The organism is Streptomyces sp. CA189, assembly GCF_056428985.1.
On record NZ_JBWJVM010000016.1, the window covers coordinates 1 to 115,343 of the forward strand.

The 115,343-nt window shown below is 70.8% G+C and carries 95 protein-coding genes and 12 pseudogenes (1 of these 107 running past the window's edge); 45 read left to right on the top strand and 62 right to left on the bottom strand.

Translation table 11 applies throughout. The features are described from left to right. Positions 1–452 precede the first annotated feature (452 nt). Positions 453–860 carry a transposase gene (locus tag AC061S_RS15490; protein WP_478686523.1) on the bottom strand — a complete coding sequence of 136 codons (408 nt, stop codon included), beginning with the start codon at positions 858–860 and terminating at the stop codon, positions 453–455. Between the two features lie 312 nt (positions 861–1,172). Between AC061S_RS15490 and AC061S_RS15495 the strand changes: the two genes are divergently transcribed. From AC061S_RS15495 to AC061S_RS15540, 10 genes are all read left to right on the top strand, one after another. Then, positions 1,173–2,567, top strand: a complete 1,395-nt coding sequence (locus AC061S_RS15495; protein ID WP_478686524.1) for an alanine racemase — start codon at positions 1,173–1,175, stop codon at positions 2,565–2,567. A 50-nt stretch (positions 2,568–2,617) separates the two neighbouring features. Continuing rightward, on the top strand, positions 2,618–3,598 hold the full coding sequence (locus AC061S_RS15500) for an ornithine cyclodeaminase (protein WP_478686525.1): 981 nt from the start codon (positions 2,618–2,620) through the stop codon (positions 3,596–3,598). Further along, on the top strand, positions 3,595–5,028 hold the full coding sequence (locus AC061S_RS15505; protein WP_478686526.1) for an MATE family efflux transporter: 1,434 nt from the start codon (positions 3,595–3,597) through the stop codon (positions 5,026–5,028). Before AC061S_RS15500 ends, AC061S_RS15505 begins: the two co-directional genes overlap by 4 nt. Beyond that, entirely contained in the window at positions 5,025–6,167 is a 1,143-nt protein-coding gene (gene hisC, locus AC061S_RS15510) for a histidinol-phosphate transaminase (protein ID WP_478686527.1), read from the top strand. The genes AC061S_RS15505 and hisC overlap by 4 nt, the downstream gene beginning before the upstream one ends. An 11-nt stretch (positions 6,168–6,178) precedes the next feature. After that, on the top strand, positions 6,179–7,147 hold the full coding sequence (locus tag AC061S_RS15515) for a PLP-dependent cysteine synthase family protein (protein WP_478686528.1): 969 nt from the start codon (positions 6,179–6,181) through the stop codon (positions 7,145–7,147). A 224-nt stretch (positions 7,148–7,371) separates the two neighbouring features. After that, positions 7,372–8,379 (top strand): ABC transporter substrate-binding protein, encoded by a 1,008-nt coding sequence (locus tag AC061S_RS15520; RefSeq protein WP_478686529.1) that lies wholly within the window; start codon positions 7,372–7,374, stop codon positions 8,377–8,379. A gap of 82 nt (positions 8,380–8,461) precedes the next feature. Further along, positions 8,462–9,490: a FecCD family ABC transporter permease gene (locus AC061S_RS15525; RefSeq protein WP_478686638.1), complete on the top strand. Its 1,029-nt coding sequence runs from the start codon at positions 8,462–8,464 to the stop codon at positions 9,488–9,490. Beyond that, positions 9,490–10,305: an ABC transporter ATP-binding protein gene (locus AC061S_RS15530; RefSeq protein ID WP_478686530.1), complete on the top strand. Its 816-nt coding sequence runs from the start codon at positions 9,490–9,492 to the stop codon at positions 10,303–10,305. The genes AC061S_RS15525 and AC061S_RS15530 overlap by 1 nt, the downstream gene beginning before the upstream one ends. Before the next feature lie 705 nt (positions 10,306–11,010). Further along, positions 11,011–11,658 carry an L-threonylcarbamoyladenylate synthase gene (locus AC061S_RS15535; protein WP_478686531.1) on the top strand — a complete coding sequence of 216 codons (648 nt, stop codon included), beginning with the start codon at positions 11,011–11,013 and terminating at the stop codon, positions 11,656–11,658. Positions 11,659–12,000: 342 nt separating this feature from the next. Next, on the top strand, positions 12,001–12,645 hold the full coding sequence (locus tag AC061S_RS15540; protein ID WP_478686532.1) for a carbonic anhydrase: 645 nt from the start codon (positions 12,001–12,003) through the stop codon (positions 12,643–12,645). A gap of 122 nt (positions 12,646–12,767) precedes the next feature. Here AC061S_RS15540 and AC061S_RS15545 read toward each other — a convergent pair whose 3' ends face one another. The 5 genes from AC061S_RS15545 to AC061S_RS15565 all read right to left on the bottom strand — a co-directional run bounded on the left by AC061S_RS15545 (position 12,768) and on the right by AC061S_RS15565 (position 15,553). Then, the gene (locus AC061S_RS15545) at positions 12,768–13,127 is read right to left on the bottom strand and encodes a DUF6256 family protein (RefSeq protein WP_478686533.1); all 360 of its coding nucleotides are present in this window, start codon (positions 13,125–13,127) and stop codon (positions 12,768–12,770) included. Between the two features lie 18 nt (positions 13,128–13,145). Then, positions 13,146–13,382, bottom strand: a complete 237-nt coding sequence (locus AC061S_RS15550) for a DUF6186 family protein (protein ID WP_478686534.1) — start codon at positions 13,380–13,382, stop codon at positions 13,146–13,148. A 423-nt stretch (positions 13,383–13,805) separates the two neighbouring features. After that, positions 13,806–14,066 carry a Sec-independent protein translocase subunit TatA gene (gene tatA / locus AC061S_RS15555; protein WP_478686535.1) on the bottom strand — a complete coding sequence of 87 codons (261 nt, stop codon included), beginning with the start codon at positions 14,064–14,066 and terminating at the stop codon, positions 13,806–13,808. Positions 14,067–14,161: 95 nt separating this feature from the next. Continuing rightward, positions 14,162–14,743, bottom strand: coding sequence for a TerD family protein (locus tag AC061S_RS15560; RefSeq protein WP_478686536.1), 582 nt, complete (start codon positions 14,741–14,743; stop codon positions 14,162–14,164). Between the two features lie 234 nt (positions 14,744–14,977). Further along, positions 14,978–15,553: a TerD family protein gene (locus tag AC061S_RS15565; RefSeq protein WP_478686537.1), complete on the bottom strand. Its 576-nt coding sequence runs from the start codon at positions 15,551–15,553 to the stop codon at positions 14,978–14,980. 223 nt (positions 15,554–15,776) lie between these two features. Between AC061S_RS15565 and AC061S_RS15570 the strand changes: the two genes are divergently transcribed. From AC061S_RS15570 to AC061S_RS15585, 4 genes are all read left to right on the top strand, one after another. Then, complete coding sequence (locus tag AC061S_RS15570; RefSeq protein WP_478686538.1) at positions 15,777–16,178, top strand: BlaI/MecI/CopY family transcriptional regulator; 402 nt, start codon at positions 15,777–15,779, stop codon at positions 16,176–16,178. Between the two features lie 5 nt (positions 16,179–16,183). Next, a complete protein-coding gene (locus AC061S_RS15575) occupies positions 16,184–17,116 on the top strand; it encodes a M56 family metallopeptidase (protein WP_478686539.1) in 933 nt (310 codons plus the stop codon). A 125-nt stretch (positions 17,117–17,241) separates the two neighbouring features. Further along, positions 17,242–18,129, top strand: coding sequence for a universal stress protein (locus AC061S_RS15580; RefSeq protein ID WP_478686540.1), 888 nt, complete (start codon positions 17,242–17,244; stop codon positions 18,127–18,129). Positions 18,130–18,282: 153 nt separating this feature from the next. Beyond that, entirely contained in the window at positions 18,283–18,447 is a 165-nt protein-coding gene (locus AC061S_RS15585; protein WP_478686541.1) for a hypothetical protein, read from the top strand. A gap of 1,205 nt (positions 18,448–19,652) precedes the next feature. On the opposite strand, the pseudogene AC061S_RS15590 reads toward AC061S_RS15585, so the two are convergent. The 6 genes and pseudogenes from AC061S_RS15590 to AC061S_RS15615 form a co-directional block, all read right to left on the bottom strand. Continuing rightward, positions 19,653–19,799, bottom strand: a pseudogene (locus AC061S_RS15590) (thioredoxin domain-containing protein); the annotation flags it as partial. After that, positions 19,793–20,284 carry a restriction endonuclease gene (locus AC061S_RS15595; protein WP_478686542.1) on the bottom strand — a complete coding sequence of 164 codons (492 nt, stop codon included), beginning with the start codon at positions 20,282–20,284 and terminating at the stop codon, positions 19,793–19,795. The pseudogene AC061S_RS15590 and the gene AC061S_RS15595, both read right to left, overlap by 7 nt. After that, on the bottom strand, positions 20,173–20,565 hold the full coding sequence (locus AC061S_RS15600; protein ID WP_478686543.1) for a hypothetical protein: 393 nt from the start codon (positions 20,563–20,565) through the stop codon (positions 20,173–20,175). The genes AC061S_RS15595 and AC061S_RS15600 overlap by 112 nt, the downstream gene beginning before the upstream one ends. A 113-nt stretch (positions 20,566–20,678) precedes the next feature. Next, positions 20,679–21,359: a restriction endonuclease gene (locus tag AC061S_RS15605; protein ID WP_478686544.1), complete on the bottom strand. Its 681-nt coding sequence runs from the start codon at positions 21,357–21,359 to the stop codon at positions 20,679–20,681. Further along, a complete protein-coding gene (locus AC061S_RS15610) occupies positions 21,359–21,571 on the bottom strand; it encodes a hypothetical protein (RefSeq protein ID WP_478686545.1) in 213 nt (70 codons plus the stop codon). Before AC061S_RS15610 ends, AC061S_RS15605 begins: the two co-directional genes overlap by 1 nt. A 506-nt stretch (positions 21,572–22,077) precedes the next feature. Beyond that, a complete protein-coding gene (locus AC061S_RS15615) occupies positions 22,078–23,115 on the bottom strand; it encodes a hypothetical protein (RefSeq protein ID WP_478686546.1) in 1,038 nt (345 codons plus the stop codon). Between the two features lie 451 nt (positions 23,116–23,566). On the opposite strand from AC061S_RS15615, the gene AC061S_RS15620 reads away from it, so the two are divergent. Next, complete coding sequence (locus AC061S_RS15620; protein WP_478686547.1) at positions 23,567–25,336, top strand: AMP-binding protein; 1,770 nt, start codon at positions 23,567–23,569, stop codon at positions 25,334–25,336. Positions 25,337–25,472: 136 nt separating this feature from the next. Beyond that, positions 25,473–25,718 (top strand): annotated as a pseudogene (locus AC061S_RS15625) (FKBP-type peptidyl-prolyl cis-trans isomerase); the annotation flags it as partial. A 219-nt stretch (positions 25,719–25,937) separates the two neighbouring features. Here AC061S_RS15625 and AC061S_RS15630 read toward each other — a convergent pair. The 4 genes from AC061S_RS15630 to AC061S_RS15645 form a co-directional block, all read right to left on the bottom strand. Then, on the bottom strand, positions 25,938–27,362 hold the full coding sequence (locus tag AC061S_RS15630) for a beta-propeller fold lactonase family protein (RefSeq protein ID WP_478686548.1): 1,425 nt from the start codon (positions 27,360–27,362) through the stop codon (positions 25,938–25,940). 1,008 nt (positions 27,363–28,370) lie between these two features. After that, positions 28,371–29,381: an endonuclease/exonuclease/phosphatase family protein gene (locus AC061S_RS15635; protein ID WP_478686549.1), complete on the bottom strand. Its 1,011-nt coding sequence runs from the start codon at positions 29,379–29,381 to the stop codon at positions 28,371–28,373. Positions 29,382–29,614: 233 nt separating this feature from the next. Beyond that, positions 29,615–30,361: an IclR family transcriptional regulator gene (locus AC061S_RS15640; RefSeq protein WP_478686550.1), complete on the bottom strand. Its 747-nt coding sequence runs from the start codon at positions 30,359–30,361 to the stop codon at positions 29,615–29,617. A 207-nt stretch (positions 30,362–30,568) separates the two neighbouring features. Continuing rightward, a complete protein-coding gene (locus AC061S_RS15645) occupies positions 30,569–31,717 on the bottom strand; it encodes an Lrp/AsnC family transcriptional regulator (RefSeq protein WP_478686551.1) in 1,149 nt (382 codons plus the stop codon). A gap of 255 nt (positions 31,718–31,972) precedes the next feature. Between AC061S_RS15645 and AC061S_RS15650 the strand changes: the two genes are divergently transcribed. Together AC061S_RS15650 and AC061S_RS15655 are read left to right on the top strand one after the other, a co-directional pair. Next, positions 31,973–33,490 (top strand): MFS transporter, encoded by a 1,518-nt coding sequence (locus tag AC061S_RS15650; RefSeq protein ID WP_478686552.1) that lies wholly within the window; start codon positions 31,973–31,975, stop codon positions 33,488–33,490. A 75-nt stretch (positions 33,491–33,565) separates the two neighbouring features. Continuing rightward, entirely contained in the window at positions 33,566–34,786 is a 1,221-nt protein-coding gene (locus AC061S_RS15655; protein ID WP_478686553.1) for an amidohydrolase, read from the top strand. A 147-nt stretch (positions 34,787–34,933) separates the two neighbouring features. Here the strand turns inward: AC061S_RS15655 and AC061S_RS15660 are convergent. The 15 genes and pseudogenes from AC061S_RS15660 to AC061S_RS15730 form a co-directional block, all read right to left on the bottom strand. Further along, positions 34,934–35,260: pseudogene (locus AC061S_RS15660) on the bottom strand (class I mannose-6-phosphate isomerase); the annotation flags it as partial. Between the two features lie 40 nt (positions 35,261–35,300). Continuing rightward, positions 35,301–37,100, bottom strand: a complete 1,800-nt coding sequence (locus AC061S_RS15665; RefSeq protein ID WP_478686554.1) for an acyltransferase family protein — start codon at positions 37,098–37,100, stop codon at positions 35,301–35,303. After that, positions 37,097–38,161 carry an LCP family protein gene (locus AC061S_RS15670; RefSeq protein WP_478686555.1) on the bottom strand — a complete coding sequence of 355 codons (1,065 nt, stop codon included), beginning with the start codon at positions 38,159–38,161 and terminating at the stop codon, positions 37,097–37,099. Before AC061S_RS15670 ends, AC061S_RS15665 begins: the two co-directional genes overlap by 4 nt. Positions 38,162–38,366: 205 nt before the next feature. Next, positions 38,367–39,554 carry a sensor histidine kinase gene (locus tag AC061S_RS15675; protein ID WP_478686556.1) on the bottom strand — a complete coding sequence of 396 codons (1,188 nt, stop codon included), beginning with the start codon at positions 39,552–39,554 and terminating at the stop codon, positions 38,367–38,369. Positions 39,555–39,615: 61 nt separating this feature from the next. Next, positions 39,616–40,353 (bottom strand): two-component system response regulator CseB, encoded by a 738-nt coding sequence (gene cseB / locus AC061S_RS15680; RefSeq protein WP_478686557.1) that lies wholly within the window; start codon positions 40,351–40,353, stop codon positions 39,616–39,618. Next, positions 40,350–40,772 (bottom strand): hypothetical protein, encoded by a 423-nt coding sequence (locus AC061S_RS15685; protein ID WP_478686558.1) that lies wholly within the window; start codon positions 40,770–40,772, stop codon positions 40,350–40,352. Before AC061S_RS15685 ends, cseB begins: the two co-directional genes overlap by 4 nt. A gap of 776 nt (positions 40,773–41,548) precedes the next feature. Further along, positions 41,549–46,360 carry an amino acid adenylation domain-containing protein gene (locus AC061S_RS15690; protein ID WP_478686559.1) on the bottom strand — a complete coding sequence of 1,604 codons (4,812 nt, stop codon included), beginning with the start codon at positions 46,358–46,360 and terminating at the stop codon, positions 41,549–41,551. A 229-nt stretch (positions 46,361–46,589) separates the two neighbouring features. Then, positions 46,590–46,873 (bottom strand): annotated as a pseudogene (locus AC061S_RS15695) (hypothetical protein). 722 nt (positions 46,874–47,595) lie between these two features. Beyond that, the gene (locus AC061S_RS15700; RefSeq protein ID WP_478686560.1) at positions 47,596–48,216 is read right to left on the bottom strand and encodes an FMN reductase; all 621 of its coding nucleotides are present in this window, start codon (positions 48,214–48,216) and stop codon (positions 47,596–47,598) included. 35 nt (positions 48,217–48,251) lie between these two features. Then, positions 48,252–49,346: an LLM class flavin-dependent oxidoreductase gene (locus AC061S_RS15705; RefSeq protein WP_478686639.1), complete on the bottom strand. Its 1,095-nt coding sequence runs from the start codon at positions 49,344–49,346 to the stop codon at positions 48,252–48,254. Positions 49,347–49,429: 83 nt separating this feature from the next. Further along, positions 49,430–50,578, bottom strand: a complete 1,149-nt coding sequence (locus AC061S_RS15710; RefSeq protein WP_478686561.1) for an NAD(P)-binding domain-containing protein — start codon at positions 50,576–50,578, stop codon at positions 49,430–49,432. A gap of 15 nt (positions 50,579–50,593) precedes the next feature. Then, a complete protein-coding gene (locus tag AC061S_RS15715; protein ID WP_478686562.1) occupies positions 50,594–51,178 on the bottom strand; it encodes an antibiotic biosynthesis monooxygenase in 585 nt (194 codons plus the stop codon). Between the two features lie 13 nt (positions 51,179–51,191). After that, the gene (locus AC061S_RS15720; RefSeq protein WP_478686640.1) at positions 51,192–52,613 is read right to left on the bottom strand and encodes an aldehyde dehydrogenase family protein; all 1,422 of its coding nucleotides are present in this window, start codon (positions 52,611–52,613) and stop codon (positions 51,192–51,194) included. Between the two features lie 50 nt (positions 52,614–52,663). Next, positions 52,664–54,187: a GMC family oxidoreductase gene (locus tag AC061S_RS15725; RefSeq protein WP_478686563.1), complete on the bottom strand. Its 1,524-nt coding sequence runs from the start codon at positions 54,185–54,187 to the stop codon at positions 52,664–52,666. An 89-nt stretch (positions 54,188–54,276) separates the two neighbouring features. Beyond that, positions 54,277–57,033: a helix-turn-helix transcriptional regulator gene (locus AC061S_RS15730; protein ID WP_478686564.1), complete on the bottom strand. Its 2,757-nt coding sequence runs from the start codon at positions 57,031–57,033 to the stop codon at positions 54,277–54,279. A gap of 84 nt (positions 57,034–57,117) precedes the next feature. On the opposite strand from AC061S_RS15730, the gene AC061S_RS15735 reads away from it, so the two are divergent. Further along, the gene (locus AC061S_RS15735) at positions 57,118–57,990 is read left to right on the top strand and encodes a catalase (protein ID WP_478686565.1); all 873 of its coding nucleotides are present in this window, start codon (positions 57,118–57,120) and stop codon (positions 57,988–57,990) included. A 92-nt stretch (positions 57,991–58,082) separates the two neighbouring features. On the opposite strand, the gene AC061S_RS15740 is transcribed toward AC061S_RS15735, so the two are convergent. From AC061S_RS15740 to wrbA, 8 genes and pseudogenes are all read right to left on the bottom strand, one after another. After that, on the bottom strand, positions 58,083–58,757 hold the full coding sequence (locus tag AC061S_RS15740) for a hypothetical protein (RefSeq protein ID WP_478686566.1): 675 nt from the start codon (positions 58,755–58,757) through the stop codon (positions 58,083–58,085). A 217-nt stretch (positions 58,758–58,974) separates the two neighbouring features. Then, a complete protein-coding gene (gene def / locus AC061S_RS15745; protein WP_478686567.1) occupies positions 58,975–59,580 on the bottom strand; it encodes a peptide deformylase in 606 nt (201 codons plus the stop codon). 166 nt (positions 59,581–59,746) lie between these two features. Continuing rightward, on the bottom strand, positions 59,747–60,589 hold the full coding sequence (locus AC061S_RS15750; RefSeq protein ID WP_478686568.1) for an alpha/beta fold hydrolase: 843 nt from the start codon (positions 60,587–60,589) through the stop codon (positions 59,747–59,749). A gap of 128 nt (positions 60,590–60,717) precedes the next feature. Beyond that, a complete protein-coding gene (locus tag AC061S_RS15755; protein ID WP_478686569.1) occupies positions 60,718–61,188 on the bottom strand; it encodes an alpha/beta hydrolase fold domain-containing protein in 471 nt (156 codons plus the stop codon). A 53-nt stretch (positions 61,189–61,241) separates the two neighbouring features. Next, positions 61,242–61,712, bottom strand: a pseudogene (locus AC061S_RS15760) (alpha/beta hydrolase fold domain-containing protein); the annotation flags it as partial. Further along, a complete protein-coding gene (locus AC061S_RS15765; RefSeq protein WP_478686570.1) occupies positions 61,709–62,821 on the bottom strand; it encodes an NAD(P)-dependent alcohol dehydrogenase in 1,113 nt (370 codons plus the stop codon). The pseudogene AC061S_RS15760 and the gene AC061S_RS15765, both read right to left, overlap by 4 nt. Before the next feature lie 130 nt (positions 62,822–62,951). Further along, positions 62,952–64,466 (bottom strand): GMC family oxidoreductase, encoded by a 1,515-nt coding sequence (locus AC061S_RS15770; RefSeq protein WP_478686571.1) that lies wholly within the window; start codon positions 64,464–64,466, stop codon positions 62,952–62,954. A gap of 33 nt (positions 64,467–64,499) precedes the next feature. Beyond that, a complete protein-coding gene (wrbA, locus tag AC061S_RS15775) occupies positions 64,500–65,120 on the bottom strand; it encodes an NAD(P)H:quinone oxidoreductase (RefSeq protein ID WP_478686572.1) in 621 nt (206 codons plus the stop codon). 651 nt (positions 65,121–65,771) lie between these two features. On the opposite strand from wrbA, the gene AC061S_RS15780 reads away from it, so the two are divergent. The 4 genes from AC061S_RS15780 (at position 65,772) to AC061S_RS15795 (ending at position 74,596) form a co-directional block, all read left to right on the top strand. Continuing rightward, positions 65,772–69,134, top strand: coding sequence for a BTAD domain-containing putative transcriptional regulator (locus AC061S_RS15780; protein ID WP_478686573.1), 3,363 nt, complete (start codon positions 65,772–65,774; stop codon positions 69,132–69,134). 667 nt (positions 69,135–69,801) lie between these two features. Further along, positions 69,802–70,974, top strand: a complete 1,173-nt coding sequence (locus AC061S_RS15785) for an exonuclease SbcCD subunit D (protein ID WP_478686574.1) — start codon at positions 69,802–69,804, stop codon at positions 70,972–70,974. After that, complete coding sequence (locus tag AC061S_RS15790) at positions 70,971–73,982, top strand: AAA family ATPase (RefSeq protein WP_478686575.1); 3,012 nt, start codon at positions 70,971–70,973, stop codon at positions 73,980–73,982. The genes AC061S_RS15785 and AC061S_RS15790 overlap by 4 nt, the downstream gene beginning before the upstream one ends. Positions 73,983–74,092: 110 nt before the next feature. Further along, positions 74,093–74,596 (top strand): rhodanese-like domain-containing protein, encoded by a 504-nt coding sequence (locus tag AC061S_RS15795; protein ID WP_478686576.1) that lies wholly within the window; start codon positions 74,093–74,095, stop codon positions 74,594–74,596. A gap of 102 nt (positions 74,597–74,698) precedes the next feature. Here AC061S_RS15795 and AC061S_RS15800 read toward each other — a convergent pair whose 3' ends face one another. Further along, positions 74,699–76,417 carry a DUF885 domain-containing protein gene (locus AC061S_RS15800; protein ID WP_478686577.1) on the bottom strand — a complete coding sequence of 573 codons (1,719 nt, stop codon included), beginning with the start codon at positions 76,415–76,417 and terminating at the stop codon, positions 74,699–74,701. A gap of 48 nt (positions 76,418–76,465) precedes the next feature. Then, positions 76,466–76,805 (bottom strand): annotated as a pseudogene (locus AC061S_RS15805) (Lrp/AsnC family transcriptional regulator); the annotation flags it as partial. Here AC061S_RS15805 and AC061S_RS15810 point away from each other — a divergent pair. Next, positions 76,716–77,052, top strand: a pseudogene (locus AC061S_RS15810) (hypothetical protein); the annotation flags it as partial. The pseudogenes AC061S_RS15805 and AC061S_RS15810 overlap by 90 nt on opposite strands. A 121-nt stretch (positions 77,053–77,173) precedes the next feature. On the opposite strand, the gene AC061S_RS15815 reads toward AC061S_RS15810, so the two are convergent. The 3 genes from AC061S_RS15815 to AC061S_RS15825 all read right to left on the bottom strand — a co-directional run bounded on the left by AC061S_RS15815 (position 77,174) and on the right by AC061S_RS15825 (position 81,452). Beyond that, complete coding sequence (locus AC061S_RS15815) at positions 77,174–78,628, bottom strand: GNAT family N-acetyltransferase (protein WP_478686578.1); 1,455 nt, start codon at positions 78,626–78,628, stop codon at positions 77,174–77,176. Positions 78,629–78,876: 248 nt separating this feature from the next. Beyond that, positions 78,877–80,475 carry an alkaline phosphatase D family protein gene (locus tag AC061S_RS15820; RefSeq protein WP_478686579.1) on the bottom strand — a complete coding sequence of 533 codons (1,599 nt, stop codon included), beginning with the start codon at positions 80,473–80,475 and terminating at the stop codon, positions 78,877–78,879. Between the two features lie 137 nt (positions 80,476–80,612). Next, complete coding sequence (locus AC061S_RS15825) at positions 80,613–81,452, bottom strand: alpha/beta fold hydrolase (RefSeq protein WP_478686580.1); 840 nt, start codon at positions 81,450–81,452, stop codon at positions 80,613–80,615. A 366-nt stretch (positions 81,453–81,818) separates the two neighbouring features. Here AC061S_RS15825 and AC061S_RS15830 point away from each other — a divergent pair, with 366 nt between their 5' ends. After that, positions 81,819–82,577 carry a GntR family transcriptional regulator gene (locus tag AC061S_RS15830; protein WP_478686581.1) on the top strand — a complete coding sequence of 253 codons (759 nt, stop codon included), beginning with the start codon at positions 81,819–81,821 and terminating at the stop codon, positions 82,575–82,577. Between the two features lie 466 nt (positions 82,578–83,043). Here AC061S_RS15830 and AC061S_RS15835 read toward each other — a convergent pair whose 3' ends face one another. The 3 genes from AC061S_RS15835 to AC061S_RS15845 all read right to left on the bottom strand — a co-directional run bounded on the left by AC061S_RS15835 (position 83,044) and on the right by AC061S_RS15845 (position 86,179). After that, positions 83,044–84,201 carry an ROK family transcriptional regulator gene (locus AC061S_RS15835; protein WP_478686582.1) on the bottom strand — a complete coding sequence of 386 codons (1,158 nt, stop codon included), beginning with the start codon at positions 84,199–84,201 and terminating at the stop codon, positions 83,044–83,046. Between the two features lie 129 nt (positions 84,202–84,330). After that, the gene (locus AC061S_RS15840) at positions 84,331–84,981 is read right to left on the bottom strand and encodes a response regulator transcription factor (protein WP_327307902.1); all 651 of its coding nucleotides are present in this window, start codon (positions 84,979–84,981) and stop codon (positions 84,331–84,333) included. 4 nt (positions 84,982–84,985) lie between these two features. Continuing rightward, the gene (locus AC061S_RS15845) at positions 84,986–86,179 is read right to left on the bottom strand and encodes a sensor histidine kinase (RefSeq protein WP_478686583.1); all 1,194 of its coding nucleotides are present in this window, start codon (positions 86,177–86,179) and stop codon (positions 84,986–84,988) included. Between the two features lie 108 nt (positions 86,180–86,287). Between AC061S_RS15845 and AC061S_RS15850 the strand changes: the two genes are divergently transcribed. Further along, a complete protein-coding gene (locus tag AC061S_RS15850) occupies positions 86,288–87,199 on the top strand; it encodes an ABC transporter ATP-binding protein (RefSeq protein ID WP_478686584.1) in 912 nt (303 codons plus the stop codon). A 26-nt stretch (positions 87,200–87,225) separates the two neighbouring features. Further along, positions 87,226–87,975 carry an ABC transporter permease gene (locus AC061S_RS15855; RefSeq protein WP_478686585.1) on the top strand — a complete coding sequence of 250 codons (750 nt, stop codon included), beginning with the start codon at positions 87,226–87,228 and terminating at the stop codon, positions 87,973–87,975. Between the two features lie 142 nt (positions 87,976–88,117). Here the strand turns inward: AC061S_RS15855 and AC061S_RS15860 are convergent, their stop codons facing one another. Then, positions 88,118–88,768, bottom strand: a complete 651-nt coding sequence (locus tag AC061S_RS15860) for an HAD family hydrolase (protein WP_478686641.1) — start codon at positions 88,766–88,768, stop codon at positions 88,118–88,120. A gap of 68 nt (positions 88,769–88,836) precedes the next feature. Continuing rightward, positions 88,837–89,016: pseudogene (locus AC061S_RS15865) on the bottom strand (mismatch-specific DNA-glycosylase); the annotation flags it as partial. Between the two features lie 1,092 nt (positions 89,017–90,108). Between AC061S_RS15865 and AC061S_RS15870 the strand changes: the two are divergent. From AC061S_RS15870 to AC061S_RS15890, 5 genes and pseudogenes are all read left to right on the top strand, one after another. After that, the gene (locus AC061S_RS15870) at positions 90,109–90,336 is read left to right on the top strand and encodes a hypothetical protein (RefSeq protein WP_478686586.1); all 228 of its coding nucleotides are present in this window, start codon (positions 90,109–90,111) and stop codon (positions 90,334–90,336) included. A 250-nt stretch (positions 90,337–90,586) separates the two neighbouring features. Next, a pseudogene (locus AC061S_RS15875) lies at positions 90,587–91,462 on the top strand (IS3 family transposase); the annotation flags it as partial. 121 nt (positions 91,463–91,583) lie between these two features. Continuing rightward, positions 91,584–92,944, top strand: a pseudogene (locus AC061S_RS15880) (IS30 family transposase). A gap of 4 nt (positions 92,945–92,948) precedes the next feature. After that, positions 92,949–93,223, top strand: a pseudogene (locus AC061S_RS15885) (IS3 family transposase); the annotation flags it as partial. A 305-nt stretch (positions 93,224–93,528) separates the two neighbouring features. Continuing rightward, entirely contained in the window at positions 93,529–94,335 is an 807-nt protein-coding gene (locus tag AC061S_RS15890) for an IS5 family transposase (RefSeq protein WP_478686587.1), read from the top strand. A 27-nt stretch (positions 94,336–94,362) separates the two neighbouring features. On the opposite strand, the gene AC061S_RS15895 is transcribed toward AC061S_RS15890, so the two are convergent. Next, on the bottom strand, positions 94,363–94,809 hold the full coding sequence (locus AC061S_RS15895; protein WP_478686588.1) for a hypothetical protein: 447 nt from the start codon (positions 94,807–94,809) through the stop codon (positions 94,363–94,365). A gap of 273 nt (positions 94,810–95,082) precedes the next feature. On the opposite strand from AC061S_RS15895, the gene AC061S_RS15900 reads away from it, so the two are divergent. Together AC061S_RS15900 and AC061S_RS15905 are read left to right on the top strand one after the other, a co-directional pair. Further along, the gene (locus AC061S_RS15900) at positions 95,083–95,451 is read left to right on the top strand and encodes a hypothetical protein (protein WP_478686589.1); all 369 of its coding nucleotides are present in this window, start codon (positions 95,083–95,085) and stop codon (positions 95,449–95,451) included. Positions 95,452–95,493: 42 nt separating this feature from the next. Further along, entirely contained in the window at positions 95,494–96,336 is an 843-nt protein-coding gene (locus tag AC061S_RS15905) for a DUF4253 domain-containing protein (protein WP_478686590.1), read from the top strand. A 119-nt stretch (positions 96,337–96,455) separates the two neighbouring features. On the opposite strand, the pseudogene AC061S_RS15910 reads toward AC061S_RS15905, so the two are convergent. From AC061S_RS15910 to AC061S_RS15930, 5 genes and pseudogenes are all read right to left on the bottom strand, one after another. Continuing rightward, positions 96,456–96,848: pseudogene (locus AC061S_RS15910) on the bottom strand (mismatch-specific DNA-glycosylase); the annotation flags it as partial. After that, the gene (gene purB, locus AC061S_RS15915; protein WP_478686591.1) at positions 96,845–98,278 is read right to left on the bottom strand and encodes an adenylosuccinate lyase; all 1,434 of its coding nucleotides are present in this window, start codon (positions 98,276–98,278) and stop codon (positions 96,845–96,847) included. The gene purB and the pseudogene AC061S_RS15910, both read right to left, overlap by 4 nt. Before the next feature lie 163 nt (positions 98,279–98,441). After that, entirely contained in the window at positions 98,442–99,233 is a 792-nt protein-coding gene (locus tag AC061S_RS15920) for an SGNH/GDSL hydrolase family protein (RefSeq protein WP_478686592.1), read from the bottom strand. Between the two features lie 80 nt (positions 99,234–99,313). Beyond that, positions 99,314–100,333, bottom strand: coding sequence for a hemolysin family protein (locus AC061S_RS15925; RefSeq protein ID WP_478686593.1), 1,020 nt, complete (start codon positions 100,331–100,333; stop codon positions 99,314–99,316). Further along, complete coding sequence (locus AC061S_RS15930; RefSeq protein ID WP_478686594.1) at positions 100,330–101,670, bottom strand: hemolysin family protein; 1,341 nt, start codon at positions 101,668–101,670, stop codon at positions 100,330–100,332. The genes AC061S_RS15925 and AC061S_RS15930 overlap by 4 nt, the downstream gene beginning before the upstream one ends. 349 nt (positions 101,671–102,019) lie before the next feature. Here AC061S_RS15930 and AC061S_RS15935 point away from each other — a divergent pair, with 349 nt between their 5' ends. From AC061S_RS15935 to AC061S_RS15945, 3 genes are read left to right on the top strand one after another with little or no spacing between them, the layout of a single operon-like run. Further along, positions 102,020–102,451 carry a GNAT family N-acetyltransferase gene (locus AC061S_RS15935; protein ID WP_478686595.1) on the top strand — a complete coding sequence of 144 codons (432 nt, stop codon included), beginning with the start codon at positions 102,020–102,022 and terminating at the stop codon, positions 102,449–102,451. After that, entirely contained in the window at positions 102,448–102,675 is a 228-nt protein-coding gene (locus AC061S_RS15940) for a hypothetical protein (RefSeq protein ID WP_478686596.1), read from the top strand. Before AC061S_RS15935 ends, AC061S_RS15940 begins: the two co-directional genes overlap by 4 nt. Next, positions 102,668–103,081, top strand: coding sequence for a hypothetical protein (locus AC061S_RS15945; RefSeq protein ID WP_478686597.1), 414 nt, complete (start codon positions 102,668–102,670; stop codon positions 103,079–103,081). The genes AC061S_RS15940 and AC061S_RS15945 overlap by 8 nt, the downstream gene beginning before the upstream one ends. Before the next feature lie 57 nt (positions 103,082–103,138). Here AC061S_RS15945 and AC061S_RS15950 read toward each other — a convergent pair whose 3' ends face one another. From AC061S_RS15950 to bioB, 4 genes are all read right to left on the bottom strand, one after another. Continuing rightward, a complete protein-coding gene (locus AC061S_RS15950; RefSeq protein ID WP_478686598.1) occupies positions 103,139–104,005 on the bottom strand; it encodes a DMT family transporter in 867 nt (288 codons plus the stop codon). A gap of 97 nt (positions 104,006–104,102) precedes the next feature. Further along, entirely contained in the window at positions 104,103–104,804 is a 702-nt protein-coding gene (gene bioD, locus AC061S_RS15955; protein WP_478686599.1) for a dethiobiotin synthase, read from the bottom strand. Between the two features lies 1 nt (position 104,805). After that, positions 104,806–106,146 (bottom strand): adenosylmethionine--8-amino-7-oxononanoate transaminase, encoded by a 1,341-nt coding sequence (locus AC061S_RS15960; protein WP_478686600.1) that lies wholly within the window; start codon positions 106,144–106,146, stop codon positions 104,806–104,808. Continuing rightward, the gene (bioB, locus tag AC061S_RS15965) at positions 106,139–107,458 is read right to left on the bottom strand and encodes a biotin synthase BioB (protein ID WP_478686601.1); all 1,320 of its coding nucleotides are present in this window, start codon (positions 107,456–107,458) and stop codon (positions 106,139–106,141) included. Before bioB ends, AC061S_RS15960 begins: the two co-directional genes overlap by 8 nt. A 157-nt stretch (positions 107,459–107,615) precedes the next feature. On the opposite strand from bioB, the gene AC061S_RS15970 reads away from it, so the two are divergent. Further along, positions 107,616–108,791 carry an 8-amino-7-oxononanoate synthase gene (locus AC061S_RS15970; protein WP_478686602.1) on the top strand — a complete coding sequence of 392 codons (1,176 nt, stop codon included), beginning with the start codon at positions 107,616–107,618 and terminating at the stop codon, positions 108,789–108,791. Positions 108,792–108,875: 84 nt separating this feature from the next. On the opposite strand, the gene AC061S_RS15975 is transcribed toward AC061S_RS15970, so the two are convergent. Both AC061S_RS15975 and AC061S_RS15980 read right to left on the bottom strand, forming a co-directional pair. Further along, complete coding sequence (locus tag AC061S_RS15975) at positions 108,876–109,097, bottom strand: DUF397 domain-containing protein (RefSeq protein WP_478686603.1); 222 nt, start codon at positions 109,095–109,097, stop codon at positions 108,876–108,878. A 12-nt stretch (positions 109,098–109,109) separates the two neighbouring features. Further along, positions 109,110–109,997, bottom strand: a complete 888-nt coding sequence (locus tag AC061S_RS15980; RefSeq protein ID WP_478686604.1) for a helix-turn-helix domain-containing protein — start codon at positions 109,995–109,997, stop codon at positions 109,110–109,112. Positions 109,998–110,194: 197 nt separating this feature from the next. On the opposite strand from AC061S_RS15980, the gene AC061S_RS15985 reads away from it, so the two are divergent. Then, positions 110,195–110,647, top strand: a complete 453-nt coding sequence (locus AC061S_RS15985; protein WP_478686605.1) for an ATP-binding protein — start codon at positions 110,195–110,197, stop codon at positions 110,645–110,647. Positions 110,648–110,653: 6 nt separating this feature from the next. Here AC061S_RS15985 and AC061S_RS15990 read toward each other — a convergent pair whose 3' ends face one another. Then, a complete protein-coding gene (locus AC061S_RS15990) occupies positions 110,654–111,043 on the bottom strand; it encodes a VOC family protein (protein WP_478686606.1) in 390 nt (129 codons plus the stop codon). Between the two features lie 305 nt (positions 111,044–111,348). Between AC061S_RS15990 and AC061S_RS15995 the strand changes: the two genes are divergently transcribed. The 6 genes from AC061S_RS15995 to AC061S_RS16020 form a co-directional block, all read left to right on the top strand. Next, the gene (locus AC061S_RS15995; protein ID WP_266876111.1) at positions 111,349–111,651 is read left to right on the top strand and encodes an urease subunit gamma; all 303 of its coding nucleotides are present in this window, start codon (positions 111,349–111,351) and stop codon (positions 111,649–111,651) included. A 14-nt stretch (positions 111,652–111,665) separates the two neighbouring features. Beyond that, positions 111,666–111,977, top strand: a complete 312-nt coding sequence (locus AC061S_RS16000) for an urease subunit beta (RefSeq protein WP_478686607.1) — start codon at positions 111,666–111,668, stop codon at positions 111,975–111,977. Continuing rightward, positions 111,970–113,691: an urease subunit alpha gene (locus AC061S_RS16005; protein WP_478686608.1), complete on the top strand. Its 1,722-nt coding sequence runs from the start codon at positions 111,970–111,972 to the stop codon at positions 113,689–113,691. The genes AC061S_RS16000 and AC061S_RS16005 overlap by 8 nt, the downstream gene beginning before the upstream one ends. A gap of 49 nt (positions 113,692–113,740) precedes the next feature. Further along, positions 113,741–114,415 carry an urease accessory protein UreF gene (locus tag AC061S_RS16010; protein WP_478686609.1) on the top strand — a complete coding sequence of 225 codons (675 nt, stop codon included), beginning with the start codon at positions 113,741–113,743 and terminating at the stop codon, positions 114,413–114,415. Positions 114,416–114,456: 41 nt separating this feature from the next. Continuing rightward, positions 114,457–115,161, top strand: coding sequence for an urease accessory protein UreG (gene ureG, locus AC061S_RS16015; RefSeq protein WP_478686610.1), 705 nt, complete (start codon positions 114,457–114,459; stop codon positions 115,159–115,161). 68 nt (positions 115,162–115,229) lie between these two features. Beyond that, positions 115,230–115,343: the beginning of an urease accessory protein UreD gene (locus tag AC061S_RS16020; protein ID WP_478686611.1), read on the top strand. 681 nt of this gene lie beyond the right edge of the window; the window shows 114 of its 795 coding nt (coding positions 1–114); it begins with the start codon at positions 115,230–115,232; the stop codon falls past the right edge of the window.

Below are 115,343 nucleotides of genomic sequence, written 5' to 3' on the forward strand. Positions count from 1 at the left end.
AGAATGCATGATGGGACGGCAGGCACGGATCCCCCGGTGATCATGAAGCGTAGAGAACTCCATGATCGGGCGAACCGTGCCTGCCCTACTACTGCCGCCCAGTCGGGCACCTACTGGCGGACGTTCTTAGACGTACCCCGCCGCGGCGGCGGCCCGGGCACACAGGAAAGACCGCCAAGAACGCCTGCTCAACGCGTCGACTCAAGGGCTCGTATCGGCGGTATGGGCCAGATCTTCAGTCTGACCGTTTGCGCCCTGGCGCCGCCCCCAAGCTCCGTGGAGTGGACAGGACACCTGGTGATCTGGTTTTGAGATCCTGGCGCAGTAGCGGCAGATGGGGTCGAGGATCTGGTCGGTGATCTTGGTTACCTGAAGGGGCAGGCGTGGTCGTTCGCGTCCTTGATCCAGCTCTCAAGTGCGGTCCTGAGGCCATCGAGGAAACAGAACGCGCCTCATTCGAGGCGGCGTCGTTCCAGCTTGGCGAACCACCGCTCGACCCGGTTGATCCACGACGAGTACGCCGGGGTGAAGTGCAGCTGGAAGCGAGGATCCGCGAGCAGCCACTTGTGCACCACGGGTGCCTTGTGGGCGGCGAGGATATCGAAGATCACGTGAACCGCCAGGCCGGGATGAGCCTGGCGGTCGATCTCGTCGAGGAAGTCCCTGAGGTCCACGGCCCGGTGTGGCGCGGAAAGTTTCGTGATCACCTTGCCCGTCACGGTGTTCAACTCCGCGAATGGATCAACCGTGCCGTGCCAGACGTAGTCGGAACTCCGCCGCTCGGGCACCCCGGGCAGCATCGGTAGCACCGGGGAGGCGGCGGTCCGTTCCAGGGCCTGGATCTGCGGTTTCTCATCCACCGCGAACACCGCCGTTGGCCGGCGGGGCGAGGTGGAGGCCGACGATGTCACAGGCGACCCAAGATCTGGAACAGAACACGACTCACGAGGCGAGCCCAGACCTTAAGACCGGATGGCTGGACCGGGCGGAACCGTGACGAGCTTCTCGCCCTCGGAGGCGCCCTACGTTGACCTGCTCGCGTCGCAGCTCGTTGGATTTGGTGGACCAGATGTGTGATATGTAGCAATTTCTCACTGTTTGCACCCCTCTTGCGTGACGCTCTCCATGAGTAGCTATTGAAAATGAGTGTCATAGTCGTATAGAAGTACGGGGTGCTCATCTCACGACAGGTGCTGGAGCGCCCGATGGCCGGAGTCCGGCCCTTCGCGCTCACCGCACTCCGACATCCCACGGTCTCCACACTGCTGGCGGATCACCGAGCCCTGCTGGCTGACCTTCTCGACGGCCTGGGGTCACCGCTGCATGTCGTGCTGCCCGAGATCTTCGAGGAGAACGTCGTCAGACTCCGCCGGGCGTTCGCCGAGGCGGGCGCAACCGCCGACATCCTGTTCGCCAAGAAGGCGAACAAGGCTGACTGTTATGTCACTTCGGCCGCTGCCCTCGGTGTCGGGATGGACGTGGCCAGCACCCCCGAGCTGGTCAAGGCCCTGGCCGGCGGAGTGCCTGGACACCGGATCGGAATATCCGGCCCGGAGAAGGACGACACGCTGCACGCTCTCGCCGTTCAGCACGGCTGCCTGGTCGCCGTCGACTCGATCAGCGAACTCCGTCGGCTCGCGGCCACCGCGGGCCTCGCGCAGCGGCAGGCCGCTGTGCTGCTGCGGTCCCGGACGGTCGGCCAACCGGGAAGCCGCTTCGGGCTGTCCGACGCTGAGCGGGAGGCCGCTGTCGGTCTGTGCGCGGAACTCGCCGCCCACATCAGCCTCCGGGGATTCTCCTTCCACCTGAACGGCTATTCCACGGCGGAACGTGCGACGGCGGCGAACGAGATGATCGAGCACTGCCTTGACGCCAGGCGGCGCGGCTCGCTTTCCGCGGAACTGGTGGACATCGGCGGCGGGTTGCCGGTTCGCTATGTCGAGCCGCGGCTCTGGGACGAGTTCCTTGAGCAGAACGAACCGGCCCACTACCACGCGGCCAAGGACTTCAAGGACTTCTATCCGTACGGCGGGCAGCCCGCGACCCAGGCAGTGCGCGCGCTCATGGCGCACCCGGTCGATGGTGGCGAGAGCCTGTCGGCGAAGGCGGCACGCAACGGCATCCGGTTCGTAGTCGAGCCCGGTCGGGCCCTGTTGGACCAGGCCGGATTCACCATGTACCGCGTACAGCAGGTCGACGACCGACGGGACACCGACGGGTACGCGATCGTCACCGTCGCGGGCAGCAGTTTCAGTCTCTCCGAACAGTGGTTCAACAGTGACTATCTCCCCGACCCGCTGCTGATGTCCGCCCAGCCCGCCGCCGACGAGATGTTCCCGGCCTGCGTCGCAGGCTCGACCTGCCTGGAAAGCGACCTGGTGACCTGGCGGAAGATCGGCTTCCCGCGACCCGTACGGCGCGGTGACCACCTGGTCTACCTCAACACCGCTGGCTACCAGATGGACTCCAACGAGTCACCGTTCCATGACGCCGCACTGCCGTTGAAGGCCGTTCTCAGGCTCGGTGACGAAGGGGCGCCGCCGCGCTGGCGACTGGACGGAATCTGATGCGACCTCGAACGAATCCGATGCGACCGCCAATGAAGGAGAAGCTTCGCATGTCACAGAGCTACGCCCCGCCCGGGCAGTTGTGGTTGTTGCCGCAGTCCCAGCAGGAAGGACTGGACCTCGACCACCGACAGGTGATCGAGGTCGTCGAGCAGGCCTACCGCGCGTTGGCCGAAGGCGGCTCGAACAACCCGGTCAAGACGATCATCGACGATGCCGACCACCACTCCCTGAGCTATTCGATGGTGGCCAGGGACGCCGGTAGCGGCACTGTCTGCTTCAAGGCCGTCTACGAGTTCGACCCCCGCCGCAACCGGGACAGCTACCAGTTCCACTCGTTCGTCTTCCTCGTCGACGACACCACAGGGGCACCCATCGCGCTGATGGACGTGGTGAAGCTCGGACCGCTGCGGTCCTCCGCCACCACCGCGCTCTTCGCCCGCGCGGCCTGCCCCGACGCACGAAGCGCCCTGGTCGTCGGCACCGGTGTGCAGGGGCAGGCGGCACTGCCGATGCTGCTCGCGGCCTTGCCGAATTTGGAGCGGTTGCAGGTGTTCGGCAGCTACCCCGATGGTCTGCGCGCCGTCCAGGACAGCGTCGACGGCCGCGAGGTCGAGATCGTCAAGGACCTCCGGGAGGCCGCCGGCGAGGCGGACATCGTGATCGGCGCCGCCGGCCTGTCCGCCACCGAGGAGGTCCGGCGTGACTGGATGAAGCCGGGCTCGGTCGCGGTACTCCTCGGGTACGGAGTGCACGCCGACGTGTGCCACGGCGCGGACTACCGGATCGCCACCGATACCGCCCAGATGCATGCCACCTGCGACGACCTGCGGGGCGCGGACGGCAGCCTGCCGTCGGTGGACGCCCAACTGCCGGACATCCTGCTCGGCCGTGCACCCGCCCGCCGCCATCCGGACGACGTGGTCTTCGCCTACAACAGCGGTATGGCGGTCACCGACGCCGCGCTGGGCCGGTACATAGCCGATCTCGCGCTGGCGGGCGGGCGCGGGGAAAAGGTCAGATTCTGGTGAGTACCGAAACGACCGGCACAACCGGCACGACAGAGACCGGCGTCGGCTGGTGGGTCAAGAACTCGCGGACGCTGCTCAAGCTCGCGTTCCCGTTGATCCTGACCAACTTCGCCTATGTCGCCCTGACCACGGTGGACATCGTCATGCTGGGCAGGCTCGGCGCGGTCGAGATCGCCGCCGCCGGTCTGGCCATCGCGCTGTTCAACCAGCTGCGTACCACTGGAACAGGACTGGTCACCGGAGTCAGCAACCTGGTGGCCGAGGCGCGGGTGCAGGGCGACCGGGAACGTGTCGGCGCGCTGCTGTTCGCGGGGTTCTTCTGGGCGACCGTGTGCGGTGTGGCGTTCTGCGCGGTACTCCTGCTGATCGGCCCGCTGCTCGTCCTGCTGGGTCAGGACCCGGCGGTGGTCGACAAGGCAGGCGAGTTCCTGATGGTCCTGGCACCGGGCATGCTGCCCTGCCTGTGGTTCCAGAACCTGCGGCACTTCACCACCGGGCTCAAGCGGCCCGGCCCGCTCCTGGCCATCACGCTGGCCTCGATCGGTGCGACCATCGGCCTGAACTACGTCTTGATCTACGGCAAGTTCGGCCTGCCCGCCTTCGGATTCGTCGGCGTCGCGATCGCCACCGTCACGGTGTTCCTGCTGTCCTTCCTGGCGTTCGTCGCGGTGATCCTGCGTGACAGCGTCCTGCGCCCGTACCTCACCTCGCCCGACGCGCGGCGCTGGAACGGGGACGCGGTCCGGTCCGTCTGGCGCCTCGGCCTGCCGATCTCGGGTACCTACGCCTCGGAGGCCGGATTCTTCAGTGTGCTCACGCTGGTCATCGGCTCCCTCGGCGTCGGCGCCCTGGCCGCCCAGACCGTGCTGAACCAGATCGTCTACATCGTCTTCATGATCTCCGCCGGCCTGTCGCACGCGGCGTCCATCCACATCAGCGAGGCCGACGGCGCCAACGACTACGTGGCAGCACGCAGAATGGGGCTCCTCGGCACGGCCTGGGGCATGATCGCGACGCTGGTGGTCGCCGTCGTGTACCTGGCCATCCCGAACACGATCGTGTCCCTGTTCATCTCGGCCGAGCACGCCGGCAACTCGGACATCATCGCCCTGGCCGTGACCGGACTGCTGATCGCCGCCCTCATGCAGGTCTTCGACGCCATGCAGAACATCGGCAACGGCATCCTGCGCGGCATCGGCGACACCGCAGGTCCGTTCCGGATCTCCCTCGTCGGGTACTGGCTGATCGGGCTGCCCGCGGGCTACCTGCTCGGGGTGAGCGCCGACTGGGGCGTCGAGGGCGTCTGGATCGGCCAGACCATCGGCCTCGCGGCCACCGCCGCCATCCTGCTGGTCGCCTTCCTGCGCCGCGTCGACCGGCTCCACCGAGCGACGTCCAGCGCACCCGCCCCGGAACCGGAGTCGTCATGAACCATGCCCTCGCACCGGCCGCTTCGGCCTCCCTGATACGCAGGGAAGTGGCGGGCCTGCCCCTCTACGATCCCGGCGCCGACCCGGCCGAGGTGGCCGCCCTCAGCGGCTCCTCCCGCGTGATCAAACTCTCCAACAACGAGAGCCCGTTCGGTATCTCGCCGGCGGTCGCCGAAGCCGTGCGCCTGGGCCTGGCCGACGGCGTCTCCCGCTACCCCGACCCCACCGGAAAACGTCTGGCCGAGGCCATCGGGAAGAGCCTGGACGTGCCCGCCGAGCGTGTCGTGCTCGGCAACGGCTCGGAGAACATCCTGGAGCTGCTGTGCCAGGCCGTACTCGATCCCGGTGACCTGGTGGTCACCCAGGCGCCCGGGTTCAGCCTGCACGAGACCTTCCCCCGCGTCATGGGTGCCCGAGTCGAAAAGGTGCCGGTCACCGCCGAGTTCGGGTTCGACGCGGACGCCTGGCGTGCCGCGCTGGCCGCAGGCCCGAAACTCGTCTTCCTCGCCAACCCGTGCAACCCCACCGGCGCGATGCTCAGCGCCGGCCAACTGGAGCAAGTCGTGGCCGCCACCCCGGAATCGGCCCTGCTGGTGCTCGACGAGGCGTACGGCGAGTTCGCCCGCCCCAACCCGGAGTACCCCGACGCGCTGGAGTCCCTGCGCGGACTGGATAGGCCGTGGATCGTGCTGCGCACCTTCTCCAAGGCCTACGGCCTGGCGGGGGTCCGGGTGGGGTACGGCATCGCCTCCGACTCCGCCCTGATCCAGGCACTGGACCGGGTTCGTACTCCGTACAACGTCAACCAGCCGGCCCAGGAAGCCGCCGTCGCCGCGCTGGGCGACCACGCCCACCTGGCGAACACGGTCCGCCGGACCGCTCTGGAGATCGCCAGGGTCACCGACCGGCTGCGCGGCGCGGGACTGGGCGTGGTCCCGTCCTCGACCAACTTCCTCTTCATCGACACCGGCCGCCGCTCCGACCGGGTCGCCCAGGAGCTGCACCGCGCCGGAGTCATCGTCAAGGCGTGGCGCGAGCCGGGATACGAGAACTACATCCGAGCCTCCATGTCGACCCCCGGAGACAACGACGTCTTCGTGCGGTGTCTGACGGAGATCTGCGCGAAGGACAAGCCGTGATCGAAAGCAAGATGTCTGACCTGATTGGGCGAACGCCCCTGCTGAAACTGCAAGTTGGGGAAGGCGGGGCAACCGTCCTGCTGAAGATGGAGCAGTACAACCCAACCGGCACCGCCAAGATCCGGATGGCCAGGAACATGGTGGACGAGGCGGAGGCTGCGGGGCTGCTGACCCCTGGCGGGTGGCTGGTCGAGTCCACCTCCGGGAACACCGGGCTCGGCCTGGCCCTCATCGCCGCCGAACGCGGATACAAGTTCACCGCCGTGGTGGACAACCACTCCAGTACGGACAAGCTGCGCGGCATGCTCGCCTACGGTGCCGACATACTCAACGTCGCCGGGGACGAGGAAGGGCTCGCCACCGCCGAACGCGACACCGTGGCCGAACGACTCGCGGCCGATCACGGCGCGTACTGGACTGCGCAACACCGCAATCAGGGGAACCCCAACGGCTACCGGCCGCTCGCCCGCGAACTGCACGACGACCTGGGCGACGACATCCACTACCTGTACGGGGCCGTCGGCACCGGTGGTTCGCTGTGCGGAACCGGCCGCGTCCTGCGCGAACGCATCCCGGACCTGAAGATCATCGGCGTCGAGCCGGTGGGGTCCGTCGTCTTCGGCGGCAAGGGCGCGCCCTACCACCAGTCCGGCACCGGTACGCCCGAAGGCTCGGAGATCGGCGGCGTCGTCGACTACGAACTGATCGACAAGGGGGTCAAGGCCAGTGACTCGGAAGCCTTCGAGACCTGCCGCTACCTGGCCAGGAACTTCGGCGTCCTGATCGGCGGTTCGGCGGGCGGCGTTGTCTACAAGGCCTTGGAGCAGGCGCAGAGCGCGGGCCCCGGGACCACCATCGTCGTGCTGGTCTGTGACGGCGGCGACAAGTACCTGGACACCGTGTTCAACGACGACTGGATGGCGGCCAACGACTTGTTCGACGCTCATGTCGTCCACCGGCTCGCCGCGATGCTGCGGTAGCGCCCGACCCGACCGAACGGCCAGCATGCCTGGCGCATCCGGTCGGTCCCACCGATGTGCGGTCCGCGGCGCTTCGCGGCCGCAGCCGCGAAGCGCCGTCCCTCCTGTGACGTGCCCTTCGACCGGCTCCGCCAGGCGGTCCGCCTGAGCTGCCAGGACCCTTCTGCCCTCTCACACGAACTGGTACCTTCCTGCTAATGAAAACGAAAACGATAACCATATGTGTGGCAGCCTTGGCGGTGCTCGCAGTTGCGGGGTGCACGGCCGGCACCGCTACCGATGCCGGCGAGCGGGCAACGACGACGGGGGCGGGGGCGGGCGCGACCACGACCTACCCGTTCACCCTCAAGAACTGCGGCACCGATGTGACCTACAAGGCCGCACCGAAGAAGGTCGTCACCCTGAACCAGACCGCCGCCGAGATCCTCATCCACCTGGGCTTGGGTGACCGGATCGTCGGGTCGGGCTACGAGATCGAGAAGACGCCGGACGCGATCGCCGAGCAGTACAAGAAGATTCCGCTCCTGTCCGCGCACGGGCAGGAGATCAAACACGAGAAGCTGCTGGAAGCGCAGCCGGACTTCGTCTACGGCTCCTTCGCGAGCATGTTCACCGCCGAGCAGTCCGGCGACCGGAAGCAGCTGCACGACCTGGGCGTGCCGACTTACCTGACCGAGTTCGACTGCTCGTCCCACGAGAGCGTGGCGGGCGCGAACTTCGAGATGATGCACGAGGAGTACCGTCGGCTGGGCAAGATCATGGGCGTGCCCGCCGCCGGGGAAAAGCTGGCGACCGAACAGCAGGCCGTGGTGGACAAGGCGCTGGGCGCCGTCAAGAAGCGGGACACCCCGCTGAAGGTGATGTGGTTCTACTCCACCTACGAGGGGACTCCGTGGGCAGCGGGCCCCGGTGGTCTGCCGCAGCACATCTCGGACCTCGTTGGTGTCCAGAACATCTTCGCCGACGCGAAGACCAAGTGGGCCGAGGTGAGCTGGGACGAGGTCGCCGCCCGGAATCCCGACGTCATCATCCTGGCCGACCTGACCCGAGGCGAACCCAACGACACCGCCAAGGAGAAGATCGACCTGCTCAAGAAGGACCCTCTCACCAGCAAGCTCGGCGCGGTGGCGGGCGACCGGTTCATCTCCATCCCCGGCTCCCACATGGATCCCAGCTACGGCAGCGCGTCCGTGATTCCCGCGCTGGTCGACGGCCTGAACAGGCTCGGCTGACCCGCCAACCATCATGACGACTAATTCACACAAGACCGCCGCGCCCACCGGAAACACGATCACCAGGCGTGAAACCGTTCCGGTGCGCCGGCGGCGCACCCCGACGGTGGCGCTCTTCTTCCTGGCCGTGGCCGGACTGCTGGTGTCGGTCGTCGCCGCGTCGCTGTTCGGGAGCGCGGACATCCGGCCCCTGGATGTCGTCTCCACGATCCTCCGTCACGTCGGACTGGGGAGTATCGCCCCCACCCCGCCCCTGCCGGGGCTACTCGACGCCCTGATCTGGGAGTCGCGCTTCCCACGGGTGCTGCTGGCCGCCGCCGTCGGCATGGCCCTGGCGGTCTCGGGCACGGTCCTGCAAGCGGTCACCAGGAATCCCCTTGCCGACCCCTACCTGCTGGGAGTCTCCTCCGGCGCCTCCACCGGCGCGGTCGCCGTGCTCCTGCTGGGCATCGGAGGAAGCATCTCCCTGTCCACCGGAGCCTTCGTCGGCGGCCTGGTCTCCTTCGGCCTGCTGCTGCTCCTGCTCGGCGGAGGCCGCGTCGCCAGCCCTTCCCGCGTGGTGCTCACCGGCGTACTCGTGTCCCAGTTCTTCGCCGCGGTCACCTCGGTCATCCTCATGGTCAGCGGGGACGCGAACTCCACCCGGGGCTTCACCTACTGGCTGCTCGGCACCCTCGGCGGCGCCCGGTGGGAAGGGGTGACCGTCACCGTCGTGATCATCCTGATCGGGGTGGTCGCCGTCCAGTTCTTCGCGCCCGCCCTCGACGCCTTCACGTTCGGGTGGGACTCCGCCGCCGCCCTGGGGATCAACGTCACCGCGGCCCGCATCTGGCTGATGGTGCTGACCTCGGTCATCACGGCCGCTGCCGTGGCCGCCTCCGGCGCGATCGGCTTCATCGGGCTTCTCATCCCGCACGCTGTCCGCATCCTGACAACTCCGACGCACCGCACCCTGCTTCCCCTGTCCGCGATCGTCGGCGCCATCTTCCTCATCTGGGTGGACGCGTTCGCGCGGACAGCGTTCTCGCCCCACGAACTGCCCGCCGGGGTCATCACCGCACTTCTCGGCGCGCCCGCCTTCGCGCTGATCCTGAAGCGTCTGGAGTCCTGATGGGCCGCATCACCACCTCCCAGCTCTCCTGGTCGGTCAAAGGCCACCGGCTACTGGACAACATCGAGATGGCGGCCAACAACGGAAAGACCGTCGGCCTCCTCGGCCCCAACGGCTCGGGCAAGTCGACACTGCTGCGCCTGCTCGCCGGACTGCGGCGCCCCGACACCGGAACCATCCGCTACGACGACACCGGTCTGCATGACCTCGGCCGCAGGGTGCTGGCCCGACGGCTCGCCGTCGTCGAACAGGACGTATCCGCCCACAACCACGTCAATGTCCGCCAGGTCGTGGAACTCGGCCGCACGCCCTTCCGCGGCCGCTTCGACGCCCTGACCGAGCGCGATCGGCGGATCGTCGACGCGGCGCTGGAACGCACCGACATCACCGACAAGCAACACCAGAGCTGGCACACCCTCTCCGGAGGGGAGAAACAGCGCGCCCAACTCGCCCGCGCCCTCGCGCAAGAACCTCAGGAGATCCTGCTCGACGAACCCACCAACCACCTCGACATCCGCCACCAGCTCGAACTCCTGGACCTGCTGACATCACTGGACGTCACCTGCGTCGTCGCCCTGCACGACCTCAACCTCGCCGCCCGGTACTGCGACCACATCGTCGTCCTCGACCACGGACAGGTCGCCGCAGCGGGCCCTCCGGAGGCCGTGCTGACCCCGGACCTGATCCGGTCGGTCTACGGCGTCAACGTGCTCGTCGACCGCGAACACACCACCGGCGCCCTCCGCATCACCTACCTGGCCGCCACAGCCACGCGAACGACTGCCGCACAGGCGGTGCGACTCGATGCTCCGTAGAAGCCGGTTCCCTCAACCCCGGCCAGCCGTACCACTTGCAACGAACATGGGGCACCGGCAACGTTCACGATCGGTTCGCGGGCGGGATGGCCGTCACCGGACCGGTCGGGCGCTCGCCGGGTCTGCGGCAGGGAGCCCCTCGAGGCCAGCGAGAGGATGGTTTCCTCCAGGTCGCCAGTGCGGCGCGCGTACTTCGGCAGCAGACCGTCGGCGAAGGTGCCCAGCCGGTCCGGGGACCTGCACCGTTTCGGCACTCCGGACTCAGCTCGAAGACGCGGACCGAAATCCACGACCTCGCGGCCGCCCGGCCCGTCAGCTGATCGAGCTGCCGCAGCAGACGATCACCAAGGCTGTCCGCCGCGCTGACGGCGCTGCCAGGCAACGCGCCGGAGTGCTGAGGGCGCGGTGCCTGGTCGGTAAGTAGAGGGCTGGGCCGAACGGGAGTGGGAAGAGTTCGCGTACAAGGTGGCCGGCACCGCCCCGAACCTCGTGGCGGCCCAGGAGTGGGTGAACGAACTCCAGATCGGCGACACCCGACCGCGTGATGGCCTTGGTGAAGGCGGCGCCCGCAGAGACAGGCGGAGGGGCGGGTGAGAGCCGTCTGCGAGCCGGTCGTAGGTGTCCTGGCCCCCATGGTCGGGCCGGTAGCCTGCGGGAGTGAGCGAGCAGGTGCGGGTTGAACACCCGGTAGAACGGAGGACGGCAATGGCCCGGCGTTATGACTGCTCCACCGTGTCCGGCCGTGCCGATGGGCTGCGCGAGGCCGCCGTGGCGGTGCGCCGGGGTGCGCTGGTGGTGCTGCCCACGGACACCGTGTATGGCATCGGTGCCGACGCCTTCAACCGTGAAGCGGTGGAGGGTCTGCTGCGGGCCAAGGGTCGTGGACGGGCCATGCCCTCGCCGGTGCTGGTCGCCTCCCCTCACGCTCTCAACGATCTGGTCACCGACTTCCCCGAGCAAGGCTGGGCCCTGGTGGAAGCGTTCTGGCCGGGCGGGTTGACCCTGGTCGCCCGCCACCAGCCGTCGCTGGCCTGGGACCTGGGGGAGACCCACGGCACGGTCGCGGTCCGGATGCCGTCCCACCCTGTGGCTCTCGACCTGCTTACCGAGACCGGGCCGATGGCGGTCTCCAGCGCCAACCTGACCGGACTTCCGTCCCCGCAGGACTGCGATGCCGCTCAGGGCATGCTTGGCGACTCGGTCGCCGTCTACCTCGACGGCGGGCCCACCGAGGCCGCCGTCGCCTCCTCGATCGTGGACCTCACCGGCCCGGTCCCCATCCTCAAGCGCGCCGGTGCGATCAGCGCCGAGCGTCTGCGGAAGGTGGCACCCGGCCTCCAGGACGCCGGGTAACCCGTCCCGTCGGCGACGGTGCTGGGCAGCACCGTCGATCCATTGGAGCCACCCGTTCGGCGGGCGTCGTGATCGCGGCGCGTCGTTGTGGACGATGTGGCGGTCCGCGGTGAACAGGGCGTCGGCGACCTGGCGCCGGACGCTGCGCAGGTGCCCGGCGGCGACTTGCCCTACCCGGGGGAGGGCACTCGCCGCGCGCTGAGGCTCCAGCTGGAAGCGGCCCTCGCCCGGCGTCTGGGGATAGCCGGTGACATGAGGGCACCCAGCCCCGGTCTGTCACACCCCCGCCGCCTTTACGGACCCCGCGAAGCGATCAGGTGCGCCTGGCCGTAGCCTGCGGTCATGAGTGACGCACCGCCGCTGACCCCGTCCGAAGCTTCCGAGCTGCTGCTGGCCGGCAACCAGCGCTTCGTCGCGGGCACACCGCAGCACCCCAACCAGGACGCCGCGCGCCGTGCCGAGACCGCACCTGTCCAGCGCCCGTTCGCCGTGCTCTTCGGCTGCTCCGACTCACGGCTGGCCGCCGAGATCATCTTCGACCGGGGCCTGGGGGATCTGTTCGTGGTCCGCACCGCGGGCCACGTGGCCGGGTCGGAGGTGCTGGGCAGCATCGAGTACGGCGTGAACGTGCTGGACTGCCCGCTCGTCGTGGTGTTGGGCCACGACTCGTGCGGCGCGGTCGCCGCCGCGCGTGCCGCCGTGGCCGACGGCGTCGGCACCACCGGGTACGTACGCGACGTCATCGAGCGGGTCACCCCCAGCATCCTGGCCGCCCGCGCCGCCGGGCTCACCGCGGACGACGACATCATCGCCGAGCACATCCGGCACACCGTGGACCTCCTCCTGGACCGCTCCCGGGTGCTCGCCGATCAGGTCACCGCCGGTCGGACGGCCGTGGTGGGCCTGTCCTACCGGCTGTCCGACGGCAGCGCCCGAGTTGTCACCGCCCGCGGTCTGCCGGTGGAGGCGCCTGTCCCAGGCGCCTGAAAGATTTCAGGCGAACGGCAACCGGGGCGCTGCCGGCGCGGGCTTCGTGACACGGCACCAACTCCACAGCGTGAAGCACGTTCCTTAGGACGTGACGCGGGAGTGCGCACGCGGCCTCTGCCTTAACCGCGTCGGCGTGTGGCGAACCATGAGGCGAGGAAGAAGACGGGCAGGGCGACCCCTGTCAGCAGCACGGTGCCGGTGGCCGCGCTCCACAGGAAGCGGCCCCCAAGGTGGGCGACGCCCTGGTAGTAGCCGAGTGCCACGGTCATCAGCAGCGCGTATCCGCCGACCGCGGTGCCTACCACTTGGCGGACCAGCGACAGCCAGCCGTGCCCGGCCCCCACAGGAGCGAGCCGTCGCGCCGGCACCCAGGATCGGTCGGGGCGGCGGCGGAGCATGAGCAGACCCAGGCCGAGGTAGGTCATGACCATGGCATAGCCGGTGATCATGAGGGTGATGTTGAGGGAGACCGGCAGCATGGTTTTCCCTGGCCGGTCTCAGGAGGGCTCTTGGAGCAGGAAGTGCCAGCCGCGTACGAAGGTGTGCCAGCCGAACCACAGCCACAGGGCGAACAGGGCCCAGCGGCCGATTGGGTAGCCCATGACGGCCCTGGTCGCGTCGCTGAGGGTGGGGAAGCCGTCGTCCGGCCGGAGCAGGCCGATGCCTTCCCACGCGAAGATCGCGCCGAACAGCACGGCCCAGACCAGGTAGCCGATCACCGGATGCTCTGCCACTGTGCTGGCCGTCCTCTCGCGCCGTAAGCCGGAGTGGTCGGGTCGATCATCGGTCATGGCGGACCGCCTGCCCGGGACGCGCACCGCGCGTCGGTCAGGCCGAGGCTCTGGGCTGCCCTCGATACCCGCGGCAGGGCCTACGGGTAGTGGTGGCGCGGGGTGTGCGCCGGGTATTCCGCGTATTCGGTGCAGTCCGGATTGCGGCACGGACCCGGCTCCCACACGCTCCGATATCCAGCCGCCCGCGAAAGCGCCGACGACGCTGATGACGGTGCGGCTGGTCACGTCGTCGGCGTCCGTTGCGGGCAGGAGGAGCTGGGCTATGGCCCCGGCCAGCAGGCCGAGGGTCAGCCAGGTGATCCGACTCATGACAATCCCCGAGGCCTGGTTGCTGCGGAGCGCCCCCTATGCGGGGGGTGAGGGTCAGCGTCGCGGGGTGTCGGTAGGGGATTCCGGGGCGGGGTGCGGGCTGATCACGGCGTCGGGTTCGATGACCCGCTTCGTGCCGTCGTCGGCGCGCTGGCCTGCGGCCTGGGGCGCCGGGTCGTTCTTCATCGCCCGTGCCTCGCTCTTGAGGATTCTGGCCGACTTCCCCATCGAGCGGGCGAGTTCGGGCAGCTTCTTGGCCCCAAAGACCAGGACGACGATGATCAGGATGATCGCTATCTCGCTGATACCGAACATGGCGCGCTGCCCTCCTGGGCTGATACGGCCTGCTGTCTGTGCCCCGGTCCGGGTGGTTCCCGGGCGGGGCAGTCGCACCCTGAAGCCGCGGGTGGTTACAGGTGGGAGGCGATGGCGGGCAGGAGGTCCTGGAAGGTGCGGCCGTTGGCCGGCTCCCCGATCGCGGACATGCTCCACGCCTGCCCGGAGCGGTGGACCTTGGCCATGACCTGCGCCGTGTAGTTGCCGCCGCCGGAGAGCGTGTAGCGGGCCAGCTCCTGCCCGCTGGTGTCGTCGATAAGGCGACAGAACGCGTTCTGCACGTCCGTGAAGGTCTGCCCGGTGAAGGAGTTGACGGTGAAGACGATCTGGTCGACGTGCACCGGCAGCCGCTGGAGGTCCACCAGGATCGACTCGTCGTCCCCGCCCTGCCCCGCACCGCCGACCCGGTTGTCACCGGTGTGGCGTACCGAACCGTCCTTGCTGACCAGCTGCTGGAAAAACACCACGTCCACCGGCTCCTTGCCCGCGAACAAGACGGCCGAGGCGTCCAGGTCGATCTCCCGCGCGGTCATCCGGGCGAGGAACCCCTTGCGCGGGGCGGACTGCCAGCCCAGCCCCATGCGCACCACGGTCAGGTCGCCCCCGCCGGGCTTCTCCAGGCTGATCCGCTGGCCCTTGTCCAGGTTGATCCCCACCGGTGTCCTCCAGATGCTGGCTCGTTGATGTACGCCGTCATGTAGCCGCGTTAGCGGTCACCGCCATGAATCTACAGCACTGTAGAAGCCTGGGGAGATGCTTCTCATGGGCGAGCGACGACCGCCCGGGCCAAGGGTGCGTCAGTCCGTGGTCCGGATCGGTGGGCTGGTGGCCCGGGTGGCCCGGGGCGGGCCGGGTCGGGGACCGGCCCGCCCCGGCGGCGTCTTGGTGTGTCAGACGCCGACGCCGAAGTCTGCGGCGATTCCCGACAGGCCGGAGGCGTAGCCCTGGCCGACGGCGCGGAACTTCCATTCCGCGCCGCTGCGGTAGAGCTCACCGAAGACCATCGCGGTCTCGGTCGAGGCGTCCTCGGAAAGGTCGTAGCGGGCGATCTCCGCCCCGCCGGCCTGGTTGACAACGCGGATGAACGCGCCCCTTACCTGGCCGAAGCTCTGACTGCGGGCTTCGGCGTCATGGATGGAGACCGGGAAAACGATCTTGTCGACGTCGGCGGGCACGGTGGCGAGGTTGACCTTGACGACCTCGTCGTCCCCCTCGCCCTCGCCGGTGAGGTTGTCGCCGGTGTGCTCGACGGATCCGTCGGGGCTCTTGAGGTTGTTGTAGAAGACGAAGTGCTGGTCGGAGGGGACCTTCCCGGACGCGTTCACCAGCAGGGCGCTGGCGTCGAGGTCGAAGTCGACCCCGGTGGTCGTCCGGATATCCCAGCCCAGGCCCACCAGTACGGCCGTCAGGCCCGGGGCCTCCTTGCTCAGCGAGACGTTGCCGCCCTTGGACAGGCTTACACCCATGTCGTGGCTCCCATTCGGTATCTCCGCGGCCCCGGCTGGCGCGCCCGTACCGTCGGATCAAGGCGAATCTACAACACTGTAGAAGTGTATTGGTGGGGTTCGGTCGGTGTGGCGGCTTCACGGAGTGGGGCTGCCCGCGGGCCGCCGAACAGCAGGCCGGTGGATCAGTACGATGAACCGCCACGCCGCGTCGGGTGAGGCAATAGGGCGGGAGGTTGACGGCATGACGGTGAAAGACACGAGCGGCGGCGACCCGTCCCGCCGCCGGGGGCAGGGTGAACTGGAGAGCCAGGTGCTCACCGCGCTGTGCCAGGCGCCGGGGCCGGTCACGGCGGGCTGGGTCCAGGACCGGCTCGGCGGCGGCCTGGCCTACACGACGGTGATGACGATCCTGACCCGGCTGCAGGCCAAGGGTGCTGTGGCCAGGGAGCGGGTGGGTCGGTCGTTCGAGTGGATGGCCGTTGCCGACGAGGCCGGGCTGGCAGCTTTGCGGATGCGGAAGGTCCTGGACGCCGAGAGTGACCGGCAAGCCGTCCTGGCCAGCTTCGTGACCGCTCTCCCGCCCGGGGACGAGCAGCTGCTGCGCGAACTTCTGGGCAAGGCATCCGAGGCTGGGGAAGGCTGAGGGACATGGGGATCTTCGTGTTCCTGCCGCTGGTGCTCCCGTTGACAGCGTGGCCGATCGCGCGGCTGGCCGGGCACCATCTGCACCCGCGTACCGCGACCTGGCTGCTGACCGGCGTCGCGGCAGTGCTGGCGGTGTGCAGCACACTGTGCCTGGCGCTGCTGATGGTGGTGGGGACCGCGCAGCTGCCCGGCAACCCGCTGCCGGACGGCTGGTCCGACCCGGAGGTGCGCGAAGCGGTCCCGTACGACGAGGTCGCCGGCAAGGCCGCCATCCCCGCCCTCCTCGCGGTGATCGCCTCGTGCGCCGCCTCGGCGTGGCGCCACCGGCGGGTGCGCCGGCGCAGCTGGCGTGCTCTGGCCGGGCTGCCCGCCAGGCCGGTGGCCGTGCTGCCCGATGAGGTCCCGTACGCCTATGCGCTGCCCGGCTCGCGCCGTGACCGGATCGTGGTGAGCACGGGAATGCTGGCCGCGCTGACCTCCCGCGAGCGCCGGGCCCTGTTCGCGCACGAGCGCGCCCACCTCACGGGAGGCCATCACCGGTTCCTGCTGGCCGTGCAGCTCGCCGCCCGCGCCAACCCGTTTCTGCGGCCCCTGAGGTCGGTGGTGGCCTACACCGCCGAGCGGTGGGCTGACGAGGAGGCGGCGTCCAGGGTCGGCAGCCGCCGTACGGTGGCGGTGGCGATCGGCAAGGCGGCGCTGATCAGCCGCGGCGCCCCGCTGGCCACGCTGGCCTCGTTCGCGGCGGCGGGCCCGGTGCCGAGCCGGGTGGCCGCGCTGCTGGAGCCCGCCCCGCAGTCCAGCCGCTGGCCGTCGGTGTTCACCGCGGTGGGCATGGCCACGTGGGGTGCAGCGGCCGGCACGACGGTTTCCGCGCTGTCCTCGGCGAATTCCGCCGTCACCCTGTTCTTCATCCTCCACGCCGCCACACCCCTGTGACCTGGACCAGGGGTGCCTGACGCGGCTGCTGCTTGTGGCGCGGGGGTGGCGTGCGGGAGAAGCTGGGAAGACGCAAAGCGTGCCCAGCCCCGGCACAGGGGCTGTGGGTGAGGAGAGGCGGGGCGATGTCCGGTCCGGTCGTGGTCGGGGTGGACGGCTCGCCCTCCGCCATGGCCGCGGTGGACGCCGCCGCGCGGGAGGCGCTGCTCAGAGGCGCCGAGCTGCATGTGGTCCACGCCTTCATCTGGCCCGCCATGCACGTACCGCCCGGCGCCTCGCCTCTCGGACCGCCCGCCGGGGGCGTCCGGGAGTCGGTCGAGCACCTGCTCCACGGGGCCGTCGACCTGGCCCGGTCCGCGGCCCCGGGAGTGCGGGCCACCAGTGCGGTGATGCCCGGTGAGGCGGTGGCGGCCCTGGAAGCGGAGTCACGGACGGCGCAGCTCATCGTGGTGGGCCAGCGCGGCTCGGGGGGCATCAGAGAGCTTCTGCTGGGATCTACGGCCGTCCACCTCGCCGCGCACGGCCACTGCCCGGTGATGGTCGTACGCGGCCGCACCGACCCCGAAGGCCCTGTGCTGGTAGCGGTGGACGGCTCCCCCCAGGGCCGGAGCGCGATCGCGTTCGCGTACGCCGAGGCACAGCTGCGGGGCACCGAACTGGTGGCCCTGCATGCCTGGAGCACGTGGAGCGATCACGGCGAGATCGGCCCGGGCCATCCCGTGGAACTGGTCGACATGATCGGTGACGTGGACCAGCTACGGGCGACAGAAGAGCGGCTCCTGGCCGAGGCACTGTCAGGCCACCGCGCGCAGTACCCCGGGGTGACCGTACGCCCGCGGACCGTCCGGGGCCGCACCCGGCCGACGCTGATCGAGGCCAGTGAGAGCGCCCAGCTGATCGTGGTGGGCGCGCGCGGACGCGGCGGATTCGCCGGACTGCTGCTGGGCTCGGTCAGCCAGGCCGTCCTGCACCACGCCCACTGCCCCGTCACCGTGCTCCGCTCGGGCCTCTGATGCCCATCCGCACCCGCGCGCCGGCGGGAACGCAGCCGTGGAGCGGAATACGGCAGGAGCCGAGGACGGGCCCCGACCAGTTCTTCGGCGGCCGTCCCGGCCGGAGCTCACGGAGGCAGGGAGGGTGGCGAGTTGGCCATCAGGTACTGGCGGATGACGCTGGAGACGTTCCTCGGCGAGCTCCTCGATGCCGGGTTTGTGCTCGAGAGACTCATGGAACCGCGGGCCACAGAGGAAGCCCGGCTGATTGATCCACGCCGGCACGAAAAGACCCACAGCCAGCCGCTCTTCCTTGCCGTCAGGCTCCACCGTCCCTGACGAGCGGCCCAAGGCCGATGCTGCGGTTACGCCCTTCGAGGCACGTTGACGCGGGAGCAGTTCGCCGCGCGTGGCTGCGGCATCGACTGGGGGAGCGGCCCCTGTGGTGGCTGTTGCTGGATAGTCACCTACGGAGCGAAGATCACAGCGACCTTGTGAAGTGATCACCGGTAGTGAGCACCGTCCTCTACTTCGAGCCGATGTGGGTCGAGGGGCGCGCGCCGGGTCGCAGAGGCCACCAAGCGTGGTGCGCACCCTGACGCCGTTCCACTGCGCAGGACTGCGGAAGCGTGTACGACGCGGGCGTGCTGCTGCGGCTGGCCTCTTTTCGGAAGCAGCAAGGATCGACGGCTCGAAGAATTGTCCTTCAATTTTTCGGGGTGATCTGAGGTGAGTGGCGGATCAGGGGGCGCCATGCGTTAGCGTGGCAAGCGTTGATGGCGAGCCCCCGTGCTGGTTCGTGCTGACTTTTGAGGCGCAGTAGGGGTAAACGTGCAGGTCAGAGCGATTTCATGAGGTTCCTGCACACCTTTTAGGCGCTTCTTTTAGCATGATGATCTTCCCAGCGCAAACATGCAGGTCAAGGGCTTAGGCCTCGCCTATTGGTGGGGCCCTCCTGCATCCCGTGCTGGTCTGGTGCTGAGCTCTCGTCACCCGTCATCACCCCTATCAACCCCAACCGTGCTGGGTCGGTGCTGACCCAGCACGAGCCCAGCCTGGACGCCTTCGGGGGCGTGTCGGCAAGCGGAGCGACCAAGATGGGACCGCTGATCGCTGCGGGAGCGGAATGCCGGGGTGGCACGATTCGGCCCGGCTTCCGGCCGCACATATTCCGAACTGGATTTGTGCAGTCGGTGCCCGGTCTCCCGGTTCTTCCCCCGCCAGCCTCGAAGCGAGTCACGGTCTGGCGCCGGACCCGCTCCTGCGCGGCTGTCTCGGCGTCGGTCAAGCCGCCGTCCTGCGGATATCTCACCGAACGAGGACTACCGAGGCCACCTTCACCCTGTCTGGCGAACAGCCGGCCGCTGGCGGGTGACTGCACCCCATTCCGGTGTCGCCTCGCGCAGGCCGAGCCGCAGACCATGTCTCTGCTTCCGGGCTGGCCGGTGGGCCGGCACGGATGACGTGGTTTCCCCGGCCGCGAACGCGCAAGCGGTGACCAGTACATGCTGGTCACCGCTTGCGATCAGGCCAATGGCCTCGGGTCAGGCTTTGAGTAGTTCGCGCTCGATGGCGGCCTTGGGCCTGGCGCCGACGATGGTTTTGGTGACCCTGTCGCCAACGAAGACGCTCATCGTCGAGATGGACATGATGCCGTACGCGGCGGCCGTCTCGGGGTCGATGTTCAGCTTGGTGGCCGGCGGGGTGCCGGTTCTTGGAGCGGGTGGGCGTCCGGGTCAGGGCCGAGTGGGTTTGGGCGCCCGGACATGGCTTGTCGTCCTCGTGCAACCGTCCTCACACCGACCCGCGTCCGACGCGGGTTCCGACACATCCGGCCCCATTTGCCCTGCCCGGTCCATCGGTCCACTTGTAGGTCACGCATGCGGGGCCGGAACGTGTGTTCAAGATCGAATTCGCCCGAGTCCTCTGCGGTCACTCCAAAGAGTGACCGCATGGTCAGATTTTGTACTGCGCCGACAACGACGAGGTGTGGGCGTGCCGTTCCGTTGAACTTCTGCACGTGCCCTGAACCGACCGGCTGCCGATACTCCTTGCATTGCAGGATCAGGAGTCGGTCTTCGTGGTCACGGGCGGTGACGTCCACACCAAGGTCGCCGGCTCCTCCCACCCGCTGTGTGCGGCTGAACCCGTCCCGGACCAGGAGATCAGAGCGCACGCCTGCTCGAAGCCCGTCGGGCTCATCGCGGCGAACTGCTTCATCTTGAAGGTCAGCACGTCCGGGCCGGTCGAATCGTCCGGCGAAGCAGCGAAGTCTTCGTCCGGACCGATGTAGGTGTCGGCGCCGAAAAGGAGAGCAAGGACCATGCCGAGCAGGAGAAGTACTGGTAGCGCGCTGGCGATGACGAGGCCGGTCCACCACGAGTGATCAGCAACCAAGTCCCACAGGTCCACGGTGATCCACTGGATGACGTCGTTCGTGAGCCATTCCCACACCATCTTGCCGATGGCCAGGGCAAGGACGGTGTACAGCAGGAACTTCAGCAGCGGGTCGAGTGACCCGTCTTCGTCGAAACCGCACCTCCGGGACGATGATGATGGGGAAGTGCCTGCTACGCGGCGCGCTTGAGCCGGGCGCGGCGGGAGCGTGCGGACAGTCCGAGGAGCTCGTGCAGTGGGGTGCCGTTCTCCGCCCAGCGCCGGATCCGGTCCCGGTCGACCCAGTGGACGTTGTGCCGGTCGCCCCAGGCCATGGCGTCCCGGGTGAATGTGCCGTTGGTGACGACGACGGCGTGGTCGGCCCGGTGGGCCGGGCCCGCCGTCCCCTTCACCGCGTACATGACGGAGGAGCCCACCTTGCCGCTGACCCGGGTGTGTTTGGCCTGGACGACGATCCGCCCGCGATGGGTGTGCTCGCCGATGACGTCGGCGGCCTGGTCGCCGCTGCCGCCCACACGGCGCGCCGACCAACCGTCACGGACGAGCAGGTCCCGCAGCGCATGCTCGAACTGCCGGTCGTCCATGGCGTCGAATTCGGCCCGGGTGATCCGCAGCATGGCCAGCCGCTCGGCGTCACGCCGCCGACCACGCGCGGCACGCGCCATCCGCCAAGTCCCGACGGCTCCCGCCAGCAGGACGAGGACCAAGAGGAACGGCCACCCGTCCCTGAGCGTTCCGACGGCCGCGATGGCCATCCGAACGGCCAGGACCAGGGCCGCCAGTGCCACGACCGCGGCCGAGAGGACTTCGGGCGCGCCGTGTGGGCGTCGAAGGCGTAACCGCTTGCGTCCCATCAGCGGGCGGCCGGAGCGGAGACAGCCGGCTGCGGTCGTTCCGGCGGCGTCGGGGTGGCCGCCTCACCGAACCCGAACACCTGCCCCCATAACCAGACGCCGGCCGCAACGCCGACGATCACCCAGCCGCTCATCCGCTTCGCGCTGCCCGGCTTCGGATTGCGGCGGATGTGCCGGCGTACGTAGTGGAACCCGTCCGGCGCCTTCGACATGACGTCCCCTCCCGTCGGCGAGCTGCGGTCGCTGCCCGTCCCTACTCATTGATGTAGCAGCGGCCACTGACAGAAACTGATGGATCATCACGAGAGCGATCTGGGAGAAGTCGTCATCACGCCAGCTCCATCGCACTGCCTGGCTGCCCATCCGACTCGAAGCCTGGGCTGCTGACCTCGAGATATGGACCTCGGACTCCTACGCGGCCACTGAGCCCGACCCGCCGGAGCCCTGGCGGATCAACCGAGCGGGTGTCTCTCACCTGCGGAGAGCGGGCTGAAGTCGCGTCCGGACGTACCGCGATGGTGAATGGCGAAAAGAAGCAGGCTCGCCGATGTTCTCCGCCGTACCCTCCGGGTCGAAGTGCATCAGCAGGGTCACCTCGGTGTGCGCGGGGTCGAGAGGCCGGAAGGTAACGACTCCGGACTACGGCTTCAGGACTTCCTCCGCGTCCGCGGCGCGAGAGCTTCAGCGCTGGACACCGCTGCGGAGGGCGGACCGGCCTTCAGCTGGCCGGTGTGAAGGGTGGTCCCAACGGAGAGCGGTCGCGGTTGCCGGAGCGCACCGGGCAGCCAGCGGCTTCGCGGAGACTGGCGGGGCCGCTGCCGTTGCGGGGGTCGGTGGGCCACGGCCACTCGTGGGAGTCGTAGGGGGCCACGGTCGGCAGGACGGGGGCGGTGCCGCGTCGCGCCGATTCCTCCTCGATCACCCGCCGGGCGGCGTCGCCGAGGATGTCGGCGCCCTTCATCGCATGGTGGTCGCCGAAGAAGGTGCGGCCGAGTTCGCGGTCCGAGTGCACTCGCGTCAGCAGGTCGAGCATCTCGGCGGGCGTGCTGGTGAAGCTGGAGGTCTCGAAGAGCAGGAGCCTGTCCCCGATGGCATCCCCGCCCATGTACTGCGCGAGGAGGGTGAACAGGATGTTCTTCTGGCGGGTGACATAGAGGGTGTTCACGACAGCGTGCACATGGGGCCAGGACCCCGCGAGGCTGGTGTGCCAGAGGTCGAGCCGTGCCATCCAGTGCGATACCTGAACCTCGGCTGCCCGGTCGATCAGCTCCAGGACATCGGGGGCGCACTCCCGCGCGTACGCGGCGATTGCCTGCCGGGTGACTGTCCCCAACTCGGAGGCGTGTTCGAGGAAACGGTGGTTGCGGTGCAGGACTGAGGTCAGGGTCTCTCGTTGCGACGCGCTCAGGCCGAGTTCGGAAACACGGCCCAGTGCGCGGCGGTTCGTCTCCGAAAAGCTCTTGAGCGCGGCGCCGAGGGAGCTCGGGTCGTCGCCATGGCGCTCGACGATCTCGTAGATGGCCAGAGTGCTGTGGGCTACGGACTTGAAGTACTGGTAGCGCACCGGAACGGCCGGGGCCTCCTCGACGGCATGCCCAGGGCGGTACAAGACCATCCGGCCGCCGGCTCCGTCGAAAAGGCCTAGGATGACCGGGGTGGTGTCGAGCATCCGCTTGCGGTGGCCGACGAGGGCCTCGTCGTAGACCGCCATCATGGCGGTGTTCAGGTCGAGGACCTCGCCATCGTCGGTGCCCACCTGGCCCCCGGTAGTGCCGTCCGCAGCGACCTCGTCCACATCCTGCGCCTGTGCCACAACCCTCACCCGCATCTTTCCCGTTCAGCTGGACCCGTAACTGGCCTTCCCCGGCGGGGCGACCGGAGCGGCGACCATACGCCTCGGTCCGGCCAACCACTGGTGAAACCAACAAGGTTGGCTCGCCAACCCACCAGTGCCGCCGGTGTTCCAGCCAAATCCGGTCCCATGAGCAGGTAGGCGGTCGGCGGCACGGCGGCACGGTCCTTCGGTGGGGGCAGAGCCATGACGCCCGGTCGGTGCGGCACCGGGCCCGGCACGCGATCAACGCGGAGGCCCAGGAGGTCACTGGCCGGGTCCGTGATGCTCTCCACCAGCCGGGTGACCGGTGTGTTCTCCGGCCCTGCGAAGGGCAGGGTTCGCACGTACGGTCGTCGGGAGTCGGGGAGTTGCGGTGCGTGAGCAGTTACGGAAGGTACGCCCATCCGAGGAAGCGGCCCGGCGGTACCGGGCGGCGGGATTCTGGCGGGACGTCACGGTCGCCGACGACCTGCGGTCCTGGGCGGAATGCACCCCGACCAGGCCCGCACTTGTCACCCGGCAGGACGGCTGTGCTCAGGTGACGACATCGTCCTACCGTGACCTGGATGTGTGGGTGGACCGGATTTGTCGCGGCCTGGGAAGCCTCCGCCCGCGGCCGCGCGTACTGGCCTGCCAGTTGCCCGACCGGTGGGAGACCGCGGCGCTCCTGCTGGCGTGCATGCGCCTGGGTATCGTGGCCGTCCCCCTCCTGCCGACCTTGGGGGAGCGCGAACTGCGGCACGCACTCGCGGTGACCTGCGCCGACACCTTCGTGGTCCAGCAGACTCGGGAAGGGCAACCCCACGCCAAGCCGCTGGCCGAAACCACCGCCGGGCTACCCGCCCTCATTCACTATGTGGTTGCTTCAGGGACACCGCCCGAGGTGGACGCAGAGTCGTCCACCGCCCCGGTCCTGGACTTCGGCCGGCTGTTCATCCGTCAGGACACTGATCCGGGTCCGGATACCGCCCTGGCGGCGCCTCCCGACCCCGACCAGGTTGCCCTGGTGGTGTTCACCTCCGGGACCACCGGCCGTGCCAAGGCCGTGCTCCACACCCACAACACCCTCTGCAATGGGGCGCTCAACAGCACCCTGGCCGCGCCGTCCGGCCCCGTCGTGGCAGCTACCACCTCCACCATCAGCCACCTCGCCGGACTCCTGGTCGGGCTGCTGGGTCCCCTCACACAGGGAGGGACAGGTGTCTTCCAGGACACCACGGACCCCGGCCTCTTCCTGGACCTTGCCGCCCACGCCGGAGCCGTCCGGATCTTCTCCGTGCCCAGCAGGCTGACTGCCCTCGTACGTGAACAGCGGTGCGGGCCGCGGCCGCTGGAGGCATTGCGCTCCATCGCCACAGGGGCCACACCTGTCTATCCGGCACTGGTTGCCAGCGCGGAGCAGACATTCGCGACGCAGATACAGGCCACCTGGGGGATGACGGAGGTCGGGTGGGCGACCCTGGTGCCTGCCGGCGCCCCTGCCGGGACCTCCTCGCGCAGCGACGGCTGCCCCCTGCCCGGTGTGCAATTCGACCTCGCCGCCACCGTGCAGACCGAGGGCACAGTGCGGACCCTGCGGGTGCGCGGCCCCTCACTGTGCCTGGCGCTAGCCGACACGGACGCCGCGATCACCATGACCGCCGACGCCCCAGGGGGCTGGTACGACACCGGAGACCTGGTTCGCGTCGACCGCCACGGCGGTATCCGCTGCGTCGCCCGCAGCGCCGACCGCGTCGGCGGCAACCTCCTCGTGCCCGTCCGCGATGTCGAGGAGGTGCTCCTCACACACCCCGACATCGCCGACGTCGTACTGATCGGGATCCCGGACGAGGAAAGCGGCGAACACGTCTGCGCCGTCGTGGTACCTAAAACCGAGCCCCCGGATCTCCAAGAGCTGCGGGACTTCCTGCGCGGGCGCGGCGTCACCGTGGTACCAACCCACCCGGATGACAACCGCCAGCTCGATCCCCCGCGATCACCTGGGCAAGCCCCAGCGAGCCACACTGCGTGCCCGCACGATCCGCTCCGGCTGCCACGAATCCTCGGCCCTGACCCGGGACGAGCCACACCCAATTCATTGAGGCCCGCCCTGCCCTCCGCGTTGCGGAGGGCTCTGGGTCGGCGTGGCCGGAGTGGTGCCTGATATCCGGGGCGAGGGGCAGGTGTGCGCAGCATCCGCATGACGGTCGCGGGCGAGGGGTGCCGACCCTTCTTCTTGACCGTCGCCGCGGCTGAGGCCACTGGCCTCAAAGGGCGAGACCAGTAGGGGTCCAGTATCGGTAGGAGTCACGTTCGCCGAAGGGGAGGAGTTCGACGCCTCCTGGAACCGAGGCCAGCCGTTCGGATTCTCCTTGGGGGCCGGCAAAGTCATTCCGGGCTGGGACCAGGGCGTCCGGGGGATGAAGGTCGGCGGACGGCGCGAGCTCACCATCCCCCCGCACCTCGCCTACGGGAACCAGTCACCCAGCCCGAAGATCCCGGCGGGCTCCACGCTCATCTTCGTCGTCGACCTGATCGACGCCTGAGCTGACCACCGGTGCCAGGCCTCCCACGTAGAGCGAAGCCTGGCACTGGTAAAGCCCCCGCCCGAAGCAGTCACAATTCGAAGCCGCTGTCGGACGCGTGATGGAGTCAGAACCCGCCTACGGCTGGAGTCGACGACCCTCACCTGCAAAGCCAGGGCGGCGATAGCCGGATGGCGCCCGGCACAGACCGGTGGTGCGGGTGTTACAGCCGGTGGTGCATCAGGTGCAGTTGATGAGCAGTGAGGTGAGCGCGGTGCAGGTGCGGGTGGCGGTGTCGTTGGCCGGGTTCGGGTCGGTGGGCGCCGAGGCGGTGCGGGTGGCGGTGACGGTGTAGGGGGTGCCCAGGCTCAGCAGTCCCACCGGGGCGGAGAAGTTCCGGGTGACGCTGGCGCCGGAGGCGATGGTGGCGTAGGAGCAGGTGACCTTGGCGGCGGCGACGGTGCAGTTGGGGCTGGTGGCGCCCATCGGGGCGGGCAGCGGTGCGGTGACGGTGGCCGAGGTCACCGCGGCGGGGCCGTGGTTGGTGACGGTCAGGGTGTAGTCGATGCGACCGTGCAGCAGGCCGGGCACCGGGGTGGCGGTCAGTGCGACGGCCAGGTCGGCGGCGGGCGGCGGGGCGGACACCGTGGTGATGGCCACGTCGGTGGCACCGTCTCCGGTGGGGTGGGTGGCGGTGACGGTGTTGGTGGCGGTGTCGATGACCGAGACGTTGCCGTCGTAGGAGGGGACGTACACCGCAGTGCCGTCGGGGGTCACCGCGGCGGCCCGGGCGGCGTCACCGACGGGCACGGTGGCGATGACGGTGTTGGTCGCGGTGTCGATGACCGTCACGTCGTCACTGCCGTGGTTGGAGACGTAGACGCGGGTGCCGGCCGGGTTGATGGCGGAACCGCGGGGGCGGGTGCCGACCGGGACGGTGGCGGTGACGGTGTTGGTCGTGGTGTCGATCACCGAGACGGTGCCGCCGTCCTCGTTGGCGGCGTAGACGCGGGTGCCGGCCGGGTTGACGGTGACGCTGTCGGGGAGGGAGCCGACGGGCACGGTGGTGAGGATGGTGTGGGTGGCGGTGTCGATGACCTGGACGGTGTCGTTCCCGGAGTTGGCGACGTACGCGCGGGTGCCGGCCGGGTTGAAGGCGACACTGTCGGGATAGCCCCCGGTGGTGACGCTGCCGGTGATGGTGTTGGTCGCCAGGTCCAGGATGTGGAGGGCGGAGTCGGGGCCGTTGACGTCGGCGATGTAGGCGAAGGTGCCGGCCGGGCTGACCTCGATGTCCCGCAGGAACGTGCCGACCGGGACGGTGGCGATGACGGTGTTGGTGTCGGTGTCCACCACGCTGACGTCGTCGGAGTGGTTGGCCGTGTAGAGGCGTTCGGCGTCCGGGGAGACGGCCACGGCCCAGGGGGTGAAGTCGACCGGGATGGTCGCGGTGACTGTTCCGGTGACGGTGTCGATGACCGACACCGAGTCGGCGAAGGCGTTGGCCACGTACGCGGTGGGATGGGCCGGCGCGGCGTGGGCGGCCGGTGCGGTGGCGGCGGCCAGCCCGGACGCGGCGAGCACCGTGGCGCCGGTCCATGCCGCGAGTCTGCGACCTGTCCTTGCCGCTGGCTGGGCCGGCCGGGTGTGTGTACGTGTGCGCATGTGTGTGTCCTTCCCCCTGGGCCCGCGCCGAGGCGGGCCGAACAACCTGCTGGAAGCTTCCCCACCAGCCGCCCGCGGACGGGCGGCGGCCGTACGCCCGCCTGTCCCGCTCTGGGGCGGACAGCGTGTAACGGCCTTGGACAGGATGGTTTTCCCAGGCAGGCGCGACAAGGAACAATCACGCCATCACCCGAGGTCGGGAACCGGAACGGTCCAGGTCAGAAGCGGTACGGCGGGTGCGGACGGTACGTGGGGAGGAGTTCGGCGCCAGGGCGGCAGCCACGCCGTCCGGAAAGCCACGGTCGCCGCCTGTCAAAACACGGTTCTGTCGGGGATCATGTTTGCGCCGTGAGGCGCTGTTGGTTCGAGTGGAGGTGGAAGAGCTGCACCAACACCCCTTCTCGGCAAGGCCGTTGAAGCTGAGGCAGCTTGATCCGGGCGGTGCTGGGGAGGGCGAAAGCGGCCCTGACGAAGCCGGGACCTGCCAGTACTGCCAGATGGTGCGGGCCCGGCGAGCACGGTGGAGAGGGGTACGCGAGGAACCGGCGTTTTACGTCTCTCAAAGCGACACCGGCTCGAATCTGGCGGATCTGGGCCGGGTGTGGCGCGTATCCGGGGCATTCTCTCGGGTGATCTGGAGAGCTCATGGAGCGGTATACGAGAGCCGCTCGGGAGGTCGTGGGGAAGGTCTGCGGCGTACACGCGGCGACCACGCCCGACACCCTCGGGAACAAACCGGGGTGAACCGAGCGCCTCACCAAACAGCGATCACCGCTGACGAATCGAGGCCAGCGCAGAGAACCGGCGCCAACCAATGCAACTCACACGTCGCCCATCACCTGGTCACCCCGTGACAGCCAAGATCACCAGCCCATAGGGGCACTGACACAACAAGCCCCGACCCATATGAGGCTCTCAACACGGTCGGACCGCAGGCCACCCGATGACGGCCAACCGCTGCCACCACCCCACCCATGCACACGGCGGCCTGGGGTGTCAGGCAACTCGTCACAAACGGACCGAGGTGGCCACCGGCAGATGGTCGCTGCCCGTTCTCGGTAGCGTCCAAGCGGCGGTCGGCGCCATGCCGGCGACGAAGACCTGGTCGATCCGTACGACCGGAGCCGAGGCCGGCCAGGTGAAACCGAAGCCGTCCCCGGCCCGCGCCTGCGAGGACCGCATGCGGCTGGTGATCGGTACGAGGCCCCGGTCATCGGCGCTCCCGTTGAAGTCACCCACCAAGATCTTGCGCCTGATCGGTTCGGCCGCCACAGCCACCCCCAGCCGGTCCAGAGCCTGATCTCGCCTACGCGTTGTGAACCCTGCCGTGAGTTCCACTCGCACCGACGGCAGATGCGTCACGAACACCGCCACGGGCCCCTGGGCCGTGTCCACCGTGGCCCTCATCGCCCGCGTCCAGTTAATGATCGGGACCGCCGTCACGTCCCGGAGCGGGAGCCGGCTCCACAGACCCACAGAACCCTCCATGCGGTGGTAAGGGTAGTCGGCGGCAAGCCCTCGCTCATAGACGGGGACCACCGACCTGGCCAACTCCTGCAGCGCGATGAGGTCAGCGCCGGAAGCGGCCAGTGCCCGCGCCGTACCCGCTGGATCACTGTTGTGCTCGTTCACGTTGTGGCTGACTACGGTGAGGTTGCCTCCGGCCCCGCGCTTGTCGAGCAGCACGTGGCCGAATTGAGATCCCCAAGCCCCGGCCAGCGCGAGGACGGAGGCCAGCGCCACCCTGGAGCGCCGCAGAAGGGCGAGAATCACCAGCGGAACTACACCGGCCCCGGTCCACGGCAGGAAGGTCTCGAACAGGCTCCCCAGATTGCCGGACCGGTTGGGCACGAGGCCGGGGAGCAGCATGAGTCCCGTGCCCAGCAGCGTGAACGCAGCGAGCGCTCTGCCTCGCCGCCACGACCAGCCCAGGCGCCTCCGGCGACGCCGGCGGCTCCGGCGCGGCCGGTCGGGCTGCGCGGGCGGCCCCTCCGGCACCGGCACAGTTGACAGCGACATGCCGGGCCTCCGGAAACCTTGCGTTACGGCTTACGCTCCTACTCTCCGGAGGCCACCTCTCGGCCTCGCGTGCGCTTGGTATCGGCCACCGCGAAGTTTCGTATAAGTCCGGTAACAGCGCGGCGCGGCCTACGCATATCCGCGGTGCGAGACCTGGCCGTGATCTTGCGATGGGAATCTGGAGGTGCTGTCGGGGTCGGTTTGAGGGGGTTGCTGGGTCGTGTGGTCGGTTCTTACGTTGTTACCCGGAAGGCCAAGGTAAGGAGAACCTTCTCCGCGCGCTGGCTCATCTCGGCGGCCAGATCGCGTAGTTCCGAGCCTTTGCCGGCGGGCACCGACAGGGCTAGCGCCGCTGCCGCGCCGCCCACCGAGATGCGCACGGCCGCGCAGGCGACGCCGAGTGCGTATTCCTGATGCTCCACGACGGGCCGCGCCGGGGGGCGTGCGGCGAGGCGGCGGAGGACCGTCGGGGCATCGTGAGCGGTATAGGGAGTGAGCATCGTCACGGGGTGGCGTGCGAGATGGTCCCTGCGGGCCCGCTCCTCCAGCTGGGCCAGCAGGCATTGGCCGATCGCATGGGCATGAGCGGCCCCGCGGAAGTCCGCCCGCCGCTCCGCCGGGGGCGCGTAGGGGTTGTCCGAGACGGCCATTACCTCGACCTCGCCGGTGCGGTAGACCGCGAAGTAGGTCGCGACGCCCAGGTCCAGACTCAGCCGGTCGATCCACGCGCGGATCGGCAGTCCTTGTGCGTTGTCCTGACTTCCCCCCACGAGGGAGTAGGTCCCGTGGTCGTTGAGCAACTCGCCTTCGTGGACGAGCGTGCGCAGCAGGTGATACGTCGTCCCGAGCGGCAACCCGACGTCGCGAGCCAACTGCTTCGCTCCGGCCTGGCCGCCGCGCCCCTGCAAGGCTCGGATCAGGCGCAGCGCCCGCTGAACCGACTGGATGAGGGTGGGGCTTCCTGGCTGGTGAGGTATCACGGTCGCCCATCCGGTCCGCTCCTGTCCGGCCGCCGTACCAGTAGCGCCTGCAGGAAGACGTGAAGGGCCCGCACCTCAGTGGGGCTGGGCAGTGCGGTGGTAGGCCGGGCTGACGGACGAGGGTGATCGGAAGTGGGATATCGCTCTCGCACGTCGATTCCTTTCGCGCGTGGAGGCATGGCGGCCGGTGCGGAGAGGCCTTCACGTTCACCGCTGCCTGGACGCTGCGGGATCAGGCTCGCCGTAGCAATGCTGCGATCGGGGATCCTGCTCGGGAGGCCGCGCGGGGCGCGGGGGCAGTCGAAGGTCGGGATCGACCCGGGACGAAGCCCGGTCGGAGGCGTCCAGCAGCCAGCCCATGCGCTTGTGGGAGCGGCTCACCATGCACCGGTCGGTGAAACGGACGAGCGGCATGCCCTGCTCCACCTGCTGCTGGAAACGGTACAGATGGGCGGTGTCCCGCACCCACACCGCCGTCAGCAGCGAGGCCGGGCCGATCAGCGAGACCACGGTACGGACCTCCGGACGCAGGGTGAGGCGCGCCGCGGCCTCCGCGATCCGTGTGGAAGGGGCGTCCGCGAACAGCCACGCCAGCAGAGGAGTGTTGCTGCGCAGCCGGGACACCTCCACCCGGAGCGTCAGCTGGCCACTCGCCAACAGTATCCGTAGGCGGCGCCGCACCGTCGTCTCCGGCAGCCCGGAGACCGCGGAGAGATCGGCGTACGAGGTACGGATGTCGCGCCCCAGGGCCAGTGCCAGCTCCCAGTCGGAGGGCAGGACCGCCACGCCCGCCGGAGGCGCGGCCCGTCGCGCGGCTGAGGTATCGGTCCGCGCGGGCCGGCCGGCCGAGCGGGCCCCGTCGGCCGGGGCGCGACGCATCCCGGACCTGGGGCGCCAGCGACTCGCCTCGCTGTGGAAGCTGGCCACCGGGTGCGAACGTACCCAGCGGATGCCGGCGATCGTGTCCAGCCCGTCGGTGACCAGCGCGGACAGCTCTGCGGCGGTCCGCGCCGTCACCGTGACCAGCAGGTCCCGGTCTCCGGAGGTACGGTCCACGGTCACGATGTGCGGGACCGCACACAGCGCCGCCACCACACGCCCCACCTGGCCGTGCCGGCAGCCGATCTCCAGGAAGGCCGCCTCGGTGCCCGGCTCCAGGAGCGGCGAACAGGTGCTCCACACCGCGCCCTCGTCGACCAGCCGTTGCCAGTGCCGGGCCGCGGTCACCGCGCTGAACCCCAGCTCCGGGCCCAGCGTGGTCCACGGCGCGCGAGGTGAACTCTGCACCGCCCGGACCAGTGCCAGATCAGTGGCCGGCAGGGCGTGTTCCGTGGTGGATCCCGACATCGTGCTCATCCGCATGACGGAAAGCCTCACGCAGAGCCGGTGGGCCCGGCCAGAGGCGGACGATCTTCACAGACAGGCGAAAGTCCGCACCGCCGACCGCTCACCGGCACAGATGGTCCACGCACGCTCCGGATCCCGGCTCCGAGGTCCGCGGTGCGGCGCCCCCGGCCCGTGGTCCCGTACGGCGTCCCGTACGGGTCCACGCGGACCGCCGCCCGTCCGGATCGGCAACGACGCCGTCCGCCCCGTAGAGGAGAGACCTCCATGAGCGCCCACGCTCCCGCCCCGCCCGGCCCCGACGCCCCCACGCCAGACCCGGCACCCTCGCCGGGTGTCGCCCCCGCCTCCGGCCCAGAACCGGCCCCGGCCGCCCGGGACAAGCGAAACAAAGGAGCGGCGGCGGGCGGACTGACCACGGCCGCCCTCGCCATCTGCCTGAGCCTCGAATTCCTCAGCGGAATCCTCCAGAGCTGGCTCACCCCGCTTCTGCCAGCCCTTGGGCAGGCGTTCGGCGTCAGCCACGGCAACCTGAACTGGATCAGCTCCGCCTACCTGCTCAGCGGAGCGGTCTGCGTTCCCCTCATGGCCAAGCTCGGCGACATGTTCGGCCACCTGGCCTGGCTGAAGATCGCCGCCGTCTCGGTACTCCTCGGCACCACCCTCGTCGCCTTCGCGCCCAGCTTCGAGCTGCTGCTCGCAGGACGCGTCCTGCAAGGCCCCCTCTCGGCCTTCCTGCCCCTGCTGTTCGCCCTCGCCCGTGACCGGGCACCCGAGCGGGCCGGAGCCATCATCGGCATGCTGGTCGGCGCCCTCACCGTCGGCGCCAGCGTCGGAACGCTCGTCAGCGGCGGCCTCTACCAGGGCACGAGCAGCCTGGCCCTCACCCTCGCCCTGCCCGTGCTTGCCGTCGCCGTCACCCTCGTCGGCCTGTGGACAGGCGTACCCGAGAGCCAGGCCAGGGCCCACGGCCGCATCGACTGGTGGGGCGCGAGCACCCTCAGCCTCGGTCTGGTCCTGCTCCTCCTCGCCCTGGGCAACGGCGGTTCGTGGGGCTGGGCCTCCCTCCTCACCCTCGGCTGCCTGACCCTCGCCGCCGTCTTCCTCGCCGCCTGGATCCGGGGCGCCCTGGTCGTCCCCGAGCCGCTCATCGACATACGCGCCGCAACCAATCCCCGGGTGCTGCCCCTCTACCTGATCGGCTTGCTCCTCGGCGCCCAGCTCTTCGGATCACAGACCGTGATCGCCCTCCTCGCCGGCTCAGACCCTGCCGCCCACGGGGTCGGCATGAACCTCAGCGCGCTGGCGATCGGCGGCGTGATGACCGTCTCCGGAGCGGGCGCCTTCCTCGCCTCCACCCTCGCCAACAAGGCCGGCAAGAAATTCGGCGAACGCCCCACCCTGCTCACGGGCGCGGCCTTCGCCGCCGTCGGATTCCTCGTCATGGCCCTCGACCTGGCCTCCCTGCCGTTCTTCCTGACCGGTGTCCTGCTCACCGGCATCGGCAACGGCTGCGCCATGGCCGCGATCCCCGCCATGATCGTGGCCCGGGTCGAACCGACCATGACCGGCATCTCCTCCGGCGTCTACAACACCCTGCGCACCGCCTCAGGCGCCGCCGCCGGCGCTGTCTTCGCCACCGTCTTCGCTGTCTTCGCCACCGCCGACGGCCGGCCCGGCGGCGCCGCGTACACCTGGATCCTCGGAATTTGCGTGGCCTGTTGTGCGGGTATGGCCCTGCTCGTCGCCACGATCCGCGCCAACCTGGCCACCCCGTCGTCCTGAACTCAACGCGCGCTCCCTTCTTCTCCCCCTTCTTTTCCGTCCTCATCCCGCCCGACCCCAGGAGTTGTGATGACCATGACCGAGACCACGACCACCGCGACGACCATCGACCCCACCCGGGCGGCACGGATCGCCGACATCCTTGAGGCGGCGCGCGCCGGGCTCGTCTCACTCAGCCACGCCCTGCACGCCGACCCCGAGACGGCCTTCGAGGAGCACCGCTCGGCCGCCCGGCTCACGGAGTTCCTCGCCTCCCGCGGCTTCGACGTGACCTGCGGTGTCGGCAACCTGCCCACCGCCTTCACCGCCACGTACGGGACCGGCGAGCTGACCGTCGGCATCTGCGTCGAGTACGACGCCCTGCCCGGCATCGGACATGCCTGTGGCCATAACGTCATCGCGGCCTCCTCCCTGGGCGCGGCCCTCGCACTCGCCGAACTCGCGGACACACTCGGCATCCGGGTCAAGGCGATCGGCACCCCCGCCGAGGAGCACGGCGGCGGCAAGGTACTCCTCCTCAACCGGGGCGTCTTCGACGACGTCACGATCGCGATGATGGCCCACCCCATCGCCGAGATCGACATGGCCCCGCACGATTTCCGCAGCCAGGCGGTCTCCCGCTTCCTGGTCCAGTACTCCGGCACCCCCGCGCACGCCGCGGCCGCTCCCCACCTCGGCGTCAACGCGGCCTCCGCAGCCGTCATCGCGCAGGTCGCCATCGGCCAGCTCCGCCAGCAGATCCCGGGCGACCACCGGATCGCCGCCTACGTCACCGAGGGCGGCAGCGCGATCAACATCATCCCCGAGACGGCCAGGGTCGAATGCGAGGTGCGCGCCTTCACGCTGGAGGAAATGGAGAGCCTCAAGACCAGGGTGCTTGCCTGCTTCACCGCCGGCGCCACCGCGAGCGGATGCGGCATGGAGGTCGAAGCCACCCAGCCCGACTACGCGGACCTGCGTCCGGACCGAGCGTTCAGCGAGCGGTACGCGGCCCACCTGGCGGCGCAGGGCCGCGAACTGACCGTCCCGGCCCCGAACTCCGGTGGCGGCTCGACCGATATGGGCAACGTCTCGCACGTCCTGCCCAGCATCCACCCCGCACTCGGCATCAAGGGGGCCGTCCACGCCCCGCACACCCACGGGTTCGCGGAGGAGACGAACACCCCGGCCGCCGACGAGGCCATCGTCGTCGGTGCCAGGGCACTGGCCGGAGCGGCGGCCGACCTCGCGGCCGACCCGGTCGAGCGGGCCCGGGTCCTGGCTCTCCACGCCGAGCGCCGGCAGCCCACCGCCTGAGAACGGGCGATGCTCCTCGCCCGTTCCGGCGTTCGGGCCGCCCCTGGGGTCACTGTGCCGCGGGCCGAGACAAGGGCCATGCCGCCGACGCGTCCGGGGCCGTGGGCTCGCTGGTCAGATCAGTACATTGCTGCGGCCCGGGAGGGCTCACTGCTCCGGAGCGCGGACCACCAGGGACTTCACCACCTTGACCTCGTGGGCACCGATGGTGCGCAGGCGGTACGCGCCGACGGACGCCGGGACCGTGAGGGTTTCAGCGAAGGCGAGGGGGTGGGTGCCCGCGACTGTCTCGATCAGGATTCCGTCCCCTTCGACGACGTTGAGGATGTGGAAGGTGTCCTCGGTGTCGTCCTCGGCCACCGCGCCGGGGGCCACCACCATGCGGCGGACCTCGTAGAACACCTCGTCCAGCGCGCCGATGACCTCTTCGTGCCAGCCCTCCCCACCCCGCAGGGTCCGCGGCTGCTGCACGAGCCACGGTCCGGGGCACTGCCCCCGGACCGGCGAGACCGGATCAGGGCAGGGTGGTCAGGGCCTGCGCGATGGTGTCTGCGTAGATTTTCGCGCCGCCGGGGCCGGGGTGGACGGCGTCCTTGGCGAGGAGGCGGGGTTGGTCCTTGATGGCGGCGTGCCAGTCGGCGACGGCGACGTTGGGATGCTGGGCCGCGGTTGCGTGGATCGCGGCGTTCATCTCGTCCTGGTGCGGTTTGGGCAGGTGGACGGTGACCAGGACGACGCGGCGGTCGGGGCCCGCCTCGGTGACGGCGGCGTTCAGCGCGGTGCGGCCCCCGACGCCGTTGGTGCCGAGGCCGATGACGACGGTGTCGCCGAGTGTGCCGCGGTCCTTGGCGGCCCTGACCTCTTTGGCGGCTGCGGTGAGCTGGCGGCTGACGGTGGCGTCGATGGTGACGCCGGGAAACTTCTCCTTCAGTTGAGGGGTGGCTGCGACCATGACGGAGTCGCCGATCGCTGTGACCGTTCCGGCTGTGGTTGCGGCGCCCTCCTGCACGGACGTTTCCATCGAGTTGCGGCCCGCCTCGATGCGGGCTGCGGCACTGTCCTGGTCCTCGGGAGCGGTGACCACTCCGCAGGCGGCCGTGAGGACGACGGCGAGCGTGCATCCGGTTGCTGTGAAGGCGGCGGGCCTGCGCGAGGCGAGGGAGCTGCAGAGGGCCTGCAGGGTGGGGCGCAGGCCGTTGCGGCGTATGGGGTCCTCCAGGAAGCGGTAGCTGAGCGCTGCCAGGGCGATGGCGACGCCTGCGGCGGCGAGGGCGCCCAGGGGGACGTCGGCTGGGGTCTTGCCGTCCGGTGTGGCGAGGGCGAGGACGGGCAGGTGCCAGAGGTAGATGCCGTAGCTGCGCTTCCCGGTCCAGCGCAGCACCGGGTGGGAGAGCAGCCGGACGATGTGCCCGGAGGGCTGCAGCGCTGCCCGGATGACGCCGATGGTGGCGAGGGCCGCGACGGTGAAGCCGGCCGGGTAGAGGAACGGCGCGCTCTCCGAAGCGGTCCAGGCCAGCCCCCCGAGCATGGCCAGGCCCGTGGCCCCGTACAGGTCGGCCCGCAGGGCCGATCCCGCGCGCAGGTGGGTTCCGGGCGGCCCGGCCAGGGGAGAGAGGATGGCCAGGGCGGCCCCGGCCAGAATCGGGAAGACGTGGGTGTCGGTGCCGTAGTAGACCCGGGAGGGGTCCACGTCGGGCACGTGCAGGAGGGCCATGGCCGTCATCGATGCCAGGGCCGCGCACATGACCACGCTTGCCCGCAGGATCCGGCCGGGCAGCAGGCGCAGGAGGGCGAGGAGCAGCAGCGGCCACAGCAGGTAGAACTGTTCCTCGACGCTGAGCGTCCACAGGTGCTGGAAGACCGGGGGCGGGCCGAAGGCGGCGAAGTAGGAGGCGTCGGTGGCTATCTGCCACCAGTTGTTGGTGAAGGTGGCCACCGACACGAGATCGGTGGTGGCGGACGCGAGCCGCTCGGGGTGCAGCACGGTGGCTGCCGAGGTCGCCGCGATCAGCACGGCGGCGAGGGCGGGTATCAGGCGGCGCGCCCGGGCCTGCCAGAAGCGGCGCAGGTTGATCCGGCCGGTGCGGCGCCGCTCGGCGCAGAGCAGGTCGGTGATCAGGTAGCCGCTCAGGACGAAGAAGACGTCGACGCCGAGGAATCCTCCGGGCAGCCATGCCGGGTTCAGATGGAAGACCAGGACGGCGGTGACGGCGAGGGCGCGCAGTCCGTCGAGGGCGGGCCGGTAGGCGCGGGGCGGGGACGGGGGCACGCGGGTGCCGAGCTGCATGGTGGTGGTCGTGCTGTGTACGGTCATTGGGTGTTCGCTGCTTCCTGGGCCGCCGGTGCGGGCACGTCGTCGCGGAGGGCTTTCCACAGGGCTTCGGCTCGTTGGGTGTCGGCTTGGAGCCGGTTGGGGTCTGCCGGGTAGGGGACGACGGGCAGGGTCCGGAAGTCGACCTCGGAGCTGGTGAGTTTGTCGAGACTTCGGGCGAGGGAGGCGAGTTCGCGGACCGATCCGAGCCGGCTATCGGTGGTGAGGGCGGCAGCGGCGGTGTCGGCGACCTTGTAGAGCTTGGTGGGGCTGGTGAGGAGTCCGGAGCCGCCGAGGTCGCTCATCAGCGCGGTCATGAACTTCTGCTGGAGCTTGATGCGGCCCAGGTCGCTGCCGTCACCCACCCCGTAGCGGGTGCGGACCAGGCCCAGGGCTTGTTCACCAACCAGACGGTGTGTTCCGGCGGGCAGATCGACGTGGCTCTTGGTGTCGCGGATCGCGGTGTCGAGGGTGATCTCCACCCCGCCGATCGCATCAACGAGCTTCTCGAACCCGGTGAAGTCCATGTCGATGACGTGATCGACACGTACATTGCTCATGCTCTCGACTGTTTTGACCGCGCAGACCGAACCTCCCACGGAGTAGGCCGTGTTGAACATGGCGTTGCGGGCTCCCGTGACGGTGCCGCCCGAGGTCGCCGGGCACTCGGGGCGGGCGACCATCGTGTCGCGCGGGATGCTGACGACGGTCGCCGTCTTCCGGCCGTTCGCCAGGTGGACCAGCATGGCGGTGTCCGAGCGAGCGCTGCCGCCGTCAGCACCGTACTTCCCGTTGTCTCCGGACCTGGCGTCCGAGCCGAGGACCAGCACGTTGAGTGCGCCGGTGGCGATCCTGTCGGGACGGTCGTCCCCGAGGAGTGCGTCCACATCTGTGCTCCTGAGACGGGAGTTGACCTGCTCGTAGAGAACCCAGCCGCCAAGGGCGACGATGCAGAGGCCGACACCGGCCGCCCAGACACCCGCTCCGCGTCGCCGCCCCGGGGAGTGGACGGGTGGACGCAGGCGTCGGCGTCGGCGTCTGGTCGGAACGGGGGCGTGGGCCATGGCGGAGCGCACCTCCTGGTCTTGGGCCCATGAGATCTTCACGGGCCTGGGACCAGCGTCAGCGGGGTGCATGTAGGCCTGGGCGAGACGCGGTATCCGATGCCCGCCAGCTCGGTATCTGTTGTGTATTGGTTGTGTATCGCCCACACTCACGCCCATGGCGACGCCCCGACAACGTTCCCTCCCAGGCTCTGAGACGGGACGGTTAGGGGCGGGATGACGCGGGACGGAGCTTGATCACGGCGACGGCGCCGCCGTCTTCGGCGTTGGTGAAGTCCACCGCGGCGCCGATGACCTGGGCCTGCCCGATGACGATGGTCAGACCGAGCCCGTGCCCGCCCCCCCGCTCGCGGGCGCCGGTGCGGAAGCGCTGCGGCCCTTCGGCCAGCAAGTGGTCCTGATAACCGGGTCCGTGGTCGCGCACGGTAACAACGGTCCCGTCGACGGTGACTTCCACGGGGCCGCTTCCGTGCCGGTGTGCGTTGCCGACCAGGTTGGCGAGGATGCGGTCGAGTCGCCGCGGGTCGGTTTCGACGGGCCCGTCCTTCTCCACCCGGATGTCCACCTCGAACCCGGTTCGCCGCACGCTGCTCTCCACCAGCGGTCCCAGCGGGTAAGCCGCCAGATCGGCCCGCTCGGCCCCGGCGTCGAGCCGGGAGATCTCCAGAAGGTCCTCCACCAGCCGACCCAACACCCGCACACGGTCGCGCACATAGTCCTCGGCCTGGCCCTCCGGCAGCAGGTCGGCTGAGGTCAGCAACCCCATCAAGGGAGTGCGCAGTTCGTGCGCCACATCAGCGGTGAAACGCTGTTCGCCGTTGAGGCGCTCCTGTAGAGCGGCTGCCATCGAGTCGACCGCGGCGGAGATCTCGGAGATCTCATCGTCGGGGCGCTCTCCCGCCTCGATCCGGGCGTCCAGATCACCCTCGGCGATCTGCCGGGCAGTGCGCGCGGCCCGGCGCAGGCGGCGGCTCAACTGCCCCGCGGCCAGGGCGCCCAGGGGGACGATCACGGCCACGGCGAGGATTCCGGCAACCGCCATGCGGGCGTCCAGCGCCTTAAGCCCGCGCAGATCGGCCCGCAGATCGACCTGCACCGCGAGGACGCGGTCTCCGACCGGCCGGGCGGCCCACATCACCGGCCCGTAGCTCCCCTGTCCCCGTTCGGTGCCCTGGTGACCGCGGCGCACGAGGCGGGTCAGCTCCTCCGGAAGGTCTGACGGGTCGAGAGTAGCGCCCGTGCCGGATGCGCTCGCGGTGCGCGCCAGTGCCTCCGCTGCAAAGTCGAGGCTGCGCTGCGCGCTGTCCCGGGCCTGGTCGTAAGCACGGTCCAGGGTCAGCTGGTGAACCAGCAAGCCGATGGCGGCGGCGACGGTACAGACGGCGCCCGCCACCAGGGTCGCGATGCGCCAGCGCAGCTCCTGCCAGCGGCGCCGTGAACGTGGCGGACGCACGTCAGCGCCGGAGCTTGTAGCCGAAGCCGCGGACCGTCTCGATCCGCTCGGCCCCGATCTTGCTCCGCAGTCGCTGGATGTGGAGGTCCACGACGCGGCTGTCCCCGTCCCAGGCGTGGTCCCACACGTTGCGCAGCAGGGTGGGGCGGTCCAGCACGATTCCCGGGCTGGAGGTGAATTCCAGAAGCAGGCGCAGTTCCGTAGGGGTCAGCCAAAGGAGTTCACCGGCCCGCCGCACTTCCAGCCCCTCGGGGTCGATGGTCAGGTCCCCGAATGTGGAGACAGCGGACGTGCGAGGTGTCGATGGTGCTGTTTGAGCGCGGTCCGCCGCGGGGTGAGATGCCGGGTTCTGGCCGTGCGGGTGGGGTTCAACGGGGAATCTCACACGGCGCAGAAGGGAGCGGATCCGGGCGACCAGGACCGCGATCTCGACCGGTTTGGTCACGTAGTCATCGGCTCCGGCGCCGAGTCCGCCGATCACGTCCAGAGAGTCGCCGCGGGCGGACATCATGAGGATCGGGACCGTGCTGCTCTCACGGATGTGGTGGCACAGGCCGATGCCGTCGAGTTCGGGCAGCATCACGTCGAGGATCAGGAGGTCGGGCTGGATCTCCCGGAAGAGTTCGAGACCCGCCAGGCCGTCGGCGGCAATCGACACTTCGTAGCCATAGCGGGCCAGGGCGATGGCCACAGTGTTGCGGATGACCTCGTCGTCCTCGACAAGCAACAGGTGGGTCACGGGGTGCTCCGGGGTACGGGTGCGTCGTTGAAGACGGGAACAAGGGTCTTGCCATTCCAACGGAACTGGCTGACGCTACGGCCACTGCCCACCCGTTCGTGGATGAGAAGGTCGCCCGCCATGACGTCGGCGGTCAAACCGAGTAGCCCCGCGTGATCAAGGACGAGCCGCACCCGGCCAGCCTCGGCCGTATAGACCCACAGGAGGGAACGCAGCCAAGGGTCGTCGAAAGCGAGGATCAGTTCAGGCCGGCCGTCCCCCGTGAGATCGGCGAAGGCTGGCTCGCGAAGGGTGCAGTCCGTGGTCGGACACTCGTCGATCAAAGACTTGACCGATTCGGCAACGTGAGGGTCGGCGCGCAGCAGTTCCCGCGGGGCGATCTTGGACAGGTCTTCGCCGGGTGCGGTGATGCCGGGCACAGGCTCGTATGACTTGTCCCCCGCCGGGTCCACCGTGCTGCGCGCGCTGGGTCGCGGGGCGTAGCCGGGCCACAGTGGCGAGGGGAGCGCCGGCAGGGAGAGGGACGGGGCGGGGCCTGCGTCCCGCGCCGTGCCGTCGGCCGCGCAGCCCGTGAGCAGCACGAGAGCGGCGGCGGCGGGTACGGCTGGGCCGTGCACCCGTACCCGGCGCGGACGTGCCGGACCACAGAGGGAAAAAGTCATGAGAGTCCGAATATAGGTCATTCATGCACTTGTGTACGCCGAGGCGGCAGGCCCTGGCGGCCAACCTCGACCGAGCCCCTGGAGACGGGACACAGGTCCCTTGCCACAGAGCATTCCGCACGCAAGCATGGGAACGATCGCTCACTGTCCACGCCCGGAGATCCCATGCAGGTCCCCGCCCTACCTCTGCCACGCGCCGGGAGCGGCGGACCCTTCCCTGGTCAGGCTGCCGGTTGTGCAGATGACTGTTCCAGTGGCGACGGTGCAGTCCGGGGTAGTGGCGCCCATCGAGGCGGTGACGGTGGCCGAGGTGGCGGCGGGGGCCATCATTGGTGAGGTGACGGTGTAGTCGATGCAGCTGGCCAGGCCGGGTACGGCGGTGGCGGTCAGGGCGCCTGCCTGCGGGAATGTGCCGACATCCTGTCAGGGGCGACAAGACGTAAGTCCGCCGGCACCCCACCGGGGTGGCCGGGAATGCCGGCGCTTTTGGCGCGGAGCACGTTGGCTACGCGTATGACGACCGGAAGTACCGTTCACGAGCCGGAGTTCGCGATGAAGCGTTCGATGTCGGTATGGGTGAAGCGCTGGTCGTCGCATTGGGGTGGGGCCGCGGCCAGCCCCATCGTCTGCAGGGCCCGGTAGTGGGCGAGGCCGTCTTCGGCGGTGACCGGGCCGACGGTGTCCGGCAGGTGCGGATCGATGGCGAGCATCAGTCCAGCGAGGATGCAGCCCGTGATCTCCCGGGGATCCCCAGACAGGAGCCAGGGCCGGCCCTGTCCACCGAGGGTTCCTTCGGCGGCTTGGGGCCAGTGGACGATGCGGGGCAGCGGGGCGGGAGCGGCGAGGAAGCCGCCCTCGGTACAGATGATGTCTCCGGAGCTCCGGAAGCGTTCGCCCGCCCGCGCGGGTGCGAAGCAGTGCGGGGCAGAGTCGTCCACGATCAGGGTGCCGGGCAGCAGGCGGTCGACGTCGACGACGTCGGGCGCGCTGGTGGCGCCGATGAGCAGGCCGGCTTCGTACACCTTGGGGGCCATGTGTCCGGCGGTCGCGCAGACGCGGACCGGGCCGCGGAACGCGTGCTCTCGCAGGATCCGGTCGCGCAGGGCGTCGAGTTCGGACCGTTTGCCGTAGACGTCGGCGAGGATCAGTTCTCGCGGGTGGGGCAGGACGCGGAGCATCAGGTCGAGGGTGGCCAGGCCGACGGAGCCGAGACCGACGAAGGCGGTCTTCTGGCCGTCGAGGTGGCGGCTGGTGAGGGCCAGGAGGCGTGCGGTGTTGAGGACGACGGCGGCGGCGGTCGCGCCGTGGCCGGTGGTGATGCGGGGTGCGTCGGTGTGGTCGGCGAGTTGGTCGGTCAGGTGGCGGCCGTAGCCGGTGGCGGAGGGGATCAGTCCGGTCAGGGACACGGCGCGGGCTCCGTGCCGCCGCGCCAGTTCGATGCCGTCCAGGCACAGGCGGATGGTGCGGGCGGGATCTTCGTGGAGGTCCTCGTTGAAGAGGGGGAGGCGGATGGTGCCGGTCCTGCCCCAGGGCGTGTCGATGATCGCGTCGAGGGTGCTGCGGCTGTTGTGGAAGTCCTCGACCCAGCGTTGGCGGCTGATCCCGCGCTCCTGCAGGGCGCGTGCCAGGTCGGGTGAGAGGCAGGTGAGGGCGGCGGCGTCGAGAGGGCGTGGGGTCCGGGCGGTCGTGAGGGGGTCCAGGCTGCCTTCCTCGATCACGCAGTCCCCGCCGCGGGTAGCCCGTCGCACCGGCGGCCGGCCGGCGTAGGACCCCTTTGGGGCTGCCGGATACGAGGTGCCCGAACCAGCCGCTGCGTCGCCTGAACGGAGCTGGCCGGCTTCCGCGATGAGGGAGGCGATCGTGGGATGGGTGAACAGGATACGCAGCGGGACGGGCAGGCCCAGTGCGGTGGCGGAGCGGGTCACGACCTGGATGGCCTGGAGGGAGTGGCCGCCGGCGTCGAAGAAGCTGTCGTGGACGCCGAGGTGCTCTACGCCCAGGATCTCGCTCCAGATCCGCACCAGTTCACGCGCCGGCCCGCTCGGCAGCGGTCCCCGAAGGCGACCGGCCTCGGGCCGGGGGGCGGGGAAGGTGCCGGGGGCGGGCAGGGCGTTTCGGTCGAGTTTCGCGTTGGGGGTCAGGGGGAGGGCATCGAGCGGGACGTACGCGCTCGGGATGAGGTGCTCGGGCAGGATCTGCCGCAGGTGCGCACGGAGTTCCGCTGCGGGAACGGGTTCGTTGCGGGGGACGTGGTAGGCGACCAGGCGGGGGTTGCCAGGGGTGTCTTCGCGGGCGACGACCACGGCCTGGCGGACGCCGGCGTGGGTGGTGAGGGCGGCCTCGATCTCGCCGGGTTCGATGCGGTGGCCGCGGATCTTGACTTGGTGGTCGGCGCGGCCGAGGTAGTCGATGTTCCCGTCGGGCCGCAGCCGCGCGAGGTCTCCCGTGCGGTACATGCGCTCGCCGCTCGGGCCGAAGGGATCGGGGAGGAAGCGCTGGGCGGTGAGGGCGGGCCGGTTGAGGTAGCCGCGGGCCAGCTGGGGGCCGGCCAGGTACAGCTCGCCGCTCTGTCCGGCCGGGACACGGACCAGGTTCTCGTCCAGGACGTACGCGCGCATCGTGCCCAACGGGGACCCGGCCGGAGTGGCGCCGCCACCACCGTGCGCGGACACCTCGTGGACGAGGGCACCGACCGTTGTCTCAGTGGGCCCGTAATGGTTGAAGACATCGCAGTGCCCGGCGCCTGCCAGCTCGGCCGCCCACCTCTGAACGGAGGGCTCGCCACCGAGGACGAGCGCACGCCTCGGCAGCAGTGCGGCTACAGGGGTGCCCGTACTGAGTGCTTGCAGATGGGAGGGGGTGAACTTGAGGTAGTCGACCGGCTCATGGGTCAGCTGCTCGGCGAGCTCCGGACCGGAGATGTGCGGTGGCAGGAAGCGGAGCGAGCCGCCGGTGGCGAGCGCGGTACAGAACATGGTCAGGGCGAAGTCGAACGACAAGGACTGCGAGAGCGCGTAGCGGGCACCGTCCGGAATCCGGAGGCGGACGGACAGGCCCGCCAGGTAGGCGGCCAGGGCGCCTTGGGTGACGGCGACGGCCTTGGGCCGGCCGGTGGAGCCGGACGTGTAGAGGGCGTACGCGAGCCGTGCGCCGGCCGTATCCGGCCGGCTGCCCCGAGCCGCTACAGCGCCTTCGGAATGCCTCGGGCTCCCCGCGCCTGCTTGACCAGGTTCGGCCAGGTGCCGGGTGTCGTCCAAGAGAAGGAGGCGCTGGGTGCTGTCCGGGAGCGCCTCGAGGCGGGTGAAGGTGACCGGGTCGGTGACGATGATGGTGGGCCGGGCGTCGGCGAGCATCAACTCCAGCCGCCGGTCCGGATGGTCCGGGTCCAGGGGAAGGTACGCTCCGCCTGCCTTCCACACGCCAAAGATGGCCACGGCCAGGCGCACCGACCGGCCGACGCACACCCCGACCACGTGCTCCGCCCCCACACCCCGCGCCTTCAGCCGCGCCGCGAGCTCCTCTGCCCGCGCGTCGAGTTCCCGGTAGGTCAGCTGCTCCTGCCCGTACGCCACGGCCACGGCCTGCGGCGTCCGCAGCGCCCATTCCTCGAAGCGGGCCAGGACCGTTGACGGGGTCGCGGACGTCAGGGGGGCGCGGGACGTCGGGGATGTGGAGGACGGTGCTGTGCGGAACGTACTGGATGCCGTCGCCCCCGCTTCCACGACGGCGCGCGCCCACGCGTAGTCCGGCTTCCCCTCGGGCGTGCGATGAAGTGCGCCTGTCCACCGTATCTCCAGGTCGGTCGACAGATGCGGGAGCGACTCGGCCAGTTGCCGGCGCAGGGAGGGGGCCGTCGGGGCGGCGTTGCCCGGCGCCGCTGCGATCAGCAGGACTGGCGGGCGCTCCTGGTCTTCAGCCGTGGAGGGGGGAAGGACGAGGGCGTCGGCCACCTCGCTGCGGGTCTTGACGATGCGCTCGATTTCCTCGGCGAACAGCGGCCGGGGTCCGTCCTGGATGAGATTGGCCTGGCGCCCCACGACGCTGATCGTGCCATCGGCCTCGGCGACGGCCCGGTCCCCAGTGACCGCCCAGCGCCGTCCGCCGCGTGTGAGGAACACCGTCTCGGACAGATCGGGCCGCCGGTAGAAGGAGAGCGGACTGCGTCCCGCCTTGGCGAGGTATCCCACCTCACCCGACCCCGGCTGACAGGGCCGGCCTGCCGCGTCCAGGACCGCCACGTCCGGCAAGGGAATGATCCGGACACCGACCGCCGACCCCCCGGCCCCGACGGGATGGGCGGTGGGCTGGTAGACCTCGCTGCCGGCCATGCCCATGTCCGTGGCACCGATCACGTCGACGATGGTGACGTGCCGCAGGGCCTGCGAAAGCCGCTCCTTGAGACCGGGCGAGAGCATCGCTCCCGTGGAGACCAAAACCAGCAGGCGGCTCAGGTCGTACTCGAACTCGGCGAGAGCGTCGAGAGTTGCGGCCGCCATGCCGTCGCCGCCGACGGTCAACACCTGAGCCCCCTCCGCCTGGGCCAGATGCAGCACCGCGGCCGCGTCCCCTCCATCGGTGGGCAGGACGAACCGCACACCCATCGCCATCTCGGTCAGCAGGTTCGGGCCTGCCGCGCCGTGGCACATGGGAATCGCCTGACATTGCGTCATGACGGGCCCCGACAGGCGCTCCAGCAGCCCTTCGGCCGAGTCCGCCATCCCGACAGCGGTCAGCGCGCTGGAACCCACGAGGTTGGCGATCCGGTCGTCCTGCCGCCAGATCGCCGCCTTCGGATCACCGGTGGTCCCTCCCGACAACACCACGCACCAGTCCCCGCCGCTTCGCACCGTCTCCACACGCGCGGACGCCCGCCGGGCGACCGCGTCCAGGTAGCTGACCGCACGTACTCCGGCTGCCGACAGCAGCGGCACGCCCTGACCGCCGCACCGCGGTGCGCCCAGGACGGTGAACCCTCCGATGGCCGCGAAGCGGGATGTTTCCGTGACGGCGGGAACGAGCCCGTCCTCCACGACCAGCCACGCGATGTCCATGAAGTCGAGCAGCCGCTCCAGCCGTTCACCGCGATAGTGCTGCTTCACCGCGATGGGCACCGCGCGGATCTTCAACGCAGCCAGGTACGCCTCAACCCACTCGACCGAGCCCGCCGCGAAGATCCCGATGTGGTCCCCCTCGCGCAGACCCACCGAGAGGAAATGACCGGCCAGCCGCTCGGCACGGTCATCGAGTTCGCAGAACGTCGCCCGGCGCTCCCCGCACACCAGGACCTCACGGTCCGGACAACGCTCCGCCGCGGCTTCGAACATCGCCACCAGATTCAGCGGCACCCCCACACCAACCCGCGCCCCGATACCACCGAATACGCCCCCCACGGCAGCCCCGCCCTTCTCACCCGCCCACCCGCGGCCGGGACCTGCCAACGGCTGGCCGGCGCGGCCCGGCGACAGTCTGCCCCACCTGCGAGCTGGCCTTCACCTCCCTGCCCTCCCCACCCAGCCAGTACAGGCCCGTGGGCGAGGTGACAGGCTCCGCAGGGTTCCAGGAGGAGCGCGCTGCTCACGCGGCCGCCCCGGCATCGGAGAAGGAGCCGTCGGTGAGCTTGTCCCGCTTGGCGGCGACGACTTCCGGGTCGGCGGGGCCGTGAGTCTTGTCGAAGTCGGCGATCAGCTCGTCCAGATTGCCCCGCTCGGTTTGCCGTTGCGCGGCCTTCTCCAGGTACGCGGAGACACCCAGCTTGCCGACCCGCTCACGGATCGCTTGCAGCGTGCCGGCCGTGAGCGAGACGGAGATGCGCTTGTGGGGCCGTCGCCGGGAGGGAAGCTGGTTTCGTCATCAGCCATGACACGGGTATGGCTTTTCGAATGCCATGCGGCGAGATTCTTGCCTGCGGTCTGCCTCGGAGTCCCTGCGGAGGCCTGCTGCGTGCGTCGAGATGTTGCACGTAGCGCCCATAGTGCCCGTAATGCACGTTGATTTTGAGTCCGATTCGTGTCGAACAAGCTGCTGGCCTGCGGTTTTCCTTAACATGTTTTCTGTTGACATGTTTGCGATGACCCACCACGTGGAGTGCGTGGCGATCCTGGAGCCGGTGGCGAAGGGCGCCTGACCTGCAGGTTTTTCGGTGCGCATTATGTGCGTTGTGAGCGTTACGGGCGATATCTTGACGCTGAAAGGACGCTCGTGACGCTCATTTGACGCTCGCCGGACGCATTTCCTGAGTGGGCGTCAGTAGCCTGAAGCCGCCTCCTGGACTGGGCCGTTTGCCCGGTCGGGGAGGCGGCTTCTGCATGCGGTGGATGGCTGGAGGCCAGCCTTGGCGGCGCGATAGCCGAGCTCTCCTGACAGTCACTTTGTGTAGCGACTCCGGGTTGTCGCTGAGTGTGTTGGCGGCATTGGCCGGACCCAGTGCGGGCGTGCCGGCCCATCACGGCTGGCTTCCTTGTTCGAGATCTGCGCGATCCCGTGCACCAGGTCTCATCCGGGCCGTCCGGCAGCTCGCACCGGTGGCGCGGGTTGCCGGGTGGGCAGTCCGTATTCGGCAGTGAGGGGCGGATTGGTGGCATTACCGCCTGTGCAGGCTTGCCAGCCTCTCTTTGAAGGGCGTGACGTCCTCGAACTCGTCGGCCGTTGCGCGTTTGTGCCCGTGGCCCCCGGAGAGCTGGTCGGCGAGCTCCCCTGCGGCGCGCTCGATCCGGGGCACGAGGCCGCCGGTGTTGCCCCAGTCCTCGGAAGCGGCGTAGACGGCGGTCGGGACGACGAACGCGCGCAGGTAGGCGAACAGGGGGCGCAGCGCGTGTTCCAGGGCGAGGGAGTGCCGGGCGGTGCCGCCGGTCGCGGCGATGACGACGGGCGTCCCGGTCAGGGCCTCCTTGTCGAGGATGTCGAAGAACGACTTGAACAGCCCGCTGTAGGACGCGGTGAAGACCGGCGTCACGGCTATCAGACCGTCGGCCCGGGCGACCGCGTCCAGGGCGTCCCGAAGTCGTCCGACGGGGAAGCCGGTGGTCATGGCCGTGGCGATGTCGACGGCGAGGTCCCGAAGTTCGACCGTCTCCACCTCCGCCGTCACACCGCGGTCTGCGAGGAGTCTTTTCGCCGAGTCGGCCAGGCGGTCGGTCAGCAGGCGGGTCGAGGAGGGCCGGCTCAAGCCGGCGGTGACCGCGACCAGTCGCAGCGTGCTCATGATGGGTCCGCTTTCCTGGGGCGAGGGGTGGGTGATCAGGGCGTGGCGGGTGTCTTGGCGTCGCGCGCCGCGACGAGGGCGGCGTGCGTGGGCGCGTCCGGGACGCCGGCGGGCCGGCCGATCGCGAACTCCTTGCGCAGGACCGGTACGACCTGCTCACCGAGGAGGTCGATCTGCTCCAGTACGGTCTTCAGCGGCAGACCGGCGTGGTCCACGAGGAAGAGCTGGCGCTGGTAGTCACCCGCGTACTCACGGAACGACAGCGTCCGCTCGATGACCTGCTGGGGCGAGCCGACCGTGAGCGGCGTTTCGCGCGAGAAGTCCTCGAGCGACGGGCCGTTTCCGTAGACCGGGGCCCGGTCGAAGTACGGGCGGAACTCGCGTACGGCGTCCTGGCTGTTGGCGCGCATGAACACGTGACCGCCCAGGCCGACGATCGCCTGCTCCTCGGTGCCGTGGCCGTAGTGGGCGTAGCGGCGGCGGTAGAGCCGGACCATCTTCTCGGTGTGCTCCTTGGGCCAGAAGATGTTGTTGTGGAAGAACCCGTCTCCGTAGAACGCGGCCTGTTCGGCGATCTGCGGGGAGCGGATCGAGCCGTGCCAGACGAAGGGAGCGACTCCGTCCAGCGGGCGCGGGGTCGAGGTGAACGACTGGAGCGGTGTACGGAACTTGCCTTCCCAGTCCACCGAGTCCCGGCGCCACAGCTGGTGCAGCAGCTCGTAGTTCTCCAGCGCCAGGTCGATGCCGTCGCGGATGTCCTTGCCGAACCAGGGGTAGACCGGTCCGGTGTTGCCGCGCCCCATCATGAGGTCAACGCGGCCGTCGGCCAGGTGCTGGAGCATCGCGTAGTCTTCGGCGATCTTCACCGGGTCGTTGGTGGTGATCAGGGTCGTGGACGTCGACAGCAGGAGCTTCTGGGTCCTGGCGGCGATCCACCCGAGCATCGTGGTCGGCGAGGAGGGGACGAACGGCGGGTTGTGGTGCTCGCCGGTGGCGAACACGTCGAGGCCGGCCTGCTCCGCGTGGAGGGCGATGGTGGTCATGGCCTTGATGCGGTCGTGCTCGGTGTCCGTATTGCGGGTCGTGGGGTCCTCGGTCAGGTCACCCACGGTGAAGATGCCGAACTGCATCCCGCTCATTCGTCCCACTCCTACATTCGTTGAATCTTGAATCATGCGTGTCAACCGAGGACCCCACGGCTAAATTCCCGGGGTCAGGAGGAGGCGAACAGCTCGTCCTGTCGGTCGACGTACGGCTGGAAAAGCGCCGCGGGCCAGTTGGGGTCGATGTCCGAGACCCGGTCGATCACCTTCCATACGCCCGCACGCCGCTCGAACCGGTCTTGGTAGGTGCCCGTGGACACCACTCCCTGGTTGCCTTCCTTCCAGTGGACGAGCCAGCGCCAGGACACGACGGCCGTGTCGCCGACGCCGTCGATCTCGAACCAGCCGACGTCGTGGAACCACTTGTCCAGCGGGAACACGCTGTGCGCGTAGTCGTAGAGGCTCTTGAGCCCCTCGGGTCCGGTGAAGGTCTGCGTTCGCAGGTCGTGGACGGTGAACGTGGCCTCCGGCCAGTAGAGGTCGACGTACTTGTCGGCGGATGCGCGGCTCGCGTCGTTGTCTATGTAGCGCTGGTGACGTACGAGCTGCTCGAAGATCTCGAACCGGTCCACAGTGGTGAGGGGCGAGAGGATGGCGAGCGCCTCGGTCCGGTTCACAGCCTTGCCCAGCGCGCCGAACTCATGGAGATCGCCGAAGACCTCGATGCGGATCGACTGGTCGAGGCCACCGATCCGGACGGGGTCGAAGCCAGCCGAGGCGATCAGCCGAGCGACCACGTCACCCGCGGCCGTGTCGTCTGCGGCGTAGAACCCGACCGCGGGCTCCGGGGTCCTGCGGGACGCGGCGGCCAGGGTGTCGGCGGAGAGCGTGCCGAACGCCTTGACGAGCGTGGCGCCCGCGGGGGCGAGGCCGGCCAGGAGCAGGCCGGAGGATTCCTCGGCGCCGATCGTCTTGACGAATCCGCCGTTGCCGTCCGGGGCGATCGGGTTGGAGGGATCCACCAGGATCTTGCCCGACAGCCTGTCGCCGTACTGGGCGAGGAGCTCCTTCGCCGCGTCGAGCCAGACGGCGAGGACGATCACGTCCGCCTTCTCGACGGCCTCGTCGACCGTCACCGCCGTCGCGTGGTCCCCCAGCGAGTCGGCGAGGAACGTCGCGCTCTCGAGATCGCGGCCGGCGAGCAGCACCCGCTCGCCGCCCGCGACCAGATCGGCCGCCAGGCGACCGCCGATGTTTCCGGTTCCGATGATGGCAGTGGTGGTTGCCGTGCTGGTTGACACGGTGGTTGCCGTGGTCATGGAAGTCTCCTTCTACTACTGGGTGATGGGGGCGCCGGGGCTGAGCCAACGGCGCAGGATCCGGGTGACGGCTGGCATCGCGACGTACGTCATCAGCACGCTGAACAGCGCGGCGAAGACGGCCGTCCGTGCCACCTGGGGCAACGCCGTCAGATGGGGTGTGAGGAGCGCGCTGCCGAGCAGGGAGACCGGGAAGATCCCGAGGGCGGAACTCACCGCCGTCTTCCAGCGCGGCGGGGTGGCGGCCACGCTGCCCGGATCGGTGAACCAGCCCTCCAGACCGGTCAGTTCACGTCGCGCGACCTCGGCGTGACGGTGCCCCTCGTGAGGCGCGAAGAACTCGGCGCGCTGTGGGGAGTCGATCCACCCCTGGAGCGCCCGGTGGTCGCGGAAGCGGTGTACGAAGATCCACGGAGCGCCGTCCTCGGCCGGGTGGAAGAGGCCGCCCCCCAGGTTGCCGGGGGCGGCGGCGGCCGCGGCCAGAATGCCCCGCGCCCACTGCTGGAACGTCTCCTCGTGGCCCGGCTCGACCACACGCGCCGCGATCAGTGCCACGTCAGCGCGCCCGGTGAGGACGGTACCGCGAGAGCTGCCGGACACGAGGTGCGCCTGGTCAGGCACGCGGCGCGGCGTGGACGTAGTGCTTGGTCTCCTGGAACTCCTCCAGACCGCGCATCCCGTTCAGCCGGCCCATGCCGGACTGCTTGAAGCCGCCCTCCTCGAACATGTCGTGGACGATGGCCCAGGTGTTGGTCCACACCGTCCCGGCCTGGATCTCGCGCCCGACGCGCAGCGGGCGGTCGACGTCACGGGTCCAGACCGACGCGGCCAGGCCGAACTCGGTGGCATTGGCGCGGGCGACCGCCTCGGCCTCGGTCTCGAAGACCTCGAAGGTGGCGACCGGGCCGAACACCTCCAGCTGCACGATCGGCGAGTCGACGTCCTCGACCTCGATCAGCGACGGGTGCAGGAACGCGCCGTCCCGCTTGCCCTGGACGAGCAGCTTCGCGTACGCGGCCGCGTCCGCGACGACGCCCTCGACGCGCCGGGCGTTGCGCTCGTCGATCAGCGGGCCCATCTCGCTGGCCGGATCGTCGCCGGGACCGACCTTCACGGCCTCCAGGGAGGCGGTCATCCGGCGGCGGAACTCGTCCGCGATGCCGCTCTGGACCAGGATGCGGCTGCCGGTCATGCAGAACTGGCCGGTGAAGGTGGTGATGGCCTTGGTGAGGACCGGTACGGCGAGGTCCAGGTCCGCGTCGTCGAAGACGATCATCGGGCTCTTGCCGCCGAGCTCCAGGGAGAGCGCCTTGAGCGTGGGCGCGGCGTTCGCCGCGATCGTGCGGCCGACCACGGTGGAGCCGGTGTAGCTGATGACGTCCACGTCCGGGGAGGTGATGAGCAGCGGGGCGCCGTCGTTGCCCGACTCGGTGAAGATGTTCATCACGCCGGCCGGGAGGCTCTTGGTCTGCGCGATCAGTTCGCTGAGCAGACCGTTGACCAGGCCGGTCTGGCCCGGGAGCTTCATGGCGACGGTGCAGCCGGCGGCCAGGGCCGGGGCGAAGGACCGGACGGCCAGGACGACCGGGGAGTTCCACGGTGCGATGACGGCGGCGACGCCCGCGCCCTCGCGGAGCGTCATGGAGTACAGACCGGGGCGGACCTCGCCCGAGCTGCCGTGGTCGCTGAGGGCCAGTGCGGCGTAGTAGCGCAGCTTGGGAACGGTGAGGTCGATCTCGAAGGCCGCCTCACCGAGGATCTTGCCGTTCTCGCGGGCGAGCAGGGTGACGAACTCGTCGCGCCGCGCCTCCAGGTGGTCGGCCATCTCGAGCAGTGCCCGGGCGCGCAGATTGCGGTCACGCGCCCAGTCGGTGGTGTCGAAGGCGCGGCGGGCGGCGGCGATCGCGGCCGTCGCCTCCACGGCTCCTGCGTCGGCGAAGGTGCCGAGGACCTTGCCGGTGGACGGGTTGAGCGACTCGGTCCTCTTGACGGAGTCGACCCACTGGCCGTCGATGAAGTTGCGGGCGTGCTGCATCACGGTAAGTCCTTAAGTGGTGGGAAGCGGGGCTGAGTTCGGGGAGGGGGTCAGATCTGGCGGGCGATGTGCTCGGCTGCCGCGATGACGGTGAGGTTGGTGGCGGCCGACGGGGCGTCCGGGAAGATCGAGGCGTCGACCACGCGCAGTCCGGGTACCCCGCGCACCGCGCCGAGCCGGTCGGTCACGGCCGTCGGGTCGTCGTCCGCGCCCATCGGGGCGGTGGAGGTGGGGTGGTGGTAGGTGTCCAGGGTGGCGAGCATCGAGGCCTCTATCTCGGCGTCGGTCCGTGCCTGAGGGCCCGGGTTGAGTTCACGCTCGATCAGTCCGGCCAGCGGCTGGGTGGCACCGAGCCGACGGGCGAGCTTGATGCCCTCGATCAGGCGGCGGCGGTCGCCCGGCTCGGCGAGGAAGTTGAGGTCGATGCGGGGCGCGTCCTGCGGGTCCCGGCTGACCAGAGTCAAGGTGCCCTGTGACTCGGGGTGCACCAGCGCGACCGCGAGGACGAAGCCGACACCGGTGGGGCTGGTGGCGTGGTCGAAGAGGTGGGTGGCGGTGATGTGCAGGTCCAGCTCGCCCTCGGCGGCCTCGGAGCTGGCGGTCCACACCTTCGCGCCGATCACCGGGGTCTGCTCGCCCACCCGGTCGGGGAGGGCGGCGTACGCGTTGTAGTAGAAGGGGTGGTCTTGGAGCCGCAGCCCGACGGGCAGGTCGGCGACGACCGGGATGTCCAGGGCTTCGAGGTCATCGGCCGGGCCGATGCCCGACCGCAGCAGGATCGCTGCACTGCCGTAGGCGCCCGCGCTGAGGATCACTTCACCGGCGGGGATCTCGGTGCCGTCCGCGAGGATCACACCCGCGGCCCGCCCGTTCCGGAAGGACACGCAGTCGACGAGGACTTCGGCGCGGATGGTCAGGTTGGGCCGGGTACGGACCGCCGCGGTCAGGTAGGCCATAGCGGTGTTGACGCGCAGGCCGCCCCGTACATTCATCGGGTACGGGCCGACGCCCTCCGGGTCGGCGCCGTTGAAGTCGTCCACCGGGCGGATGCCGTCCGCGAGGGCCGCGTCCACGAAGGCGCGCTCCATGGGGCTGATGTCGTCGCGGGTGAGCTGGACGATGGGGAGCGGGCCGGTGCGGCCGTGCAGGTCGTCGTCGCCGGCCCTGGTCGACTCCAGCGCCTTGAACGCGGGCAGGAGGTCCTCGTACGACCAGCCCCGCAGGCCGAGCTCTGACCAGCGGGCGAAGTCGGAGGGCAGGGCGCGGACGGCGACCGAGCCGTTGACGGCCGAGCTGCCGCCGAGGACCTTGCCCCGGTAGGCGGCGACGGGGTGGCCGATGTGACCGGGCTCCGAGAGGTAGCCCCAGTCGTGGCCGGTGTAGCGGCCCAGGACGCTGCTGCTCGAGACCTGATCGGGGTACGCGTCCGGCTCGTACGCCGGGCCCGCTTCCAGGAGCAGTACCTGGCGGTCGGGGTCCTCGCTGAGGCGGGCGGCGAGCACGGCCCCGGCCGAGCCGCCCCCTACGACGAGGGTGGGGAGGGACGAGGTTCCGTGCTGGGGGTCGTTGTTCATGGGGACCACGCTAGGAAGTTCCGGCCGGCTTGGAATCGGTCACCGTATGGGTCATTGCCCAGGTCACCGGCCTGCCGCTGTTCCAAAGGTCAGCCGACCAGCCGCAGTCCGTTGTCGAAGTCCACCCGGGCCAGCTCCGCGCGCGCCACGATTCCCAGCTTCGGGAAGACGTTGGACAGGTGGTGGCCCACCGTCCGGGGACTGATCAGGAGCTGGGCGGCCACCTCACGGTTGGTGAGGCCGTCGGCGGCGAGTTTGGCCACCCGCAGCTCCTGCGGGGTCAGGAGGGGTTCCGCACTGTTGCCGTATGACTCGGTGCGGCGCAGCCGTTGGCCCGTCAGCTCCTGTTCGTGCAGACTCCGTTCGAGCAACGGGGTTGCTCCGAGCCGCTGGAAGGCCTCCGCCGCCTCGGCCAGCTGGACCCTGGCGTCGGTACGCCGGCGGGCCCGCCGCAGCCACTCGCCGTAGAGGAGTCGCGTACGCGCGTGGGCGAAGGGATGATCCGCCGCGCCCGGAACCGACAGGGCCTCCAGGAACAGCTCCTCCGCGCCCTCGTCCGCCAGCAGCGCCTCGCTGCGCAGCGCCGCCGCCACGGCCCAGGGCGCCCCGGTGCCCTGAGCCCACTCCTTCAGGCACCTCAGCGCGCTCGCTCCCCCCTCGGGGCGGCCCGCGCTGCTCGCGGCCTCCACCGTGTCGGCCGCCGCGAGCAGCGCGAACGTCGAGTGCGCCGCCCGGTGCCCGGGCTCGGCCAGCCGTACGAGAACGTCCAGGGCCTCCTGCGCGCGCCCAGCGAACAGGGCCGCCATGCCTCGGTTCCAGTAGGCGGCGGCCGTCAGCGCGCGCACCCCGCGCGGTACCGACAACTCAAGTGTTCTGGCGGTGAGTTCGGTGACCGTGCTCTCGTCGCCCCGCAGGGCGGCGAGCCAGGCGAGGGTGTTGCGGCACTGCGAGGCCGCGTGGTCGGCGCCGATCTCCTCGGCCACCCGCAGCGTGTCCGCCGCGTTGGCCGTCGCCTCCGTCCACCGCCCGCGCACGATGTCGATCGTCGCCGTCTGCGGCACGGTCAGCATCAGGGGGCTGACCGCTCCCGTCCGGCGCAGCGCCTCCAGCTCGCGTTGGTATGCCCGGGCCAGCGGCTGCTCCACACCCCACGCCACGGCCAACGGCGCGGGCGGGATCAGGTGCCAGGACGCGCTGCCCAGCCGGGCGAAGGCTTCGTCCGCGGGGGGCAGCGTGCCCGTGCCGGGCCCCTTGCCCCACCACTGCTTGATCATGGGAAGTAGCGCGGCTCCGGCGAAGTCGGCGTCGGCTGCCAGCTCCTCCAGTCGGTGCAGCGCCTCGGCCTGCCGTTCGGCGGACCCGCCGGACCAGCCGGCCCGTACCGCCAGGCACGCCAGCTGCACGGCCTTCTCCGGCTCGGCCACCGACCGGGTGGCGTGCAGCAACAGCCGGTGCGCCCGCTCCTGGTCCCCGTGCGCGAACTCGATGATTCCCCGCAGCCCTTCGCTCTCGCGAGCCACCGTCTCCCCGTCCGACAGCCGGTCCGCCCGGTCGAGCAGCTCCCGTGCCGTACCCACCTGCCCGTCGCCCCACGCGGCCAGCGCCCCCAGCGCGAGCCGCCGTGCCGCGTCCGCCGGTACGGGCGACAGCTCGGCCGCCCGGCGCAGCGCCCGCGCCGCCGACGCGTACCCCCCTCGAGTCCAGCCGTTTCGCGCGCTGTGCTCGAGGAGTGCGGCCACCTCCTCGTCGGCCGTGTCGGCCGCAGCCGCCAGATGCCAGGCCCGCAGATCGCTGCCGTCCGCACCGTGCAGGGCCTGCGCCAGTGCGCGGTGCACCGACTGCCGCTGCGTGAACGACGCTTCCTCGTACACGACGGCAGCGATCAGCGCCGTGCGGAACCGTATCCGTCCGTCCGCGACCAAGATCAGCCCGGAACGCAAGGCCTCGTCCCAGGCCGCTGTGCCGGCCCCGAGCGCGGTCGCCGCCGCGCGCACCGTGTGGTGGTCCCCTCGGTCCTCGGCCGCAGTTACCAGGAGCACCGCCTGGGCGCGGGGAGAGAGCCGGGCGGTACGAGCGCCGAATGCGCGCCGCAGCCGGGGCCCGACGGGTATGCGCTCCACGCTCTCCCCCGGCCCCCCGCCCGCCTCGTCGACGGAGGGTAGCTCGCGAAGCGCCAGCGGATTTCCGGCGGCCAGCCGGCCCGCGCGGTGCACGCTCTCCGCATCCGCCCCAGGCCTGTCATGACGTACGAGATCACCCGCATCGGTGTCCGACAACGGGGCAACCTCCATGCCGGGCAGCAGCTCCCAGAGGCCGTCGGCCGCGGGGTCGCTGTGCCCGGTGAGCAGCAGCGCGACTGGCTCGGTGCGCAGTCTGCGGACGATGAAGGCCAGGCACTCGGCGGTCGGCTCGTCGAGCAGATCCGCGTTGTCCACGGTGATGAGCACCGGTTTTTCGCCTGCGAGTTCGGAGAGCAGCGTGAGGGTGGCCACCCCGATGAGGAAGCGGTCCGCCGCATCCCCGCTGTGCCCGAGCGCCCCGTGCAGCGCGGCCGCCTGAGGCGCGGGCAGCGCATCGATCCGGTCCGCGGCCGGCCAGAGCAACTCGTGCAGCGCTGCGAAGGCCAGCCCGGACTCCATCCGTGTGCCGCGGCAGCTCAGTACCGTGAAGTCGGCCGCGGCGGCGGTCGCGTACTCCAGCAACGCGGTCTTCCCGATGCCCGGGTCCCCCCAGAGCATCAACGCCGAACCCGTGCCCTTCCGCGCCCCGTGAAGGACACCGTCGAGCTCCGTCTGTTCCTTACCCCGACCAAAAAGAATCATTTCTCGCCATCCGTGCAACATCATCCATGCAACGTCATTCGTGTGCTTCTCAGCGACCGATACGGTGACCGATGCGCTGGGCGGGGCCCTGTCCCTACGGTCGTTGTCATGAACAGCGATACGCAGGCCGAAGGCACTCACCTCGTGGAACAACTGGCCGCGGCCACCGGTGAGGAGTCCGGGCAGCGGCTTCTGCACGCCCGTGGCACCTGGGTAGAAGGTGAGTTCACGCCGTCCCCCCATGCGGCAGGAATCAGCACGGCGGCGGTCTTCGCCGCACCCCGCACGCCGGTGACGGCCCGCTTCTCCACCACGCTGGGCGGCTCCGGTGGGCACGACGGCGACCCCGGTGACCAGGGCCTCGCGATCCGCGTCGGGGACCTGGACCTCGTCACCTTCACGCTGCCGGTCTTCTTCGTCCGGACCGGACCGGACCTGATCGATTTCTTCCGCGCCACCCGGTCCGACGACCCGGAGGCTTTCCCCGCGTTCCTGCGCAGCCACCCGGAGGCCGCCACCGCGCTGGGCTTCGCGGGGAAGGCCCGGCCCGCCACGAGCTTCACCGGAGTGACGTACCACGCGGTGCACGCCTTCGGGCTGGTGGACGCGGCGGGCACCACCCGCTGGGCACGGCTGAGCCTGCATCCGCTGCGCCCGCTGCCGTCCCTGGACCCGGCGCGGGCTCTGGCGATGCCGGGCGACTACCTCGCGCGGGACCTCACCGACCGTCTTCCGGCCGGTTTCGAGCTGACGGCCCACCTCCCGGGCCCGGCGGACGAGCTTCATGACCCGACCCGGCTGTGGACCGGCACGCAGACGATCCCGCTCGGCACCCTCACCCTCACCCGGCCTCAGACACCCTCCACGGAACCGGCGTTCGACCCGCTGCGACTGCCGCAGGGCATCACGGCCCCGCAAGACCAACTGTCGAAGGACCGCAGCACGGCCTACGAGGCGGCGCGCCGGCGTCGGGCCTCCTAGAGCCGCCCCGGCGGACCCGGACGTTCCCCCGTGGCCGGTGGAGATCTCATGGATCTCCACCGGCCTTCGCCGTGTCGGCGGCCAGGACGCGCTCACCGCCGCCTCGCGCGCGGCACGCGGGCCGTGGACGGGATGGCAAAGACGGCCGCCCAGATCAGGGCTGCGCAGGCGAAGGCTGCCGCGGCGAACACCAGCGGGCGTCCCAGGGCGTCGTCGCGGGAGCCGGCCAGCAGCGCACCGGCCGCGGCGACGGCCAGCGGGACCAGGGCGCGCGGCCGGGAGGCTTCCAGCCGAGCGGCGGGTTTCAGGAGACGGACGGCGATGCCGTAGCAGGCACAAGCCAGGAGGGTAGCGTCGAGCACGTCGCTGGACCGGTGCCAGTAGAGCGACTGAACACCACCCGCGATGACCGCGGGCCACGGGGCACCGGCGGCGGCGAGGACGACCTTGCTGAGGAACTCCGTCACGGCGAGCGTGCCCATCACCGTCGCGAGGGCCGCGCAGCCCTCCCGCCGGCGTCGGCGCAGCGCGGCGACCACGGCGATCAGGGCCGTGCCCGCGATGAGGGTCGCCCATGCGTCCGTGAGGGGCGGCAGGCCCCGGGACTCGACCATCGCGGAGACCCGCGCACCGTCGGCGTAGCCGCGCACGAGTGCGTTCTCCGCTGCCTGACCGAGGGGTGTCCACACAGCGATGAGGTGGATGACGGTGAACGCGGTGAGGAACGCGGCCGGAGAGGCGAGGTCGAGGCCGCGGAAACGTCCCACCCTCCGTGCGAGAGGGCCGGGCAGCGGGCGGCTCAACGGGTTTGGCCGGGCTGTCGGCCGCGACGTCGGCCCCAGTGTTCGGGGGGCGGTTCGGTGTGGTGTGGCGGGCGGGTTGCTGCACTGCGATTTCCGTTTCGTCCGGCGGGTGCCGGTTGAGAAACCGACTCGTTCGGTGAGTTGGCGACGGCCGGTGAAAGCGGCTCGGGTGGACCGCCGTTCACGAACGGGCCAGAGAGCGGGCCCGCTCGGCCCTGACGGCGGCACGGTTGTCGTGCATCTGCGACAGGGACCGCTCCCTCTTCTCGGGCATGAGCCGGTCGAGGTACAGGGTGCCGTTGGTGTGGTCGGTCTCGTGCTGGAGACAACGGGCGAAGAGGCCGGTGCCGGACACGGTGACGGGTTTCCCCCGCCAGTCCTGGCCGCGTACGGTGACGCTCGCCGGACGGGTCAGCTCCCGGGCGGCGCCGGGGACGGACAGGCACCCCTCGCTGCGGGTGACCTGGTACTCCCCGGTGACGTGGAGCTCGGGATTGAGGATGTGCCCGATGTGGCGCTCGCCGCGCGCGCCGGGGCAGTCGTAGACGAACAGCCGCAAGTCCAGACCGGTTTGGTTGGCGGCGAGGCCGACACCTTGGGCCACGTGCATCGTGAAGAACATGTCCTTGAGGAGCTGGGACAGTTCCGCGGTGCCGAACTCGGTGACGTCGGCGCAGCGCTGGTGGAGTAGCGGGCTGCCGATCTCCGTAATCTTGCGGCAGATCCCGCCTGCCGCCTCTGCGGGCAAAAGACGCTCGACGGGGCGGTGGGGCGGTGTCTGGGGCATGTGCGCAAGGCCTTCCATACGGGCGGTGGTGGCTGGCGTTCCCGTACGGGCTCTCGCACGGGCGCGCGGGCGCCCCTCGCCCGGCGTCCCCCAGGTGAGGGGGATGCCGGGCGAGGGGCGGGGGTGCTGAGGCCGGGACTGCCGTTCAGCGGCCGGGGCCGTGGACTCAGCGGGTGGCCAGGTCCGCCTGCTTGATGATGCGGCTCACGGCGTCAGGGTTGCTCACCATGACGGCGTGGGAAGCTCGGACCTCGGTGATCCGGGCACCGGCCCGCTTGGCCATGAAGCGTTCCAGGTTCGCGCCGATGGCCTGGTCTTGAGTGGCGACCAGTGCCCAGGAGGGCAGGTTCTTCCAAGCGGCCTGCTTGGTGGGCTGGCCGAAAGCCTCGACGGAGATGGGACGCTGGGAGGCGGCCATGAGCGCGGCCTCCTCGGCGGGGACGTCGGCGGCGAAGGCCGACCGGAACTTCGCGGGGTCGAGGAAGACGTCGGTCCCGGTGGTCGAGTCGGGCCGGGTGTAGGAGAAGGTCTGCCTCGGCAGGGGCGGGATGGTGGAGTCCGGGTGCTGCTCCATCAGCGCGCCGAGTGCCTCGTCCTGGTCGGGGATGAAGGCGGCGATGTAGACGAGTGCTTTGACGTCGGGTACGCCCGCGGCGGCATTGGTGATGACGGCGCCGCCGTAGGAGTGGCCGACCACGATCTTCGGCCCCTTGAGGGTCTTGAGCCGGCTGGTGATGTAGGCAGCGTCGTAGTCGAGGCCGCGCAGCGGGTTGGCGAGGGCCACCACCGGATATCCGGCGAGGCGCAGGCGAGTGACGGTGGCGTTCCAGCCCGAGGCGTCGGCGAAGGCGCCGTGGACGAGAACAACGGTCGGCTTGGCGCCGGCCTGCGCCGCCGTGCCCTCCTGGGGTGCCGCCGCCGCGGTGGGGGCGAGTAGGCCCAGCGTCGCCGCTGCGGCGAGCGCTGTGACACGGAGGGCGGCGGGGCGCGGGGTCTTCGAGTGGGTCATGGAACTGCTCCGTAAGGGGTGGGGACGTTGAGGTGGAGACGTGCGGGTGCACATGGGTGCACATGGGTGCACCCGCTGGGACCGGCCGTGCGGAGCGCCGGGTTCCGCAGATCTTGGGGGCGGAGGTGTCAGCCGCCGAGGCGGCCGGCGATGATGCCGAGCGCCGCGTCGATCACTTCCGCGTTGACCGAGCCGGCGAGGTTGAAGAGGTGGAAGGCGCCTTCCAGTCGGTACAGGCTGGTACCGACACCTGCGTCGTGCAGTCGGGCGGCGTAGGTCTCGCCGTCGTCGCGCAGCGGGTCTCGGCCCGCGGTGAGCACCGTTGCCGGTGCCACTCCCGTCAGGTCGCGGGCGCGGGCGAGTCCGGGGGCCAGCAGCGGTTGGGTGTGCTCGCCGGGTGACGCGTAGTGGTCCAGGAACCAGCTGAGCAGCGCGTCGGTGAGCACGTACCAGGTTGCGTACTCCTCGCGGCTGGCCGTCCGTGCGGCGGGCACCAGCCAGGGCACGACGAGGACTTGGTGTTCCAGGTGGAGCCCGTCGCGGGCCGCCCGTTGGGCGACGCCCGCGGCGAGGTTGGCGCCCGCGCTGTCGCCGGCCACGGACAGGCGTGCGGCGTCGATGCCGAAGGCGTGTGCGTGCTCGGCGATGTGGCGGAGGCGTGTGCGTGCTCGGCGATGTGGCGGAGGGCGGCGTGAGCGTCCTGGGCGGCCGCGGGAAAGCGGTGCTCGGGGGCGAGCCGGTAGTCGACCGCCACGACGATCCGTCCGGTGGCGTTGGACAGGGCCGAAACCCAGCTGTGGTGGCTGTCGAGCCCGCCGAGGACGAACCCCCCGCCGTGGAAGTAGACGATCCCTGGGAGGGGCGGGCCCGGCTCCCCGGCGCCGAGCGGCCGGTAGGACCGGGCACGGAGGGGGCCTGCGGGACCGGGCAGGACGAGCTCGGTGACGGGGCCGGTCGCGGGGGCGGGACCGGCCAGGGCGAAGATGGCCGAGTCGTTGCGCGCCGCCTCGATGGACGCGGGGAGGGTCTCGGACCCGCCATGCGCAGCGTGCAGGTCCAGTGCACGGCGGGTGTGGGCGGACCAGTCGGCGGTACCGACCGCGGAGAAGCTGTCGGTACTCATGAGTCGTGGGTGAGGACGGCCTTGACGGTGTGGCCCGCCCTGACGTCCTCGATGGCGTGGTTGATGTCGGCCAGCGGGTAGGTGGTGACGAGGCGGTCCAGGGGGAAGCGGCCTTGGCGGTGGAGGTCCAGGAGGCGGGGGATGAGGACGCCGGGGGCCTGATGGCCCATGACGGATCCGGTGACGGTGCGACCTTTGAGCAATTCGAAGGCGTTGGCCTTCAGCTCGGCGTCGAGGCCGGCGACTCCTAGAACGGCCGCCGATCCGAGGGGAGCGAGGACGCCGATGGCGGTGTTCATGACGGGGACGACGCCGGTGGACTCGACACTGTGATCCACTCCGCGTCCCTCCGTCAGTTCCATGACGGCCTCGGCGGTGTCGACGGCTGCTGCGTCGACCACATCGGTGGCGCCCAGTTCCTTCGCGAAGGTGAGGCGTTGGGGTTTACGGTCGACCGCGATGATGCGGGTCGCCCCGGAAGCGGAGGCGGCCATCAGGGCCGCCAGGCCTACGGTGCCCAGGCCGAAGACCGCCACGGTGCTGCCCGCCCGCACGGCGAGGGAATTGAGCACGGCGCCGGCGCCGGTGATGATGCCGCAGCCGAGGGGTGCCAGCGTGGTCAACGGCAGATCGTCCGGGATCTTGACCAGGCCTCGGGGATGGGCGAGGCCGTGCGAGGCGAAGGAGGACTGACCGAAGAAGTGGTCGTGGACGCTCCGCCCGGCCGCGTCCCGCAGACCGACCGAGCCGTCCGACCGGCAGGAGGCGAAGTTGAGCGGGATGTGGTGCTGGCAGTAAGCGGGCTGTCCGGCCAGGCAGTTGCGGCAGCTGCCGCAGGAATCCAGGCTGAGTACGACGCGGTCGCCCGGCGCGAAGCCGGTGACCGCCGAGCCGACTGCCTCGACGGTGCCGGCGCCCTCGTGGCCCAGGACCGCCGGGTGCGGGGTGGGCAGTCGGCCGGCGGCCGCCTCCAGGTCGGTGTGGCACAGTCCGGCGGCCGTGTAGCGGACCAGGACCTCATCCGGGCGTGGGTCGTCGAGTTCCAGCGTTTCGAGGTGGAACTCCTCGTCGGCCGCGCGGGAGACAGCGGCGGTGACTGAGGTGGGCATGTGGTGCATTCCGTTCGTAGTGGGCCCCGCTGGACGGCGGAGCGGGCCCGCGGCAGGGGCAGGACGGGGCCTGGGTGGGGTGCGCGTGCCGGGGCAGCACGCCCGCCACCCACCCGTGGCGGTGGGACGGCTATACGGCGCTGCGGCCGAGGAGGAGGTCGGAGGCCTTCTCGCCGATCATGATGCTCGGGGCGTTGGTGTTGCCGCTGGTCTCGTGGGGCATGACCGAGGCGTCGGCGACGCGCAGGTTGCCGATCCCGTGCACCTTCAGTTCGGGGTCGACGACGGCCATGGAGTCCATGCCCATGCGGGCGGTACCGATCTGGTGGTGCCCGGAGACGACGGTGGCGCGGACGTGGTCGCGCAGTTGGGCACGGGTCGCGGTGCCCGCGCCGGGCAGGACTTCGCCGTCGTTCCACCCCTTGAGGGCGCTCTGCGCGGCGATGTCGCGCAGAGCTTCCAGGTTGTCGACCAGGGTTTCCAGGTCGCGCGGGTCGGAGAACACCTTCGGGTCCAGGATCAGCGGCGCGGTCGGGTCGGTGGAGCGCAGCCGTACCTCGCCGCGGCTGAAGGGGTGCAGCAACTGGCCCACCGCGGAGAAGCCGTGCTCCGGCAGGTCCGCGCCCGGCACGGGGTAGACGAACGATAGGAAGAGGGGCTGGACGTCCGGGGCGGCCAGACCGGGCCGGCTGGTGGCGAAGTACTGCGCCTCCAGACCCTGCGCGGCCCAGGCGGGGAGCGGCTGCGTGGACTTCCAGACCAGCGGCGCCGACCAGTGGTCCTGCAGGTTCTGTCCGACCCCGGGCAGGTCGGCACGGACGCGCAGGCCGTGCGAGCGCAGGTGGTCGGCCGGGCCGATGCCCGACAGGAGCAGCAGCTGCGGGGTTCCGAAGACGCCGCCGGACAGTACGACGTCGGCAGCGCTGCGGGCCACGGTCTCCTGCCCGTCCAGCCGGTAGGCGACGCCGACTGCGCGCTCGCCCTCCACGATGACGCGGGTGACCAGGGCGCCGGTGACGACGGTGAGCAGCGGGTTGTCCTGGACCTCACGCCCGTACGCGACCCAGGTGGACTGCCGGCGGTGATCCTTGATGGTGTGCTGGGTGTAGCTCACGCCCAGCTGGTCGCCGCTGTTGTAGTCCTCGTTGTACGGCAGGCCGTACTGCTGCCCGGCTTCCACCCACGCGCGGACGAGGGCGTCCGGGCCGGGGTTGCGTTGGACGTGCAGCGGGCCGCCCACGCCGCGGCCGCCCGCGGCGCCGCCGTCGAAGTCCTCCATTCGGCGGAAGTACGGGTCGACGTCCTTCCAGGACCAGCCCGCCGCGCCCTGGTAGGCCCACACGTCGTAGTCCGCGGCCGCGCCACGCACGTAGATCATGCCGTTGAAGGAACTGGAACCGCCCAGCGTCCTGCCGCGCGGCCACGGCAGGCGCCGTCCGTCGGCGTGCGTCTGCGGCTCGGTCTGGAAGGCCCAGTCCCAGGGACTGTTCCACAGCTGGACGGAGCCCGTCGGGTCGTGGATCGCCTCGGTGTCGTCCACCGGCCCGGCCTCCAGGAGCAGGACGCTGCGACCGGCGTCCACCAGCCGCCGTGCAATCACCGCACCCGCCGAGCCGGCACCGACGACTATGTGGTCGTAACTCATTTTTTCCACAGGTTCACTCCGAAGAATTGGCGGTCAGGAAGCGGCGAGGCCGACTTTGAGGGCGGCCGCGATTTCGACGGCGCGTCGGGTCTGGAATGCGATGGCGGCGAGGTGTGTTTCGCCGGGCGGAATCTTCCCGTTATCCGAGATGTGGCTGGTGCCGTACGGGTTTCCGGATATGTGCTGCACGGGGTCGGCGTAGCCGGGCGCGACGATGATCGACCCCCAGTGGTAGAAGGTGTTGTTCATCGCCAAGATGGTGGTCTCCTGGCCGCCGTGTGCCGAACCGGTCGACGTGAAGGACGAGGTGACCTTGTTGACCAGGCCCCCTCGCGCCCACAGCCCGCCCGCGGTGTCGATGAACTGCTTCAACTGGGCGGCCGGCAGACCGAAACGGGTCGGACTGCCCAGAAGGATCACATCGGCCCAGTCCAGGTCGTCGACGGCGGCCTCGATGACGTGCCTGGTCTCCGCGTGGTGAGCCGACCACTGCTTGTTGGACGCGATCGCCTGCTGCGGCGCCAATTCCCGTACCTTGCGCAGCCGCACTCGCGCACCGAGCTGTTCTGCGGTACCGGCGGCGGCCTCGGCGAGCGTGTGAATGTTGCCGGTGGCCGAGTAGTAGATGACCGCGACATTGATGTCAAGATTCATTTAATTCCTACGTGAATAAAGAATGGGTGTTAATGGAAACGGCCTGCTGGGGGAATGTGGAAAGGGCCGGGCGGGAACAAGCCGCGCGGCACGGTCGTTCTACGTACTGACGTCAGCCGGGACCGAGCGGTGAGGTGCGGGGGGTGGCAGCGGGAATGCGAGCGGGATGCGGCAACAGCTCGACGCGCCGTATCAGGTAGTCGAAACGGGGTGCTCCGGACGCCATTGCCATGTGCTCATGTCGGTCGGCGGCAATCGGCACCGGGCGCCTCGGCGCCCTCATCGGTACGGGACCGTGTGCGCGGCAGGAAGAGGAACCCCTCACTCGCCAGGCCTACGGTGCCCACGTCCGTCCGGGGCCGCAGTCGCGCCGACGTCGACGGCGGACCCGTCCGCGAGGCCGGTCCCCGGCCCCACGGGCAGCGCTGGTGATCACCGCTGGCGCCAGACAGTAAGCACATCACCACTCCTTGTCGCAGCGGAAGGGAGCCGCACTCCGCTTGTGGTGACCACGATGGTCGGCTCGTGCAACGAACGTGCAACAAGGGGTAAATGCTCACCACGTACCATGAAGGGGTAGACATGTCGGGTTCTGAGTCACAGTGCAAAATGGGAACAAATGGGGTGTCTGCTGGCAATTCGCTTCAAGTTGTGCAGTTTGTTCTGCTCAACGGGGTGACGGCAACCCGCGGCGAGCACGCCATCGCCCTCGGCCCTCCCCAGCGACGGGCTCTGCTGTGCGCCCTGGCCCTCCGTCGCCGCCAGTGGGTGTCCATCAACAGCCTGGTGGATGCGTTGTACGAGGAGGGCGCCCCGGCCGGCGTGACCAAGGTGATCCAGACCCACGTCTCTGCGCTGCGCGGCGTGCTGGAACCTCCCCGCCCAGTTGGAGCCCCACCCGTCCTCCTGCTGTACGGCCATGGCGGCTACCAGCTCCGCATCGCCGACGACCAACTCGACCTCGCCCTGTTCGACAGCCTGGTCAGCGAGGCCGAACGAGCCCGGGCGCGTCAGCAGTGGCAGTCCGCCGACGCGTCGTACACGCGTGCCCTCGCACTGTTCTCCAGTGAGCCCCTGGCCGGGGTTCCAGGCCCCTATGCCGAACACCAGCGCATCGCCCTGCTCGCACGCCGGCTGGTGGTGGTCGAGGACAGCCTTGAGGTCGCGGTCAGAGGCGGGCGCGCCGAGCAGGTGATCGACCAGCTCAGGATGCTGACCTCCGAACATCCGCTGCGGGAGCGCCTGCACGCGTTGCTGATGCAGGCGCTCCACGCCGGTGGCCGGCAATCCGAAGCGCTCCAGGTATACACACGGGCCAGGGAACTCCTGGTGGACCAGCTGGGTGTGGAACCCGGCGGCGAACTCCGCGCCCTGCACGCCCGCGTACTCGCCGGTGAGCCTCCGCCGCGCCCGCTCGGCCCGCCACCGGCCGCCCCGGCGCCCGCCCCCGGCGCGCCCGCTCCGGGACCCGTCGTCGGCTTCCCGATGGTCGGCAGGGAACACGAACTCCATCAGATCACCGCACTCGCCGAACAGCTGCCGTCCGGCCAGGGCGGGCTTGTGGTGATCTCGGGAGGCCCCGGCATGGGCAAGTCCCTGCTGCTGCGCGAGGTGGGCCGGCAACTGCCCTCCAGTCGACGGCTGCCGCTGACAGGCGGAGCCGAACCCGCCCTCGTCGGAGGTCTGCGCGAGGCACTCGGGTCGTTCTCGCAGCCCGCCCCGGCGTCCACGGCCGACGCCCGCGCCCTGGCCGACTGGGCCTCCCGGGAGCTGGCCGACGCCGCCCGCCCGCTCGTCCTGCTCGCCGATGACGCGGGAGACGCCGACCACCCCTCCCGGCAGGCGCTGGTGATCCTGGCCCAGCGCCTGCGACACCAGCCGGTCCTGCTGGTACAGGTCGCACCCGGAACCCATCACGACGCTTCCACCGCCGGGTGGCACGCCGAGCTGGAGGCCCGTTCCGCACTCGCCCTCTCGCTGGGACCGCTCGACGTGCCGGCGATCGCCGCACTCGCCGGCCAGGTCCTTGCCGCACCGGACTCCGTACCGTTGGCGACCGATGTGTGGCACGTCACGGGTGGCGTTCCGGTGCTCGTGCACGCTCTGCTCGCGGACCTCAAGCAGGTCCACCACCTGGACGGCCTGCCGCCGGACCTCATACCCGACCACTTCACGCGCGCGCTGTCCTGTCTGCTGCACCGCCACGATCCGGTGGACGCCCGACTCGCCAGGGCACTGGCTGTCCTCACCGAGCACGCCCCGTCGGCGGCGCTGCTGGCGGCGGTCTGCGAGCAACCGCACGCGGAGGCGCGGCGGCGCTGTGCTGACCTGGCCCGCCGCGGCGTTCTGGCCTCGGCAGAACCTCCACGGCTGCGCCACCCGCTCATCGCCTCAGCGCTCCTCAATGCCACTTCGTCCGTGGAGAAGACCTCCATCAGAGTCGCGGCGGCACGGTGGGCCCAGATGGCGCAACGACCGGCCCGTGAAGTAGCCGACTACCTGGGTGAGTTGGCCGGTACGCAGTGGGCGCGATGGTCGACCGTCCTCATCGACGCGGCGAACGACTGCCTGCGCGAAGGAGCCGCCGCACCGGCGATCGGCTATCTGGAGGCCGCCTCGCGCATCACCGAACCCGCCGAACGCGCCGCCGTACTGCTCCGGCTCGGACAGGCCGAACTGCAGACCAACCCGAACGCGGCCTGCATCCATCTCCAAGAAGCACTGCAGATCCAGCGCGACCTCGGGCAACCGCCGACCGCGGTGGTTCCCTTGGCCTGGGTACTGGTGTCCCAGGGACGGACGACCGCCGCCATCTCGCTCATGGACACGGTGGTCGCCGAGACCGAAGCAGTCGATCCTCGCGCCGCGCAAGCCGTCCGCGCCTCCGGGTGGATGATCTTTTCCCTTACGCCGGACACTTGGCACACGCTGATTCGAAAGGTCTCCGCGACCCCTCCCACCTGCGCCGCCTACGACGCGATAGCCACCGCGCTGCTGCTCTGGGACGACGCGGCCAGACTGCGTTACAGCGCGAAAGAGATTCTCGAACGGTTCCCTACCGCTCGAAGCGTCCCCGACTCCACGGACCTGCCCCGCCAACTGGTCGGCCTACGGGCTGCCCTCGCGGTGTGGTGCGACGACTTCACCCTGGTAGAGCACCTGTGCGACCAGCCGAACGACCACGACTTCGCCGCTGTCGACCTGAGCCGGGTCATGAGCCGAGCGGAGACCGCCCTGCGCCGCGGCAACTACCGTCAGGCACTGGCCGAATGCCAGCTGCTGACGTCAGTACCGCTCGACCAGAACGTACGACGCCCCGCCGCGCTGGTCGGCCTCTACGCGCACGCCCTCATCGGCCTGGGCCGCACCGACGAGGCCGAGCGGTGGCTGGACAGTACGCACCACCACGCGGAGCCGGAGACCTGGCCGTGGATCACGGTGCTGTATGTACGCGGCTTGCTGTGTTCCGCGCAGGGAAACGCGCAACAGGCGGCCGCGCACTTCCTGGACTGCGGCCGCCGGGCGGCCGCCTGGAACATCGAAACCCCGGGCTTCCAGCCTTGGCGCAGCTCGGCAGCCCTTGAGCTGGCCGCGCTCGGCCAGCAGGAGCGCGCCCGGGCGCTGGCTGAGGAAGCGTTGGACGTAGCCACACGATGGGGAGCGCCGCGACCTCTCGGCATGGCCTGGCGAGCGATGGCCGCCAGCCTTCCAGCCCAGCAGCGCGTCGCCCCGCTGGAAAGAGCCGTGATCCTCCTGGAGCAGAGTGAAGCCAGGATCGAGCTCGCAGCAGCGTTGACCGACTTGGCGGAGGCCTACTCTGCGGCCGGCGATCCCCAGCATGCCCAGACCCTCTTCCAGCGGGCGCGCGACCTGGCCGAGCAGTCGGAGGCTGCACTGCTCGTCCGACGCATCGACGACTGCGTACGCCGTGAGTCTGCTGATCGCGAAAAGGCGGAGGCCAGGGAGCGGAGTGACCGTGAAGAAGTGGCAGGCCTGGGGCGTTCCAGGGCCTGACCAGTCAGCCAGCTTCACTGTTGGTTTCGCGACCCGACGGGGACGGAAGGTGGCAGGGGCAGGACCACGGCTTCGCTCAGCATCAGTCGCTGCGCACCCTGACCAGCCGCCGCGCTCCGCACCATCTGGGTGGCGTCCGCAGGGGCAAGACCCTTCTCGCCTGCTGTCCGGCGGGAGCGGTTACGCCCTTCGAGGCACGGTTGGCACGGGAGCAGTTCGCCGCGCGTGGCTGCGGCATCGACTGGGGGAGCGGCCCCTGTGGTGGCTGTTGCTGGATAGTCACCTACGGAGCGAAGATCACAGCGACCTTGTGAAGTGATCACCGGTAGTGAGCACCGTCCTCTACTTCGAGCCGATGTGGGTCGAGGGGCGCGCGCCGGGTCGCAGAGGCCACCAAGCGTGGTGTGCACCCGGACACCGTTCCACTGCGCAGGACTGCGGAAGCGTGTACGACGCGGGCGTGCTGCTGAGGCCGGCGTCTTACGGGATGCGGCAAGGATCGACGGCGTGAAAAATTGTCCTCCAATTTTTCGGGGTGATCTGAGGTGAGCGGCGGATCAGGGGGCGCCATGCGTTAGCGTGGCAAGCGTTGATGGCGAGCCCCCGTGCTGGTTCGTGCTGACTTTTGAGGCGCAGTAGGGGTAAACGTGCAGGTCAGAGCGATTTCATGAGATTCCTGCACACCTCCGACTGGCATCTGGGGCGGAGCTTTCACCGGGTGAACCTGCTCGGTGCCCAGGCCGTCTTCATCGATCACCTCGTCGAGACCGTGCGGGAGAACGAGGTCGACGCCGTTCTTGTCGCCGGTGACGTGTACGACCGGGCCGTGCCGCCGCTGCCGGCGGTGGAGCTGTACGACCGGGCCCTGCACCGGCTCGCCGATCTTGGCGTGCCCACCGTGATGATCTCCGGGAACCACGACTCCGCCCGCCGCCTCGGTGTCGGGGCGGGGCTGATCGGGCGGGCCGGGATCCACCTCAGGACCGACCCCGCCGGGTGTGCTGACCCCGTGGTGCTGGCCGACGTACACGGTGACGTGGCGCTGTACGGGCTGCCGTACCTGGAGCCCGCGCTGGTGAAGGACGAGTTCGGTGCCGGGAAGGTGAGCCACGAGGCCGTGCTGGGCGCGGCCATGGACCGGATTCGGGCGGATCTGGCCGGGCGGGCGCCCGGGACGCGGTCCGTCGTCCTCGCCCACGCCTTCGTGACCGGCGGGCAGGCCAGTGACAGCGAGCGCGACATCACCGTCGGCGGGGTCGAGGCCGTGCCGGCCTCCGTCTTCGACGGGGTCGACTACGCCGCCCTCGGCCACCTCCACGGGTGCCAGACGATCAACGAACGGGTCCGTTACTCCGGTTCCCCGCTCGCCTACTCCTTCTCCGAAGCCGATCACCGCAAGAGCATGTGGATAGTGGAGCTGGGAGGGGAGGGGGAGATCGTGAGCGCCGAGCGCGTCGACACCCCCGTGCCGCGCGGCCTCGCCCGGGTGCGGGGGCCGCTGGAGGTGCTGCTCTCCGAGGGGGCGTACGCCCGGTACGAGGACTGCTGGCTGGAGGCCACCCTCACCGACCCCGTTCGGCCCGAGGACCCCATGGCCCGGCTCGCCACCCGCTTCCCGCACACCCTCAGCCTGGCCTTCGACCCCGAGGGCCGGAGCGAGCACGCCGGCGGGTCCTACGCCCAGCGACTGAGGGGGCGCAGCGACCGGGAGATCGCCGAGGACTTCGTCGCCCATGTGCGCGGCGGCGGCGGTTTCTCCGACGAGGCCGAGCGGGACGTGCTCCAGGGTGCCTTCGACGAGGTACGGGCCGAGGACAGCCGGCAGGAGACCCACCGATGAGGCTGCACCGGCTGCGCATCACCGCCTTCGGTCCCTTCGCCGAACCCCAGGAGATCGACTTCGACGCCCTCTCCGGCGCCGGGATCTTCCTGCTGCACGGTCCCACCGGCGCGGGCAAGACCTCCGTCCTGGACGCCGTCTGCTACGCCCTGTACGGGTCGGTTCCCGGCTCCCGGCAGGCCCCGGGCACCAGCCTGCGCAGCGACCACGCGGCCTCGGACATCCCGACCGAGATCACCCTCGAACTCACCGCGGGCGGGCGGCGTCTGGAGATCACCCGGCGCCCCGAACAGGACCGGCCCAAGAAGCGCGGCACCGGGACGACGAAGGACAAGGCGCAGAGTTGGCTGCGCGAGTACGAGGGGGAGGGCTGGAGCGCGCTGAGCCGGTCCCATCAGGAGATCGGTGAGGAGATCGAGCAGCTGCTCGGCATGAGCCGCGAGCAGTTCTGCCAGGTCGTGCTGTTGCCGCAGGGGGAGTTCGCGCGTTTCCTGCGGGCCGACGAGGCGGCGCGCGGCCGGCTGCTGGGCCGGCTCTTCGACACCCGCCGCTTCGCCGCCGTCGAAACGCTGCTCGGCGAGCGCCGCCGCGCCGCCGAGGCCAAGGTCCGCGCCGGTGACGAGCAGGTGCTGCACACCGCCCAGCGGCTGGCCCAGGCCGCCGGGGACGCCGCCGACCTGCGCGCCTGGCCGCTGCCCCGGCACCAGCCGGGCGACCCCGGGCTGGCCGGGGCGGTCCGCGCCTGGGCCGCCGTCGCCCGCTGCTCCGCCCGGGAGCGGCTCACCGTCGCCGAGTACGCCCTCGCCGCCGTCGAGGGGCGCTACGCCGCCGCCCGGCGGGCCGCCGAGGAAGCGCGGGAGCTCGACCGGCTGCAACGCCGGCACGCGGAGACCACCCGTCGGGCGGCCCTGCTCGCCGAGGCCGGTCCGGAGCGGGAGCGGGTGCGCGCCCTGCTCGACCGGGCCCGCCGCGGAGCCCTGGTCGCCCCCGCCCTGGAGCTGCGCGGAGCCGCCGCCGGCGCCCACATGTCCGCCGCGCACGCGGAGTCGGTGGCCCGGGCGGAGCTGCCGCCGCAGCTCGCCGAGGCGGGCACCGAGCAACTGGCAGCCGTGGAGCAGCGGTTGCGCGAGGATCTGGGAGCACTCGGAGCTGCCCGCCGCGCCGAGCAGCGCAGCGCCGAGATCGGCCGCGAACGGGCCGACCTGGAACGGGAGTCCCGGGCCGCCGAGGAGCAGCAGCAGGAGACCGCCGAGTGGCTGGGCCGCTGGGAGGCCACCCGGACAGCGCTGGCCGGGCGTGCCGACGCCGCCCAGCAGGCCGCGACCCTGGCCGAGCAGCTCGCCGGCAAGCTGGAGCCCGCGCGGCTGCACCTGCACGCCGCCCGGCGGCGCGACGCCCTCGACGCCGACGCGGAGCAGGCTTCCGGTGAACTGCTCACCGCGCGCGAGGAGTCGGCCGTCGCCCGGGAGCGCTGGCTGGAGCTCAAGGAGACCCGGCTGCGCGGAATCGCCGCCGAACTCGCCGCCGCCCTGGTGGCGGGAGAGCCCTGCACCGTGTGCGGGGCCGCGGAGCATCCCGCCCCGGCCCGGCCCGCCCCCGGTCACGTCGACCGGGCCGCGGAGGAGGCGGCGCACGCCCGCTTCGAAGGGGCCGAGGAGCGCAGGGCCGGCGTCGAGCGCAGGCTGGCCGCCGTCCGGGAGGCCCGCGCCGAGGCCGCGGCCGCCGCGGGTGACGCCACCACCGCCGAGCTGCTGGAACTCACCTCCGGTCTGAGTACGCGCCACGCCGAGGCGCACGCCTCGGCCGCGGGGCTGCACACCGCCCGCGAGCGGCTGGCCCGCGCGGAGCGGGAGCACGCGGTGCGCAGCGCCGAGCGGAGCGAAGCCGAGGCCCGGGCCGCGGCGCGGGCTTCGCGCCGCGAGGCCCTCGACCGGGAGCAGGCCTCGCTGGAAGAGGAGCTGGCCCTCGTCCGGGACGGCGCGCCCAGCGTCGCGGCCCGCGCCGGAGTCCTGGAGGACAGGGTCCGCATGGTCACGGCGGCGGCCGCCTCGCTGCGCCGGGCCGAGACCACCGCCGCCCGGCTGAAGGAGGCCGACGGTCAGCTCGCCGACGCCGCCTTCAAGGCCGGCTTCGACACCACCGAGGAGGCGGCCGACGCCGTGCTCCCCGAGTACGAACGCAGCGCGCTCCAACGCCGCGCCGACGCCTGGCAGGCGGAGGAGGCCATGCTGGCCGACCGCCTCGGCGAGAGCGACACCGCCGCGGCGGCGGCCCTGCCCCCGGCCGCGCCGGAGGCGGCCGAGGTGTACGCGGCGCGGGCCGCCGCGAAGCTTCGTACGGCCGGGTCCGCCGTGGACGCGGCCCGGGTCCGGTGCAAGGACCTCGACGGGCTCTCCCTCCAGGCGGAGCGGGAGCTGCGCTCCCTGGGACCGCTGCGCGAGGCCTACGAACGGGTGGCCCGGCTGGCCGGACTCACCGCGGGCACCTCCGCGGACAACGAGCGCAAGATGCGGCTGGAGGCCTACGTGCTCGCGGCCCGGCTGGAGCAGGTCGCCGCCGCGGCGACGGTACGGCTGCTGCGCATGTCGGGCGGCCGCTACACCCTGCTGCACTCCGACGCCAAGGCGAGCGGACGGGGGCGTTCCGGGCTCGGGCTGCACGTGGTCGACGCCTGGACCGGCAGCGAGCGCGACACCGCCACGCTGTCCGGCGGCGAGACCTTCTTCGCCTCGCTCGCGCTCGCCCTGGGCCTGGCCGACGTGGTCACCGACGAGGCGGGCGGCATGCGGCTCGACACCCTCTTCATCGACGAGGGCTTCGGCAGCCTCGACGACCAGGCGCTGGACGAGGTGCTCGACGTACTGGACTCGCTGCGCGAACGCGACCGCAGCGTCGGCATCGTGAGCCACGTCGCCGACCTGCGCACCCGGGTGCAGGCCCAGCTGGAGATCGTCAAGCAGCGCGGAGGCTCGGTGGTGCGGCACCGCACGGCGGGCGGAACGGGCTGAAATCCCTGGTCAACGGGGTGAAACCGTTCCTCGGGGACCCTCGGGGACATGTCGGTCTCCGGGGGGAGGCCCCCTCTGAGGGGTGATCGACAAATTGTAGATTTCTCGGTATGACGACCATGAACACCCCTGCCTCCACCAACCCCGTCCTACGGGTCCCCCCGGCCGCCCCGGTCGCGGCCGCCGCCTACTTCGCGGCGAGCCTGGCCTTCCACGCCGACGTCTCGGACGTCGCCGCCGCCTTCAAGGCCCACCGGGAGGAGGGCGCCGAGCTCGGCTTCCAGCTCGTCGACTCCCGCTCCACCCCGTCCTGGGACCAGGCCCACGTCCCGGGGGCGGTCCACCTGCCGAACGCCCTCGTCGCCGAGCAGGCGGAGCGCCTCCTCGACAAGAACGTTCCCGTGGTCACCTACTGCTGGGGCCCCGCCTGCAACGGCGGCACCCGCTCCGCGCTCGCCCTGGCCCAGCTCGGCTTCCAGGTCAAGGAGATGCTCGGCGGCATCGAGTACTGGATCCGCGAGGGCTTCGAGGTCGAGACCTGGCAGGGCCGCGAGCAGCGCCCCGAGGCCGACCCGCTGACCGCCCCCACGGACTCCGACGAGTGCGGCTGCTGAGACGGGCTGCCGAAGGCCGGTCCCTTGGATGGACGGACGGACGGGCCGGCTCCGCGCGGGGGAGCCGGCCCGTCCGTCCGTCCGTGGTGCGGGTCCCGGTGGTCAGAGCTTCGACAGCTCGTCCACCAGGTCGTCCAGGCCCAGCGAACCCTGGGACAGCGCCGCCATGTGCCAGGCCTTCAGGTCGAAGGAATCACCGTGCGCGGCACGCGCGTTGTCACGGCCCAGCAGCCAGGCGCGCTCGCCCAGCTTGTAGCCGATCGCCTGGCCCGGCATCGACAGGTAGCGGGTCAGCTCGCTCTCGACGAAGTCGCCCGGCCGGCCGCTGTGCAGGCCGAAGAACTCCTGAGCCAGGTCCACCGTCCAGCGCTCGCCCGGGTGGAACGGCGAATCCGCCGGGATCTCCAGGCCCAGGTGCATGCCGATGTCCACGATGACCCGCGCGGCGCGCATCATCTGGCAGTCCAGGTAACCGAGCCGCTGCTCGGCGTCCTTGAGGTAGCCCAGCTCGTCCATCAGCCGCTCCGCGTACAGCGCCCAGCCCTCGGCGTTGGCGCTGACGAGGCCGACGCTGGCCTGGTAGCGGGAGAGCTGGTCCGCCACGTGCGTCCACTGCGCCAGCTGGAGGTGGTGGCCCGGAACGCCCTCGTGGTACCAGGTGGAGACCAGGTCGTAGACGGGGAAGCGGGTCGCGCCCATCGTCGGCAGCCAGGTGCGGCCCGGACGGGAGAAGTCCTCCGAGGGGTTCGTGTAGTAGGGGGCCGCCGCGCCTCCGGGCGGGGCGATCCGCGACTCCACCCGCTTGACCCGCTCGGCGAGTTCGAAGTGGGTTCCGTCGAGGTTCTCGATGGCTTCGTCCATCAGGCCCTGCAGCCAGGCCTGGACCTCGTCCACGCCCTCGATGTGGGTGCCGTGCTCGTCCAGGTGCTTGAGCACCTCCCAGGGACCGGCGTCCGGCAGGATCTTGGCGGCTTCGGTCTTCATCTCCGCCAGCAGCCGGTGGTACTCCGACCAGCCGTAGGCGTACGCCTCGTCCAGGTCCAGGTCGGTGCCGTTGAAGTAGCGGGACCAGCGGGCGTAGCGCTCGCGGCCCACCGGGTCGGGCTTGCCCTCGACCGCGGGGGCGTACACGTCCCGCATCCAGTCGCGCAGTTCCACGACGGCCGCGGTCGCGGCGGCGGCGGCCGCGTCGAGCTCCGCGCGCAGCGCCTGGGGGCCGGCGGCGGCGAACTCGGCGAAGTAGCCGTCCTTGCCCTTGCTCTCGGCGCCCTCGCCCTCGCCCGCCCAGGCGGTGAGCTGCTCGACGAAGGTGGCGGTGGGGCGCGGGCTCCCGAACAGGCCGCGGTCCAGGCCGAGCGCGAGGCACTCGCGGTAGCCCGCGTAGGCGGCCGGTACGGCGCGCAGCCGCTCGGCGATCGCGGCCCAGTCCTCGTCGGTGTCGGCCGGGGTCAGGGAGAAGACCTCGCGGACCGAGTGCGCGGGGGAGTGGATGTTGCTGACCGCGCGCAGGTCCTCGTCGGCCTCGTGGACGGCGAGTTCGGCGGTGAGCCGCTCGCGCAGCAGCCGGGCGCAGCGGCGCTCGACATCGCTGTCGGCGCCGGGCAGGAGCTCGGCGGCGTCGAGCCGCGCGAGCGTGGCGCGGGAGAGTTCGGCTGCCGCCGCGCGGCCCGCGGGGGAGAGGTCCGGGAGCTTGCCGGAGCTCGCGGCGACACCCAGATAGGTGCCCGTGATCGGGTCGATGGCGATGAGGTCGTCGACGTAGGCATCGGCGACCTGGCGGGGCAGCCGTGCGGAGCTGTCACTGGTGATGGTGTCTGACATGTGGACATCTTCGTATGCGAGACGGGTCCGCGTCATCACCAAAGATCGTCAGCCTGCTGACGTCGGGGGCGGCAGCGGCCCGGCGATCCCGCTCCTGGAAGATCAGTCTGGTCTCCATCCGGGCGACTTCCCGGCGCGAGGCGAACTCGTCGAGGACCAGCCGCTGGAGTTCGCCGGGATCGGAAACGGCCACGTGAACGAGGTGGTCCTCCGGGCCCGTCAGGTGGAAGACGGCCCGCGAGGCCGGCAGTGAGCGCACGCGCTCGACGAAGGGACCGATCGGCTCGCGGCGGTGCGGATGCATCCGTACGGGCAGCAGTGCCACCAGCCCGTGGCCGAGTTTGGCCGGATCCAACCGGAGTCGGTGGCCGAGGAGGATTCCGGAGCGGCCGGGCTCGGACGGCACGCGCCTCCGCTCGATCTGTCGACGAACTACCGGTCGTACGACAGCCGGGCGGAGGCCGCCCGCATCGACGCGTTCGTGACGACGCGTTCGTGACGACGCGTTCGTGACGACGCGTTCGTGACGATGCGTTCGAGGCGATGCGTTCGAGGCGGCCATGGCCCGGAGCGAAGGCACCGAGAGCGCCGTCGCCTTCGCGAGCGGGATGGCCGCGTTGTCGCAGCACCTTCTCGACGCCCGTCCTGCAGCACCCGGCCTCCATCAGCCACCGCATCGTGGCCGAGGGGGACCGGGGGACCGGCACGCCTCGGGCGTGAGCGACCGGCCGCCGGTCGCTGCCGGGTAGTGCCGGTCTACTGCTGGCTGCGGGGCAGGCCGCGGGATTCGCCCGGGAGCTCGTACGGCAGCCGGGAGCTGACCGGGGTCGCGTCCAGCCGGGCCGTGATCACCAGGGTGCCCTCCTCGATCTGGTAGTCGAGGGGGAGGCCGAGACCGCGCATGGCGGCGACCATGCCGGTGTTCGAGGCCTGGGTGACGGCGTACACGCTGTCGCATCCGGCCTCGACGGCCATCCCGATCAGCCGGCCCAGCAGCTCGGAGCCGATGCCGCGGCGCTGCCAGTCGTCCTCGATGAGCAGCGCCACCTCGGTCTCGTCGCCGTCCCAGAGCAGGTGGCCGAGGGCGACGAGCTTGCCGGAGGCGGTGGTCGCGGCGAGGGTGCGGCCGAAGCGGGGGCTCAGCAGGTGGCCGAGGTAGCGGTCGGCGTCGAGGACGGGGCCGTGGTAGCGCAGGCCGAGGGTGCGCTCCGAGCAGCGGTCGTGCATGGCACGGGCCGCGGCCAGGTCGGAGCCGTCGGCGCGGCGGACGGTGATCTCGTTGCCCTCGGGCAGGGTCAGTACGTCCCGGCTGCGCGGGACCCGCGGGCCGAGCCGGGCGTCCAGCTCGACGAGCGCGCGGGCGCGGGCGAACTCGGTCGGCGTGAAGGGCAGGTAGGGCCGCTCGATGGTGATCGCACCGCCGGACGGGTCGCGCAGCCGCATGACCGTGGCCTCCAGGACGCCTTCGACGGGCGCGTCGGCGCCGGCGTTGGGGCGCCCGGAGAGGGTGGTCGCCGGGATCGAGTGGATGGTGCAGCGGCCGAGCAGCTGGCGCAGGGCGAGCGGCAGCTCGGCGGCGTCCAGCGCGGTGCGGGTGGCCAGCCCCAGGACCCGGGTCGGGGTGTCGACCAGGTCGTGGGCGTCGGCCCGCTCGATCCAGGTGCTGTGGCCGCCGGCGCCGGCGATGGCCCGGGTGAGGTCGGCGGAGGGAAGCTGCTGCGGGGCGCGCAGCAGGAACTCGTCCACCGTGCCGCCCTCGGGGAGCGGGTGCGTCTGCAGGGTCAGGATGTCGACCCCGCTCCGGGCGAGGGCGGTGCAGAGCGCGGCGAGGCTGCCGGGCTCGTCGCGCACGGTCGTCCGCATCCGCCACAGGGCGGAGGCCAGCGCGGTGTCCGTACCGGCCGTGCGGGCCGCCGCCGCACCCGCACCCGCGCCCGTCACCGCGTCTGTGGGCGGGTCCGTGGGCGCGGTGTCCGTGGGCGGCGGTGCATGGCTGTGGCGGCGTGCCCACCAGGTGTGGAACGCCGCCGTGACCAGGAGTGCGACGGCCGAGGCCACGAGCAGGACCGGGCCGCGGGGACCGTGCACCACGAGATTGGCGATGGCGTCGGCGACCGCGACGGCGCAGAAGAGAGCGGCGAGTTCGACGACGTCGCGGCGCCAGTGGTGGCGGTGGGGACGCTGGGCAGGGGCAGGAATACGCTCAGTCATGCAGACCACTGTGACGCAGGGGTGTTGCGTGATCACGAACGATCTGTGACCGACTGGTTAAGGATCCATCTGGCCGATTTCGCCCGGTTTTCCGGCTGATTTCAGATCCCGGCGTCTTGGCGGGCCGCTCTCGGCGTGTCGGTGGGCTGTCGGACGGCTCCCGCCGGGCGTGCCGGCTTGTCGGCCGACTCGGCCCGACTCGGCCCGGCCTGGTCCGGCTTGGCCCGGCCCGGATTGGTGGCGTCGCCCTATTGCCCCACCCGACCGGGCTGCAGGGTCCGGGTGAAGAGTACGCCGCCCCCTTGGCGGCGCAGCCGGACGGTGAGCTCGCCGCCGTCCCCGTCGATCTCCACCTCCCCGTAGTACGGAGGGTTCTCGGACGGGGACATGTTGGGGAAGGGCGCGGACTGGACGTACGTCATCTCCGGGCCGAAGGTGGCGTCCAGCCGGCCGGCGGGGAATCCGCCCGCGCCGATGGGGCCGGAGACGAACTCCCAGAAGGGCGCGAAGTCGGTGAAGGCGGCCCGCTCGGGCGCATAGTGGTTCGCGGCCGTGTAGTGCACGTCGGCGGTGAGCCAGAGGGTGCCGGTGATGCGCTGGTGCTTGATGTGCCGCAGCAGCTCGGCGATCTGCAGTTCGCGCCCGAGCGGCGCGCCGGGGTCGCCCTGGGCGACGGCCTCGAAGTTCGCGGCCCCGTCGGCCACCACGATGCCCAGCGGCATGTCGGCGGCGATGACCTTCCAGGTGGCGCGGGAGCGCGACAGCTCGCGCTTGATCCAGGCCAGTTGCTCCGGGCCGAGGATGCCGACGGGGTCGTCGGTCTGGCGGCCGGGGGAGTTCGCGTTGCGGTGGGTGCGCATGTCGAGGACGAACACGTCGAGCAGCGGGCCGTAGCGCATCACCCGGTACATCCGGCCCTCGGTGCGGCCGCCGCGCAGGTCGGTTACCGGGAAGTACTCGCCGAAGGCCCGGCGGGCCCGGCCGGCGAGGGTGTCGACGTCCTTCACGGTGTAGCGGGGATCGTCGAGGATCTGGCCGGGATACCAGTTGTTGCGCACCTCGTGGTCGTCCCACTGGGCGAGGACCGGCACCTGGGCGTTGAAATCGCGCAGGTTTCGGTCGAGCAGGTTGTAGCGGAAGTTGCCCCGGAACTCGGCGAGGGTCTCGGCGACCTTCGCCTTCTCCTCGGTGGTCACGTTGTGCCACAGGGTTCCGTCGCGCAGCGGTACGGAGGCCTGGATCGGCCCGTCGGCGTAGACGGTGTCCCCGCTGAAGAGGAAGAAGTCGGGGTCCCGCAGCCGCATTTCGTCGAAGACGCGGTAGCCGCCGAGCTCCGGGTTGATGCCCCAGCCCTGACCGGCGAGGTCCCCGGACCACAGGAAGCGCACGTCGCGGCGGCGGGAGGCGGGGGTGGTCCGGAAGGTGCCGTGGACCGGCTCGCCGGTGCGGCGCGGATCGTCGGGGTCGGCGAGGAGCACCCGGTAGTGGATCTGCTGTCCCGGCGGGAGCTCGCGCAGGGTGGTGGTGCCCGTGAAATCGGTGTCCGGGCCGAGCAGCGGGCCGCGGTGGCGGCGGACGGCGTAGCGGAACGACTCGCTCGGGGAGGTCTCCACGTACATCCATGCGGGGCGGTCGGAGCGCGTCCAGACGGTGGCCGAGTGGGCGGTGATCTCGCCGGATTGGACGCCCCAGAAGGCGTTCGGGCGGCCCGAGCGGGCGAAGGCGGGCGCCGTGGCGTGGGCGGGAGTGGTCAGGGCGCCCGTCAGGGCGGTGGACAGGGCGAGGCCCACCGGAACGGCGAGGGAACCGCCGAGCAGGGAGCGTCGGGTGTGCGGCAGAGGGGCCATCGGTGCGTCTCCAGAGGCCGGCGGGGACGGGCCGGACCAGTGTGTCGCCGTACACCGGCCGCACACCGGACCGCCCGCGTCGCGCACGCGAACCATGCGTGAACACTGATGCGCATGGCTGACGCTCCGTCAAGATCTCATCGTGCGAGCCTGGTTGTGTCCAGGATGACGCGCGCGACCAGCGCCGGGTCGTCGTTCATGGGGACGTGGCCGCAGCCGGGAAGCCTGACGAGGCGCGCGCCGGGGATGGTCTGCTTCGCGCGGACGCCTTGGCGGCGCAGGAGCAGCCGGTCGCGGCTGCCCCAGGCGATGGTGACGGGCACGCCCGGCAGATCCGCGGTGAACCGTACGGAACCGCCCGCGGCCAGGGTCCGCTCGAAACCGGTGGCCTCGCGCAGGGCGACGGTCTCGGCGACCACGGCGTCGGGGGAGCGCCGTCCCGGGCGCGCGTAGATGCTGCCGGTGAGCGCGGCGCGTCCGGCGGCGCTGCGGGCGAGCCGTTCCACGGCGGAGTGGGGCAGCGCGGTGGCGCCGGCGCGCATGGCGCGGAGCGCGGTGAAGGCGTAGCGGCGTTCGCCCTCCGACCAGAAGCCGGCGGGGGAGAGGGCGGTGACCGAGCGCGCCAGGCCGACGCGGCCCATCTCCAGGGCGAGCAGCCCGCCGAGTGAGTTGCCCGCGACGTGCGGCCGCTCTATTCCGAGCGCCCCGCAGAGCGCGCTCAGCGCCGAGGCGACGGTGCCCAGATCGTACGGAACCCCGTGCGGCAGCGGCTCCGAGACGCCGAAGCCGGGCAGGTCGATGGCGATCACGTCGTACTCGGCGGCCAGGACGTCGGTCACGGGGCGCCAGGCCTGGAGGTGGTGGCCGATGCCGTGCAGCAGCAGGAGCGGCTCGCCCGCGCCCTTGCGCTCGTAGGCGGCGGTGGTCGTGCGGGGGCCCAGTGGCGAATCGATCGTGAAGGAGACCGTGGCGGTCATGCTGCTCCTCGTCGGGGGTCGGGCGGCTTCGGCGGCCGTGTGAGACGGCTTGTCAGTAGTGTCTCTCGGCCGGTTACCGCCCGGTAGCCCCTGGGGGCGGGACTTCGACTTTTGCGGGGTCTTTCGCGGGATCTTTCGGGGGGCCTTCCGCGGGGTCTTTCGCGGGGTCATTCGCGGTGCTCGCGAACATCCCGTGAACAGCTTGATGCATATGCCCGATCTGCCCGGCAAAGGGATGAGCATTGGTCTTGACCAAGGGGGTGCGCCGTCCTATCGTCGCAGGCATAGTGCAGGAACCTTTAATAAACAAAGGCGCGGAACTCCCGCTGGAACACGGCGAGTGCGGCGATAGCAGGAGGAGTCAGGGTGGGGACCACGCAGCTCGAATCGGTGCCTGAGCCGAAGTACTTGCACCTCAAGACGGTCCTGAGCGAGGCGCTCGACCAGGACTTCGCCGTGGGCGAGGTCCTGCCGAACGAGCGCGAGCTCGCCGCCCGCTTCGGTGTCGCCCGGGCGACCCTGCGCCAGGCCCTGGAGCAGCTCGAGCTCGAAGGCCGCCTCCAGCGCCGCCGCGGCGTGGGCACCACCGTCGCCCCGCCGCGCGTGGGTGTCGAGGTCGGCAGTGCGCAGCACAGCTGGCCCGGCGAGAGCGTCGACGGATGGGAGCCGGTGGACGCGGCGGAGGCCGTGGTCGGCCCCGCCGTCCTGAAGCTGCTCGGGACCGCCCCCGGCGAGCTGGTGCTCGCGGTGCGCCGGACCCGCGTCGAGCAGGGCCAGGTGCTCGCCGCCGAGCTGCTGTACGTGCCGGCCTCGTCGGTGCCGGGCCTCTCCGCGATCGACGCCCCGGCCGGTCCGGCGCGCGCCCGCGCCGTCATGCGCGAGCTGCAGAAGCAGGTCCTCGACGGACAGGACCGCTCGGTGGAGCTCGGCTCCGCCCGCGCCGACGACGCGAAGGAGCTGGACCGCCTGCCCGGCGCGCCGGTCCTGCTGGTCACCACCCGCTACTTCACGGTGGCGGGCACGGCGGCCGTCTCGGTGGCCACCTACCGGGCGGACACCTGCCGACTGACCTTCGGCGACTCGGGTGACGTGCAGATCACCCACGACACGCGGGTCGCGTCCTGACCCGCTGACGACCGGGAGCGACCGGTGACGACCGGGGCCGCCACTGGGTGGTGGCCCCGTCCGGGGCGAGCCGCGGGCCGGTCTTCGGCGCGCCGATGTGCGCCGATGAGGCGCTCCGGGGTGCGAGCAACCGCGTAGTGCACGCGCCTCCAGCGGTGGCTGGGGGCGCTTTTCGCGTGCGGAGGCTGAGGCGGAGCCCCGGGACCTGTGCGCAGCGCCGGGTCACGCTCCGCCTGTCCGGCACCTGAGGAACGGGTCCGGGCAGCGTCCGTGGAACGGGCGCAGGGCGGGTAGGGGACCTCGCCCCGCAGAGACCGGCAGGGTGGCGGCGCGGCGGGTGGGCGCGCCGGGCGGGTGTGCCGGGTGGGCGTGCGGGGCCCCGAGCGGCGGCGTGCACACGGATCCGCAGCCCGCGGAGCGGTCGGCGGCCGCGCGGACCGGTTCGCGAACCGCCCCCCGGAGGTGATCAGCGGCGGCGGGCGGTGACCGTCTTCTCCACCGCGAACAGTTCTTCTTCCACGTGGTCCAGTGCGAGCCGCAACGCTCCCGTGGCCACCGCAGCCTCGCCCAGCAGGGAAAGCGCCACCCGCGGCGGGCGCAGGCAGTACCGCTCCAGTTCCCGGCGCAGGGGGTCCAGTACCCCGTCCAGCCCGGCCGCCCAGCCGCCGACCACGACCAGCTCCGGATCCATCGCCAGGACCAGCGCCGCGACGTCGTGGACCAGCCGCTGGATGAACCGGTCCACCGCGGCCACGGCCTGCCCGTCGCCGCGCTTGGCCATGGCGAAGACCTCCGCCACCGCCCGCTCGTCCAGCGGGTGCAGCGGTTCGCCGTTCGTCGACAGCAGCTTCTCGGGGGTGACCTCGCGTCCCAGCAGGTGCAGTGCGCCGATCTCCCCGGCCGCCCCGCCGAACCCGCGGTGCAGGCGGCCCCCGATCAGGGAGCCCGCTCCGGGGCTGAGCCCGGCCATCACGAAGACCATGTCGTCGGTCTCGGTCGCGGCGCCCTTCCAGTGCTCGGCGACCGCCGCGGCATTGGCGTCGTTCTCCACCTGTACCGGGCAGCGGAAGGAGCGCCGGAGCCGTTCCCCGAGCGGCAGCCCGGTCCAGCCCGGCAGGGCCGTGCCGAGCCGGACGGTGCCGTCGGCCTCCACGATCCCGGGGCTGCCCACGCCGACCGCCCGCAGGGAGTCCCGGGGTACCCCGGCGCGGCGCAGCAGGTCGGCCACCGCACCGCGGACCCGTTCGAGCCGCTCGTCGGCGGAGGCCGTCTCGGCGACCTCTTTGGTGCCGGCGCCGATCACCCGGCCGTCCAGCCCGGACAGCAGCACCGCGATCCGGTGCGCGCCGATCTCCACGCCGAGCAGGTGCCCCGCCTCCGCGCGGAAGCGGAACCGTCTGGCCGGGCGTCCCTGGCGCCGCGCACCCTCCTCCGCGCCCGCCTCGACGACCAGACCCGTCCCGATGAGCCCTTCGACGACTCCCTCGACGGTGGGTCGCGAGAGTCCGGTGACCCGGGTGAGGTCAGTGAGCGTCGGCGCTTCGGCCGCGCGCAGGGCCCGCAGCACCACGGCGGAGTTGATCCGCCGCAGCAGAGAGGGGTCCCCGCCGGTCAGCTGCCCCAACGTTGTGTCCTCCCAGCTAGCGAGCTTGTCAGCCGGATCGTACTGCGCACCGGGCGCGGCGGCGAGAAGTAGCCCCCCATCGTCCGGAATCCGCCCTTCCCCTGGGGGGTCGGTCATGCGGGAGCACGGTCATGCGGGAGCGACGAACCCGGACTCGTACGCGGTGATCACGGCCTGGGTCCGGTCCCGCGCCCCCAGCTTCGCCAGGATCGCGCTGACGTGGGACTTCACCGTCTCGGTGCCCACGATCAGCTCGCGGGCGATCTCGATGTTGGTCAGCCCCTTCGCCATCAGCCGGAGCACGGCCTCCTCGCGCTCGGTCAGCGCCGCCCGCTCCAGTACCGTCCGGGCCTGCCGGTTCCCGTACTCGGCGGCCAGCGAGCGGACCGCCGCGGGGAAGAGCAGCGTCTCACCCTCCGCCACCAGCCGGACCGCGTGCACGATCTCCGACGGGCGGGCCCGCTTCAGCAGGAACCCGTCCGCGCCGGCCCGCAGCGCCTGGTAGACGTACTCGTCGTTCTCGAAGGTGGTGACCACGAGGATCTTCGGCGGCGAGTCCACGCTCCGCAGGACCGCCCGGGTCGCCTCGATCCCGTCGAGCAGCGGCATCCGCACGTCCATCGCCACGACATCGGGGCGCAGTTGCCGCACGAGCGGGACCACGGCGGCTCCGTCGGCGGCCTCGCCGATCACCTCGATGTCGGGCTGGGCGTCCAGGACCGCGCGCAGACCCGCGCGCACCAGGGGTTCGTCGTCGACGAGCAGTACGGTAACCGGCATCCGGTCAGCGTATTCGCTCCAGCGGCAGCCGGGTACGCACCCTCCAACCCCCTTTGTACAGACCGGTCTCGGTCTCCCCGCCGAGCAGCGCGGCCCGCTCCCGTATCCCGCGCAGTCCCGTGCCGCCGCCGGTCGTGACGGAGGGCCGGTCCGGCAGCGGATTGGTCACCTCCAGGTCCAGCCGGTCGGCGACCATGCCGATCCGCACCCGTACCGGTACGGGACCGCAGTGCCGCAGCACATTGGTGAGCGCCTCCTGGAGGATCCGGTAGCCCTCCTGGCTCACCGGGTCAGGCAACTGGTCGAGCGGGCCGATCAGTTGCGCGTCGACCGTGGCGCCGGAGGCGCGTGCCGACTCGAACAGCCGGTCGGCCTCCGCGAGGGTGGGCCGCTGGGACGGCCGCTGACCGGACTCCCGCAGGACGCGCAGCACCCGGTCCAGGTCCTCCAGCGCGGCCCGGCCCGTCTCCTCGATCGCGCTCAGCGCGCGGTCCGTGAACTCCGGATCGCCCGCCGCCCGCGCGGCTCCCGCCTGGACGACGGCCACGGTCAGCGCGTGGCCGATGGAGTCGTGCAGCTCCCGCGCGATGCGGGTGCGCTCCAACAGCTGCTCGGTCCGCACCTCCAGCGCGGAGAGCCGCTCGGCGGCCGAGGGTCCCAGCAGCCGGCGGGCGATGGCGGTGATCATGTCGCCGAGCAGGACCACGAGGACGATCAGCAGGATCAGGGGCAGCGGAGCCAGCGCCCAGACCGCCCAGGTGGGGAGGCCTGCGGGCACCAGCCTGTCTTCGGTGATTGTCCCGCCGAGGCCGGTCCTGATCAGCTGGATCGTCAGGACGGGCAGCCACACCGTGACGAGCATGGAGACCAGCCCGACGACGAGCCGTATCTCCAGCCACAACAGGGTCCGCCACCGGTCGCTCCATCGCTTGGAGGCGACGGTGCTGAAACTCTGCTCCTCGGCCTCCCGGCGGCCCTGGGCGGTGCGCTCGTGCGGAGTGAGGAGGAACTGCGCCTGGAGCCCCTCGGCCAGCCGCATCCAGGGCAGCAGGCCCATCGGTATCACGAGCAGCATGGGCACCCACGGAGCCTCGGGCCCTATGAACATCCACATGGCCAGCATCAGCATGGGCACACACAGATGGACCCAGCGCGAGTAGGTCACCGGGTGGAGCGCGGCGCGGAACAATCGGTGCATCCCCACATCGTTGCAGTTCGGGGCGGCGTGGCTCCTCCCCCACGTGGGGGAGAAGGAACCCTCGCTTGGGGGAGGAAGAGGGGTGGGGCCGGCGGCGAACCTTGAGACATGAACAGCATCGAGATCCGAGAACTGACCAAGGAATTCGGCCGGACCCGGGCCGTGGACCACCTCACCTTCGATGTCATGCCCGGACGCGTCACCGGCTTCCTCGGACCCAACGGGGCCGGGAAGTCGACCACGATGAGGCTGCTGCTGGGCCTGGACCGGATCACCTCCGGGACGGCCACCATCGGCGGCCGGCGGTTCACCGAACTCCCCGACCCCCTCCACCGGGTGGGCGCCCTGCTGGACGCGCAGTCGGCGCACGGCGGCCGCACGGCCCGGGACCACCTGCGCTTCCTCGCCGCGGCCAACCGCATTCCGATGAGCCGGGTGGAGGCGGTCCTGGAGCAGTCCGGGATGGCCTCGGCGGCCAAGCGGCGGATCAAGACCTTCTCCCTGGGCATGCGTCAGCGCCTCGGCATAGCGGCCGCGCTGCTCGGCGACCCCGAGGTGCTGCTCCTGGACGAGCCCACCAACGGGCTCGACCCCGAGGGGATCATCTGGATCCGTGAGCTCATGCGGGGCCTGGCCGCCGAGGGGCGCACGGTCCTCGTCTCCAGCCACCTGATGACCGAGACCGCCGCCCTCGCCGACCACCTGATCGTGCTCGGGCGGGGCAGGCTGCTGGCCGACACCTCCATAGAGGAGTTCATCGACTCCCGCAGCACCCCGAGGGTCCGGCTGCGCACCGCGGACCCCGTCCGGCTCCGGGCCGCCCTGGCCCGGGACGACTTCGAACTGGTCACCGCCGAGGGCGGCCGGTGGACCGTGGACGGCATCCAGGCCGAGCAACTCGGCGTCATAGCCGCCCGCGAAGGCATCCCGATGCTGGAACTGATCGACGAGCGGGCCTCGCTGGAGCAGGCCTACCTCGACCTCACCGCGGACAGCGCCCAGTTCGCCGCCACCAGCTGACCCATTCCTTTCAAGGAGGCTTCCCCATGAGCACCGCTCTGCCCACCGTCCCCGTCCTGCACTCGGAATGGATCAAGATACGGTCCCTGCGCGGTACCTTCGGGGCGCTGATGGCCGTCTTCGCCGCCACGGTGGGCATCCAAGTACTGACGGCGGCTCTGACCGGCACGGCAGAGGAGGGCAGCATGGGGGAGGACCCTCTGCTCGCGGCCTTCTACGGCCTCAACTTCGGCCAGATAGCCGCCTTCGCCTTCGGTGCGACCGCCCTTTCCTCGGAGTTCCACAACAGCGCCTTGCGGACGTCGCTGACCGCGGTGCCGAACCGTGCGCGGCTCTACCTGTCGAAGATGGCCATGGTGGGCGGACTCGCCTTCCTGGTCGGCCAGCTCACCGCACTGGTCACCTTCGTCGCCGGTCAGGCGTTCATGGGGCCCTACACCCTCGAACTGGGCAGCCCGGGCACCTACCGGGCGATCTTCGGGTGCGGTGCGTACCTCGCGCTGATGGCCCTGCTGGCGGCCGGACTGACGGCGGTGCTGCGCAGTGCTTCGGCTGTCCTGAGCCTGCTCATACCCTTCGTGCTGATCCTGTCGTTCGTGCTCGGCCAGGCTTCCGACGGTGCCGCCGGGTACCTGCCGGACCGTGCCGGTCAGATGATGATGCGGCTGGACACCTCGGTGGGACTCGCCCCCTGGGCCGGTCTCGGCGTGCTTGCCCTGTGGACGCTGGTCGCGGTGACCGGCGGATGGCTGTCGGTGCGGCGGCGGGACGCCTGACGCCGGAGCGGCCTCCCGTGGCCTCGAGGCGGGGGTGGCTGGGCAGCACGGACCGACTCGGCCGACCGGTTCGTGGGGTGGGCGAGTTCCCCACCGATCCGGTGCGTTCGGGCAGCCACGGAGGGTCCGGCCGGCTGGCGGGTCAGCTGCCGGCGAGCAGGGCAGGCAGGTTGCACATGTCGTCGAAGACGACGGTCCCAGGGCCTTCGAGCTGCTCGGCGGGGGTCAGCCCGCCGGCGTAGCCGAAGGCCCGCATCCCGGCGGCGCGGGCCGCCTCCACGCCGGGCCGGCTGTCCTCGACGACCGCGCAGGCGGCGGGATCCACGCCCATCCGCCGTGCGGCGTACAGGAACAGGTCCGGGGCCGGCTTGCCGCGGGAGACCTCGGTGGCACTGTGGATGCGCCCCGCGAACCGCTCGTACAGTCCGGTGCGGCCGAGGGTGTGCCGCATCTTCTCGTGCGAGCCGCTGGACGCGACACACGTCGGTAGGGCGATCGCGTCGAGCGCCGCCGGCAGCCCCTCGACGGGGGACAGGCCGAGGTCCACCGCCTCCCGGTGGCGTTCCTCGAACAGGTCCCACCAGAGGGCGGCCGTCCGCGGACCGAGCCGTTCGGTGATCTGTTCGCGGATGGAGACGGAGGAGCGTCCGATGAACCGCTCGACGACCTCGTCCTCGGTGAGGGGCCAGCCGAGCTCCGCTCCCAGGGCGACCTGCACGCGGGCGGCTATCCGTTCGCTGTCGACGAGAACCCCGTCGCAGTCGAATATCACGAGCTCTACCGGTTTGATGATCATCCCCGGAGGATAGGCGGCCCGCCGGACCGGGAGCGCGGGCCAGGCAAGATCCGAAAAGAGACGGCCTAAGGCGCGGTGTCGGCCGGACCCGGGTGCTCGGCGGCCGCGCGGAGGCGGGCGTACTCCTGGGCCATGGAGGCAGCGGTCCAGCGGGCGTTGAGGCCGCTGGGGTTGGGCAGGGCCCAGATGCGGGTGGCGCCGATGGTGCGCTCCTGGGGACCGATCTGGGCCTTTCGCTCGCCGAACAGCTACTGAACCGCCACTGACGGTGATCCGCCCTCCCGGCGTCCGCCGGCTCGGGTCAGTTCGGGGCACCCGGGTACCGAGCACGAGGGGCGTGGTCGTCTGGGCATGGGGTGCCTCCATTCGGAGGGCGGGGGATCGTTTCTGTTTGGGCTGAACGAGGGGTAAGGCGAATCAATGAGGATGGGCGGGGCAGTTCAGGAGTCCCGTCACCATTTCTACACGCGGAGGATGAATGAAGCGATTCCGGTTCCCTGCCCTTGTAGCGGTCACAGTTCTCGCAGGCGGGGCAACAACTGCTGCTGTCGCGCAGGGCAGTGGCGCCGGCAAGAGCGGAGAGCCATCCGCAACGTCATTGGCTGCTCATCCCCGGGTCTACGGCAGGCTTGAAACCCTGATGCCCGGACGGATCAGCTTCGCCTCGGTGGCGTGCCCACCCGGTTTGGTCGTCACGGGGGGAGGCGCTTACATCCTGGGCGGTTCTGATCCGCAGCTAGAGCAGAGAAGTGCGATCGTCGGCAGTTTCCCCCTCGGAGGCGAGGAGGGGTGGAGGGTCAGAGTCGCGAACAACAGTAACGTGACCGGAAGTTTTCAGGCTATCGCTGTCTGTACCGCACCCTAAGCCAAAGACGCGCAGCTGGCGGGGCGGAGCGACCCCCAGACCCAAAGCTGGGCACTGGCGGCCCCGGCCTCCTGGCGCGTTTGCAGTCGGCGGCAGGGATGGCAGAGCGGTTGCGCGTACCCGTCCGTATCACTGAGCGTGCATGATGCCCTCACCTCTTCTGGTGGGGGCATGGGTGGTTTCTGGGCAGGTCAGGCGGCTAGGTAGACCGTAGGCGTCACATGCGTCCGCCGGCTCGGGTCGGCTCGGGGCACCCGGGGATCGGGCAAAGGGGGCGGGGCTTGAGCGGGGCGGACGGACTCGAACTGTCGCTACTGCCCGGTTTCAGTACGGGTACCACCCGCACCTACTCGGGGCAGCGCGCGCACCTACACCGCACCCTTCCGCATCCGCACGGGTCTGGTCAGGACAGGCGCGGAGCGGTGTCTGTGAGACGGGCGTGACGTCAGCGGGGCGAGATCGTTGGCAGCGAATGAACAACACCAAGCGTGTCCTTGCAGCCCTCGCCCTCGCGGGGGCTGCCCTGTCGGTCGCCACGTCAGCACACGCGGTCGATCCCGTGCCGGATACGAACCGGGTCCGGCTCACTCCGAATGACGCGCTCCTTGTCGATGCCATCCACACCGACTCCGTCGGCGGGCTTGGAACGAGCCTCATGTCGGGTGACCACGACTTCTTCCCGAACGGCGGGGGCAGGTAGTCGCCGACCGCTAGAACTGCGGACCAGCGGCCCCGGAGTCCTCGCGGGTTCGTAGAGGCGGCAGAGCGGTTGCACGCACCCGTCGTCTCGCTGAGTGCGAATGATGCCCGCCCCTATCCTGGTGGGGGCTTTCGTGGTGTCTGGGCAGGTCAGGCTGAGACAGACCGAAGACATCACATAAGGGTCTGCCGCACGAACGGGTGACATCTGATCTGGCTTGCCCTGTGGGGTGGGTGGGAAGGATGTCGCTGTGCCCAAGCCTTATCCGGAAGAGTTCCGTCAGGATGTCGTGCGGGTCAGCGAGGAGCCGCGGCCCGGGCGTGACGGTCGAGCAGGTGGCCGCGGACTTCGGAGTCCACGCGATGACGCTGTGGAAGTGGATGCGCCGGGCGGATATCGACGACGGGGCCAAGCCCGGAACAACCAGCCAGGAGAGCGCGGAGCTGCGCGAAGCGCGTCGGCGCATCAAGCTGCTGGAGCAGGAGAACGAGGTCCTGCGGCGGGCCGCGGCTTACCTGTCCCAGGCGAACCTTCCGGGAAAAGGATCTACCCGCTCGTGAAAGAGCTGGCCGCGGACGGGGTGCCCGTCACGGTGACGTGCCGGGTCCTCAAGCTCGCCAGACAGCCCTACTACCGGTGGCTGGAGCGGCCGGTGACCGATGCCGAGGTCGAGCGGGCCGCTCGCGCGAACGCGTTGTTCGACGCTCACCGTGAGGACCCGGAGTTCGGCTACCGCTTCCTGGCCGACGAGGCCCGCAGCGCGGGATCCGGCATGGCCGACCGGACCGCGTGGCGGATCTGCCGGGACAACCGCTGGTGGAGCGTGTTCGGCAAGAAGCGCGGCAGGAACAAGAAGGCCGGCCCACCGGTGCACGACGATCTCGTCCGCCGCGACTTCACCGCGACTGGCCCGAACCGGCTGTGGCTCACCGACATCACCGAACACACCACCGACGAGGGGAAGCTGTATCTCTGCGCGATCAAGGACGTCTTCAGCAAGCGGATCGTGGGTTACTCCATCGACACGCGCATGAAGTCCCGCCTGGCTGTCACCGCCCTGGACAACGCCGTGGCACGGCGCGAGCACGTCACCGGATGCATTCTGCACAGCGATCGCGGATCGCAGGGTGAATTCAACTGGTCGTCGCAACACCTCGTGATCATGGAGGTGTGCAATGGGTCTGCCAAGGAAGCAAGCGTCGCAGCCGCCAGCAGGTCTGCGTCGGCAGTGGGCTGCGGATAGGGCGATGCGGCCGCCGATGCGCTCACCGGGCCGGCCTGAGCCATCGCGCGCTGTGCAACGAGACTTCTGGCGCCTGATCGCCTCGGGGATCACTTCTGTCCAGGCTGCCGAGGGGGTCGGGTGTCGGCACCGGTCGGGATCCGATGGTTCCGACACGCTGGCGGGATGGCGCCGCTGAGTCTGGACGAGCCCTCGGGCCGGTACCTGTCGTTCGCCGAGCGTGAGGAGATTGCACTGCTCAAAGCTCAGGACAAGAGCGTGCGTGAGATCGCCCGCACGATCGGGCGAGCTCCGGGAACGATCTCTCGCGAACTGCGTCGCAACGCCGCGACCAGGAGCGGCAAGCCGGTCTACCGCGCTGTGGTAGCCCAGTGGAAGGCGCAGCAGGCCGCGAAGCGCCCAAAGACGGCGAAGCTCGTGGACAACGACCGTTTGCGTGAGTATGTGCAGGACCGGCTCGCCGGTGACATCCGTCGGCCCGACGGCACGATCGTTTCAGGTCCTGCGACGGCGCCGTGGAAGGGACTGAACAAGCCCCGCCGCCAGGACAGGCGGTGGTCGACGGCATGGAGCCCGGAGCAGATCGCGCGCCGGCTGCGGGTCGACTTCCCTGATGATGAGTCCATGCGCATCAGCCACGAGGCGATCTACCAGTCGCTGTTCATCGAGGGCCGGGGCGCGCTCAAGCGCGAGCTGGTCACGTGTCTGCGCACGGGCCGTGCGCTGCGGGAGCCAAGGACGCGGTCCCGAAACAAGCGGCAGGGCCACGTCACCGCTGACGTCGTTTTGAGTGAGCGCCCGGCCGAGGCCGACGACCGTGCTGTCCCTGGCCATTGGGAGGGCGACCTGATCATTGGGACGGGTAGGTCCGCGATCGGCACGCTCGTCGAGCGCAGCAGCAGGTCCACGCTCTTGGTCCATTTGCCACGGCTGGATGGCTGGGGCGAGGAACCGTATGTGAAGAACGGGCCATCGCTCGGCGGATACGGGGCCGTCGCGATGAACGCGGCACTGACGGAGTCGATGACCAAGTTGCCCGAGCAGCTACGGAAGACCCTCATCTGGGACCGCGGTAAGGAGCTCTCCGGTCACGCCCAGTTCGCCATGGAGAGCGGGACGCGGGTGTTCTTTGCTGACCCCCACTCGCCCTGGCAGCGACCGACGAACGAGAATACCAACGGGCTCCTGCGACAGTACTTCCCGAAAGGCACGGACCTGTCTCGGTGGTCCGCCGAAGACCTCGAAGCCGTCGCATACGCACTCAATAGCCGGCCCCGCAAGATCCTCGGGTGGAAGACACCCGCCGAAGTCTTCGAAGAGCAACTACGCTCACTTCAAAAACCCGGTGTTGCATCGATCGGTTGAACTCGCCCAGTTCCGGTCCCGGAAACTCGTCCGGCACCGCATGGCCGGATCGATAGGGAGGGTCGGGGCGGCAGGCGACAACGCGGCCATGGAGTTCTTCTTCAGCCTGCTGCAGAAGAACGTACTCGACCGCCGCACGTGGAGCACCCGCCAGGAACTGCGGATCGCGATCGTCACCTGGATCGAGAGGACCTACCACCGCCGCCGCAGGCAAGCCGCACTCGGCCGGCCGTCGAATTCGAGACCGTCATGACGACACCGGCCCTCCATGCCGCGTGACCGAACCTGTCACCCAAACCTGCATCAGACCCTAAGAGCCCGTTGTTCTATCGATCGCCGGGCGTTTGGGTTCGAACAGGGTTCTGGGTTGGGTGATGTTCGGATGGTCCGGGCATGAAGGCAGGGCCTCTTGGTAGCTCGGGGGTGCGACCCCATCCGAGCAGCTCCAGGAGACCCTGTTGCCGCAGTTTCCCTCGTCCGCGCCCGCCGCGTCCAACCCCGCCGTCCCATCGTGTGACTGCCTCGCGCACGCGTACGGCAATGCCGCCGATCACGGCCAGCGGGTTCCCCGGTATCCGTCGGACATGTCGGATGCGGAGTGGGCGGCTATCCGTCCGCTGTTGCCGGTTCCGGCGTGGCTGGAGGGCCGGGGCGCGCAGCCGGAGAGCTACTGCCACCGCCAGATACTCGACGCGGTCCGCTACCTCCTCGACAACGGCATCAAGTGGCGTGCGATCCCGGCTGACTTCCCCGTCTGGGACCGTGTTTACGCGTTCTTCCGCCGCTGGCACCGCCAGGGCCTGATCACCGAGTTCCACGATCGACTCAGGTCCCGGGTCCGTCGGCTGGAAGGCCGGCAGGCCGAGCCGACGGCCGCGATCATCGACTCGCAGTCCCTGCGGGCCGCCGACACCGTCGGCGCCGCCTCACGCGGCTGGGACGCGGGCAAGAAGGTCGGCGGACGCAAACGCCACCTGGCCGTGGACTGCACCGGCCTACTCCTGGCCGTGACGGTCACCCCGGCATCGGTGCAGGACCGCGACGCGGCCACGCCGCTGCTCGAACGAATCCACGAACTGCACCGCAAAATCGCTGTGGTGTGGGCCGACAGCGGTTACGCCGGCCAACTCGTCGACTGGGCCAAGAACGCTCTCCACCTCGCACTGACCATCGTCAGACGCGGCGACGGCCAGAAAGGGTTCGTGATCCTGCCCCGACGCTGGGTCGTCGAACGGACACTGGCCTGGCTGATGCATCGCCGCCGCCTGGTCCGCGACTACGAACGCCTGCCTGCCACCCACGAGACGATGGTCATCTGGTCCATGACCATGATCATGGGACGCCGCCTCGCCCGCAGAACCCCGCCCTCACGCAACAGCCGCGGACTGTGACCCGGCAGCCACGGTGAACAGCCCGGGCTATTCCTCCACTGCCCACCCACGTCCCACCAGCCGCTTCGCCATCGACCTCACACACTCGATCTTCGCCGGAACCAGTTCCCGCCCCAGGGCCGCGGTCAGCGCCTTGGCCCGCACCCCACCGTCGGCCGTTCCCGACTCCAGCACGGCCACGATCCGCTGATACTCCTCCGGCAGCACACGGGCCGAGAGTCCCTCGCGATGGCGCGGCACCACCATGACGCCAGGCGGAACCGGATCCGCGAAGGCCACCGACGTGTCCTGCCCCGCAGCGACCGGGCCGTTCAAGACCTCGGCCACCGTCTCCCGCGCAATGACAAGCCGCTCCAGACAGCCTTCCGCCTCCCCGAGCTCGCCCAGGATCCGGTCGGCCTCCTCCCGCAGCCGCTCGATCCGCTCACGAGCAGCCTTTTCCTTCGCTTCCAGCAGACCCAGCACCGACGCCATCAGCCACCCCGCACGCTCAACGAGAAACAGGACGCTCCATCCCTGCCCTCGACTGAACGACACCTACTCCCACCAGCGGAAACTCAACAATCACGTTCGGAACAACAACGGGCTCTAACGAGTTGCTACGGCTTGCGAACGGCCATCAGATTGGCACTGACGGTGATGCGTCCGAGCGCGTCCGCCCGTTCCGGCCTTCGAGGTTGGGCCGATAACAGAGTCCCGACGGCCCCCAATCCTCAGCCCTCCATGGGCAGGAACAGAATAGGCCCCATGAAAGACGGATCGGACTGGCCGACGGACAAAATGACCGCGCTCCGACTCGGAAGGAGGCTAGTTGCGGAAATCCAGGCATCGCGGCCCGATCGCCGCGCCTTCGTGGACATTCGTTCAGCACGGAGTGAGCTTGATGTCCAGGCTCGGGACGAGGGCTGGGTTCGCAGCGACGTGGGACGTAGCTTTCGGCTGGAGCATTGGGAGTACGACCAAGCGCGCATGGATGGCTTCGACTACGACATCGGTGCAGCCCTCATCGGATCCGTCGACGTCCCGAGTGAGTCTGAGCTGAGCACCGTACTCAAGGGATGGGGCGTCCACCCCGGTCTCTTCGTCTATCCCTGGGAAAGTGATGATCCCAGGTAGTGGGAGATGGATGTACTTCCAGTAGAGCAGGGGAACATACTGATGGAAGAACGTGCAGATGTGGCCGGGATGCTGGCTGAGGAGAGCGCGGCCAACGGTCTCGTAACCGGGCCGGCATCGGTGGAGTCTGCGGTCTCCGCGTCCGGAATCGCATTGCACGGATTCCGCGTTGACTGCAGCTCCGTCCGGTCCGCATGGGCTTGGTGGCGGACGCAGCGTGACCGCACGGGCCTGATTCCCTTCGTGACCGCACAGGGGCCGCGAGCCATGGTCGAGGACGACGGCGGTGAGCGACCGTGGTCCGGGGGGAGCAGGGAGCTCCTTCGCACGGCCCTGCAGGCCAAGCCGTCGGAGGTGATGGCTGAGTTGGTGGCCGCACGGTTGCGGGAGATGGTCGATATTTATCTTCCCCCGCGGACTGAGGCCGACAGGACAGAGATCGAAGAGTGCGAACAGTTCCTCGATCCGGTGGTGCTCGAGGCAGAGCTCGCTCTCCGGCCCGAACCAGCGCCGGAAGCTGAGCGACGGACTCGGCGGGAGGAGGGACACCTGTGGCTGAACTTCGTCCAGGCGAAGGCCGGCCACGAACTTCCCGCGCTCTTCCCCGCACTGTTACGGACGGCGAACTGGTCGGGGCATCCGGACCGGCAGCTGCTGCCCGCCGATCACGTCGCCGTGCTCCGCCATTGGCATGAGCGGTACGGGGCAGAGTTCCGCTACGCGGACTCGTCGACGCTGGAACTGGTCGTCAGCCGCCCGCCCCGCGCTCTCCATGAGATCGCCAAGATCGGAGTGGAACAGTACGTGTACTGCCCCGATCTCGGTGACCCAGTGATCGCTAGCGATCAGTTACGGGGATCTGTATGGACGTTTTGGTGGGACTGACGGCCAACTCGCCACGGAATGAATGAGGCCGGTGCCCTCACCTCTTCTTGTGAGGGCGTTCGCGGTTCCTGGCCAGGTCAGGCGGCTAGGAAGGCTGTATGCGTCACATGCAGGTTGCTCCGGCTTGCGAAGGCGGTGCGGTAGGCGGTGACTCCGACCACGGCCAGCCACTGGGGGCGCAGGAGTTCCACCTTGGCCGTCAGGATGCGGCCGCCCTCGCGGAACTCCTCGGCGCTCAGCTCGTCGGCGCGGGCCGTGGCACGGGCGACGACGTTGGTGATGCCGAGGCGGTACGTCGGCAACTCGTCCTGTTCATCGGGGGACAGGAGGCGCGGGGTGAATCCCGAGAGGTGGAGGACCGGCCAGAAGCGGTTGCCGGGGCGGGCGAAGTGGTGGCCCGTCGCGGCGGAGAGGAGGCCCGGGTTGATGCCGCAGAAGAGGACGCGAAGACCGCCCGCGACCACGTCCGGGAGGACGCGGTCGCGGGCGGCGGTCAGCTCTTCGGGGGTCAGAGGATCGACCCGGGGGTGTAGCCCGCGGCCTCGGGGTGCTCCTTGGTGATCTCCTCGATGCGTGAGATCACCGCGGCGACCTGGTCGCCCGCCGCGCCGGTGAAGGACAGCTTGTCGGCCATCAGGGCGTCCAGCTGGGCCCGGTCCAACGGCATCCGCTCGTCGGCGGCCAGCTTGTCCAGCAGCTCGTTGCGCTCGGCGCCCTGCTCGCGCATGGCGAGGGCGGAGGCCACCGCGTGCTCCTTGATGACCTCGTGGGCGGACTCGCGGCCCACCCCGGCCCGCACGGCGCCCATCAGGACCTTGGTGGTGGCGAGGAAGGGGAGGTAGCGGTCCAGCTCGCGGGCCACGACGGCGGGGAAGGCGCCGAACTCGTCGAGGACCGTCAGGAAGGTCTCCATCAGGCCGTCGAGGGCGAAGAACGCGTCGGGCAGCGCGACCCGGCGGACCACGGAGCAGGAGACGTCGCCCTCGTTCCACTGGTCGCCGGCCAGCTCGCCGGTCATCGACGCGTAGCCGCGCAGGATGACCATGAGGCCGTTCACGCGCTCGCAGGAGCGGGTGTTCATCTTGTGCGGCATCGCGGAGGAGCCGACCTGGCCGGGCTTGAAGCCCTCGGTGACCAGCTCGTGGCCGGCCATCAGGCGGATCGTCTTGGCGATGGACGAGGGCGCCGCGGCCAGCTGGACCAGGGCGGTGACCACGTCGTAGTCGAGCGAGCGCGGGTAGACCTGGCCGACCGAGGTGAAGGCCTGGCCGAAGCCCAGGTGGGCCGCGATCCGCTGCTCCAGGTCGGCCAGCTTCGCGGCGTCGCCGCCCAGCAGGTCGAGCATGTCCTGCGCGGTGCCGACGGGGCCCTTGATGCCGCGGAGCGGGTAGCGGGTCAGCAGGTCGTCCAGGCGGCCGTATGCGACCAGCAGCTCGTCGGCCGCGGTGGCGAAGCGCTTGCCCAGGGTGGTCGCCTGAGCGGCGACGTTGTGCGAGCGGCCGGCCATGACCAGCTCGGCGTGCTCGCCGGCCAGCTTGCCGAGGCGGGCGAGGACGGCGACCGTGCGGTCCCGGGCCAGTTCCAGCGAGAGCCGGATCTGGAGCTGCTCGACGTTCTCGGTGAGGTCGCGGGAGGTCATGCCCTTGTGGACGTGCTCGTGGCCGGCGAGGGCGTTGAACTCCTCGATGCGGGCCTTCACGTCGTGCCGGGTGACCTTCTCGCGCTCGGCGATCGAGGCGAGGTCGACGGTCTCGAGGACGCGCTCGTAGTCGGCGAGGGCCGCGTCGGGGACCTCGATGCCGAGATCCTTCTGGGCGCGGAGCACGGCGAGCCACAGCCGCCGCTCCAGCGTCACCTTGTACTCGGGGGACCACAGGACGGCGAGCTCCGCGGAGGCGTAGCGGCCGGCCAGGACATTGGGGATGCGGGGCTTGGCTGTCACGTGTAGGGATTCTACTTGGGCCTCGGCTGTGCGTTTACGCAGGTAGGGGACCCGCCCGGGATTGTGCCTTGCTACGAGAGCGGATGGGGGCGGTCTGGGGGTGGGCCGGCGGTGCGCAAGCGGCGTGCAGGCGGTGCGCAGGGGCGCCCGCGGGCCGGGCGGGCTATATGAGCCGTTCGCCCGCAGGGGCCTCGTGCGGCAGCAGTTCCGGGCGCTTGGCGGGGCGGCCGTCCCCGCTGGAGCGGCCCGTCAGGCGGCGGCCGACCCAGGGGAGCAGGTGCTGCCGGGCGAAGCTGAGGTCCTGCGAGCGGCGCGCGGCCCAGCCGGGAGGCGGGGTGGGCGGCAGTTCGGCGCTCCAGTCCGCCTCGGGAGGCAGGCCCAGAGTCTGCCAGACCGCCTCCGCGACCCTGCGGTGGCCTTCGGCCGTCAGGTGCAGCCGGTCCACGTCCCACATCCGCGGATCGCCGAGCGCGGAGGACCCGTACAGGTCGACCACGAGGGCGCCGTGTCGCGCGGCGAGCTCCTCGATGATGACGAAGAGCTCCTCCATGCGCGGGCGGAAGCGTTCCATCACGGGGCCGTTGCGGCCCGGTGAGCGCATCAGGACCAGCGTCCCGCAGGAGGGTGCCAGCAGGCCGACGGCCTCCTCCAGGTGCCCGCGCACCCGGCCCATGTCCACTTTGGGGCGCAGGGTGTCGTTCAGCCCGCCGACCAGGGTCACCACATCGGCGCCCATCTCGGCGGCCGCGGGCGCCTGCTCACCGGCGATCTGCCCGATCAGCTTGCCGCGGACCGCGAGGTTCGCGTAGCGGAAGCCCGGCTCGCGGGCGGCGAGGCGGTCGGCGAGCAGATCGGCCCAGCCCCGGTAGGAGCCGTCGGGGAGCAGGTCCGACATGCCCTCGGTGAAGGAGTCGCCGACCGCGACGAAACTGGTGTAACGCACATTCATCTCCATGGCGGGAGCGATGCTACCGCGCGGTACGCCCGTCCCGCAGGCGGGGCCGGGGTACCGCGCGGCACGCCGCGCTCCGTCCGCTACGGCGAGGCCGGGCGGCCGAACAGCTCCCGCAGCACGTCCTCCATCGTGACCAGGCCCGTCATGACCCCGCCCGGCCCCAGCACCGCCGCCAGGTGCGTACGGCTGCGCCGCATCGCGGTCAGCACGTCGTCCAGCGGGGTCTCCGCCCTGACCTGCGCGATCGGCCGCAGCGCGGTGACCGGGAACGGTTCGTCCCGCTCCGCCGCGTCCAGCGCGTCCTTGACGTGCAGGTACCCCAGGATCCGGCGCTGGGCGTCGATCATCGGGAACCGGGAGTACCCCGACTCCGCCGACAGCCGCTCCAGTCCGGCCGGCGTGATGCCCTCGCGGGCCGGAACCACCCGGTCCGCCGGCAGCACCACATCGGTCACCGGTCGCCGCCCCAGTTCCAGGGCGTCGTGCAGCCGCTCGCTCGCGCGGTCGTCGATGAGTCCCGCGTCGCTGGAGTCCTTGACGATCCGAGCCAGCTCGTCGTCCGAGAACGTCGCCGCGACCTCGTCCTTGACCTCCACCCGCAGCAGGCGCAGCAGGGCGTTGGCGAAGGCGTTGATCGCGAAGATCACCGGCTTCAGCCCCCGGGTCAGGGTCACCAGCGGCGGTCCCAGCAGCAGGGCGGTCCGCACCGGTTCGGCCAGTGCCACGTTCTTTGGCACCATCTCGCCGAAGAGCATGTGCAGGTAGGTGGCCAGGGCCAGCGCCACCACGAAGGAGATCGCGTGGGTCAGCCCGGACGGAACCCCGAAGAAGTCGAACACCGGGGTCAGCAGGTGGGCGATGGCGGGCTCGGCCACCACGCCCAGCACCAGGGTGCACAGCGTGATGCCGAGCTGGGCCGCCGCCATGAGCGCCGACACGTGCTGCAGGCCCCACAGCACGGCGCGCGCCCTGCGGTCGCCCTGCTCGGCGTACGGCTCGATCTGGCTGCGCCGCACGGAGATCATGGCGAACTCCGCGCCGACGAAGAAGGCGTTGACGACCAGGGTCGCCAGACCGATCAGCAACTGGACGGCGGTCATCGGGCCTCCTCCGCACCATCACCGGGAGCCGGTTCGACCGGCGCGTGCAGCAGCACCCGCGCGGCCCGCCGCCCACTCGCGTCCACCACGTCCAGGCGCCAGCCGTCGAGCTCCAGGCTGTCGCCGGCCATCGGGATCCGCCCCAGCTCGGTCGCTATCAGACCGGCCAGCGTCTCGTACGGGCCGTTCGGCACGCGCAGCCCGATCCGCTGGAGCTGGTCGGTGCGCGCGGAGCCGTCCGCGGAGAACAGGGCGCGCCCGGAGGCGTCCTCGCCGGCCGGGGCCAGGTCGGGGGTCTCGTGCGGGTCGTGCTCGTCGCGGACCTCGCCGACGACCTCCTCGACGATGTCCTCCAGGGTGGCCACACCGGCCGTGCCGCCGTACTCGTCGATGACCACGGCCATCGTCTGCTTCCCGGACAGCCGGTCCAGCAGCCGGTCCACGGTCAGCGACTCCGGTACGAGGAGGGGTTCGCGCAGCAGCGAGGACACGGGGTGGTTGTGGCGCTCCTCGGCGGGCAGCGCCAGTACGTCCTTGATGTGGACGGTGCCGACGACGCTGTCGAGGTTGCCCCGGTAGACGGGGAAGCGTGACAGTCCGGTGGCCAGCGTCGCGTTCGCCACGTCCTCGGCGGTGGTCTGCAGCTCCAGGGCGGTGACCTGGACCCGCGGGGTCATGACGTTCTCCGCGGTCAGGTCGGCGAGGTTCAAGGTCCGCATGAACAGTTCCGCCGTGTCCTCCTCCAGGGCGCCCTCCTTCGCGGAGTGCCGGGCCAGCGCCGCCAGCTCCTGCGGGGTGCGCGCCGAGGCGAGCTCCTCCGCGGGCTCCATGCCGAACCGGCGGACCATGTGGTTCGCCGTGGTGTTCAGATGGCTGATGAGGGGCCTGAAGGCGCGGCTGAAGACCCGCTGCGCGGTGGCGACCCGCTTGGCCACGGCCAGCGGTGAGGAGATCGCCCAGTTCTTGGGGACGAGCTCGCCCACGACCATCAGGACGACGGTCGACAGCACGGTGCTGAGGACCAGGGCGGTGGAGGACGCGGCTCCGGCGGACAGTCCCACGGCCTCGAAGGGACCCTTGAGGAGGGTGGCGATCGAGGGCTTGGAGATCATGCCGATGACCAGGCCGGTCACCGTGATGCCGAGCTGGGCGCCGGAGAGCTGGAACGTCAGGCTGCGGACCGCGGACAGGGCGCTGTCGGCGCCGCGCTCGCCGCGCTCGACGGCCCGTTCCAGTTCGCTGCGCTCGATGGTGGTCAGCGAGAACTCGGCCGCGACGAAGACTCCGCAGGCAAGGCAGAGCAGCAGCGCCACGACGAGCAGGAGCACTTCGGTCATCGGTCCTTCACCTCCGTCCCATGATCAGCCAGGAGGAGGGGTGTCGCGCGCTGTCGCGAACGGGAAGGGAAGGGGACTGGGAGGCTCGCCCATGGACGGACGCTCACACCTTTCGTTCGAGGAGGGGAGGGGGTCGGCTCCTCCAGGGTAAAGGAAAGGCAAAGTGAGTGGATCGTTCCTTCGGTGGATCCGCTCGGCCCGGACGGGGCCGTTTGGGAACGATCTTCGCATCGAACCCGCGCCGGCGTCCGGGGGACGTGCGCCCGCCCGGCGCGGGCCCGTACGCGGTACGTCTCGGGGGACGGAAGTCGGTGGCGGGCCACCGGCCGGTCGTGCTTGGCTCCCGGGCATGACCGATCTGCACATACGGGCCGCGGTGCCGGCCGATGCCGAGACCGTGCTCGCCTTCTGGACGGAAGCGGCGGAGGGCACGTCGATCACGGACGACGCGGACGGCGTGACCCGGCTCGTCACCCGTGATCCCGAGGCGCTGATCCTCGCGGAATGCGACGGGGTCCTGGTCGGGTCGGTGATCGCCGGCTGGGACGGCTGGCGGGCGTCCCTGTACCGGCTCGCCGTACTGCCGTCCCGTCGGCGCCAGGGGATCGCCACGGCGCTCCTGGAGGCGGCCGAACGGCGCTTCGTCGCCGTCGGGGGCCGTCGGGGCGACGCGATGGTCCTCGAAGCGAACGAACGGGCGCAGCGGGCGTGGGCCGCGGCCGGCTACCACCGCGAGGACCACTGGAGGCGCTGGGTCAAGCCGCTGGTGGAGACGGCGTGACGGCGCGCACCGGCACCGGGGCGCGCCTCGCTCTCCTCCTCCTCGCCGCCGCCGTGCTCGCGCTGACCGGCTGCGGTACGCGGTCCGCGGGGGCCGGGGACCCGGAGCAGCCTCCGGGGCCGTCCGCGGCTCCGTCCGTGGACTACGCGGCCCGGGCGGCCGCGGCCGTCGCCCGCCGACGAGCTGTTCCCCGAGATCGCGGCGCGGTGCTCGGACGTGGGTAAGGGCGGCGGAGCGAGCCCCCAGGCCGCCTCGGGAGAGCTGCCCGAGGACCCCGAGGCGCGGAAGTACGCGGAGAACCACGCCTACAAGAAGCAGGCACGGCTCACCCCCGAGGCCGCGTGCCGGGGCGACGCGCACGCCGCACGGATCGAGGCGGCGGTGGTGGGCGGCCCCGGGGGGAAGGGCGCGCCGCACACGGCGGAGGAGGTGCACGCGGTCCTGACCGGGCTCGGGTACGGGTTCGACGGCGGGGGTGTGTACGGATCCGGGGCGGCGAACGTCTCGTTCGTCCTGTCGGTCCCCGAGAGCGGCCCGTGCGTGACGGGCCGGCTGGGCCCGCCGGTGACCGTGGAGGCCCACGGAATGTACGTCGAGGGCGGCTGCCTGGAGCCCCGCGGAGGCCACTGACCCCAGGCCGTCTCCCCGCAGGGCGGTCGGCCTGACACCACGGCCGAAGCCCTCGTCTCACGTCGCGTCGGCATTGACCGTGGCGCTGTGCCTGGCCAGGGCGAGTACTCCGGCGCAGATCAGCGACAGGCCCAGCAGCTGTGGCAGCAGCCACCAGTGGGTCCGCAGGTGTTCCTCGTACAGCAGTACTCCCAGGGCGACGCTGACGCCGGCGTCGCCGAGCGTCAGCGCGGGCTGCGAGGCGACCAGCGGGCCGCCCTGCATGGCGTGTTCGAGGAGCAGCAGGGCGCAGATGCCGGCCGCGGCGAAGGCGTAGGTCTCCCAGGTGCGCAGGAAGGCGCCGATGCCGCCCTCGTCGAGTACGTGCACGGCCGACTTCATCAGCGCCGCGGTCAGCGCGTAACAGACGGCGGTGGCAGCGCCGAGGCAGCCGGCCCGCATCCGGCCGGGCGGCCGCCGCAGGCCGGCCCCGGCGAGCACCGCCACCGCCACGGCGCACGCGGCCAGGGCCAGGACCCACCGGTCGAGCGGAACATCCGTACGGTTCCCCGTGGGTGAGGCGGCCGCCAGCACGATCCCGAGCCCGGCCACCACGCCTCCCACGGCGAGCCACAACGGCCCCGGCATCCGGGTCCGCGTCACCAGCGAGGCGATCAGGAGCGCGAGCGGCAGTTCCAGGACGAACAGGGGCTGTACGAGGGCCAGCGCGCCCGTGGCCAGCGCCACGGCCTGCCCGACACCGGCCGCGATCACCGCCAGGATGCCGCCGAGCCAGAGCGGCTGCCGCAGCAGGTCGAGCACCAGCCCGAAGCGGAATCCGTCGCTCTGCGGCACGATGAGCGCCGCCCGCCGCTGGAGCACGGTCGCGAGCGCGTTGCTGAGCGCCGCGAACAGCGCGAAGAGGACCGGCACGAGGAAGCCCACTCCCCGATACTCATCCGCCGCGCCGCGACTCCCCACCACGACACCGCCCGGCATCCGCCCGGCACCGCCCGTTCCCCCGTCCGGCTCACGGACCGGGTCAGCCGGAGGGCGCCGACCAGGTGCCGTGGAGGGGGGCGGCGAGCCAGCCGGGCGCCGAGGTGCGGAAGGCGGCCGGGGCGAGGCCGCCCGCGCCGGCCGGGACCGAGCCGAGGAGGGGGAGTCCGGAGACCGAGGGCAGGTCGGCCAGGTTGCAGCGGGACGCCAGGTCGGGTTCGGCCGGCCAACTGCCGATCACCACGCCCGGGGAGGTCAGGCCGCGGGTCCGGAGGGCTTCCGCCGTGAGGGCGGTGGAGTTGAGGGTGCCGAGTCCCGCCGGAGCCACGATCAGCACCGGAGCGCCGAGCAGCCGGGCCGCGTCCGCCAGGGTGTGGCCGGACTCGTCGAAGCGGACCAGGAGGCCGCCCGCGCCCTCGACCAGGACCAGGTCGTGGGAGAGGGCGAGCCCGCGGGCCGCCTCCGCGATCCGCTCCGGGGAGACCGTCGGGAGACCCGCGCGCCGGGCCGCCGTGTCCGGTGCCAGCGGCTCCGGGTAGCGGGCCAGTTCCACCGTGGTGACGGCGGAGCCCGCCAGCCGGCCGACTTCCGCCGCGTCGCCGGGCTCGTCCGGGCCGACGCCCGTCTGGGCCGGCTTCAGCACGGCCACCGAGAGGCCCGCCGCGAGCGCGGCCGCCGCGACGGCCGAGGTGACGACCGTCTTGCCGATCTCGGTCCCCGTCCCGGAGACCACCAGCACCGCCATGTCAGGCCTCCTTCGCGGCCGCGACCACGGCCCGGCAGATGCGGGCCACGTCGGCGTCGCCCGTCACGAACGGCGGCATCGTGTAGATCAGGTCCCGGAACGGGCGCAGCCAGACGCCCTCCCGGACCGCCGCCGCCGTGGCGCGGCCCATGTCGACGGGGTGGTCGAGCTGGATGACGCCGATCGCGCCCAGGACCCGTACCTCACGGACTCCCGGCAGGTCCGCGGCCGGGGCCAGGCCCTCCAGCAGGGCCGCCTCGATGCGCTTGACCTCGCCCTGCCAGTCCTGCCCGAGCAGCAGGTCGATGGAGGCCAGGGCCACCGAGGCGGCCAGCGGGTTGCCCATGAAGGTCGGCCCGTGGGCCAGGACCGGGACCTCGCCCTGCGAGATCCCGTCCGCGACCCGCTCCGTGCAGAGCGTCGCGGCCAGGGTGAGGTAACCGCCGGTCAGCGCCTTGCCGAGGCACATCACGTCCGGGGTGATCCCGGCGTGGTCCGCCGCGAACAGTGCGCCCGTGCGGCCGAAGCCCGTGGCGATCTCGTCCAGGATCAGCAGCACGTCGAACTCGTCGCACAGCTCCCGCAGCACCCGCAGGTAGCCCGGGTTGTGGAAGCGCATGCCGCCCGCGCCCTGGACCACCGGCTCCACGATCACGGCTGCCAGTTCGTCCCGGTGCGCGGAGAACAGGGAGCGCAGGTGGGCGGCGTAGGACTCGTCCACGGGAGAGTCGAAGCCGCTCGGCGGGGCGTCCGCGAAGAGCTGGCGCGGGAGGATGCCCGACCACAGCTCGTGCATGCCGCCCTCGGGATCGCAGACGGCCATCGGCTGCCAGGTGTCCCCGTGGTAGCCGCCCCGCCAGGTGAGGAGGCGGCTCTTCCCGGGGCGCCCCACCGAACGCCAGTACTGGAGGCACATCTTCACCGCGACCTCGACCGAGACCGAGCCCGAGTCGGCGAGGAAGACGTGCTCCAGGCCGGCCGGGGTGAGCTCGACGAGCCTCGCGGCCAGCCGGACGGCGGGCTCGTGGGTGAGCCCGCCGAACATCACGTGCGACATCCGGCCGAGCTGGCCGGTGACGGCCTCGTTCAGCGCCGGATGGTTGTACCCGTGGATCGCCGACCACCAGGAGGACATGCCGTCGACCAGCTCGTCGTGCCCCTGCGACGGCTCGGCCAGCCGGAGGCGGACCCCCGAGGCGGAGGCGACGACGAGCGGCTCCTGCCGCCCGGGCATCGGGCCGTACGGGTGCCAGACGTGCTGCCGGTCCAGCGCGAGCAGTTCGGCGGCCGGCAGCGCGTCGGGCGAGTGGTACGAGTGGTGCGCGTGGTGCTGGTCAGGCATTGGGGGCGAGATCCGTTCCCGCACCGCGACGGCGTACCGCCACCAGACCGGGCCGGACCTCGCCCGCTTCCGCCTGAGCCGGTACGGGTCCCTCCGCCGGAGCCGCTACGGGGGCCGCTACGGGGGCCTCGTGCCCGGCGTGCCCCGAGCAGCCGCCGCACGCCGAGCCGCAGCCGGCCTCGTCCGCGGTGGCGGAGGAGCCGCAGCCCGAGACACCGGAGCCCGAGACACCGGAGCCCGAGACACCGGAGCCCGAGGCACCGGAGCCCTTCGAACCACAGCCCCCGGTGGCCGCCGCCGCGACGTCGGAGCGGTGCGCGGGAAGGGTCGTCGTGCTGGCGCCCTCCACCTCGAAACCGGCGTCCGCGATCATGTCGAGGTCGGCCTGTCCTGCCTGGCCCTCACTGGTCAGGTAGTCGCCCAGGAAGATCGAGTTCGCCACGTGCAGCGCCAGCGGCTGCAGGGTGCGCAGGTGCACCTCGCGGCCGCCCGCGATGCGGACCTCGACGTCGGGGCAGACGAAGCGGACCATCGCGAGGATGCGCAGGGCGCGCTGCGGGGTGAGGTTCCACTCCTTGGCGAGCGGGGTGCCCTCGAAGGGGATCAGGAAGTTGACCGGGACCGAGTCACTGTCGAGCTCGCGCAGCGCGTAGACGACGTCGACGAGGTCCTCGTCGCTCTCGCCCATGCCCGCGATCAGGCCCGAGCAGGCCGACAGGCCGGCGGCGTGCGCCTTCTGCACCGTGTCGACCCGGTCCGCGTAGGTGTGGGTCTTGGTGATCTGGCCGTACGTGGCCTCGGAGGTGTTGAGGTTGTGGTTGTAGGCATCCGCACCCGCGTCCTTCAGGCGCTCGGCCTGGCCGTCCGACAGCAGGCCGAGGCAGGCGCACACCTCGACGCCCTCGTTCTGCTCCTTGATCGCCGCGATCGTCTTGCCGACACGGTCCACGTCGCGGTCCGTCGGACCGCGCCCGCTCGCCACCAGGCACACCCGCTTGGCCCCGCCGGCGACGCCCGCGGCCGCGGCCTGGGAGGCCTCGTCGGGCTTCAGCCACGTGTACTTGAGGATCTCGGCCTTCGATCCCAGGCGCTGGGAACAGTACGAGCAGTCCTCGGGGCAGAGCCCCGACTTCAGGTTGACCAGGTAGTTCAGCTTGACCCGGCGCCCGAACCACTGTCGGCGCACCTTGCCGGCCGCGGCCACCACGTCGAGCAGTTCGTCGTCAGAGGTCGCCAGCACGGCGAGTGCCTCTTCGCGGGTCGGCAGCTCACGCCGCAGCCCCTTGTCCACGAGGGTGTTCAGCAGGTCCATGATGCCGATCCTGTCCCACCCGGGTACTCCCGGCCAAGGAGAGATCGAACAACATGGCCGGAAGAGAGTGTGTGTATCGCCACACCTGACGCACGGGTCACGGGCGGTTAGGGTCGGGCAGGTCTGTGGACTGCCGACAAAAACGCGAGGACCGTCGATGCCCGACCAGCACACCCCCGCCCCGGTGGACGTCTTCTCCTGGATCGACGAAGCGGAGCGGGCCAGGGAGCAGGCCGGACTCGTCCGGACGCTGCGTCCGCGTCCGGCGTCCTCCCCGCTCCTGGACCTCGCGAGCAACGACTACCTCGGTCTGTCCCGGCACCCGGAGACCGTACGGGGCGCGCGCGAGGCGGCCGAGCGCTGGGGCGCGGGGGCCACCGGATCGCGCCTCGTCACCGGCACCACCGAACTGCACGCCGAGCTGGAGCGGGAACTGGCCGCCTTCTGCGGGTTCGAGGCGGCGCTGGTGCTCTCCTCCGGATACGCGGCCAATCTGGCCGCCGTCACCGCGCTCAGCGACCGGGGCACCCTGGTGGTCTCGGACGCGGGCAACCACGCCTCGATCGTGGACGGCTGCCGGCTGTCGCGCGCCGAGACCGCCGTCGTCCCGCACTCCGACCCGGACGCCGCCCGCAAGACGCTCGCCGCGCACCGGGGGCGGGCCCTGCTGGTCACCGACTCGGTGTTCTCGGTCGACGGGGACGCCGCCCCGCTCGCGGCCCACGCCGAGGCCTGCCGGGCGGAGGGCGCGGCCCTGCTCGTGGACGACGCGCACGGCCTCGGGGTGCTGGGCGAGGGCGGCCGCGGGGCGCTGCACGCCGCCGGGCTCGCGGGGGCTCCCGGGGTGGTCGCCACGCTGACCCTCTCGAAGTCCCTGGGCAGCCAGGGCGGTGCGGTGCTCGGCCCGGCCAAGGTGATCCGGCACCTGGTCAACACGGCGCGGACCTTCATCTTCGACACCGGACTGGCCCCGGCCGCGACGGGCGCCGCACTGGCCGCCCTGCGCCTGCTCCAGCGGGAACCGGAGCGCGCGGACCGCGCCCGCGCGGTGGCCGCCGAACTGTACGGGCGGCTCACCGCGTCCGGCCTGACCGCGGCCCGGCCGGACGCGGCCGTGGTGTCGGTACGGGCCCCGTCGGCTTCGGCGGCACTGCGCTGGGCCGCCGACTGCCGCGAGGCAGGTCTGTCCGTGGGGTGCTTCCGGCCGCCGTCGGTACCGGACGGCATCTCCCGGCTGCGACTGACCGCGCGCGCGGATCTCACGGGGGACGAGATCAGCCGTGCGGTGGAGACGATCCTGGGGACCGCTCCGGCCGGAGCCACGGACCGCTGAACGGAGCCGCTACCGGCGCTCCCGCGTTGCTACGCCTTGCCTGCGCCTTGCCTGTGTCCGGCCTGGGTCCGGCCTGGGTCCGGCCTACGTCTCCAGATCCGCACGAACGGAGACGAGGAAGCCGTTCCAGGCCGGCCCGGTGAAGAGCACGGCCGGGCCGTCCGTCCGCTTGGAGTCGCGGACGGCGAGCAGACCGCCTCCGAGGACGGCCGTTTCCACACAGTTGTTCATTCCGGTGCTGCGGCTGCTGCGCCGCCACCGTGCGCTGTTCAGAAGTCCGCCTGTGGATAAGGGGGTTGCGGACACGGGAGTGCCTCCTTACGCGTCGTCAGCGAGGGCGCTGATGAGATCCGACGAATCGCGGGGCGGGAGGGCGTGCGCCTGGATGGTGCGGAACGCGGCGCTGTACGCCTCAAGGTCTTCCTTCCGCTCCAGATAGAGGCTACTCGTCAAATGGTCGAGTACCACCACATCCAGATCGGCGATGTTCGGAAATGAGAAGATGACGAACGGTCCGGTCAGGCCGAGATGTCCCCCCACGCTGAACGGCAGTACCTGAAGCCGCACTTGGGGCAAACGCGCCACCTCCACCAGGTGCCTCAACTGTTCCTCCATCACCCCCGCCCCGCCGATCGTGCGCCGCAGCACCGCCTCGTCCAGGACGGCGCTCAGCTCCAGCGGCGGATCGGCCCGCAGGACGGACTGGCGCGCCAGCCGTACGTCGACCAGCGCGTCCACCTTCGGCTCCGGCAGCCCGCCCAGCGCGGCCCGGGTCACGGCGCGCGCGTACTCCGGGGTCTGCAGCAGCCCGGGCACCACCGACAGTTCGACGGTGCGGGCCGAACGGGCACCCGCCTCCAGGCTGATGAAGTCCCGGTACTCCTGCGGAAGCAGCCCCCGGTAGTCGTGCCACCACTGGCGGCCGCGTCCGGTGTCGGCGTCCGGGGCGGGGCCCGCCGCCGAGGCCGAGAGGGCCTCGAGCAGGGCGCGCTGCTGCGCGCTCACGACGTCTTGCCCGTAGACGTCGAGCAGCAGCCGGATGTCCTCCACCTTGACGCCGCTGCGACCCGTCTCGATACGGCTGATCTTCGACTGGTGCCATCCCGCCAGCCGGGCCGCCTCACCACTGGTGAGTCCGGTCCGGTCGCGAAGGGCACGCAGTTCCTCGCCGAGCTTGCGTCGGCGCACCGCGGGACCATGCTGCACACCCGCCTCCTTCCACCGGCACAGCTCGCACCAGTCTGCCGTCCAAATACGCTCTTCCGTAGCAGAGTTCACCGCATCGAGCGACAGATATATGCATATCTTGGGGGATCGGCGGAAACGGCGGGACGATGGGTGGCACTCTGGCGTCCAGCACAGATCCGGGGCGGCTTCGCCCCGGTGGGAAAGGGACCGTCGCCATGGCAGATCACCAGGAAGCATCCGTCACTCTGCCGAGCGATCCCGCCTCGGTCGCGGCCGCCCGCCGTTACGTCGCGGAGGTGCTGGGCGAGTGGGGACTGTCCGAGGGGACCGAGGCCGCCGACAGCATCCGGCTCATCGTCTCGGAACTGGCCACCAACGCGGTGCAGCACACCTTCGGCAAATCGCCGACCTTCACCGTGGACATCCGCCTGGAGCGCGAGGAGTGGCTCCGCATCGGGGTCACCGACAGCCACCCGCGCTGGCCCAAGCGGCTCCCGGCCGCCGTCCAGCAGGACAACGGCCGGGGGATGGTCATCATCCGCTGGCTCGCCGCCGAGGCGGGCGGCCGGCTCTCGGTCAGTCCGACCGAGGACGGCGGCAAGACCGTGTGGATCGCGCTGCCCTGGGTGGCCGCCGGAGCCCCGGCGAGGACGCGCACCGGTTGTTGAGGCCGGTCAGGCCCCGGCGCGCTCCGACACGCCGCGCTCGATGCACAGCTCGTTGCCCTCGGGGTCGGTCAGCGTGACCCAGCCGGTGCCGTCCTCCCTGCGGTGGTCGGCCTGGAGCTTCGCGCCGAGCGCGACGAGCCGCTCGACGTTCTCGTCGCGCGTGCCGGTGGTCGGCATGATGTCCAAGTGGACCCGGTTCTTGGCCGCCTTGGCCTCGGGCACCCGCACGAAGAGAATTCCGGGCACGCCGGGCTGCCCCGCGTCCAGCAGGATCTCGTCGTCCTCGGGCTCGTCGTCCGGGTGGATGGGGAAACCGGTGACCGCGGACCAGAACTGCGCCAGCGGGTAGGGCTCCTGGGCGTCGAACGTGATGTGGCGGACGGGGTTGACGAACATGCTGCTCCTGATCGGCGGGGCCGTATACGGATCCGGGCCTGGCGGCGCCCGGAGTTGAACCGGGTACCTGCTCGAAACGTGGGTTAACTCAGCGGAAAAGCGCGGCGCCTAGCGTGGCGGCCACGTTCCTTCCCGCCAATGATCACCCATGGGCCGGCAAAGCGGCGGTGGGCGGGACGGAAAGCCTTTCCCTGTGTTGGGCAAGACACGCTTGGCTCGGATATGTGCAGGTCAACAACGCGTTGGCGGCCCATAGGGTCGGCTCGGCGCGGTTTTGATCATGTCCCGAAAGCTTGGTGATTGCTGTGCAGCTGACCCCCCACGAGCAGGAGAGACTGCTCATCCACGTGGCCGCCGACGTGGCCGAGAGACGCAAGGCGCGGGGGGTGCTCCTCAACCATCCCGAGGTGATAGCCCTGATCACCGCACACATCCTCGAAGGGGCCCGCGACGGCCGGACGGTGGCCGAGCTGATGGCCTCCGGACGGACCGTGCTCTCCCGGGAGGAGGTCATGGAGGGGATACCCGAGATGATCCACGACGTCCAGGTCGAGGCGACCTTCCCGGACGGCACCAAGCTCGTCACCGTCCACGACCCCATCGTCTGAGAGCGGGTACCCGCATGATCCCCGGCGAAATCGCCTACGGGGACGGCCCGGTGCGCCTCAACGAAGGCCGCCCCGTCACCCGGCTCACCGTGCTCAACGCCGCCGACCGGCCCGTCCAGATCGGCTCGCACTACCACTTCGCCGAGGCCAACCCCGGCCTCGACTTCGACCGCCGCGCCGCCCACGGGCTGCGCCTAGACATCGCCGCCGGCACCGCGGTCCGCTTCGAGCCGGGCATCCCGGTCGCCGTGGCCCTCGTACCGCTGGCCGGACTGCGCACCGTGCCGGGACTGCGCGGGGAGACCGGAGGGCCCCTCGATGGCTGAGATATCGCGCCAGGTCTACGCCGACCTCTTCGGGCCCACCACGGGCGACCGCATCCGCCTCGCCGACACCGACCTCTTCGTCGAGATCGAGCAGGACCTCGGCGGCGGCCCCGGCCGGGCCGGCGACGAAGCCGTCTTCGGCGGCGGCAAGGTCATCCGCGAATCCATGGGCCAGGCCCGCACCACCCGCGCCGAAGGCGCCGCCGACACCGTCATCACCGGGGTGGTGATCCTCGACCACTGGGGCATCGTCAAGGCCGACGTCGGCATCCGCGACGGCCGGATCTGCGGCATCGGCAAGGCGGGCAACCCCGACACCATGGACGGCGTCGACCGCGCCCTGGTGATCGGCCCCGAGACCGAGATCATCGCCGGCAACGGCAAGATCCTCACCGCCGGCGCCGTCGACGCCCACGTGCACTTCATCTCCCCGACCGTGATCGAGGAGGCCCTCGCCTCCGGCATCACCACCCTCGTCGGCGGCGGCACCGGCCCCGCGGAGGGCACCAAGGCCACCACCGTCACCCCCGGACCCTGGCACCTGGCCCGGATGTTCGCCGCCCTGGAGGCCTACCCCGTCAACATCGGCCTGCTCGGCAAGGGCAACACCATGTCCCGCGAGGGCATGTACTCCCAACTGCGCGGCGGCGCCCTCGGCTTCAAGCTCCACGAGGACTGGGGGACCACCCCCGCCGTCATCGACGCCTGCCTCACCGTCTGCGAGGAGACCGGCGCCCAGGCGGCCATCCACACCGACACCCTCAACGAGGCCGGATTCGTCGCCGACACCCTCGCCGCCATCGGCGGGCGGACCATCCACTCGTACCACACCGAAGGCGCCGGCGGCGGGCACGCCCCCGACATCATCACCGTGGTCTCCGAGCCGAACATCCTGCCCAGCTCCACCAATCCGACCCGGCCGCACACCGTCAACACCGTCGAGGAACACCTCGACATGCTGATGGTCTGCCACCACCTCAACCCCGCCGTCCCCGAGGACCTGGCCTTCGCCGAGTCCCGGATCCGGCCCTCCACCATCGCCGCCGAGGACGTCCTGCACGACCTCGGAGCCATCTCGATCATCTCCTCCGACTCCCAGGCCATGGGCCGCGTGGGCGAGGTCGTCCTGCGCACCTGGCAGACGGCCCACGTGATGAAGAAGCGGCGCGGCTCCCTTCCCGGCGACGGACCCTCCGACAACCACCGGGCCCGGCGCTACGTCGCCAAGTACACGATCAACCCCGCCGTCGCCCAGGGCCTGGCCCGCGAGATCGGCTCCGTCGAAACCGGCAAACTCGCCGACCTGGTGCTGTGGAAGCCCGCCTTCTTCGGGGTCAAACCCGAACTGGTCATCAAGGGCGGCCAGATCGCCTACGCGCAGATGGGCGATGCCAACGCCTCCATCCCCACCCCGCAGCCGGTCCTGCCGCGCCCGATGTTCGGAGCGTACGGGCGGGCCCCCGGGCTCAACTCGGTCAACTTCACCGCCCAGGCGGCCCTCGACTCCGGACTGCCCGAACGGCTCGGACTCGGCAAGGAGTTCGTCGCCATCGAGAGCACCCGCAAGGTGACCAAGGCGGACATGCGCAACAACGACGCCATGCCGAGGGTGGAGGTCGACGCCGACACCTTCACCGTCACCATCGACGGCGACGTGGTGGAACCGGCCCCGGCGACGGAACTCCCCATGGCCCAGCGCTACTTCCTTTTCTGATGGGGGCCTCTTCTGATGGGAACCTCCTGATGGGAAGGGTCCTCTCCCGATGAGCCTCGCCGCCCTCCTCGTCCTCGCCGACGGCCGCTTCCCCGCCGGGGGCCACGCCCACTCCGGCGGGGCCGAGGCCGCCTGCAAGGCGGGCCGGATCCACGACGCCGAAACCCTGGCAGAGTTCTGCCGGGGCCGGCTGCACACCGCCGGGCTCGTCGCGGCCGCCCTCGCCGCGGCGGCCGCCCACGGGACCGACCCGGCGGACCTCGACGAAGCCGCCGACGCCCGGACCCCGTCGCCCGCGTTGCGCGCCGCCGCACGGCGGCTCGGGCGCCAGCTGATGCGGGCCGCCCGCGCCACCTGGCCCGGCCCGGAACTGGACGCTCTGGCCGCCGCCTTCCCGCGCGGGGCGCACCAGCCCGTGGTGCTCGGCGTCACGGCCCGGTCGGCCGGGCTCGGGCCGCTGGACGCCGCGCACGTGGCGGCGTACGAGAGCGTGAGCGGGCCGGCCACCGCCACCGTACGGCTGCTCGGCCTGGACCCCTTCGAGGCGAGCCGGGTCCTGGCCGGGCTCGCCCCCGAGCTGGACTCCGTGTCCCGGCGGGCTGAGCGGGCCGCCCACCGGGCCCGCACCGACGGTACGCACACCCTGCCCGCGGCTTCCTCGCCGCTGCTGGACATCGCGGCGCAGGCCCATGCCGGCTGGCCGGTACGGCTGTTCGCCTCCTGATCCGCCCCGCATCCCCCTGCTCCACCCTCAAGGAGACCACCATGCACCTCGACACCTCCCTCGGCGGTGGGACCTTCCCGCACCGCCACACCCACGGCGCCGAGCCGCTGCGGACGGACGGGACCCGCCGGGCCCTGCGCATCGGGCTCGGCGGGCCCGTCGGCTCCGGCAAGACCGCAACCGTCGCCGCCCTGTGCCGGGCTCTGCGCACGGAGGTGTCCATGGCCGTGGTCACCAACGACATCTACACCCGCGAGGACGCCGAGTTCCTGCTCCGCGAAGCCGTCCTGCCGCCCGAGCGGATCAGCGCCGTGGAGACCGGAGCCTGCCCGCACACCGCCATCCGCGACGACATCTCCGCCAACCTGGAGGCCGTCGAGGAACTGGAGGAGGCCTTCCACGGGCACGGACGGCTCGACCTGATCCTCGTCGAGTCCGGCGGCGACAACCTCACCGCCACCTTCTCCCGCGGCCTCGTCGACGCCCAGATCTTCGTCATCGACGTGGCCGGCGGCGACGACATCCCGCGCAAGGGCGGCCCCGGCGTCACCACCGCCGACCTGCTCGTCGTCAACAAGACCGACCTCGCTCCGCACGTCGGCTCGGACCTGGACCGGATGGCCCGCGACGCCGCCGAACAGCGCGGCGAACTGCCCGTCGCCTTCCAGTCCTTGCGCAGCGAGGAGGGTGTGGCCCCGGTGGCCGCCTGGGTGCGCGAGCGGATCGCCGCCTGGACCGCGCGGTGAGCCCGACGGCGGTCCCTACGGCGGTCCCTACAGCGGTTCCTACGGCGCTCCCGACGGCCGTCCCCGCGGTGCCGGGCGCGCCCCCCGCCCGGCCTCCGGCCCCCGCTCCGCCCGGCCTGCGCGCCACCGCCCGGATCGGCGCGGCCGCCGACGGGCGGGGCTCCACCGCCCTGCCGCTCCTG

Bases quoted from the DNA above. Each gene is read 5' to 3' on its own strand.
- AC061S_RS15500 (WP_478686525.1), top strand. From the start codon at position 2,618: ATGTCACAGAGCTACGCCCCGCCCGGGCAGTTGTGGTTGTTGCCGCAG.
- hisC (WP_478686527.1), top strand. From the start codon at position 5,025: ATGAACCATGCCCTCGCACCGGCCGCTTCGGCCTCCCTGATACGCAGG.
- AC061S_RS15515 (WP_478686528.1), top strand. From the start codon at position 6,179: ATGTCTGACCTGATTGGGCGAACGCCCCTGCTGAAACTGCAAGTTGGG.
- AC061S_RS15530 (WP_478686530.1), top strand. From the start codon at position 9,490: ATGGGCCGCATCACCACCTCCCAGCTCTCCTGGTCGGTCAAAGGCCAC.
- AC061S_RS15535 (WP_478686531.1), top strand. From the start codon at position 11,011: ATGGCCCGGCGTTATGACTGCTCCACCGTGTCCGGCCGTGCCGATGGG.
- AC061S_RS15540 (WP_478686532.1), top strand. From the start codon at position 12,001: ATGAGTGACGCACCGCCGCTGACCCCGTCCGAAGCTTCCGAGCTGCTG.
- AC061S_RS15545 (WP_478686533.1), bottom strand. From the start codon at position 13,127: ATGCTGCCGGTCTCCCTCAACATCACCCTCATGATCACCGGCTATGCC.
- tatA (WP_478686535.1), bottom strand. From the start codon at position 14,066: ATGTTCGGTATCAGCGAGATAGCGATCATCCTGATCATCGTCGTCCTG.
- AC061S_RS15565 (WP_478686537.1), bottom strand. From the start codon at position 15,553: ATGGGTGTAAGCCTGTCCAAGGGCGGCAACGTCTCGCTGAGCAAGGAG.
- AC061S_RS15570 (WP_478686538.1), top strand. From the start codon at position 15,777: ATGACGGTGAAAGACACGAGCGGCGGCGACCCGTCCCGCCGCCGGGGG.
- AC061S_RS15575 (WP_478686539.1), top strand. From the start codon at position 16,184: ATGGGGATCTTCGTGTTCCTGCCGCTGGTGCTCCCGTTGACAGCGTGG.
- AC061S_RS15580 (WP_478686540.1), top strand. From the start codon at position 17,242: ATGTCCGGTCCGGTCGTGGTCGGGGTGGACGGCTCGCCCTCCGCCATG.
- AC061S_RS15585 (WP_478686541.1), top strand. From the start codon at position 18,283: ATGACGCTGGAGACGTTCCTCGGCGAGCTCCTCGATGCCGGGTTTGTG.
- AC061S_RS15600 (WP_478686543.1), bottom strand. From the start codon at position 20,565: ATGGTGTGGGAATGGCTCACGAACGACGTCATCCAGTGGATCACCGTG.
- AC061S_RS15605 (WP_478686544.1), bottom strand. From the start codon at position 21,359: ATGGGACGCAAGCGGTTACGCCTTCGACGCCCACACGGCGCGCCCGAA.
- AC061S_RS15610 (WP_478686545.1), bottom strand. From the start codon at position 21,571: ATGTCGAAGGCGCCGGACGGGTTCCACTACGTACGCCGGCACATCCGC.
- AC061S_RS15630 (WP_478686548.1), bottom strand. From the start codon at position 27,362: ATGCGCACACGTACACACACCCGGCCGGCCCAGCCAGCGGCAAGGACA.
- AC061S_RS15635 (WP_478686549.1), bottom strand. From the start codon at position 29,381: ATGTCGCTGTCAACTGTGCCGGTGCCGGAGGGGCCGCCCGCGCAGCCC.
- AC061S_RS15645 (WP_478686551.1), bottom strand. From the start codon at position 31,717: ATGAGCACGATGTCGGGATCCACCACGGAACACGCCCTGCCGGCCACT.
- AC061S_RS15650 (WP_478686552.1), top strand. From the start codon at position 31,973: ATGAGCGCCCACGCTCCCGCCCCGCCCGGCCCCGACGCCCCCACGCCA.
- AC061S_RS15655 (WP_478686553.1), top strand. From the start codon at position 33,566: ATGACCGAGACCACGACCACCGCGACGACCATCGACCCCACCCGGGCG.
- AC061S_RS15665 (WP_478686554.1), bottom strand. From the start codon at position 37,100: ATGACCGTACACAGCACGACCACCACCATGCAGCTCGGCACCCGCGTG.
- AC061S_RS15670 (WP_478686555.1), bottom strand. From the start codon at position 38,161: ATGGCCCACGCCCCCGTTCCGACCAGACGCCGACGCCGACGCCTGCGT.
- AC061S_RS15700 (WP_478686560.1), bottom strand. From the start codon at position 48,216: ATGAGCACGCTGCGACTGGTCGCGGTCACCGCCGGCTTGAGCCGGCCC.
- AC061S_RS15705 (WP_478686639.1), bottom strand. From the start codon at position 49,346: ATGCAGTTCGGCATCTTCACCGTGGGTGACCTGACCGAGGACCCCACG.
- AC061S_RS15710 (WP_478686561.1), bottom strand. From the start codon at position 50,578: ATGACCACGGCAACCACCGTGTCAACCAGCACGGCAACCACCACTGCC.
- AC061S_RS15720 (WP_478686640.1), bottom strand. From the start codon at position 52,613: ATGCAGCACGCCCGCAACTTCATCGACGGCCAGTGGGTCGACTCCGTC.
- AC061S_RS15725 (WP_478686563.1), bottom strand. From the start codon at position 54,187: ATGAACAACGACCCCCAGCACGGAACCTCGTCCCTCCCCACCCTCGTC.
- AC061S_RS15730 (WP_478686564.1), bottom strand. From the start codon at position 57,033: ATGATGTTGCACGGATGGCGAGAAATGATTCTTTTTGGTCGGGGTAAG.
- AC061S_RS15735 (WP_478686565.1), top strand. From the start codon at position 57,118: ATGAACAGCGATACGCAGGCCGAAGGCACTCACCTCGTGGAACAACTG.
- def (WP_478686567.1), bottom strand. From the start codon at position 59,580: ATGCCCCAGACACCGCCCCACCGCCCCGTCGAGCGTCTTTTGCCCGCA.
- AC061S_RS15750 (WP_478686568.1), bottom strand. From the start codon at position 60,589: ATGACCCACTCGAAGACCCCGCGCCCCGCCGCCCTCCGTGTCACAGCG.
- AC061S_RS15765 (WP_478686570.1), bottom strand. From the start codon at position 62,821: ATGCCCACCTCAGTCACCGCCGCTGTCTCCCGCGCGGCCGACGAGGAG.
- AC061S_RS15770 (WP_478686571.1), bottom strand. From the start codon at position 64,466: ATGAGTTACGACCACATAGTCGTCGGTGCCGGCTCGGCGGGTGCGGTG.
- wrbA (WP_478686572.1), bottom strand. From the start codon at position 65,120: ATGAATCTTGACATCAATGTCGCGGTCATCTACTACTCGGCCACCGGC.
- AC061S_RS15785 (WP_478686574.1), top strand. From the start codon at position 69,802: ATGAGATTCCTGCACACCTCCGACTGGCATCTGGGGCGGAGCTTTCAC.
- AC061S_RS15790 (WP_478686575.1), top strand. From the start codon at position 70,971: ATGAGGCTGCACCGGCTGCGCATCACCGCCTTCGGTCCCTTCGCCGAA.
- AC061S_RS15795 (WP_478686576.1), top strand. From the start codon at position 74,093: ATGACGACCATGAACACCCCTGCCTCCACCAACCCCGTCCTACGGGTC.
- AC061S_RS15800 (WP_478686577.1), bottom strand. From the start codon at position 76,417: ATGTCAGACACCATCACCAGTGACAGCTCCGCACGGCTGCCCCGCCAG.
- AC061S_RS15815 (WP_478686578.1), bottom strand. From the start codon at position 78,628: ATGACTGAGCGTATTCCTGCCCCTGCCCAGCGTCCCCACCGCCACCAC.
- AC061S_RS15820 (WP_478686579.1), bottom strand. From the start codon at position 80,475: ATGGCCCCTCTGCCGCACACCCGACGCTCCCTGCTCGGCGGTTCCCTC.
- AC061S_RS15825 (WP_478686580.1), bottom strand. From the start codon at position 81,452: ATGACCGCCACGGTCTCCTTCACGATCGATTCGCCACTGGGCCCCCGC.
- AC061S_RS15840 (WP_327307902.1), bottom strand. From the start codon at position 84,981: ATGCCGGTTACCGTACTGCTCGTCGACGACGAACCCCTGGTGCGCGCG.
- AC061S_RS15845 (WP_478686583.1), bottom strand. From the start codon at position 86,179: ATGCACCGATTGTTCCGCGCCGCGCTCCACCCGGTGACCTACTCGCGC.
- AC061S_RS15850 (WP_478686584.1), top strand. From the start codon at position 86,288: ATGAACAGCATCGAGATCCGAGAACTGACCAAGGAATTCGGCCGGACC.
- AC061S_RS15855 (WP_478686585.1), top strand. From the start codon at position 87,226: ATGAGCACCGCTCTGCCCACCGTCCCCGTCCTGCACTCGGAATGGATC.
- AC061S_RS15870 (WP_478686586.1), top strand. From the start codon at position 90,109: ATGAACAACACCAAGCGTGTCCTTGCAGCCCTCGCCCTCGCGGGGGCT.
- AC061S_RS15890 (WP_478686587.1), top strand. From the start codon at position 93,529: ATGTCGGATGCGGAGTGGGCGGCTATCCGTCCGCTGTTGCCGGTTCCG.
- AC061S_RS15895 (WP_478686588.1), bottom strand. From the start codon at position 94,809: ATGGCGTCGGTGCTGGGTCTGCTGGAAGCGAAGGAAAAGGCTGCTCGT.
- AC061S_RS15900 (WP_478686589.1), top strand. From the start codon at position 95,083: ATGAAAGACGGATCGGACTGGCCGACGGACAAAATGACCGCGCTCCGA.
- AC061S_RS15905 (WP_478686590.1), top strand. From the start codon at position 95,494: ATGGAAGAACGTGCAGATGTGGCCGGGATGCTGGCTGAGGAGAGCGCG.
- AC061S_RS15920 (WP_478686592.1), bottom strand. From the start codon at position 99,233: ATGGAGATGAATGTGCGTTACACCAGTTTCGTCGCGGTCGGCGACTCC.
- AC061S_RS15925 (WP_478686593.1), bottom strand. From the start codon at position 100,333: ATGACCGCCGTCCAGTTGCTGATCGGTCTGGCGACCCTGGTCGTCAAC.
- AC061S_RS15930 (WP_478686594.1), bottom strand. From the start codon at position 101,670: ATGACCGAAGTGCTCCTGCTCGTCGTGGCGCTGCTGCTCTGCCTTGCC.
- AC061S_RS15935 (WP_478686595.1), top strand. From the start codon at position 102,020: ATGACCGATCTGCACATACGGGCCGCGGTGCCGGCCGATGCCGAGACC.
- bioD (WP_478686599.1), bottom strand. From the start codon at position 104,804: ATGGCGGTGCTGGTGGTCTCCGGGACGGGGACCGAGATCGGCAAGACG.
- AC061S_RS15960 (WP_478686600.1), bottom strand. From the start codon at position 106,146: ATGCCTGACCAGCACCACGCGCACCACTCGTACCACTCGCCCGACGCG.
- bioB (WP_478686601.1), bottom strand. From the start codon at position 107,458: ATGGACCTGCTGAACACCCTCGTGGACAAGGGGCTGCGGCGTGAGCTG.
- AC061S_RS15970 (WP_478686602.1), top strand. From the start codon at position 107,616: ATGCCCGACCAGCACACCCCCGCCCCGGTGGACGTCTTCTCCTGGATC.
- AC061S_RS15985 (WP_478686605.1), top strand. From the start codon at position 110,195: ATGGCAGATCACCAGGAAGCATCCGTCACTCTGCCGAGCGATCCCGCC.
- AC061S_RS15990 (WP_478686606.1), bottom strand. From the start codon at position 111,043: ATGTTCGTCAACCCCGTCCGCCACATCACGTTCGACGCCCAGGAGCCC.
- AC061S_RS16000 (WP_478686607.1), top strand. From the start codon at position 111,666: ATGATCCCCGGCGAAATCGCCTACGGGGACGGCCCGGTGCGCCTCAAC.
- AC061S_RS16005 (WP_478686608.1), top strand. From the start codon at position 111,970: ATGGCTGAGATATCGCGCCAGGTCTACGCCGACCTCTTCGGGCCCACC.
- AC061S_RS16010 (WP_478686609.1), top strand. From the start codon at position 113,741: ATGAGCCTCGCCGCCCTCCTCGTCCTCGCCGACGGCCGCTTCCCCGCC.
- ureG (WP_478686610.1), top strand. From the start codon at position 114,457: ATGCACCTCGACACCTCCCTCGGCGGTGGGACCTTCCCGCACCGCCAC.